General features: G+C 68.0%; 103 protein-coding genes and 1 riboswitch (2 of these 104 cut by a window edge). Of the genes, 60 read left to right on the top strand and 43 right to left on the bottom strand.

The genetic code is table 11. The annotated features are described in order from the left end of the window. Positions 1-13, top strand: the 3' portion of a protein-coding gene (locus OCW50_RS02030) for a hypothetical protein (RefSeq protein ID WP_262296247.1). 419 nt of this gene lie to the left of the window's left edge; only the last 13 of its 432 coding nucleotides appear in the window; the start codon falls outside the window, past its left edge; it ends in the stop codon at positions 11-13. Positions 14-20: 7 nt separating this feature from the next. Here OCW50_RS02030 and OCW50_RS02025 read toward each other — a convergent pair whose 3' ends face one another. Further along, complete coding sequence (locus OCW50_RS02025; RefSeq protein WP_262296246.1) at positions 21-1,091, bottom strand: citrate synthase; 1,071 nt, start codon at positions 1,089-1,091, stop codon at positions 21-23. A 75-nt stretch (positions 1,092-1,166) separates the two neighbouring features. Between OCW50_RS02025 and OCW50_RS02020 the strand changes: the two genes are divergently transcribed. The 4 genes from OCW50_RS02020 (at position 1,167) to OCW50_RS02005 (ending at position 3,966) form a co-directional block, all read left to right on the top strand. Then, a complete protein-coding gene (locus OCW50_RS02020; protein WP_262296245.1) occupies positions 1,167-2,300 on the top strand; it encodes a citrate/2-methylcitrate synthase in 1,134 nt (377 codons plus the stop codon). Positions 2,301-2,328: 28 nt separating this feature from the next. Continuing rightward, positions 2,329-2,823: an NUDIX hydrolase gene (locus OCW50_RS02015; RefSeq protein ID WP_262296244.1), complete on the top strand. Its 495-nt coding sequence runs from the start codon at positions 2,329-2,331 to the stop codon at positions 2,821-2,823. Further along, positions 2,820-3,413 (top strand): TIGR02301 family protein, encoded by a 594-nt coding sequence (locus OCW50_RS02010; protein WP_262296243.1) that lies wholly within the window; start codon positions 2,820-2,822, stop codon positions 3,411-3,413. Before OCW50_RS02015 ends, OCW50_RS02010 begins: the two co-directional genes overlap by 4 nt. Positions 3,414-3,702: 289 nt before the next feature. Then, a complete protein-coding gene (locus OCW50_RS02005) occupies positions 3,703-3,966 on the top strand; it encodes a hypothetical protein (RefSeq protein WP_262272929.1) in 264 nt (87 codons plus the stop codon). A gap of 418 nt (positions 3,967-4,384) precedes the next feature. Here OCW50_RS02005 and OCW50_RS02000 read toward each other — a convergent pair whose 3' ends face one another. Then, on the bottom strand, positions 4,385-5,719 hold the full coding sequence (locus OCW50_RS02000) for a dihydroorotase (RefSeq protein WP_373371284.1): 1,335 nt from the start codon (positions 5,717-5,719) through the stop codon (positions 4,385-4,387). Between the two features lie 72 nt (positions 5,720-5,791). Here OCW50_RS02000 and ygfZ point away from each other — a divergent pair, with 72 nt between their 5' ends. The 10 genes from ygfZ (at position 5,792) to dxs (ending at position 17,377) form a co-directional block, all read left to right on the top strand. Then, a complete protein-coding gene (gene ygfZ / locus OCW50_RS01995) occupies positions 5,792-6,670 on the top strand; it encodes a CAF17-like 4Fe-4S cluster assembly/insertion protein YgfZ (RefSeq protein WP_262296242.1) in 879 nt (292 codons plus the stop codon). Between the two features lie 108 nt (positions 6,671-6,778). Beyond that, positions 6,779-8,725, top strand: coding sequence for a hybrid sensor histidine kinase/response regulator (locus OCW50_RS01990; RefSeq protein ID WP_262296241.1), 1,947 nt, complete (start codon positions 6,779-6,781; stop codon positions 8,723-8,725). Between the two features lie 97 nt (positions 8,726-8,822). Beyond that, positions 8,823-9,470 carry an FMN-binding negative transcriptional regulator gene (locus tag OCW50_RS01985; RefSeq protein ID WP_262296240.1) on the top strand — a complete coding sequence of 216 codons (648 nt, stop codon included), beginning with the start codon at positions 8,823-8,825 and terminating at the stop codon, positions 9,468-9,470. Further along, positions 9,463-9,933 carry an aminoglycoside 6'-N-acetyltransferase gene (gene aac(6'), locus OCW50_RS01980; RefSeq protein ID WP_262296239.1) on the top strand — a complete coding sequence of 157 codons (471 nt, stop codon included), beginning with the start codon at positions 9,463-9,465 and terminating at the stop codon, positions 9,931-9,933. The genes OCW50_RS01985 and aac(6') overlap by 8 nt, the downstream gene beginning before the upstream one ends. Positions 9,934-10,133: 200 nt before the next feature. After that, positions 10,134-10,742 (top strand): DNA-3-methyladenine glycosylase I, encoded by a 609-nt coding sequence (locus OCW50_RS01975; RefSeq protein WP_262296238.1) that lies wholly within the window; start codon positions 10,134-10,136, stop codon positions 10,740-10,742. Continuing rightward, positions 10,742-11,335, top strand: coding sequence for a YfbR-like 5'-deoxynucleotidase (locus OCW50_RS01970; protein ID WP_262296237.1), 594 nt, complete (start codon positions 10,742-10,744; stop codon positions 11,333-11,335). The genes OCW50_RS01975 and OCW50_RS01970 overlap by 1 nt, the downstream gene beginning before the upstream one ends. Positions 11,336-11,743: 408 nt before the next feature. Beyond that, complete coding sequence (locus tag OCW50_RS01965) at positions 11,744-12,262, top strand: tyrosine phosphatase family protein (protein ID WP_262296236.1); 519 nt, start codon at positions 11,744-11,746, stop codon at positions 12,260-12,262. A gap of 138 nt (positions 12,263-12,400) precedes the next feature. Further along, on the top strand, positions 12,401-15,085 hold the full coding sequence (locus OCW50_RS01960) for a DUF2339 domain-containing protein (protein ID WP_262296348.1): 2,685 nt from the start codon (positions 12,401-12,403) through the stop codon (positions 15,083-15,085). Between the two features lie 34 nt (positions 15,086-15,119). Continuing rightward, positions 15,120-15,368 (top strand): exodeoxyribonuclease VII small subunit, encoded by a 249-nt coding sequence (locus OCW50_RS01955; RefSeq protein ID WP_009764792.1) that lies wholly within the window; start codon positions 15,120-15,122, stop codon positions 15,366-15,368. 101 nt (positions 15,369-15,469) lie between these two features. Next, the gene (gene dxs, locus OCW50_RS01950) at positions 15,470-17,377 is read left to right on the top strand and encodes a 1-deoxy-D-xylulose-5-phosphate synthase (RefSeq protein WP_262296235.1); all 1,908 of its coding nucleotides are present in this window, start codon (positions 15,470-15,472) and stop codon (positions 17,375-17,377) included. Positions 17,378-17,662: 285 nt separating this feature from the next. Here dxs and OCW50_RS01945 read toward each other — a convergent pair whose 3' ends face one another. Then, entirely contained in the window at positions 17,663-18,376 is a 714-nt protein-coding gene (locus OCW50_RS01945; RefSeq protein ID WP_262272938.1) for a superoxide dismutase, read from the bottom strand. 105 nt (positions 18,377-18,481) lie between these two features. Between OCW50_RS01945 and OCW50_RS01940 the strand changes: the two genes are divergently transcribed. Then, positions 18,482-19,210 (top strand): TlyA family RNA methyltransferase, encoded by a 729-nt coding sequence (locus OCW50_RS01940; RefSeq protein ID WP_262296234.1) that lies wholly within the window; start codon positions 18,482-18,484, stop codon positions 19,208-19,210. Next, complete coding sequence (locus OCW50_RS01935; protein WP_262296233.1) at positions 19,203-20,453, top strand: class I SAM-dependent RNA methyltransferase; 1,251 nt, start codon at positions 19,203-19,205, stop codon at positions 20,451-20,453. The genes OCW50_RS01940 and OCW50_RS01935 overlap by 8 nt, the downstream gene beginning before the upstream one ends. A 107-nt stretch (positions 20,454-20,560) precedes the next feature. On the opposite strand, the gene OCW50_RS01930 is transcribed toward OCW50_RS01935, so the two are convergent. The 4 genes from OCW50_RS01930 to OCW50_RS01915 form a co-directional block, all read right to left on the bottom strand. Continuing rightward, positions 20,561-21,310, bottom strand: coding sequence for an SOS response-associated peptidase (locus OCW50_RS01930; RefSeq protein ID WP_262296232.1), 750 nt, complete (start codon positions 21,308-21,310; stop codon positions 20,561-20,563). A 9-nt stretch (positions 21,311-21,319) separates the two neighbouring features. Next, positions 21,320-22,315 carry a magnesium transporter CorA family protein gene (locus tag OCW50_RS01925; protein WP_262273386.1) on the bottom strand — a complete coding sequence of 332 codons (996 nt, stop codon included), beginning with the start codon at positions 22,313-22,315 and terminating at the stop codon, positions 21,320-21,322. A 208-nt stretch (positions 22,316-22,523) separates the two neighbouring features. Further along, positions 22,524-23,405 (bottom strand): SDR family oxidoreductase, encoded by an 882-nt coding sequence (locus tag OCW50_RS01920; RefSeq protein WP_262296231.1) that lies wholly within the window; start codon positions 23,403-23,405, stop codon positions 22,524-22,526. Between the two features lie 4 nt (positions 23,406-23,409). Next, a complete protein-coding gene (locus OCW50_RS01915) occupies positions 23,410-25,188 on the bottom strand; it encodes an acyl-CoA dehydrogenase family protein (RefSeq protein WP_262273384.1) in 1,779 nt (592 codons plus the stop codon). Positions 25,189-25,326: 138 nt separating this feature from the next. Here OCW50_RS01915 and OCW50_RS01910 point away from each other — a divergent pair, with 138 nt between their 5' ends. Continuing rightward, the gene (locus OCW50_RS01910) at positions 25,327-26,298 is read left to right on the top strand and encodes an L-threonylcarbamoyladenylate synthase (RefSeq protein ID WP_262296230.1); all 972 of its coding nucleotides are present in this window, start codon (positions 25,327-25,329) and stop codon (positions 26,296-26,298) included. 59 nt (positions 26,299-26,357) lie between these two features. Here OCW50_RS01910 and wrbA read toward each other — a convergent pair whose 3' ends face one another. Then, complete coding sequence (gene wrbA / locus OCW50_RS01905) at positions 26,358-26,960, bottom strand: NAD(P)H:quinone oxidoreductase (protein WP_262296229.1); 603 nt, start codon at positions 26,958-26,960, stop codon at positions 26,358-26,360. A 171-nt stretch (positions 26,961-27,131) separates the two neighbouring features. On the opposite strand from wrbA, the gene OCW50_RS01900 reads away from it, so the two are divergent. Continuing rightward, positions 27,132-28,079 carry a LysR family transcriptional regulator gene (locus OCW50_RS01900; protein ID WP_262273382.1) on the top strand — a complete coding sequence of 316 codons (948 nt, stop codon included), beginning with the start codon at positions 27,132-27,134 and terminating at the stop codon, positions 28,077-28,079. A gap of 541 nt (positions 28,080-28,620) precedes the next feature. On the opposite strand, the gene acuI is transcribed toward OCW50_RS01900, so the two are convergent. From acuI to OCW50_RS01875, 5 genes are all read right to left on the bottom strand, one after another. Continuing rightward, positions 28,621-29,607 carry an acrylyl-CoA reductase (NADPH) gene (gene acuI, locus OCW50_RS01895; RefSeq protein ID WP_262296228.1) on the bottom strand — a complete coding sequence of 329 codons (987 nt, stop codon included), beginning with the start codon at positions 29,605-29,607 and terminating at the stop codon, positions 28,621-28,623. 89 nt (positions 29,608-29,696) lie between these two features. Next, the gene (locus OCW50_RS01890) at positions 29,697-30,935 is read right to left on the bottom strand and encodes an MFS transporter (protein WP_262273380.1); all 1,239 of its coding nucleotides are present in this window, start codon (positions 30,933-30,935) and stop codon (positions 29,697-29,699) included. 283 nt (positions 30,936-31,218) lie between these two features. Then, positions 31,219-32,649 (bottom strand): M10 family metallopeptidase C-terminal domain-containing protein, encoded by a 1,431-nt coding sequence (locus tag OCW50_RS01885; RefSeq protein WP_262296227.1) that lies wholly within the window; start codon positions 32,647-32,649, stop codon positions 31,219-31,221. Between the two features lie 91 nt (positions 32,650-32,740). Continuing rightward, the gene (locus tag OCW50_RS01880) at positions 32,741-33,946 is read right to left on the bottom strand and encodes a cell wall hydrolase (protein ID WP_262296226.1); all 1,206 of its coding nucleotides are present in this window, start codon (positions 33,944-33,946) and stop codon (positions 32,741-32,743) included. A 139-nt stretch (positions 33,947-34,085) separates the two neighbouring features. Beyond that, the gene (locus tag OCW50_RS01875) at positions 34,086-34,931 is read right to left on the bottom strand and encodes a helix-turn-helix domain-containing protein (protein WP_262296225.1); all 846 of its coding nucleotides are present in this window, start codon (positions 34,929-34,931) and stop codon (positions 34,086-34,088) included. Between the two features lie 238 nt (positions 34,932-35,169). Between OCW50_RS01875 and OCW50_RS01870 the strand changes: the two genes are divergently transcribed. Then, on the top strand, positions 35,170-35,571 hold the full coding sequence (locus OCW50_RS01870) for a hypothetical protein (RefSeq protein ID WP_262296224.1): 402 nt from the start codon (positions 35,170-35,172) through the stop codon (positions 35,569-35,571). Between the two features lie 178 nt (positions 35,572-35,749). On the opposite strand, the gene OCW50_RS01865 is transcribed toward OCW50_RS01870, so the two are convergent. From OCW50_RS01865 to OCW50_RS01825, 9 genes are all read right to left on the bottom strand, one after another. Then, positions 35,750-38,512, bottom strand: a complete 2,763-nt coding sequence (locus tag OCW50_RS01865; protein ID WP_262296223.1) for a PAS domain-containing hybrid sensor histidine kinase/response regulator — start codon at positions 38,510-38,512, stop codon at positions 35,750-35,752. Positions 38,513-38,690: 178 nt separating this feature from the next. Next, positions 38,691-39,041: a GFA family protein gene (locus OCW50_RS01860; RefSeq protein WP_262296222.1), complete on the bottom strand. Its 351-nt coding sequence runs from the start codon at positions 39,039-39,041 to the stop codon at positions 38,691-38,693. A 22-nt stretch (positions 39,042-39,063) separates the two neighbouring features. After that, positions 39,064-39,330: a hypothetical protein gene (locus OCW50_RS01855; protein ID WP_262296221.1), complete on the bottom strand. Its 267-nt coding sequence runs from the start codon at positions 39,328-39,330 to the stop codon at positions 39,064-39,066. Beyond that, positions 39,331-42,009 carry a pyruvate, phosphate dikinase gene (ppdK, locus tag OCW50_RS01850; RefSeq protein WP_262296220.1) on the bottom strand — a complete coding sequence of 893 codons (2,679 nt, stop codon included), beginning with the start codon at positions 42,007-42,009 and terminating at the stop codon, positions 39,331-39,333. Between the two features lie 196 nt (positions 42,010-42,205). Then, positions 42,206-42,841: a L,D-transpeptidase gene (locus OCW50_RS01845; protein ID WP_262272950.1), complete on the bottom strand. Its 636-nt coding sequence runs from the start codon at positions 42,839-42,841 to the stop codon at positions 42,206-42,208. Between the two features lie 520 nt (positions 42,842-43,361). Next, positions 43,362-45,617, bottom strand: a complete 2,256-nt coding sequence (gene glyS / locus OCW50_RS01840; RefSeq protein WP_262296219.1) for a glycine--tRNA ligase subunit beta — start codon at positions 45,615-45,617, stop codon at positions 43,362-43,364. A 15-nt stretch (positions 45,618-45,632) separates the two neighbouring features. Continuing rightward, complete coding sequence (locus tag OCW50_RS01835) at positions 45,633-45,998, bottom strand: endonuclease domain-containing protein (protein ID WP_262296218.1); 366 nt, start codon at positions 45,996-45,998, stop codon at positions 45,633-45,635. A gap of 134 nt (positions 45,999-46,132) precedes the next feature. After that, the gene (locus tag OCW50_RS01830) at positions 46,133-47,074 is read right to left on the bottom strand and encodes a glycine--tRNA ligase subunit alpha (RefSeq protein WP_262296217.1); all 942 of its coding nucleotides are present in this window, start codon (positions 47,072-47,074) and stop codon (positions 46,133-46,135) included. Between the two features lie 147 nt (positions 47,075-47,221). After that, positions 47,222-48,106, bottom strand: coding sequence for a S49 family peptidase (locus OCW50_RS01825; RefSeq protein ID WP_262296216.1), 885 nt, complete (start codon positions 48,104-48,106; stop codon positions 47,222-47,224). A 268-nt stretch (positions 48,107-48,374) separates the two neighbouring features. Here OCW50_RS01825 and OCW50_RS01820 point away from each other — a divergent pair, with 268 nt between their 5' ends. Beyond that, positions 48,375-48,695, top strand: a complete 321-nt coding sequence (locus OCW50_RS01820; protein ID WP_262272945.1) for a hypothetical protein — start codon at positions 48,375-48,377, stop codon at positions 48,693-48,695. A 29-nt stretch (positions 48,696-48,724) separates the two neighbouring features. Here the strand turns inward: OCW50_RS01820 and OCW50_RS01815 are convergent, their stop codons facing one another. Both OCW50_RS01815 and OCW50_RS01810 read right to left on the bottom strand, forming a co-directional pair. After that, positions 48,725-49,465, bottom strand: a complete 741-nt coding sequence (locus OCW50_RS01815) for a tRNA1(Val) (adenine(37)-N6)-methyltransferase (protein ID WP_262272944.1) — start codon at positions 49,463-49,465, stop codon at positions 48,725-48,727. Next, on the bottom strand, positions 49,458-49,682 hold the full coding sequence (locus tag OCW50_RS01810; RefSeq protein ID WP_262272943.1) for a putative signal transducing protein: 225 nt from the start codon (positions 49,680-49,682) through the stop codon (positions 49,458-49,460). Before OCW50_RS01810 ends, OCW50_RS01815 begins: the two co-directional genes overlap by 8 nt. Before the next feature lie 114 nt (positions 49,683-49,796). Here OCW50_RS01810 and OCW50_RS01805 point away from each other — a divergent pair, with 114 nt between their 5' ends. Further along, the gene (locus tag OCW50_RS01805) at positions 49,797-50,816 is read left to right on the top strand and encodes a polyprenyl synthetase family protein (protein WP_262296215.1); all 1,020 of its coding nucleotides are present in this window, start codon (positions 49,797-49,799) and stop codon (positions 50,814-50,816) included. A 15-nt stretch (positions 50,817-50,831) separates the two neighbouring features. On the opposite strand, the gene OCW50_RS01800 is transcribed toward OCW50_RS01805, so the two are convergent. Then, entirely contained in the window at positions 50,832-53,483 is a 2,652-nt protein-coding gene (locus OCW50_RS01800) for a glycoside hydrolase family 113 (RefSeq protein ID WP_262296214.1), read from the bottom strand. A gap of 522 nt (positions 53,484-54,005) precedes the next feature. Here OCW50_RS01800 and OCW50_RS01795 point away from each other — a divergent pair. Beyond that, on the top strand, positions 54,006-54,815 hold the full coding sequence (locus OCW50_RS01795) for a MetQ/NlpA family ABC transporter substrate-binding protein (protein ID WP_262296213.1): 810 nt from the start codon (positions 54,006-54,008) through the stop codon (positions 54,813-54,815). A gap of 199 nt (positions 54,816-55,014) precedes the next feature. Here OCW50_RS01795 and OCW50_RS01790 read toward each other — a convergent pair whose 3' ends face one another. The 3 genes from OCW50_RS01790 to OCW50_RS01780 form a co-directional block, all read right to left on the bottom strand. Then, on the bottom strand, positions 55,015-55,878 hold the full coding sequence (locus tag OCW50_RS01790) for a 4-(cytidine 5'-diphospho)-2-C-methyl-D-erythritol kinase (RefSeq protein ID WP_262296347.1): 864 nt from the start codon (positions 55,876-55,878) through the stop codon (positions 55,015-55,017). Positions 55,879-56,065: 187 nt separating this feature from the next. Beyond that, complete coding sequence (locus OCW50_RS01785) at positions 56,066-57,853, bottom strand: tetratricopeptide repeat protein (protein WP_444547388.1); 1,788 nt, start codon at positions 57,851-57,853, stop codon at positions 56,066-56,068. Between the two features lie 333 nt (positions 57,854-58,186). Continuing rightward, entirely contained in the window at positions 58,187-59,851 is a 1,665-nt protein-coding gene (locus OCW50_RS01780; RefSeq protein ID WP_262296212.1) for an electron transfer flavoprotein-ubiquinone oxidoreductase, read from the bottom strand. 266 nt (positions 59,852-60,117) lie between these two features. Here OCW50_RS01780 and OCW50_RS01775 point away from each other — a divergent pair, with 266 nt between their 5' ends. The 4 genes from OCW50_RS01775 (at position 60,118) to moaB (ending at position 63,482) form a co-directional block, all read left to right on the top strand. Then, a complete protein-coding gene (locus tag OCW50_RS01775) occupies positions 60,118-60,684 on the top strand; it encodes a methylated-DNA--[protein]-cysteine S-methyltransferase (RefSeq protein WP_262296211.1) in 567 nt (188 codons plus the stop codon). 164 nt (positions 60,685-60,848) lie between these two features. Beyond that, positions 60,849-61,694 carry a uracil-DNA glycosylase gene (locus OCW50_RS01770; protein ID WP_262296210.1) on the top strand — a complete coding sequence of 282 codons (846 nt, stop codon included), beginning with the start codon at positions 60,849-60,851 and terminating at the stop codon, positions 61,692-61,694. 86 nt (positions 61,695-61,780) lie between these two features. Further along, positions 61,781-62,653 carry a KPN_02809 family neutral zinc metallopeptidase gene (ypfJ, locus tag OCW50_RS01765; protein WP_262296209.1) on the top strand — a complete coding sequence of 291 codons (873 nt, stop codon included), beginning with the start codon at positions 61,781-61,783 and terminating at the stop codon, positions 62,651-62,653. A gap of 274 nt (positions 62,654-62,927) precedes the next feature. Next, entirely contained in the window at positions 62,928-63,482 is a 555-nt protein-coding gene (gene moaB / locus OCW50_RS01760) for a molybdenum cofactor biosynthesis protein B (protein ID WP_262296208.1), read from the top strand. A 7-nt stretch (positions 63,483-63,489) separates the two neighbouring features. Here the strand turns inward: moaB and OCW50_RS01755 are convergent, their stop codons facing one another. Next, positions 63,490-63,981, bottom strand: a complete 492-nt coding sequence (locus OCW50_RS01755) for a hypothetical protein (RefSeq protein WP_262296207.1) — start codon at positions 63,979-63,981, stop codon at positions 63,490-63,492. 233 nt (positions 63,982-64,214) lie between these two features. Between OCW50_RS01755 and OCW50_RS01750 the strand changes: the two genes are divergently transcribed. The 6 genes from OCW50_RS01750 (at position 64,215) to OCW50_RS01725 (ending at position 71,628) form a co-directional block, all read left to right on the top strand. Continuing rightward, on the top strand, positions 64,215-65,396 hold the full coding sequence (locus OCW50_RS01750) for a PA0069 family radical SAM protein (RefSeq protein ID WP_373371282.1): 1,182 nt from the start codon (positions 64,215-64,217) through the stop codon (positions 65,394-65,396). 186 nt (positions 65,397-65,582) lie between these two features. Beyond that, a complete protein-coding gene (rnhB, locus tag OCW50_RS01745) occupies positions 65,583-66,224 on the top strand; it encodes a ribonuclease HII (protein ID WP_262296206.1) in 642 nt (213 codons plus the stop codon). Between the two features lie 157 nt (positions 66,225-66,381). Continuing rightward, entirely contained in the window at positions 66,382-67,578 is a 1,197-nt protein-coding gene (locus OCW50_RS01740) for a site-specific DNA-methyltransferase (protein WP_262270047.1), read from the top strand. 139 nt (positions 67,579-67,717) lie between these two features. Then, positions 67,718-68,701, top strand: coding sequence for an ABC transporter substrate-binding protein (locus tag OCW50_RS01735; protein WP_373371280.1), 984 nt, complete (start codon positions 67,718-67,720; stop codon positions 68,699-68,701). Further along, complete coding sequence (locus OCW50_RS01730; protein ID WP_262296205.1) at positions 68,698-70,509, top strand: ABC transporter permease; 1,812 nt, start codon at positions 68,698-68,700, stop codon at positions 70,507-70,509. Before OCW50_RS01735 ends, OCW50_RS01730 begins: the two co-directional genes overlap by 4 nt. 222 nt (positions 70,510-70,731) lie before the next feature. Next, a complete protein-coding gene (locus OCW50_RS01725) occupies positions 70,732-71,628 on the top strand; it encodes a LysR family transcriptional regulator (RefSeq protein ID WP_262296204.1) in 897 nt (298 codons plus the stop codon). Between the two features lie 78 nt (positions 71,629-71,706). Here the strand turns inward: OCW50_RS01725 and mutY are convergent, their stop codons facing one another. Further along, positions 71,707-72,819, bottom strand: coding sequence for an A/G-specific adenine glycosylase (gene mutY, locus OCW50_RS01720; protein ID WP_262296203.1), 1,113 nt, complete (start codon positions 72,817-72,819; stop codon positions 71,707-71,709). Positions 72,820-72,876: 57 nt separating this feature from the next. Between mutY and OCW50_RS01715 the strand changes: the two genes are divergently transcribed. The 9 genes from OCW50_RS01715 (at position 72,877) to OCW50_RS01675 (ending at position 81,148) form a co-directional block, all read left to right on the top strand. Then, the gene (locus tag OCW50_RS01715; RefSeq protein ID WP_262296202.1) at positions 72,877-73,386 is read left to right on the top strand and encodes a DUF721 domain-containing protein; all 510 of its coding nucleotides are present in this window, start codon (positions 72,877-72,879) and stop codon (positions 73,384-73,386) included. Positions 73,387-73,473: 87 nt separating this feature from the next. Continuing rightward, a complete protein-coding gene (locus OCW50_RS01710) occupies positions 73,474-74,112 on the top strand; it encodes a DsbA family protein (RefSeq protein WP_262270052.1) in 639 nt (212 codons plus the stop codon). A 45-nt stretch (positions 74,113-74,157) separates the two neighbouring features. Next, entirely contained in the window at positions 74,158-77,616 is a 3,459-nt protein-coding gene (gene smc / locus OCW50_RS01705) for a chromosome segregation protein SMC (protein ID WP_262296201.1), read from the top strand. 206 nt (positions 77,617-77,822) lie between these two features. After that, complete coding sequence (locus OCW50_RS01700) at positions 77,823-78,194, top strand: AtpZ/AtpI family protein (RefSeq protein WP_262270054.1); 372 nt, start codon at positions 77,823-77,825, stop codon at positions 78,192-78,194. Positions 78,195-78,254: 60 nt separating this feature from the next. Then, the gene (locus OCW50_RS01695) at positions 78,255-78,983 is read left to right on the top strand and encodes a F0F1 ATP synthase subunit A (RefSeq protein WP_173946093.1); all 729 of its coding nucleotides are present in this window, start codon (positions 78,255-78,257) and stop codon (positions 78,981-78,983) included. 55 nt (positions 78,984-79,038) lie between these two features. Continuing rightward, positions 79,039-79,263, top strand: a complete 225-nt coding sequence (locus OCW50_RS01690; RefSeq protein WP_009764739.1) for a F0F1 ATP synthase subunit C — start codon at positions 79,039-79,041, stop codon at positions 79,261-79,263. Between the two features lie 119 nt (positions 79,264-79,382). Beyond that, positions 79,383-79,931, top strand: coding sequence for a F0F1 ATP synthase subunit B family protein (locus tag OCW50_RS01685; RefSeq protein ID WP_262270055.1), 549 nt, complete (start codon positions 79,383-79,385; stop codon positions 79,929-79,931). Between the two features lie 13 nt (positions 79,932-79,944). Then, positions 79,945-80,430: a F0F1 ATP synthase subunit B family protein gene (locus OCW50_RS01680; RefSeq protein ID WP_262270056.1), complete on the top strand. Its 486-nt coding sequence runs from the start codon at positions 79,945-79,947 to the stop codon at positions 80,428-80,430. Between the two features lie 67 nt (positions 80,431-80,497). After that, positions 80,498-81,148 carry an HAD family hydrolase gene (locus OCW50_RS01675; protein WP_262296200.1) on the top strand — a complete coding sequence of 217 codons (651 nt, stop codon included), beginning with the start codon at positions 80,498-80,500 and terminating at the stop codon, positions 81,146-81,148. Positions 81,149-81,532: 384 nt separating this feature from the next. Here OCW50_RS01675 and gcvPB read toward each other — a convergent pair whose 3' ends face one another. From gcvPB to gcvT, 5 genes are all read right to left on the bottom strand, one after another. Continuing rightward, the gene (gcvPB, locus tag OCW50_RS01670; RefSeq protein WP_262296199.1) at positions 81,533-83,179 is read right to left on the bottom strand and encodes an aminomethyl-transferring glycine dehydrogenase subunit GcvPB; all 1,647 of its coding nucleotides are present in this window, start codon (positions 83,177-83,179) and stop codon (positions 81,533-81,535) included. After that, complete coding sequence (gcvPA, locus tag OCW50_RS01665) at positions 83,179-84,519, bottom strand: aminomethyl-transferring glycine dehydrogenase subunit GcvPA (RefSeq protein ID WP_262296198.1); 1,341 nt, start codon at positions 84,517-84,519, stop codon at positions 83,179-83,181. The genes gcvPB and gcvPA overlap by 1 nt, the downstream gene beginning before the upstream one ends. A gap of 21 nt (positions 84,520-84,540) precedes the next feature. Beyond that, positions 84,541-85,017: an OsmC family protein gene (locus OCW50_RS01660; protein ID WP_262270061.1), complete on the bottom strand. Its 477-nt coding sequence runs from the start codon at positions 85,015-85,017 to the stop codon at positions 84,541-84,543. Between the two features lie 125 nt (positions 85,018-85,142). Beyond that, positions 85,143-85,517, bottom strand: coding sequence for a glycine cleavage system protein GcvH (gene gcvH / locus OCW50_RS01655; RefSeq protein ID WP_262270062.1), 375 nt, complete (start codon positions 85,515-85,517; stop codon positions 85,143-85,145). A gap of 24 nt (positions 85,518-85,541) precedes the next feature. Continuing rightward, complete coding sequence (gene gcvT / locus OCW50_RS01650; protein ID WP_262296197.1) at positions 85,542-86,690, bottom strand: glycine cleavage system aminomethyltransferase GcvT; 1,149 nt, start codon at positions 86,688-86,690, stop codon at positions 85,542-85,544. A gap of 155 nt (positions 86,691-86,845) precedes the next feature. Then, a riboswitch (glycine riboswitch) is annotated at positions 86,846-86,937 on the bottom strand. Between the two features lie 169 nt (positions 86,938-87,106). Here gcvT and OCW50_RS01645 point away from each other — a divergent pair. After that, on the top strand, positions 87,107-88,411 hold the full coding sequence (locus OCW50_RS01645; RefSeq protein WP_262296343.1) for a hemolysin family protein: 1,305 nt from the start codon (positions 87,107-87,109) through the stop codon (positions 88,409-88,411). Between the two features lie 279 nt (positions 88,412-88,690). Here OCW50_RS01645 and OCW50_RS01640 read toward each other — a convergent pair whose 3' ends face one another. Both OCW50_RS01640 and OCW50_RS01635 read right to left on the bottom strand, forming a co-directional pair. After that, positions 88,691-89,272: a hypothetical protein gene (locus OCW50_RS01640; RefSeq protein ID WP_262296196.1), complete on the bottom strand. Its 582-nt coding sequence runs from the start codon at positions 89,270-89,272 to the stop codon at positions 88,691-88,693. A 27-nt stretch (positions 89,273-89,299) separates the two neighbouring features. After that, the gene (locus OCW50_RS01635) at positions 89,300-89,812 is read right to left on the bottom strand and encodes an invasion associated locus B family protein (RefSeq protein ID WP_262296195.1); all 513 of its coding nucleotides are present in this window, start codon (positions 89,810-89,812) and stop codon (positions 89,300-89,302) included. A 314-nt stretch (positions 89,813-90,126) separates the two neighbouring features. On the opposite strand from OCW50_RS01635, the gene coxB reads away from it, so the two are divergent. The 8 genes from coxB (at position 90,127) to OCW50_RS01595 (ending at position 96,670) form a co-directional block, all read left to right on the top strand. Then, positions 90,127-90,984 (top strand): cytochrome c oxidase subunit II, encoded by an 858-nt coding sequence (coxB, locus tag OCW50_RS01630; protein ID WP_262296194.1) that lies wholly within the window; start codon positions 90,127-90,129, stop codon positions 90,982-90,984. 29 nt (positions 90,985-91,013) lie between these two features. Continuing rightward, a complete protein-coding gene (gene ctaD / locus OCW50_RS01625; RefSeq protein WP_262270066.1) occupies positions 91,014-92,633 on the top strand; it encodes a cytochrome c oxidase subunit I in 1,620 nt (539 codons plus the stop codon). Positions 92,634-92,764: 131 nt separating this feature from the next. Beyond that, a complete protein-coding gene (locus OCW50_RS01620; RefSeq protein WP_262270067.1) occupies positions 92,765-93,721 on the top strand; it encodes a heme o synthase in 957 nt (318 codons plus the stop codon). 4 nt (positions 93,722-93,725) lie between these two features. Further along, positions 93,726-93,887: a cytochrome c oxidase system small membrane protein gene (locus OCW50_RS01615; protein WP_262270068.1), complete on the top strand. Its 162-nt coding sequence runs from the start codon at positions 93,726-93,728 to the stop codon at positions 93,885-93,887. Between the two features lie 7 nt (positions 93,888-93,894). Next, positions 93,895-94,485 (top strand): cytochrome c oxidase assembly protein, encoded by a 591-nt coding sequence (locus OCW50_RS01610; RefSeq protein ID WP_262296193.1) that lies wholly within the window; start codon positions 93,895-93,897, stop codon positions 94,483-94,485. A gap of 68 nt (positions 94,486-94,553) precedes the next feature. Beyond that, positions 94,554-95,417, top strand: coding sequence for a cytochrome c oxidase subunit 3 (locus OCW50_RS01605; protein ID WP_262270070.1), 864 nt, complete (start codon positions 94,554-94,556; stop codon positions 95,415-95,417). 120 nt (positions 95,418-95,537) lie between these two features. After that, positions 95,538-95,906 carry a DUF983 domain-containing protein gene (locus OCW50_RS01600; protein ID WP_262296192.1) on the top strand — a complete coding sequence of 123 codons (369 nt, stop codon included), beginning with the start codon at positions 95,538-95,540 and terminating at the stop codon, positions 95,904-95,906. After that, entirely contained in the window at positions 95,906-96,670 is a 765-nt protein-coding gene (locus tag OCW50_RS01595; protein WP_262296191.1) for an SURF1 family protein, read from the top strand. The genes OCW50_RS01600 and OCW50_RS01595 overlap by 1 nt, the downstream gene beginning before the upstream one ends. Here the strand turns inward: OCW50_RS01595 and OCW50_RS01590 are convergent. Then, entirely contained in the window at positions 96,653-97,009 is a 357-nt protein-coding gene (locus OCW50_RS01590; RefSeq protein ID WP_262296190.1) for a hypothetical protein, read from the bottom strand. The genes OCW50_RS01595 and OCW50_RS01590 overlap by 18 nt on opposite strands. A gap of 138 nt (positions 97,010-97,147) precedes the next feature. Between OCW50_RS01590 and thrC the strand changes: the two genes are divergently transcribed. The 3 genes from thrC to OCW50_RS01575 all read left to right on the top strand — a co-directional run bounded on the left by thrC (position 97,148) and on the right by OCW50_RS01575 (position 102,924). Beyond that, complete coding sequence (thrC, locus tag OCW50_RS01585; protein WP_262296189.1) at positions 97,148-98,563, top strand: threonine synthase; 1,416 nt, start codon at positions 97,148-97,150, stop codon at positions 98,561-98,563. Beyond that, positions 98,560-99,843: a M16 family metallopeptidase gene (locus tag OCW50_RS01580; protein ID WP_262296188.1), complete on the top strand. Its 1,284-nt coding sequence runs from the start codon at positions 98,560-98,562 to the stop codon at positions 99,841-99,843. The genes thrC and OCW50_RS01580 overlap by 4 nt, the downstream gene beginning before the upstream one ends. A gap of 201 nt (positions 99,844-100,044) precedes the next feature. Beyond that, positions 100,045-102,924: an EAL domain-containing protein gene (locus OCW50_RS01575; protein ID WP_262296187.1), complete on the top strand. Its 2,880-nt coding sequence runs from the start codon at positions 100,045-100,047 to the stop codon at positions 102,922-102,924. 12 nt (positions 102,925-102,936) lie between these two features. Here OCW50_RS01575 and OCW50_RS01570 read toward each other — a convergent pair whose 3' ends face one another. Then, positions 102,937-103,548, bottom strand: a complete 612-nt coding sequence (locus tag OCW50_RS01570) for a YqgE/AlgH family protein (RefSeq protein ID WP_262270077.1) — start codon at positions 103,546-103,548, stop codon at positions 102,937-102,939. A gap of 106 nt (positions 103,549-103,654) precedes the next feature. Here OCW50_RS01570 and OCW50_RS01565 point away from each other — a divergent pair, with 106 nt between their 5' ends. Beyond that, positions 103,655-104,470 carry a protein-disulfide reductase DsbD domain-containing protein gene (locus tag OCW50_RS01565; RefSeq protein ID WP_262296186.1) on the top strand — a complete coding sequence of 272 codons (816 nt, stop codon included), beginning with the start codon at positions 103,655-103,657 and terminating at the stop codon, positions 104,468-104,470. A 41-nt stretch (positions 104,471-104,511) separates the two neighbouring features. Then, complete coding sequence (locus tag OCW50_RS01560; RefSeq protein ID WP_262270079.1) at positions 104,512-104,994, top strand: peroxiredoxin; 483 nt, start codon at positions 104,512-104,514, stop codon at positions 104,992-104,994. A gap of 94 nt (positions 104,995-105,088) precedes the next feature. Here the strand turns inward: OCW50_RS01560 and rnhA are convergent, their stop codons facing one another. From rnhA to ispH, 3 genes are read right to left on the bottom strand one after another with little or no spacing between them, the layout of a single operon-like run. Beyond that, positions 105,089-105,556: a ribonuclease HI gene (gene rnhA, locus OCW50_RS01555; protein ID WP_262270080.1), complete on the bottom strand. Its 468-nt coding sequence runs from the start codon at positions 105,554-105,556 to the stop codon at positions 105,089-105,091. Continuing rightward, positions 105,553-106,518 carry a homoserine kinase gene (locus tag OCW50_RS01550; RefSeq protein WP_262270081.1) on the bottom strand — a complete coding sequence of 322 codons (966 nt, stop codon included), beginning with the start codon at positions 106,516-106,518 and terminating at the stop codon, positions 105,553-105,555. Before OCW50_RS01550 ends, rnhA begins: the two co-directional genes overlap by 4 nt. A 3-nt stretch (positions 106,519-106,521) precedes the next feature. After that, positions 106,522-107,481: a 4-hydroxy-3-methylbut-2-enyl diphosphate reductase gene (gene ispH / locus OCW50_RS01545; RefSeq protein ID WP_262296185.1), complete on the bottom strand. Its 960-nt coding sequence runs from the start codon at positions 107,479-107,481 to the stop codon at positions 106,522-106,524. Positions 107,482-107,792: 311 nt separating this feature from the next. On the opposite strand from ispH, the gene OCW50_RS01540 reads away from it, so the two are divergent. The 3 genes from OCW50_RS01540 to OCW50_RS01530 all read left to right on the top strand — a co-directional run bounded on the left by OCW50_RS01540 (position 107,793) and on the right by OCW50_RS01530 (position 111,851). Continuing rightward, positions 107,793-109,640 (top strand): monovalent cation:proton antiporter-2 (CPA2) family protein, encoded by a 1,848-nt coding sequence (locus OCW50_RS01540; protein WP_262270083.1) that lies wholly within the window; start codon positions 107,793-107,795, stop codon positions 109,638-109,640. Further along, complete coding sequence (locus OCW50_RS01535) at positions 109,640-111,022, top strand: MATE family efflux transporter (RefSeq protein WP_262296184.1); 1,383 nt, start codon at positions 109,640-109,642, stop codon at positions 111,020-111,022. Before OCW50_RS01540 ends, OCW50_RS01535 begins: the two co-directional genes overlap by 1 nt. Positions 111,023-111,113: 91 nt before the next feature. Beyond that, the gene (locus tag OCW50_RS01530) at positions 111,114-111,851 is read left to right on the top strand and encodes a DUF937 domain-containing protein (protein ID WP_262296183.1); all 738 of its coding nucleotides are present in this window, start codon (positions 111,114-111,116) and stop codon (positions 111,849-111,851) included. Here OCW50_RS01530 and OCW50_RS01525 read toward each other — a convergent pair. Continuing rightward, positions 111,848-112,174, bottom strand: coding sequence for a DUF1127 domain-containing protein (locus OCW50_RS01525; RefSeq protein ID WP_262270086.1), 327 nt, complete (start codon positions 112,172-112,174; stop codon positions 111,848-111,850). The genes OCW50_RS01530 and OCW50_RS01525 overlap by 4 nt on opposite strands. A gap of 215 nt (positions 112,175-112,389) precedes the next feature. Here OCW50_RS01525 and OCW50_RS01520 point away from each other — a divergent pair, with 215 nt between their 5' ends. Next, positions 112,390-112,901, top strand: the 5' portion of a protein-coding gene (locus OCW50_RS01520) for a LysR substrate-binding domain-containing protein (RefSeq protein WP_262270087.1). The gene runs 379 nt beyond the window's last position; only the first 512 of its 891 coding nucleotides appear in the window; the start codon lies at positions 112,390-112,392; the stop codon falls past the right edge of the window.

Genomic DNA, 112,901 nt, shown 5'->3' with positions numbered 1-112,901 from the left:
GGCGACCGAGTAGGCCTTCCTCACGCCGCCTGGGCGGGCCAGGTCCCCACATAGCGCGACTGCGGCCGGATGATGCGGCCGGTGCGGCTCTGCTCGACGGCGTGCGCCACCCAGCCGGCCGTGCGGCCGGCGGCGAAGAGCGGCGTGAAGCCGGCGCGCGGGACCCCGAGCGCGTCGAGCAGGATGGCGGTGTAGAACTCCACGTTGGTGTCGAGCCGGCGCCCAGGCTTGCGGCGCTCCAGGGCTCTCAGGGCCGCTTCTTCCACGGCCTCCGCGAAGGCGATGCGGTTGCCCCTGCCCTTCAGCCGGCCGACGGCGCCTTTCAGCACGTCCGCCCGCGGGTCGCGCACCCGGTAGATCCGGTGGCCGAAGCCCATGAGGCGCTCGCCCCGGGCCATGGCATCGTCGAGCCATGCATCCGCGTTCTCGAGGGACCCGATGGCGTCGAGCATGTCGAGCACAGGGCCGGGCGCCCCGCCGTGAAGGGGCCCCTTGAGGGCGCACAGCCCGGCCACGACCGCGGACAGGATGCCGGCCTGCGTCGAGGCCACCACCCGGGCCGCGAAGGTCGAGGCGTTGAGCCCGTGGTCGATCACCGTCACGAGATAGGTGTCGAGGGCCAGCGCCTCGTCGTCCGCCACGGGCGCGTCGCGCATCATGCGCAGGATGTCGGCCGCGTGAGGCGCGGACGCATCCGGCTCCGCCGGCGCGAGGCCCTGCGCGCCCCGCACGGCCATGGCGGCGGCCACGCCCGCCGCCCCGACCGCCAGGGCCGGATGGCCCTCCTCCGCATCGGGCAGGCTCGACAGGAGCAGCCGCATGCCCTCGACCGGCGTGAGGCCGGCCAGCCGGGGAGCGAGCGGCGCCAGATGGCCCCAGGCGCGCACCCGCGCCCGGCCGAGAAGCGCCCTTGGATCGGCGGCGATGTCCGGCGCCAGCCCGGTCCAGAGCATGGCCACCACATCCTCGAAGGACACGCGGCCCGCGAGTTCCTCCAGGTCGTAGCCGCCTATGATCAAGCGGCCCGCCTCCCCGTCCACATGGCTGAGAACGGTCTCGGCCGCCACCACGTCGTCCAGTCCGATGGTCATGCGCTTTCTCCTTGCTGCGGGAGAGCTTCACGCAGGGCTTGCACCCGGGTCAATCTTGAATCAACATATCAACATATGGACACCAGCTCCCTCGAACTCGCATCGGCCGGCGAGGCCTCGTCCCGCCTCGGCATCAGCCGGGCCAGCCTCTACGCCTATGTGAGCCGGGGCCTGGTCCGCTCCTTCGCGTCGCCGCACGATCCGCGGCAGCGCCTCTACGCCGTCGAGGACGTGGAGAGGCTGGCCGAACGCAAGGCCCGCTTTCGCCGCCCTGCGGTCGCGGCCGCGACCGCGCTCGACTGGGGGCTGCCGGTTCTGGAGACGCGCATCACGCAGATCACCGACGGGCATCTCCTCTATCGCGGGCAGGACGCCGTGGCGCTTTCCCGAACCGCCACCCTCGAGGCCGTTGCGCGCCTGCTGATCGGCGGGCTGGACGAGGATGCCTTTCACCATGCGTCCCGGATCCAGGCGTCCCTGCCCGGCCCGGCCATCGGCCTCCACGGCTTCGTGGCGCAGTCCGTCCGCCTTCTGTCCGAACCAGGCCCCAAGGAGACCCGGGCCGCGGAGGTCGCCGCGATCCTGCGTCTCGTGGCGGCCGCCGCCGGCGGCGGCGATCCGGGCGCCGAACCCTTGCACGCTTACCTGGCCCGCGCCTGGACGGCTTCGCCGCAGGCCGCCGACACGATCCGGCGCGCCCTCGTCCTGTGCGCCGACCACGAGCTCAGCTCGTCGGCCTTCGCGGTCCGGGTCGCGGCCTCCACGGGCGCGTCCCTGCGCCACGCGGTCGTCGCCGGTCTCGTCACCCTGAGCGGCCCGTATCACGGGGGAATGACGGAACGGGTCAGGGCCTTTCTCGACAATCCCGGAACGGCATCCCGGCCGGCTTTCGGGCATCGCCTCTATCCGGACGGCGACCCGAGGGCCAAGGCTCTCCTGGAGAACGTGCCGCTGCTCGCCTCGGACGCCACGACCCTCAGGGCCATCGCGGCCGGCACGGGGAGCACCCCGAGCGTCGATATGGCCCTCGTCATGATGGAGCGCGCCTATGGACTGCCGGTCGGGGCTGCGTTCACGGTCTTCGCCATCGGACGCACGGCCGGGTGGCTCGCCCACGCCATCGAGCAGCGCAGCCAGGCGGCCCTCATCCGGCCGCGGGCCCGCTATGTGGCGGCGGACGATTCTTCGGCCCGGATCTCCTCCCCATGACCTTGGCCTCCCATGACCTTGGACTCCCATGACCTCGGACCGCCTCTACCCGTCCCGTCCGATCCTCGCCGCCTCCGTGGCGGTGATCCGGGACGGGCGCATCCTGCTCGCCGCCCGGGGCAAGCCTCCCGGCGAGGGATTGTTCTCCCTGCCCGGCGGCCTGGTCGAGGCCGGCGAGACCCTGGGCGAGGCGGCGCTCCGGGAACTTCGCGAGGAGGTGGGGGTTGAGGCCAAGCTTATCGGCCTGATCGCCCCGGTGGAATTCATTGAAAGGGACGAGAAAGGCCATATAAAGCATCACGTCGTCATCGCCGCCCATGCCGCCCGCTGGGTTTCGGGCGAACCTCAGACAGGTCCGGAAGCAAAGGAAATCCGTTGGGTCACGGAACGGGACATCGCCGATCTGCCGATGACGGCAGGGCTCACCGGAATTCTGGAGCAGGCCTTTCGGCTCGCCCGCGAGGATTCGAGACCAGAGGATTCGAGACCAGAGGATTCGAGACCAGAGGATTCGAGACCATGAGACGCGCGGGCCTGCTCCTCGTCCCGGCCCTTTGGCTCGCGGTGCCTCAGCCGGCCATGGCGCAGGGCTTCTTCGAGCGGCTGTTCGGCCTGCCGCCGCGGCCGCAGCCGGGCCAGCCGGTTCCGCCGCCGCAGTACCGGCCCGTGCCGCAGTCCCAGCCCCAGTTCCGCCCGCAGCCCCAGCCTCAGCAGCGGCGCCCCCAGCCGCAGCAATCGCCGAGGCCGGCCGCCGGGCAGCAATCCGCGCCCCAGCAGCAGGCGGAGCCAGCGCCCACGGTCGAGCCGCCGGCCGCGCCCTACGAGAAGGAACTGCTGCGGCTCGCCGAAATCATGGGTTCGCTCGCCATGCTGCGCCCCCTCTGCAGCGCCCCCGACGGCTCGGAATGGAGCCGGCGCATGCAGGTCCTGCTCGAGGCTGAAGGGACCACGCCGGGCCGCCGCGAGCGCCTCGCCGGCGCCTACAACAAGGGCTACCAGGCCTACGCCCTCACCTACCGGGTCTGCACCCCGTCGGCCCAGGAGGCGTCCGTCCGATTCCTGGGCGAGGGCGAACAGCTCGCCCGCAGCATCACCGGCCGCTACGGCGGGTGAGCGGAGGCGGCCGCAGGTCCGCCGTGGGTCACCGCTCCCCGTCTTGGCCATCCCGATGCGATGAGGCGCGGCGCTCCAGACGATCGAGATCACCGGGACGAGCCCGGTGATGACGACGGAGGGTTCATGCCGCACGGGACAGGTGTTGCAAGGATGCCTCTTATCCACATTTTTCGGACATGCCCCCTCGCGTTAACCTCCTTGCAAGGTGATGCTGGCGGAGGGCCGGCGCGACGTCTAGAAACGATTCAACCGAACTCGCGCGCCGCCCCTCGAAGGGGCCTGGATCATGAACGACAACGACGTCCCTCTCACAGAGCTGCCCGAACTCAGCGCCCTCAAGCAGGCGGCCCTGAGCTATGTGACCGAGGCCTTCGCGGAGGCCGAGCTCGACGGGCTCGACGGCGATTGCATGGCGCAGGCCGCCCTGTTCGCGGCCTTCACCGAACTCGTCGCCACCTATGGCGAAGATGCCGTTGCGGAATATGCGTCGACCCTCGTGGACAAGATCCGCAGCGGCGCGTTCTCCATGATCGGCGCCCTGAAGCATTGAGGGCTTGGCGCCCGACAACCTTCATCCCGCAGACATTGGCCCATCGGGCTCCGCGCTGCTGATCCTATCCATCCTCCGGAAGGCGATCCGCCGTGGTGCCACCCGGGCGGAACATGTCCCGTCATGGCTTGGCTTGTCCCGGTGGTGTCCCGCTGACGATGGAGCGCATACGGGGCGACCACCCTCCCCGTCATCACCGGGCTCGTCCCGGTGATCCCGATTGTCGGGAACGCAGAGCCCTTCCGATCGGGATGGCCGGGACAAGCCCGGCCATGACCCGCGGAGGGGCCACGGCCCGGAGGGTGTCAGGAAGACCTTGGGTTCGCCGCACGTCGAAAAACTCACCCGATCACGTTCGGCTGCGGCGGCCGAGGGCTTGAACGGCGAGAACGTCAACTGCTGCGTCATCCCCGACACGTCACGAACCCAGCGTCTCCTCGAAGCGCACCACCTCGCCCTGCGACGGCGCTTCCAGCGCACCCTCCCACATCACCACGTTGCCGCGCACGACCGTGCCGACGGGCCAGCCGGTGACCTTCTTGCCGTCGTAGGGCGTCCAGCCGCACTTCGACGCGATCCAGTCGTTGGTGATCGTCTCCGTGCGCTTGAGATCCACCACCGTGAAATCGGCATCGTAGCCCACGGCGATGCGGCCCTTGTTGGCGATGCCGAAGAGGCGCTTGGGTCCGGCGCTCGTGAGATCGACCAATCGCTCGAGGGTGAGCCTGCTGGCGTTCACGTGGTCGAGCATGATCGGCACGAGGGTCTGCACGCCGGTCATGCCGGACGGCGTGTTGGGATAGGTCTTGTCCTTCTCCTCGCGGGTGTGCGGCGCGTGGTCGGAGCCGAGAACGTCCGCGACGCCTTCGTCGAGGCCCTGCCAGAGCGCCGCGCGATGGGCTTCGTCGCGCACGGGCGGGTTCATCTGGATGTAGGTGCCGAGGCGCTCGTAATCCTCCGGCCCGACGAGCGTCAGATGATGCGGCGTGACCTCCGCGGTCACCAGGTCCTTGTGGTCCTTGAGAAGCGCCATCTCCTCGGCGGTGGTGATATGCAGCACGTGGATGCGCGCGCCCGTCTCGCGCGAGATGCGCACGAGGCGCCGCGTGCAGGCGAGCGCCACTTCGGCCGAGCGCCAGACCGGATGCGAGCGCGGGTCGCCCTCGACGCGCAGCCCCTTGCGCTCGCGCAGCATCGCCTCGTCCTCGGAATGGAACGCCGCGCGGCGGCGGGTGCGCCGCAGGATGCTGGCGATGCCCTCGTCGTCCTCGACGAGGAGCGACCCGGTGGACGAGCCCATGAACACCTTGATGCCGGCGGCGCCCGGCAGGCGCTCGAGCTCCGGCACGTGATGGGCGTTCTCGTGCGTGCCGCCGACCCAGAAGGCGAAGTCGCAATGCATGCGGTGATGGCCGCGCCGCACCTTGTCGGCGAGCGCCTCGGGGGTCGTGGTCTGCGGATCGGTGTTGGGCATCTCGAACACCGCCGTCACGCCGCCCATGACGGCCGCGCGGGACCCCGATTCGAGGTCTTCCTTGTGGTCGAGGCCAGGCTCGCGGAAATGCACCTGGCTGTCGATCACGCCGGGCAGGATGTGCAGGCCCCGGCACTCGATCTCCCGGGCCGCGGAGGCCTGCGACAGGTCGCCGATGGCGGCGATCCGCCCGTCGCGCACGCCGATGTCGCGCTCGACGCGCCCGTCGTGGTTCACGACGATGCCGCCTTTGAGGATCAGGTCGAAGGTCTGGGGCATGGCAATCTCATCCCTTGAGGCCGCTGCGGAACGGGCATATGTCACGCCTGGAAGAGCAAGGAGAGCGGGCACATGCCGTCAGTCCATCTGGCCGACCGGGGGGTGGTAAGGGTTTCGGGCGAGGACGCCAAGGGTTTTCTCGACAACCTCATCACGTGCGATCTGGACCGTGTGTCAGCGCACACCGCCCGCCTCGGGGCCCTGCTGACGCCCCAGGGCAAGATCCTGTTCGATTTTCTCGTGTTCCAGGCTCCGCAGGAGATCGGCGGCGCCTATTACCTCGACGTTCTCCGGGTCCACGCCCCGGATCTCGCCAAGCGGCTCGGGTTCTACAAGCTGCGGGCGAAGGTCGCGATCGAGGACCTGTCCGATTCGCTGAGCCTGGTGGCGGGCTGGGACGCCCCGAAGCCGGACGAGGAGGCCGGACTCGTGGTCGACGACCCCCGTCTGCCCGATCTCGGCTGGCGCGCCATCGTGGCCGCGCAGGATACGGCGGAGTTCGGCCGGGACGACCCGGCGGCCTATCACGCGCACCGCATCGGGCTCGGCGTCCCGGAGGGCGGCCGCGACTTCCTGTTCGGCGACGCCTTCCCGCACGAGGCCCTCATGGACCAGCTCCAGGGGGTGGATTTCGACAAGGGCTGCTATGTGGGCCAGGAGGTCGTCTCGCGCATGCAGCACCGGGGAACGGCCCGGACCCGCATCGTCCCGGCCCTCTACGAAGGCGGCTTCGCGGCCGATGTGGGCGTCGAGGTCACGGCCGGGGAGAAAGCCCTGGGGAGAACCGGCACCGGCGCGCAGGGCCGCGGGCTCCTGATGATCCGCCTGGACCGGGCGGCCGACGCGCTTCAGGCGGGCGAGACCATTCGGGCCGGCGGCATCCCGGTGCGGCTCGAGAAGCCGGCCTGGATCCGCTTCCCCTTCCCGGGAGAACCCGGCGTTGCGCCTTAAGTTCTAGCCGGCTCCGAGGAACCACGGGGCGTTATCGGAGTTATAGACCACTGGGCCCGATCATGCGGCAAAGAACCGTGCAGACGGGCCTGCTGGGGAATCTTCTGGATGAATGCAGTGCCTGGTCACAAGACAACGTCGTCGGAGGGTCGTTTTCAACTCCTCGTCGACGCGGTCACCGATTATGCCATCTACATGCTCGACCCGACCGGTGTCGTGGTCAGCTGGAATCCAGGCGCCCAGCGTTTCAAGGGTTATGTGGAAGGCGAGATCATCGGCTCGCATTTCTCGCGCTTCTACACCGACGAGGATCGTGCGACCGAGCTGCCGCGCCGCGCCCTGGAAACGGCCGCGCGCGAGGGCAAGTTCGAAGCGGAAGGCTGGCGCGTCCGCAAGGACGGCACCCGGTTCTGGGCGCACGTGGTCATCGACCCGATCCGCAGCCCACACGGGGAACTGCTCGGCTACGCCAAGATCACCCGTGACCTCACCGAGAGAAAGTTGGCCCAGGAGGCCCTCAAGGAGAGCGAGGAGCGCTTTCGCCTGCTGGTCCAGGGCGTGACCGACTACGCCCTCTACATGCTTGACCCCCAGGGTCATGTGACGAACTGGAATCCCGGCGCCCAGCGCATCAAGGGCTATGCGGAGAGCGAAATTCTCGGCAAGCATTTCTCGCAGTTCTACACGGACGAGGACCGCGCCACCGAGCTGCCGCGCCGCGCCCTGGAGACGGCGGCCCGCGAGGGCAAGTTCGAAGCGGAGGGCTGGCGCGTCCGTAAGGACGGCACCCGATTCTGGGCCAACGTCGTCATCGATCCGATCCGGAACGATCGGGGCGAGCTGATCGGCTATGCCAAGATCACCCGCGACATCACGGAACGCCGGGCGACGCAGGAGGCGCTCGAGGCCGCGCAGCTGGCTCTCTTCCAGGCCCAGAAGATGGAGGCGGTGGGCCAGCTCACGGGCGGCGTGGCGCACGACTTCAACAACCTGCTGACGATCATCGTCAACAACCTCGATCTCCTGACGCGCAACGCGCGCGATCCGCGCGACGTCAAGCTGATCGAGAGCGCGCAGCGCGCGGCCGAGCGCGGCGCCAAGCTCACCCAGCAGCTGCTTGCCTTCTCCCGCCGCCAGCCGTTGCAGCCCGAGGCGCACAATCCGAACACGCTCATCGAAGGCTTCGAGTCGGTTCTGCGCCGGGCCTGCGGGGAGATGATCCGGCTGCAGCTCTCTCTGTCCCAACGGACCCGATGGGTTTCGGTCGATGCGCCGCAATTCGAGTCCGCGCTGCTCAACCTCATCGTCAACGCGCGCGATGCGATGCCCGACGGCGGCTCGATCAAGATCGTGACGGGAAACACCGTGCTCGGCGAGCAGGACGCCGCGTCGTCGAACCTGCCGCCGGGCCAATACGTCTCGATCACCGTCCAGGACACCGGCGTGGGCATGACGCCGGACATCGTCGACCGGGTGTTCGAGCCCTTCTTCACCACCAAGGAGATCGGCAAGGGCACGGGACTGGGCCTGAGCCAGGTCTACGGCTTCGTGACCCAGTCGGGCGGCGCGATCAGGATCGACAGCACTCCCGGCCAGGGCACCAAGGTCACCATGCTGCTGCCGGCCCAGGAGAACGGCGACGAGACGTCGGACGAGGAGGACGAGACGGAGCGTCCGGCCCGCGACAGCGCCGGGACCGTCCTGATCGTCGAGGACGAGCCCGCCGTCCTGGAGGTCGCGAGCGACATCTTCGACAGCCTCGGCTACGACGTGGTGACGGCGACCGACGCCAACGGGGCGCTCGAGGTCCTCGAAGGCAACCCGTCCATCGACGTCCTGTTCAGCGACGTGATCATGCCCAACGGCATGAACGGGGTCGAGCTGTCGCGGCGAGCCCGCGAGATGCGGCCCGATCTCAAGATCCTGCTCGCCTCGGGCTATCCCATGTCGGCCCTGCCGTCCGACGGCCTGGGCACGGGCGTGTCGTTCATCAGCAAGCCCTACCGCTGGACGGAGCTCGCCGACAAGCTGCGGGCGCTTCGCACGGGGGCCTGACGCCCATCGCCGGGCGTGATGGAGGGCATCGGGATTTTTGATTGGTCCGAGCTCTCGTGAAACGGTAATATTCCCGGCCTGCTCCATCGGGATTGCCATGTACCAGCCGCCGCATTTCCGCGAGGACGATCTCGCGGTTCAACACGCTCTCATCAAGGCCCATCCGCTCGGCCTGCTGGTGACGTTCGGCAGCGAGGGGCTCGAAGCCAATCCCATTCCCTTCGTGCTGGACGCCTCGGCGTCAGGGCTCGGAACCCTCAAGGCGCATCTGTCCCGGGCCAATCCCCAGTGGCGGACCTTCGACCCCGAGCAGGAAGCCCTCGTGGTCTTCCAGGGTCCCGAGAGCTACATCACCCCGTCCTGGTATGCGGCCAAGCGCGAGCACGGCAAGGTGGTGCCGACCTGGAACTACGCCATCGTCCAGGCCCGCGGCCGGCTCACGCTCCGGGACGATCCGGACTGGCTGCGGCAGCAGATCGCCGCCATGACCGACCTGCAGGAGGCGGCCCGGCCGGAGCCCTGGGCGGTCGGCGATGCGCCGCCGCCCTTCGTGGCCGCCCAGCTCAAGGGCATCGTCGGGATCGAGATCGAGATCGCCCGGATCGACGGCAAGTGGAAGGTGAGCCAGAACCGATCCGAGGCCGACCGCCTCGGGGTCTCGGCGGGCCTGCGGGTGTCCCCGGACGATGCCTCGCAGCGCATGGCGGAGCTGGTCGATTCCCGGGGAGCCCGGCCGCGTGAATGACGGGAACAGCCCGAGGATCGAGCCCTGCACCCTCCACTCCCTGGAGGAATGGGCTGTCCTGCGCCATGCCCTCTGGCCGGATGCCCCGGTGCAGGACCATCTCTCCGACGTGCAGGCCATGCTGTGGGAGCAGAGGAAGGCGGCCGCCTTCCTCGTGCGCCTGCCCGACGGCACGGCGGCGGGCTTTGCCGAAGCCGCCCTGCGCGGCGACTCCGTGAACGGCTGCACGACGTCGCCCGTGGCGTTCCTCGAAGGGATCTACGTGGAGCCGGAACACCGCAACCGGGGCCTCGCCCGCCTGCTGTGCCGCGCCGTCGAGACCTGGGCGCGGCGGCACGGCTGCCGCGAGTTCGCCTCCGATGCCCTTCTCGGCAACACGGCGTCGCACGGCATGCACGAAGCGCTGGGATTCGAGGAGACGGAGCGGGTCGTCTATTTCCGCAAGGTGCTGTCGTCCGATTGATCGGCTCGCGAGGAATCGGGCAGATCATGACACTCATGACACTCTCCCCCTCATGGCCGGGCCAGGCCCGGCCATCCCGATCCGGAGACGCGCGGCGCTCCCCATCATCGGGATCACCGGGACAAGCCCGGTGACGACGCGGGAGGTGAAAAGCCCGGGCCTCTCTTCCCGTTTTCCCGCGGCCCCGCTACACACGTTCCATGACCGACGGACTGATCCTGCATCCCGATCACAAGACCCGCTGCTGGTGGCCCGGCATGGATCCCTTCTATGTCGCCTACCACGACACGGAATGGGGCGTGCCGGAGCGCGACGACCGCGCCCTGTTCGAGAAGCTCATCCTCGACGGCTTCCAGGCGGGCCTGTCCTGGATCACGATCCTGCGCAAGCGCGAGAATTTCCGCCGGGCCTTCGCGGGGTTCGATCCGGCGGTCATCGCCCGGTTCGACCAGGCGCAGGTCGAGGCTCTGATGCTCGACACCGGCATCGTGCGCAACCGCGCCAAGATCGAGGCGACCATCGCCGGCGCCCGCGCCTGGCTGGTGATCCAGGAGCGCGGCGGCTTCTCGCGATTCCTGTGGGATTTCGTCGACGGGCGGCCAGTCCAGACCCATGCGAGGACCCGCCGCGACGTGCCGACGGAGACCGAGATCTCCCGCAAGATCTCGAAGGCGCTGAAGAGCGAGGGCTTCAACTTCGTCGGCCCGACCATCGTCTATGCCTTCATGCAGGCGGTCGGGATGGTGAACGACCATCTCACCGGTTGCTACCGCCACGCGGAATGCGCGGACCTCGCCGGGACGCTCTGATGGCCAAGGAACCCCGCGTCTGGCAGCGGATGCTCTCCGGCCGCCGCCTCAACCTGCTCGATCCCTCGCCCCTCGACGTCGAACTCGACGACATCGCCCACGGGCTCGCCCGCGTGGCCCGCTGGAACGGCCAGACCGTCGGCGGGCACATCTTCTCCGTGGCGCAGCACAGCCTGCTCGTGGAGGCGATCGCCAGCCAAACGAACCCGGACATGCCGCGCGACTGGCGTCTTGCGGTGCTGCTCCACGACGCGCCGGAATACGTGATCGGCGACATCATCTCACCCTTCAAGGCGGTGATCGGCGACGCCTACAAGAGCATCGAGGCCGGGCTGCTCGGAGCGATCCATCTGCATTTCGGCCTGCCCGCCCAGCCGGCCGCGGCGCTCAAGCGCTTCATCAAGCAGGCCGACCGCCAGGCGGCCTTCCTGGAGGCGACCCATCTCGCGGGCTTTTCCCGCGAGGAGGCGCTCAAGATCTTCGGCCGTCCCGAGCCCCTGCCCCGGACCGTGCTGGCCCTTCTCGAACCCTGGCCGGTGGCCGAGGCGGAGGAGCGCTACAGCGGGACGGTGACGGCCGCGCTGGCGCGGTGATATCCAGGCCCGAGCCGGCTCCGTCCCGTCCACGTCACGGCCGGGCCCGCCGGACTATCCCGAGGCCATCGGTTATGAAACCCTCAACGTCATGGCCGGCCTTGTGCCGGCCAAACCGATGCGGTGAGGCGCGGCGCTCCAGACGAGCGGGATCACCGGGACAAGCCCGGTGATGACGTGGAGGGAGGTGTGACCCGGTGATGACGCCCTCCACACGTCATGGCCGGGCCTGTCCCGGCCATCCCGATCCGGTGAGGCGCGGCGCTTCTCAGAAGCGGGATCACCGGGACAAGCCCGGTGATGACGTGGAGACGGAGGGCGTCCCACGGCATCGGATCGCCGGCACGGACGGGGGCGAGGTTGATCCGAATCGTGTAAGGCTGCCCGCCACCTCCGAGACCCGAGCCCATGCCGACCCTGCACGTCTGCCCCCTCTCCCGCCTGACCGAGACCGTCACGGCGACCCGCGCGAGCCACGTGGTCAGCCTCATGGGGGCCGGGGCCAGCGTGGAGCGTCCCGCCGGGATCGCGGCGGAGCGCCACCTCTTCATCGGGGTCAGCGACATCGTCGAGCCGCTGGAGGGCTACGTCCTGCCGGCCGCCGAGCATATCGAGCGGCTCCTCGCCTTCGTCCAGGCCTGGGGCCGAGAGAGCCCCCTGGTCGTCCACTGCTGGGCCGGGATCAGCCGCTCCACCGCGGCCGCCTATATCGCGGCCTGCGCCCTCTCACCCGAGCGGGACGAGGCCGGGATCGCGCTCGCCCTGCGCGCGGCCTCTCCGAGCGCGACGCCGAACCCGCGCCTCGTCGCCCTGGCCGACGATCTCCTCGGACGCCGGGGCCGCATGGTCGACGCGATCCGGTCCATCGGCCGGGGCGCCGAGGCTATGGAGGGCACGCCCTTCATGTTACAGCTTAGCTGCCGATAGCCGGTTTTGCCCGGAACGGCCGATGCGCTGGCGCATCGTGTGGACCCGGAGGGCCGCGATGAACGATGCGCCCACCAAGAGTCGGAGCATCGGATTCGATGCCCCCACCGATGATCGGAGGCTGCCCCCTTGGACGACATGGTCCTGCTCGCCCTGCTGGTCCTCAGCATTCCCGCCTGCGCCATCGCCGGGCTGGTCCTCGGCCTCTCCGCGCGCAAAAAGATCGCCATCCTCCAACAGCACGTCGCGGGCCTCGAAGGCGAGCTGCGCCTGATCAAGGCGCAGGCGGGCGGAGCCGCTCCATCGGCCGATCAGGCTCCGGTTCGGGAACCGGCCATCGACGAGCCCGCCGAGCCGGAACCGGCCCCACCCCCCGGGCCCGTTCCGATAACCGCGCCGGTCCCGGCCATCCCGGCGGCAGCGCCGCAACCGGCCGCGAAGACCCGGGACCTCGAAGAGAAGCTCGGCGCCCGCTGGGCGGTCTGGGTCGGCGGGGTCGCTCTGGCGTTCGGCGGCATCTTCCTCGTGCGCTATTCCATCGAGCAGAACCTGCTCAGCCCCGGGATGCGCATCGCCCTGGGCGGGCTCTTCGCGCTTGTCCTGATCGGCGCGGGCGAGTGGCTGCGCCGCCGGGAGCAGGATCTCAGGCTGCCGGGCCTTCCGGCCGCCAGCGTCCCGGCCATTCTGACAGCGGCCGGCACCTGCTCGGCCTTCGCGTCGGCCTATGCGGCTTACGCCCTCTACGGCCTGATCGGGTCCGGAGCGACCTTCGTGATCCTGGGCCTGGTGGCGGTCCTGACCATGATCGCCGCGACCCTGCACGGGCCGATCCTCGCGGCCCTCGGACTGCTCGGCGCGATGGGAAGTCCCCTGCTCGTATCCTCCGACAGGCCCCAGCCCTGGGCTCTCGTGATCTACCTCGCCTTCGTGGTGCTGCCAGCCTACGGGGTCGCGCGCCTGCGCGGCTGGCGCTGGCTGGCGCTCGCAGCACCGATCGGGGTGCTCGCCTGGACGTTCCTCATCTTCATCCTGGACGACGCCGACGCCCTGCCGGCCATGGTGCATCTCGTCATCCAGACCGGCCTCGCGGCGGTCGTCCTCATCATCCTCCCCTACCGGCACGCTCCGGACCCGGAGGCGGGCATCGACCGGCCCGCGGGCGGCATCCTCCTGGCCTTCTCCCTCGCGGGGATCGCCGTGTCGGGATCCGTCATCGCCGGCGACGGCCGTCCGGTCTTCGTCGCCGCGCTTGCGCTGGTCCTCCTGGCGACCGGCCTCCGCGTCCCGGCCGGCGCGCCTGCGGCCGCCTGGGCGGCCCTGTCGATCGTCGGAGCGCTCCTCGTCTGGCCTATCGCGGGCGAGATCGGCGGGACGCCGGAAAACCTCTTCTACCAGAGCGGCGACGCCTTCGCCGTGCGCCCCCAAGCGGTCGAGACCTATCTCGGGTTCGCCCTTCTGGCGCCGGCGGCCGTCGCCGGGGCATCGCTGGCCCGGCTCGCGCGCTCGCCCGGTCTTCGCCTCGCCACGGCCGCCTGGTACGCGGGCGCGGCGACCGCCGGTCCGCTCCTGGCGCTCGTCGCCGCCTATTGGCGGGTGACGGAGTTCGAACGCAGCCTGTCCTTCGCCCTGGTGGCCGGCGGGCTGGCGCTCGCCTTCGCGCTGGTTTCGCAATGGCTCATGCGGCGCGGACACGGGGAGGCCCCGGCCCTGCGCCTGGGCCTCGGCGCCACGGCCTCGGCGGCCCTCGCGGGTCTGGCGCTCGGCCTGACCTTCGCGCTCGACCGGGGCATGCTCACGGTCGCGTTCGCCCTGACGGCTCTCGGCACCGCCTGGATCGCCGACCGGATCGCGATCCCGGCCCTGCGCTACGCGGTCGGCGCCATCGGGGTGATCATCCTGGGGCGGCTGATCTGGGACCCGACGATCGCGGGGGGCGATCCCGGTCCGGTCCTGATCAACTGGCTGCTCTGGGGCTACGGCGTCCCGGCCCTGGCCTTCCTGGCGGCGAGCCGCCTGCTCCAGCGCACGGGCCGCGACTGGACCGTGCGGCTGACGGAGAGCCTCGGGATCGCGTTCGCGGCTTTTCTGGTCTTCTTCGAGATCCGCCACGCGCTCCGGGCCGGGGATCCGCTGGCGGCCACCACCGATCTGCTGGAGATCGGGCTGGTTGCGACAGAAAGCCTCGTCTTCGCGCTCGTCCTCACGCGCCTCGACCTCCGGCACGCCGATCCGGTCTACCGCTGGGGCTCGCTCATCTTCAGGACCCTGTCCCTCGCCCTCTGCGCGGGCGGGCTGCTTCTGGTCGCCAATCCCGTGCTGACCGAGGACGAGGTTCCGGGCGGGGCGATCTTCAACGCGCTCCTCCCGGCCTATCTGCTGCCCGCCGTCCTGGCGGCCGGCCTGGCCCTTCTCGAGCGGCGCGCGAGGCCGCCCCTCTACAGCCTGTCCTCGGCGGTCCTGAGCCTCGTCCTGTTCTCGGCCTATGTCGGCCTGGCGATCCGGCGGGTCGCCGCCGGCCCCCAGCTCGCCTTGTGGCAAGGCTTCACACAGGCAGAGCAGTGGAGCTATTCGCTGGCGCTCCTCGTCATCGGCATTCTCCTGCTCGGCCTGGGCCTCGCCTTCAACAGCCGCCCCGCGCGCCTCGTCTCGGCGGTCTATCTCGTGCTGGCGGTGCTGAAAGTCTTCATCGTCGACCTGTCCAACCTGGAGGGGGTCATGCGCGCCCTGTCATTTATTGGCCTCGGGCTTGTTCTCATCGGCATCGGTCTCGTCTATCAGAGACTCCTCGCGCGCCGACCAAGCGATGCCGCAATTCCATCGTGAGATCGGCCCAGGACAGAGATTTGACGGAACCCGCATGACCGACACCGCCTCCATCAAGACCCTCCCCTTCGAGAAGGCCCTGGCCGAGCTGGAGGACATCGTCCGCCGTCTCGAGCGCGGCGACGTGCCCTTGGAGGATTCGATCGCCATCTACGAGCGCGGCGAGGCCCTGAAGAAGCATTGCGAGCAGCTCCTCAAGAAGGCCGAGGCCCGCATCGAGAAGATCACCATCGGGCCGGACGGCGCCGCTTCCGGCACGGCTCCGCTCGACGTCGCGGAATAGTCGGGCCGAGCGGGAAGGATCGCGCCTCGCGTTTGACCCGGGGGGCCCCCGAACCTATTTCCTGAGACGGCCACCCGGCTTCAAGCTTGGCGAGAACAACGTTGTCCACACCTCTCCTCGACACCATCAAGACCCCGGACGATCTGCGTCGACTGCCCGAAAACCAGCTCCGGCAGGTGGCGGACGAGCTGCGGACGGAGACGATCAGCGCCGTGTCCGTCACCGGCGGGCATCTGGGCGCGGGCCTCGGCGTGGTCGAGCTGACGGTGGCGCTGCACTACGTGTTCGATACGCCCCGCGACCGGCTGATCTGGGACGTGGGCCACCAGGCCTACCCGCACAAGATCCTCACGGGCCGCCGGGACCGGATCCGCACCCTGCGCCAGGCGGAGGGCCTGTCGGGCTTCACCAAGCGCCAGGAGAGCGAATACGACCCCTTCGGGGCGGCCCATTCCTCGACGTCGATCTCGGCCGGGCTCGGCATGGCCGTGGCGCGGGACCTGGAGGGCAAGACAAACAACGTGATCGCCGTGATCGGCGACGGCGCCATGTCGGCCGGCATGGCCTACGAGGCCATGAACAACGCCGGCGCCATGCACTCGCGCCTCATCGTCATCCTCAACGACAACGACATGTCGATCGCCCCGCCCACCGGCGCCATGTCGTCCTATCTCGCCCGCCTGGTCTCGGGCGGCACCTACCGGGGCATCCGCGAGACGGCCAAGCAGCTGGCCAAGAAGCTGCCGAAATTCATCTACGAGAAGGCCCAGCGCGCCGAGGAATTCGCCCGGGGCTTCTGGACCGGCGGGACGATGTTCGAGGAGCTCGGCTTCTACTATGTCGGGCCCATCGACGGTCACAACCTCGACCACCTGCTGCCCATTCTCAAGAACGTGCGCGACACCGAGACCGGGCCGATCCTGGTCCATGTGGTGACCAAGAAGGGCAAGGGCTACGCGCCCGCGGAAGCCGCGGCCGACAAGTATCACGGCGTGGTCACCTTCGACGTGGTGACGGGCGCGCAGACCAAGGCCAAGGCGAACGCCCCCTCCTACACCCGGGTGTTCGGCGAGAGCCTGATCCGGGAAGCCCGGGCGGACGACAAGATCGTGGCCGTCACGGCCGCCATGCCGTCGGGCACCGGGATCGACCTGTTCGGCAAGGAATTCCCGGCCCGCACCTTCGACGTGGGCATTGCCGAGCAGCACGCGGTCACGTTTGCGGCCGGCATGGCGACCGAGGGCTACAAGCCGTTCTGCGCCATCTATTCCACCTTCCTGCAGCGCGCCTACGACCAGGTCGTGCACGACGTGGCGATCCAGAACCTGCCCGTGCGCTTCGCTCTCGACCGGGCGGGCCTCGTGGGCGCCGACGGGCCCACCCATGCGGGCTCCTTCGACGTGGCCTATCTCGGCTGCCTGCCCAACATGGTGGTGATGGCGGCCGCCGACGAGGCGGAGCTCGTCCACATGGTGGCGACCGCGGCCGCTCACGATTCCGGCCCCATCGCGTTCCGCTATCCTCGCGGCGAGGGCGTGGGCGTCGACATGCCGGAAAAAGGCATTCCTCTCGCCATCGGCAAGGGCCGGATCGTCAAGGAAGGCAGCCGGATCGCGCTCCTGTCGCTCGGCACCCGCCTGTCCGAGGCCCTGAAGGCCGCCGAGGAGCTGGAGACGCGCGGCCTCTCCACCACCGTGGCGGATGCCCGCTTCGCCAAGCCCCTCGACGAGGAGATGATCCTGCGGCTCGCCCGCGACCACGAGGTCCTGGTGACCATCGAGGAAGGCTCGGTCGGGGGCTTCGGCTCCTACGTGCTCCAGCTCCTCGCCGAAAGAGGCGCCCTCGACCGGGGCAGCCTCAAGGTGCGTGCCATGGTCCTGCCCGATCTCTACCAGGACCAGGACAAGCCCGAGCGCATGTACGCCAAGGCCGGGCTCGATTCGGCCGGCATCGTCACCAAGGTGTTCGAGGCCCTTGGCCGGGAAGAGACCCGCAAGGCGAGGGCCTGAGGCTTTCCCACGTCCCGGCCGGGTCCGACCCGGCCATCCTCCGCCCTTCCCGCCACCCTCCCCACGTCATGGCCGGGCTCGTCCCGGCCATCCTGCGGCCTCGCTGACACCCTCTCGCGTCATGGCCGGGCCTGTCCCGGCCATCCCGATCCGGTGCGGCGCGGCGCTTCAGTCAATCGGGATCACCGGCACAAGGCCGGTGATGACGTGGGAGGATGGTGAGAGCGGGTGATGACGTGACGGGCGAGCCGCGGCAAAACCGGTGATGCCGTCGTCCACGATCCGCTAAACCGTCAGCGTTCCCGATTTCGCCGCGGCGTAGCGCTGGCCGATCCGGTTCCAGTCGAGAACGTTCCACCAGGCCTTGAGGTAGTCGGGCCGGCGGTTCTGGTATTTCAGGTAATAGGCGTGCTCCCACACGTCGTTGCCCATGAGGACCCGCTGCCCGTCCATCAGGGGCGTGTCCTGGTTCGGCCTCGTGGTCAGGGCGAGCTTGCCGTCGCGGGCGACCGTGACGAAAACCCAGCCGGAGCCGAACTGCCGCTCGCCGGCGGTGTTGAAATCCGTCTGGAACTTCTGGAACCCGCCGAGGTCGCGGTCGATGGCCGCCTTCAGGTCGCCCGAGGGCTCGCCACCCTGCCCGCCCATGATCTGCCAGAACATGGTGTGGTTGGCGTGGCCTCCGCCGTTGTTGCGCACGGCCGTGCGGATCGATTCCGGGACTTTGCTCAGGTTCGCCAGCATGTCCTGGAGCGGCATCCTGGCCGCCTCGGCGTTCTGGCTGAGCGCCGCGTTGAGATTGTTGACATAGGCCGCATGGTGCCTGTCATGGTGGATTTCCATGGTCTGGGCGTCGATATGCGGCTCGTTCTTGGAGGGCGCATAGGGCAAGGGATCGAGCTTGAAGGGCCCGGAAGGGGCTTGCGCCCAGGCGCGGGGAATGGCAGCGCTGGCGGCCAGCAGGGTTGCCCCTGTCAGAAGATGTCGGCGGCTGAGCATGGGACCTCCGTGGGCCTTCGAAGAATTGTGAACGTAAGAGGTTCTAGGGCTGTGTCCGGCTTCTGCCCATAAAAGGATCGTGATCCAGATGAACGCGAGGCTCCGATGACCCGCAGGCGCGCCGATGTGGTCCTGGTCGAGCGCGGCTTCTTCATGAGTCGCGCCCGGGCCCAGGAGGCCATCGCGGCCGGGCTCGTGACCGTGAACGGCGCCGTCGTCCGCCGGGCGTCCGACCCGGTTCCCGAGGAGGCCTTGATCACGGCCGAGCAGCCGCACCCCTACGTGTCCCGCGGCGGCGTCAAGCTCGCGGCGGCGCTCGATGCCTTCCACATCGACCCGAGGGACAAGGTCTGCCTCGACATCGGCGCCTCCACGGGGGGCTTCACGGAGGTGCTGCTCATGCGCGGCGCGGCCCATGTCTATGCGGTGGATGTGGGGCACGGCCAGCTGCATCCCACCATCGTGGGCAACGCCAGGGTGACGAATTTCGAGGGCACGGATGCCCGTTCGCTGAGCCGCGAACTCATCCCGCAGGCGGCCGATCTCCTGGTCTCGGACGTGAGCTTCATCTCGCTCAAGCTCGTCCTGCCGCCCGCCGTGGCCCTGCTGAAGCCCCGGGCGGAGCTCGCCGTTCTCGTGAAGCCGCAATTCGAAGCCGGCCGCGATCACGTGAAGAAGGGCATCGTGCGCGACGAGGCGGTGCACCGCGCCGTGTGCGAGGACCTCTCGGCCTTCGTCACGTCCCTCGGCTTCGAGGTGACCGGGATCGTCCCTTCGCCCATCGAGGGCGGGGACGGCAATCGTGAATTCTTGCTGGGAGCCCGCATTGGCTGAACAGGTGATCATCAGGCGCCTCGGCGCGAAGGCCGACGGCATCGCGGACACGCCTTCCGGGTCCGTCTTCGTGCCGAAGGTGCTGCCGGGCGAGACCGTCACCATCGAGCGCGAGGGATCGCATGCGCGCCTCGTCTCCGTCGATGAGCCGTCGCCCGAGCGCGAGACGCCGTTCTGCCCGTATTTCGACCGATGCGGCGGCTGCGCGACGCAGCACATGAGGCACGGCTTCTATCAGGCCTGGAAGCAGGAGACCCTCGTCCATACCCTGAAGCAGGCGCGCATCGACGCGCCCGTCGAGCCGCTCATCGACGCCCATGGCGAGGGACGCCGGCGGGTGACGCTGCACGTGCGCTTTCCCGACCGCGCCATGCATGTGGGCTTCATGGCCCCGCGCAGCCACCAGATCGTCGAGATCGCCTTCTGTCCCATCACGGAGCCGGTCCTGAAGGCCCGGGCGCCCGAGATCGCCCGCTCCATCGGCGAGCATCTGAAGGGCCCGCGCAAGCCGCTCGACGTTCAGATCACCGCGACGCAGACCGGCTTCGACGTGGACGTGCGCGGCTTCGGCCCCCTCAAGGATCCGGAGCGCCTGCGCCTCATCGATCTCGCGGCGAGCCTCGACCTCTCGCGCCTGTCGATCCACGGGGACGTGATCGTGGAGCGGCGCCCGCCCGCCATCGCGATGGGCCGCGCCGCCGTCGTTCCGCCCGCGGGCTCGTTCCTGCAGGCCACACGGATCGGCGAAGAAACGCTGGCGGGCTTCGTCACCGAGGCCTGCGCGCGCGCCAAGCGCGTGGCCGATCTCTTCGCCGGGGCCGGCCCGTTCGCGCTGCGGCTTGCGGAGACGGCCGACGTCCACGCGGTGGAGTTCGACAAGGGCGCGATGACGGCCCTCGACAAGGCCGCCCGGGCGACGCCGGGCCTGCGCCGGATCACCACCGAGGCGCGCGATCTCTTCCGCCGGCCGCTGCTGACGCCCGAACTCGACGCCTTCGACGCCGTGGTGCTCGATCCGCCGCGCGCGGGCGCGGAGGCGCAGGTGAAGCAGCTCGCGGTGTCCAAGGTCCCGCTCGTGGTGAGCGTCTCCTGCGACGCCGCCACCTTCGCCCGCGATGCCGCGATTCTCATGAGCGCGGGCTACCGTCTCGAGCGGGTGATCCCAGTCGACCAGTTCAAGCACTCGCCGCATCTGGAGGTGGTCGGGATCCTGAGGCGCGACGTGGCGAAGAAGCGGCGGTAGCGCCGTCCCTTCCTGTCACGTCATGGCCGCTCTCCGCACGTCATCACCGGCACAAGGCCGGTGATGACGGGGCGAGGGGCGCGGCCCGCTTTCATCCGCACGATGCTCTAGAACAGGCTCCCCTGCTCGTCCTCGTCGCTGGAGAGCGGCTTCTTCGCTTTCGGCTTCCTCTCCGGGACCGGCGCGGGCTCCGGCCGCGCCAGCGGCTCCATCAGGCCGGGATCGTCGTTCTCGACCTTGTTCACGCGGCTCGAGACCGGCACCAGGTCGAGCCAATCGTCGGGACAGGGACGCACGAGGCTCATCACGTCGGCGCGTTCGTCGCGGACGTCGAGCCATGCGCCGATATCCCGGTCCGACAGGATCACCGGCATGCGGTCGTGCACGGCCGAAAGGGTGCCGTTGGCATCCGTCGTCACGATGGCGGCGGTGTCGATCTCGGCCCCGTCCGGGCTCGTGTAGGTCTCCCACAGGCCCGCCATCGGCATGGGCCCGCGGCTGCGCGGGCGGATCATGAACGGGGTCTTGTCCCGCCCGTCCCGCCGCCATTCATAGAAGGCGTCGGCGAGGAAGATGCAGCGCCGGCGCTTCAGGGCCGCCTTGAAGGTGGGCTTGGTCTGGAGCGTCTCGCCGCGCGCGTTGATGACGAGCGGGAAGTCCTTGGGATCCTTCACCCAGGACGGCAGGAAACCCCAGCGCACGAGCATGAAGTGCCGCTCGCCCCGGTCTTCCAGCACGATCGGCACGGGCTGGGTGGGAGCCACGTTGTAGCGCGGAGGAAAGTTCGGCTGCTCGGGATAGCCGAAAAAATCCCGATAGGTCTCGGGAGGGAGCGTGATCGCGTAGCGCCCGCACATGGCATTCTCCTAAAGCCACCGCTTCCAGCGGAAGAACAGATAGGGCAGCACGGCGGCGAGCACCATCAGGGCGATGGCCCACGGGTAGCCGAATTCCCAGTCGAGTTCGGGCATCACCTTGAAGTTCATGCCGTAGAGCGACGAGACCAGAGTCGGCGGCAGGAAGATCACCGACATGACCGAGAAGATCTTGATGATGTCGTTCTGCTCCATGGTGACGAAACCGAGCGTCGCATCGAGCAGGAACTGCACCTTGCTCGACAGGAAGGTGGCATGCTCCTCGATGGATTGCACGTCCCGGAGCGCGGTGCGCCATTCCGACTGGTAGCCGGCCGTCTTCTGCGGCCGCGGCATGCTGGCGGAGAGAAACAGCAGCATGCGCTCCACCGACACCATGCTCTCGCGCACGTTCGAGATGATGTCGCCCTTGCGGCCGATGGACCGCAGGGCGAACCGGTAGGAGGCGGCCCGGCGCGCGCCCTGCTTCTCGTTGTCGAAGATCGCCTGCGACAGGCGGTCGATGCGGGCGCCGACCGCTCCGAGGATCTCGGCCGCCCGGTCGATGATGGTCTCGAGCAGGCCGTCGAGCACGGCCTCGGGCTGATGCCGGCATCCGCCGGGCTTCACGGCGCGCGCCATGAACATGCTGAACGAGCGCGGCTCCCCGTAGCGCACGGTGACCAGCGCCTTCTCGGTCAGGATGAACGATACGTCGATCAGCTTCGGGTTGTCGGTGTCCGAGCTGCACAGGACCCGCGCGGTCATGTAGCGGGCATTGTTCTCGTGATAGAGGATCTCGGAGGGCTCGATGTCGGCCATTTCCTCCTTGGTCGGGATCTCGATGCTGAGATGGGCCTCGACAAGCCTGTCCTCGTCCTTGGACGGGTCGATCAGGTCGATCCACAGGGCATCGGGAGGAATGGGATCGCCGGGCGGAAGAATTTCGCGGTCGAGGGACTCGCCCATCGGTCCCTTCACCTGCGCGGGCCTGTGAATCACGATCATACGCGTACTCGCCTTTGTGGAAGCCCAGTCATGTCAGATCGACGGACGGTTTGTACTCTCACGAGAACACGCTGTCATTCCCGGTCGGTCGCCCGGAATCCGCTCTCCGCGTCATCACCGGGCTTGTCCCGGTGATCCCGATGCGAGGAGCGCCGCGCTTTTCCGGATCGGGATGGCCGGCACAAGCCCGGCCACGACGTGGAGGGTGTCATTCGCGACCGGAGTGAAGCGGATCTCCCTCACCCAGCGATGACAGGGGCGGCGTGTCGTCGGGCACGAAGAAGTCCGGGGCGAGCGGCTTCGACGGGTCGACCCGGTAGCGTTCGAAATCGGTCACGCCCTCGCCCGACAGGAACACGTCGTCGATGAGGAAATGGCCCGAGAAACTCTTGGACGGCTTCCGGAAGACCGCGTGGGCGGCATCCGCGAGAATCTCCGGGGTGCGGCTCGCCTGAACGAGCGCGTCCCCGCCGAGCAGGTTCCTGACCGCGCTCGTCGCGATGGTCGTGCGCGGCCAGAGGGCGTTGACGGCGATGCCCTTCGGCCGCAACTCCCCGGCCAGCCCCAGGACGCAGAGGCTCATGCCGTATTTGGCGAGGCTGTAGGCCAGATGCGGGGCGAACCACTTCTCGCTCATGTCCAGCGGCGGCGAGAGCATGAGGATGTGCGGGTTCTCGGCCTTTTCCAGATGCGGGATGGCGTATTTCGACACCATGTAGGTGCCGCGCGTGTTGATCTGGTGCATCAGATCGAAGCGCTTCATGTCGGTCTGCGGCGTCGGCGTGAGGCTGATGGCGCTCGCATTGTTGACCACGACGTCGAGGCCGCCGAAGGTCGCGACCGCGGTGTCGATCGCGCCCTTCACCGCCTCCTCGTCGCGCACGTCGACCACGAGGGGCAGCGCCCGGCCGCCCGCCGCCTCGATCGCCTCCGCGGCCGTGTAGATGGTGCCGGGAAGCTTCGGGTGCGGCTCGGCGGTCTTGGCCGCGACGACCACGTTCGCCCCGTCGCGGGCGGCGCGAAGCCCGATGGCCAGCCCGATGCCCCGGGAGGCGCCGGTGATGAAGAGAGTCTTTCCCTTGAGGCTCATGATGTCAGCTCGCCAGCGCCAGGGTTGCATCCTGCAGGAAGCCTGCCCCGCTCATGACCGTGTCCTCCAGGCCTTTCGCCCCGACGGCGATGTTCTCGGCGAAGAAGCGGCAGAGCGCGATGCGGCCGGCATGGGCCGGATCGCCGTCGCCCGCGGAGGCCTGCGCCTGGGCGGCGAGCGCCAGTTCGGCGAGCGCCGCGCCGCCCTGGGCCAGCGCGAAGAGGCGCAGGTAAGGGGTCGCGCCCGCCAGCGCCTCGCCCTGGGCGTTGGAGGAGACGGCCTTCAGGAGATAGCCCGTGGCTCGGTCGAGGCTCTCGACGGCGTCGCGCAGGCGCGGCGCGGTCGCCCCGAAGGCCGGCGTGCCTTCCTTCAGGAGCCGCGCCACGGTGGCGCGCATGGCGGCGATCTGCGCCCGCACGGTCTCGCCGCCCGACAGCGGCAGCTTGCGGGTGACCAGATCGATGGCCTGGATGCCGTTGGTGCCCTCGTAGATCGGCGCGATGCGCGCGTCGCGGAAATGCTGGGCGGCGCCGGTCTCCTCGATGAAGCCCATGCCGCCGTGGACCTGCACGCCGAGCGACGCCACCTCGGCGCCGATATCGGTCGAGAAGGCCTTGGCCACCGGGGTGAGCAGGGAGGCGCGCTCGTTGGCTCGCTTCCGGCGCCCGGGATCCTGTTCGAGATGGGCCCGGTCGATGGCCTCCGCGGTCATGTAGCAGATGGCGCGCGCCGCCGCGGTCAGCGCCTTCATGGTGAGCAGGTTGCGCTGCACGTCCGGATGCACGGCGATCGGGCTCATGCCCTCCGCGGCCCCGATGGCCCGGCCCTGCCGGCGCTCGTTGGCGTAGGACAGGGCCTGCTGGTAGGCGCGCTCGGCGATCGCCACGCCCTGGAGCCCCACCGCCAGGCGGGCGTTGTTCATCATCGTGAACATGCAGGCGAGACCGCGATTCTCTTCGCCGACGAGCCATCCGACGGCGCCGCCATGGTCGCCGAAGATCATCGTGCAGGTGGGCGAGGCATGGATGCCGAGCTTGTGCTCGATGGAATGGCAGCGCACGTCGTTGCGCGTGCCGTCGGGCAGGAATTTCGGCACCAGGAAGAGCGAGATGCCGCGCGTCCCGGCCGGCGCATCGGGCAGGCGCGCGAGCACGAGGTGGACGATGTTGTCGGTGAGGTCGTGCTCGCCGTAGGTGATGAAGATCTTCTGGCCGGTGACGCGATAGGTGCCGTCGCCCGCGGGCTCGGCGCGCGAGCGCAGGGCCGCGAGGTCCGAGCCCGCCTGCGGCTCGGTCAGGTTCATGGTCGCGGTCCACTCGCCCGAGACCAGCTTCTCGAGATACCGGCCCTTCAGGTCGTCCGACGCGTGGGAGACGAGCGCCTCGATGGCCCCCATGGTGAGCACGGGCCCGATGCCGAAGGCCATGGAGGCGGCGTTCCACATCTCCACGCAGGCCGAGTTGAGGAGCGTCGGCAGGCCCTGCCCGCCATAATCCACCGGACCCGGCAGCGCGTTCCACCCGGCGTCCGTCCAGGCCCGGTAGGCCTGCTTCCAGCCGGGCGCCGTGGTCACCTGGCCGTCCTTGAAGGTCGCGCCGACCCGATCGCCCTCGCGGTTGAGCGGGGCGATCACGTCGTTGGCGAAGCGGCCCGCCTCCTCGAGGACGGTCTCGGCCAGATCGGCCGACAGGTCGCCATAGAGGCCGTCGGCCACGGCCCGGTCGAGGCCCGCCACGTGCCGCATGGTAAAGACGATGTCCGGGACAGGCGCGCGGTAGGTCATCAACGGTTCCTCTCAATCCGTGGGCTTTTCATGTTGACGCGAGTTCTCGCGCCATTAAACCCGCCCGGCAAGGGCAAATGCCGCAAGGCACAGGCCCCACGGGCAAAGGATAGTTTAGACGTGAACGATCACGGGTCAATGCGCCAAACGGAGCGTCTGGCCGCCGATGCGGCGGGCCTTGCCGAAGCCGCCGCCCTCCTGCGGCGCGGCGGGCTCGTGGCCTTTCCGACGGAGACGGTCTACGGCCTGGGCGCGGATGCGACGGACGCGGAGGCGGTCGCGGGCATCTACGCGGCCAAGGAGCGTCCGAGCTTCAACCCGCTGATCTCCCATCTGGACAGCTTCGACTCGGCCAGGCGCCAAGGGGTCTTCGATGGGACAGCGACGCGGCTGGCGGAGGCCTTCTGGCCCGGGCCCCTGACCCTGGTGGTGCCGGTGGCGCCGACCTGCACCGTGTCCGATCTCGCCCGCGCGGGGCTCGACAGCGTCGGGTTGCGGGTTCCGGCCCATCCCCTCGCCCATGCACTCCTGGAACGGACCGGCCGGCCGGTCGCCGCCCCTTCGGCGAACCGCTCGGGCCGCGTGAGCCCGACCGATGCGGACCACGTTCTGGGGGATCTCGACGGACGCATCGATGCGGTGCTGGACGGGGGAGCGGCGCGGGTCGGTGTCGAATCGACCATCGTGTCGTGCCTGGGCGGGGCGGCGCGCCTGCTCCGGCCCGGAGGGATCCCGCGCGAGGCCATCGAGGACCTGATCGGCCGACCGCTCGAAGGCGGGCCGGAGGCGGGCTCAAGCCCGCTCGCGCCGGGGATGCTCGCGTCCCATTACGCGCCGCGGGCGCAGGTGCGCCTGAACGCGGCGAGCTTTCTGCCGGGCGAGGCCGCGCTGCTGTTCGGCCCCGGGACACCTCACGGCGTGGAAGCGGCCCACGCCGCCCTGAACCTCAGCGAAAACGGCGACCTCGTGGAGGCCGCCGCCCATCTGTTCTCCTATCTCCGCCGGCTCGATGCGTCCGGGGCCGCGACGATCGCCGTGAGCCCGGTTCCGGACGCCGGCCTGGGCGAAGCCATCAACGACCGCCTGAGGCGCGCCGCCGCGGACCGGTGAGGCGCCCCGAGCCGCACCGCGAGGGCCGGCACAAGGCCGGCCCCGACAGGACGGGTGAGCTACTTCGCGGCGAGCTTTGCGGCGATCTGGGCCACGTGACGGCCCTGGAAGCGGGCGCCGTCGAGGTCGATTTCGCTCGGCTGGCGCGAGCCGTCGCCGGCCGCGATGGTGGAGGCGCCGTAGGGCGAGCCGCCGCGGATCTGGTCGACGCCCATCTGGCCCTGGAACGAATAAGGCAGGCCGACCACCACCATGCCGTGGTGCAGGAGCACCGGCAGGGTGGTCAGGATGGTGGCTTCCTGGCCGCCGTGCTGGGTCGCCGTGGAGGTGAAGACCGAACCGACCTTGCCGATCAGCTTGCCCTGGGCCCACAGGCCGCCGGTCTGATCGAGGAAGTTCTTCATCTGCGCCGTCATGGTGCCGTAACGGGTCGGCGTGCCGATGATGATGGCGTCGTAGTCCGGCAGCTCCTCGACGGTGGCCACGGGGGCCTTCTGGTCGGTCTTGTAGTGGGCGGCCTGAGCCACCTCGGCCGGAACGAGCTCCGGCACGCGCTTCACCACGACCTCGGCCCCGGTCTCGCGGGCGCCTTCGGCGGCGGCATAGGCCATCTGCTCGATGTGACCCCAGGACGAATAATACAGAACCAGAACCTTGGTCATGTGAACTCCGATCGGTTGAAATGAGACGCAGGACGGCTCGCTTCCGGCCGCGCATAGGATCGGACCGGAAGAACGTCGCCTGCTGGTGTTTGACGTGATGGAGGATAAGCTTTCCCTACTGCAAAACCAGTGTTAGATTTGCAGGGTCTCTCTTGCGCGGATGCAAAACCGATGACCAAGCAGCAGCATCTCGACTGGGACGATTTCAGGCTCGTGAAGATCATCGCCGAGGCCAACGGCCTGGCCGGCGCCGCCGAGCGACTCGGGGTCAACCATTCGACGGTTTTCCGCAGGCTCGGCCAGATGGAAGACAATCTGGGCGTCAAGCTCTTCGAGCGCCATCGGACCGGTTATGTCCTCACCCCGGCCGGGGAGGAGATGTCGGCGCTCGCCGAGCAGATGGACGAGAACGTCACCGCGTTCACGCGCAAGCTCGCCGGACAGGCCGTGGCGCCCACCGGAGAGCTGCGGGTCACCACCAACGACACCCTGCTCGTCCACCTCCTGACGCCGATCTTCTCCCGCTTCATCACCGCCTGCCCCGAGATGCGGCTCGACGTGGTGCTCGCCAACCAGGCGCTCAACCTGTCGAAGCGCGACGCCGACGTGGCGATCCGCGCCACGGACGATCCGCCGGAGACCCTCGTCGGGCGCCGGGTGGCGACGATCGCCTGGGCGGTCTACGGACGGGTGGAGGATTTTCCCGATGTCCGCGGTCCCGACGACGTCAGCCTGACCGACCTGTTCGACCGGCACTGGGTGGCCCTGGGCGACAACCTGGCGGCCCTGAAAGCCGCCCGCTTCGTGCGCGAGCACGTGTCTCCGGAAAACATCGTCTACAAGGTCAACACGGTCCTCGGCCTCGCCGAGTCCGTGCAGGCCGGAACCGGCATCGGCCCCCTGCCCTGTTTCATCGCGGACTCGAACCCGGATCTCGTCCGGCTCTCCGACATCAATCCGGATTTCGCCGCGGGGCTGTGGCTCCTGACCCACCCGGACCTGCGCCAATCGGCGCGCGTGCGCGCCTTCATGGACTTCATGGCCGCCGAGATCGCCAAGCAGAAGAAATGGATCGAGGGCGCCGGGAGGAGGGCTTCGGCGCCCGCGCCCGTCGCCTGAAGCATCTTTTCACGCAAAACCGGTTCCCACTTTTGCGTTCGATGTGTCAGGCCCGCGCCACTCCCGGATCGAGTCGAAACGCTCCCCCATCATGGCCAGCCGGTCATCACCCGCCTCTCGCCGGCCATCCCGATTGCTTCGGGCTCAGCGCTTCAGACGATCGGGATCACCGGGACAAGCCCGGTGATGACGGGTAGAGGTGAAACGGGCCGGTGACACCACCCTCCCACGTCATGGCCGGCCTTGTGCCGGCCATCCCGATCCGGTGAGGCGCGGCGTTCCCGGCAATCGGGATCACCGGGACGAGCCCGGTGATGACGTGGAGGGTGTGTGACCTAGTGATGACACCCTCCACACGTCATGGCACCCTCCGCCCTTCCTGCCGCCCTCCCCATGTCATGGCCGGCCTTGTGCCGGCCATCCCGATACGGAGAAGCACCGCGCCTCAGACAATCGGGATCACCGGCACAAGGCCGGTGATGACGTGGTGTGTGTGTGGTCCGGTCCTGCTACCCTCCACGCGTCGTGGCCGTCCGATGCGCTAGGCGATTTCCACCACGACGCGTCCCTTGATCCGGCCTTCGACGATTGCGCGGCCCGCCTCCAGCACCCGGTCGAGCGGGATCACCGTGGTCATGGCGGCGAGCTTGCCGTGGTCGAGCTCCCGGGCGATCCGGCTCCAGGCCTCCATGCGCAAGGCTTTCGGGGCCATCACCGAATCGACGCCGAGGAGCGCCACGTTGCGCAGGATGAAGGGCGCGACGGTCGCCGGCAGATCCATCCCGCCCGCGAGCCCGCAGGCGGCGATCGCGCCGCCATATTTCGTCATGGACAGGAGGTTGGCGAGGGTCGTGGAGCCGACCGTGTCGATTCCGGCCGCCCAGCGTTCCTTGGCGAGCGGCCGGCCGGGGCCCGCGAGTTCGCTCCGGTCGAGGATCTCGGCCGCGCCGAGGCTTTTCAGGTAATCGGCTTCTTCCGGTCGGCCGGTCGAGGCGATCACATGCCATCCGGCCCTGGCGAGGAGCGCCACGGCGACGGAGCCGACCCCGCCGACGGCGCCGGTCACGATGGCAGGACCGCGCTCCGGACGCAGCCCATGCCGTTCCAGGGCCATCAGGCACAGCATCGCCGTATAGCCGGCCGTGCCGACCGCCATGGCCTGCTCTGCGGACAGGGCCTGCGGCAGCGGGATCAGCCAGTCGCCCTTGACCCGCACCTTCTCCGCGTAGGCGCCGAGATGGGTCTCGCCCAGGCCCCAGCCGTTGAGCACGACCGCGTCGCCGGGCTTGAACGCGGGATTCGAGGAAGCCTCCACGACGCCCGCGAGATCGACGCCGGGAATCATGGGAAAGCGGCGCACCACCGGGGCCTTGCCGGTGATCGCAAGGCCATCCTTGTAGTTCAGTGTCGAGTGCGAGACGCGCACGGTCACGTCGCCGTCCATGAGGTCCGCCTCGTCGAAGCTGCGGACCCCGACACTCTGACCTGATTCATTCTTGTCGATGACGACGGCCCTGAACGTGCTCATGCCGAATCCTCCCGCGTCCATCTTTTGGCGCACCAAAGGATCAGGGCAAGGGCAATGGCCTTAGCCCTTCGCAGCAGAGGTCGGCTTCCTTACTCCGCCGGCTGCAGGACGGGCCCGCGCGCGACCGGCTGCTCCTTGATCGGCAGGTTGATCAGCGCGGACGCGAGGCCGAGCAGAACCGACAGCCACCACACGGCGCTGTAATTGCCGTTGATCTCGTAGAGGAGCCCGCCGAGCCACACCCCGAGGAAGCCGCCGACCTGGTGCGAGAAGAACGCGAAGCCGTAGAGCATGGCCATGTAGCGGGTGCCGAACATCAGCATGACCAGGGACGAGGTGGGCGGCACGGTGGAGAGCCAGAGGAGCCCGATGGAGATGCCGAACAGGATCGACGTCGTGGGCGTGGCCGGAACCAGGATGAAGGCGGCGATCGCCACGGAGCGGCCGAGATAGATCCAGGCGAGCAGCCAGCGCTTCGACATGCGGGTGGACAGCCAGCCCGAGCCGAGGGAGCCGACCGCATTGGCCAGGCCGATGACCGCGAGGGTCCATCCGCCGACCGCCGCCGAGAGGCCCGCATCCTTGAGATAGGCCGGCAGGTGGACCGTGATGAAGGCGAGTTGGAACCCGCAGGTGAAGAAGCCGAGCACCAGCAGCACGTAGGAGCGGTGCCGGAACGCCTCCGTCAGGGCCTGCTTGATCGATTGGTTCGGAACGGCCGCCCCGCTCTGGGCGGAATCGCCCGTCGGCCGCGTGGCGAGCGCGACGGCGAGCGGCATGACGAGAAGCACGCTCGCGGCGAAGACGAGCAGCGCCTGATGCCAGCCCAGGGAATCGATCAGCACATTCCCGATGGGCGGGAACAGGAACTGGCCGAACGAGCCGGCGGCCGTTCCGGCCCCGAAGGCCATGGGACGCCATTGCTCCGGCAGAAGCTTGCCGAACGCGCCGAGCACCAGGTTGAACGAGCAGCCGGACAGGCCGAAGCCGATGAGCACGCCGGCCCCGAGATGCAGCATGCCGGGCGTGGTGGCATAGGCCATGGCGACGAGGCCGAGCGCGTAGAGGAGCGCGCCGGCGCAGAGCACCCGGAAGGCTCCGAACCGGTCCGCCACGGCGCCCGCGAAGGGCTGGCCCAGACCCCAGAGCAGGTTCTGGATCGCGATGGCGAAGCCGAACGTGTCCCGCCCCCAGCCGTATTCCGTGATCATGGGCAGCTGGAACAGGCCGGAGGACGCCCGCGGGCCGAAGGTGATCAGGGCGATCAGGCAGCCGGCGACGACGATGATTTCCGGCGAGACGCGGGATCGAGCGGGGGAAGCTGACATGCTCACGGCCCTTTGAAGGAAGGCAGGGGTGCGCAGACTAGCCCAAGTCGTCCACCGGCAACATTGAAAGTTTGTAGGCTTTGGTATGAGGCTCTGTGATGAATACCGGCGGGTATTCGGCTCCGATTTCCTCCCGATGCTGCACTCCGGGCTGGTGCATCGTCGAGTGCGGACGAAAGAGGGCCGCCCACGTGGCCCGCTTTCGTCCGCGCGATGCTCTCATTCAAGACGAAAGCATCGGATGGATCCCAAAAGGGCAAGTCCACTTTTCACGTCCGATGCTTTAGATCACGAAGAAGTCGTGATAGGTGAGCTTCAGATGCTTTCCGAGAGTGGCGAACTTCACCGGGGCGCCGGCACCCGAACCGTCGGCATCGTATGAGAGCGCGCCGGACTTCGTGTCGTAGATCACACGATCCTCGTGATCCTGCGCCTTCTTGGCGCGAATGAACATGTCGGCCTTGAAGGCCTTGGGCTTGGACGCGCTTCCGGAGCCCAGCGCGGTGAAGACCTTGTTGTCGAGCCGGATCGTATCGTAGTCGGCGTCGAAGCCGTCGATCCGGTCGACGCTCTGGTCCTGGCTGGCTCGGGTGTCGAACACGAAGACGTCCTGGCCTTCGCCGCCGGAGAGCCTGTCGCTGCCTGCGCCGCCGTAAAGGGTGTCGTCGCCGCCGCCGCCGACCAGGGTGTCGGCGCCGTCGCGGCCGCGCAGCAGGTTTCCGGCACTGTTGCCCTGAAGCCTGTCGGCGAAGCGTCCGCCGGTGGCATTCTCGATCGTGACGCCGTTGGCGATCGTGTAGCCGCCGGCAACGCCCTTCTCCCGGGAGACGAAGCCGCCCGCATGGGGATCTCCCGGCTCGAGGGTTGCGGGGCGAAGATCGATGGTGACACCATCGGATGCCCGGGTGGCGGTGATCGTGTCCCGTCCGCCGGCATCCCAGAGACAGGACCACCCCTGCTCGTCGACGGTCGGGCTCAGGGTCGGCAGCGCGTAGACGTTGCTCCCCTGGCTCCCGTCCATGTTCTTTCCGTAGAGCGCCTGCAAGGCCGCGATGTCGAAGGCGCCGAGCCCCGCCTGATTGCCGTAGGACAGGTCGGACCCGGCCTGAGCCCAACCGGGGTTGTAGGACATGACCGTCCAGATGGCCTGGTTCAGGCCGTTCGGCCCGAGGGCTCCGGAATCCCTCACGCCCGGAAATGTCGTCGCATCCGCGCCCGTTCCGCCGTCATGCGGATGGGCCAAGCCCATGCCGTGACCGAATTCGTGCAAGACGGTGTTGAGGCCGTCACCGCCGAAATTCATCCAGCTCCATGAGGGCATCGTCGGGTCGAAGTAGCCCCAGATCTGCCCCATGTCAGGCACCTCGTGCAATCCGAGCGTGCTGCCGTCCAGCGGCATCTTCCACCAGACGATATTGGCCTCGGCGGCGGAACCGGCGAGGTCAAATTTCAACCCGCAGACGCTTTCATACACCTGGATCGCATAGTCGAAGACGGCCTTCTCGGCCTTGGTCCAGGTCCTGACCGACAGACCGCTCGTCAGGATGTCGCTCGGGCCGTGGACGGCGCTCGCCGCCGCGACATCGCCGCTTTGACCGAACCAGACCTTGATGGACCCGGTCGCGGTGTTCCAGGCCGTTCCGCCCCACACCAGGGCATCGACATAGGCGTTGCCGTAGCCCGTCCCCGGAACGGAATTTCGAATGGTTGCCACGGCTTCCTCACCCTCCAGCGACGCGCGTCCACCTCGATAGTACTCTGTTACACGATTCGAAGTGCCGAAGCGCACGGGCGTGAAGCATACCTCAAGTCTGGCCGGGCTTGAGCTTGTAGAAAATGTGGCGTCCGATCACATCCATCTTCTTCAGGCGGCGCGCCCAATAGGGCCGGACGTAATCGGCGTGGTAATGGGTCGCGCCGCCCACGTCCGCGAGATAGGTCTTGCCCTCGAGCACGGCGCTCGCGACGCTCTTGGCGCGCTCCCAGGACTCGGTGTCGCGGATGCGCAGGGCCTTGCCCTCGCAGGCGAAGGTGAACTGGCAGGCGAGATGGCGATGCCGGTTCTGATAGACCACGCCGCAGATGCTGGACGGGTAGAGCCCGCTCTTCACCCGGTTGAGAACCACCTGGGCCACCGCCGCCTGCCCTTCGACGGGCTCGCTGCGCGCCTCGAAATAGACCGCCTCGGCGAGGCAGCGCTGCTCCTTGCTCAGGTTGTCCGGATCGATCAGGTCGGCATAGCGGGGACGGTCGGGATCGTCGCTCTTGGGCAGGATGGACAGGTCCCCATAGCCGCCGCGGTCGAGGCGCGGGGATTGCAGGGACACGGGGGCGGCCGCGATTTCGATGGGCGTCGCCTCGACCGGGGCCGGGGTCGTCGACGACAGGGCGGTCGCGCGCTTCACCATGGGAGTGGTGGGGCTCGCCGCGGCCCCGGTCGAGCCCGCGGCCGCCGCGGCCGGGGACTGGACGGAGGTGGCTTGGCGCGTCGTGGTGTATTCGGGCGCTTCCCAGGGCTCGAAGGCCTGCTCGGTCTCCGGCGCCTCGAGCTGGCCCTCCATGAGGACGGTCGGCGGCAGAAGCCGCTCGTCGCGGCTGTAGAGCAGCCGCGTGCTGCCCATCTGATCGAGGGTCGAGCGCAGCTGCCTGGCGCGCCGGGACAGGGTGGCGTGCGGCGCCACCAGGGGATTGCCTTTCAGGGAGCGGTCCACGATGGCGTCGGGACCCGCATCGGCCTTCCTGTCGGCCTTGAGGGGCGCGGAATCGGCAGCCTCGTCCGGCAGGTCGTAGCGCGGGAGGGTCCGGAGGACATCGCGCTCGATCCCGAGCTTTCCGTCGCCGATCGAGGCGCCGGTGGGCGGGATGAGCGCGGTGTCGACGAGACGGGCGGTGGCGCTGCGCGGCGTGAAGCTCACGCCGGAATGGAGATCGTTGCTGGCCGATGCGGTGAACGAGATCAGCAATCCGGTGGCCAGCGCCCAGGGAGCCGTGGTGGCGCAGATCCATTTCACCCGAGATCGACGATACGGAAGACGCACGCGCAACACCCTGCAAAAACTCATGAACATTCCGGAGCATCCAGCAGGAGGGCTCCGATGTCGTAAAGTTATCGCGGGTTAAGGTTGATGGGTGGTTAAGGCGGGGCTCCGGTCATCTCGGTGACGCTGCGTCAGCCTGACGCCTCTCGGCCAGGCGCCGCAGGGCGGATCCGGTCTCGGGATCGGCCGGGAAGAAGGCCTCGATGGCGAGCTCCGACAGGGTGACGTCGACGGGAGTCCCGAAGATCGTGGTGGTGCTGAACAGGGTGAGCAGGCCCTCCCCCGACTGGATCTGGAGCGGCACGACGATGCCGGCATAATCATGGTTCGCCTTCTGCGCCCGCGCCGCGTCGGGTGTAGGATAGGACCGCAGCTCCTCGATCAAAGCGGCCAGAACCGCATCGCCGGTCGTATCCACCTGGTGATGCAGCCTGTGGACGAGATGGTTGCGCCATTCGGTGAAGTTCACGATGCGCCGCGCAAGCCCTGCGGGATGGATGCTCAGGCGCAGCACGTTGACGGGCGGCTTCATCAGCGCCGGATCGACGTCGCCGATCAGGGATACGAGCGCGTCGTTCGCGGACACGAGCGACCAGTGCCGGTCCACCGCCAGAGCGGGATAGGGATCGTGCCCCTTGAGCACGAGGTCAACCGCCTGACGCATGCTGGCGAGGGCCGGATCATCGAGGGAGCGCTGCGAATAGACCGGCGCGAAACCCGCCGACACCAGCATGATGTTGCGCTCGCGCAGGGGCATGTCGAGCTTCTCCGCCAGCAGCAGCACCATCTCGCGGCTGGGCTGCGATCGCCCGGTTTCGAGGAAGCTCAGATGCCGGGTGGAGATCTCCGCGTCGAGCGCGAGATCCATCTGGCTGAGGCGCCGGCGCTGGCGCCACTCGCGCAGGTAATCGCCCACATGTCGGTCGGTGTTCACGGGTTCGATGCTCGCTCTCGTCATGATGAGACCCTAGAGCATCGGACCCAAAAGTGGACTCACTTTTGGGATTGATCCGATGCTCCACTCTTGGCTGGCGCACCGTTCGACGCGAAAAACCGGGTCCACTTTTTCGCACGGTGCACTAGCGTGAGCCAAGCCGATCTTCCATGACCTCGGAGGTAATCGACTGTGCTCACGGCTTCCGGGATCCTTGCGGTCAGGTTGAGGTGTTCAACCGGCCCATCGCAAGGAGACAGCCATGATGACGATCCAATCCTCCCCGCTTCTTCGCCAGGCGCTCGTCGCCGACGCCACCACCAGCGGAGCCTTCGGCCTGATGATGCTCATCGGCGCCGGCGTCTTGAGCGGCGCCTTCGGCCTGCCGGAGATGCTCCTGCGCGTCGTGGGCCTGGTTCTCCTGCCTTATGCGGCCTTCATCGGCTGGCTGGGCCTGCGCGAGGAGATCCAGAAGCCCGTCGCCTGGGCGGTGGTCCTCGGCAATGCCCTCTGGGTCGTCGACAGCGTGCTCCTTCTCGTGAGCGGTTGGGTGGCGCCGACCAGCGCGGGCTATGCCTTCGTGATCGCCCAGGCCCTCGTGGTGCTGATGTACGCGGAGTTCCAGTTCGTCGGCCTGCGCCGGTCGGAGACGATCGCGACCTGACCGGGCCGCCATGTCCCTCCCACGTCCTCACCGGCACGAGCCCGGTGAGGACACCCACCCACGTCATGGCCGGGCCTGTTCCGGCCATCCCGATACGGAGAAGCGCCGCGCCTTTCCGATCGAGATCACCGGGACGAGCCCGGTGATGACGGGCAAGGGGGCGATCCCAAACGATGCGCTAGGAACCGTGGATGATGGCCTCGATCCTGGCCGCGAGGGCGTCGAGGGTGAAGGGCTTGGCGATGACTTCCATGCCGGGTCCCAGGAAGCCCGCCGAGAGAAGGCTGCTCTCCACGTAGCCCGTCATGAAGAGGACCCTCAGATCCGGCCGCTCCGCGCGGAAGGCATCAGCCAGCTGCCGCCCGTTCAGACCGGGCAGCCCCACATCGGTCAGAAGCAGATCGATCGGCTGTCCGGTTTGCAGAACCGCCAGTCCTTTCGGCCCGTCTTCGGCCTCCAGAACGCGATACCCCTGCTCCTTGAGCATCTCCACGATGAGCCCGCGCACGACCGTCTCGTCCTCGACCACGAGCACGGTTTCATGAGCCTTGGCGCGCGCCCCCAGCACGGCCGTGGCGGAGGGGTCCTGAGGCTCCGCGTCGCCAAGATATCGCGGCAGGAAAATCGTCACGACGGTGCCCTGGCCGATGGCCGAGGCGATCCTGACATGGCCGCCGGATTGCCTGACGAAGCCGTAGACCATCGAGAGGCCGAGGCCGGTGCCCTGCCCGATCGGTTTCGTGGTGAAAAAGGGCTCGAAGACCCGCGCGAGCACATCGTCGGACATGCCGGACCCGGTGTCGGAGACCGACAAGGCGACATAGGGGCCGGGTTTGACGTCCTGCTGGGTGGTCGCGTAGGCGTCGTCCAGTTCCACATTGTCCGTCCCGATGGCGATGGACCCTCCGTCCGGCATGGCGTCTCGGGCGTTGATGACCAGGTTGAGAAGAGCACTTTCCAGCTGGTTGGGATCGCAGAGCGTGAGCCAGAGATCTCGGCGGGCCCGCAGCTCGACGTCGATCGTCTCGCGGACCGTGCGCCGGAACAGCTCCTCCATCGAGGCCACGAGAGCGTTCGCATCGACGGGCTTCGGATCGAGGGGCTGGCGTCTGGAGAAGGCGAGAAGGCGGTGCGTGAGCGCGGCCGCCCGGTTCGCCGAAGACATGGCGGCGTCGACATAGCGTTCGATATCGCCTGCCCGTCCCTGCGCGATGCGGGTTCGGATGAGATCGAGGCTGCCGATCACGCCGGTCAGAAGATTGTTGAAGTCGTGGGCGATGCCGCCGGTCAGCTGACCGACCGCCTCCATCTTCTGCGACTGCCGCAGCGCCTCCTCGGCCTGTTTCAGCGCCCGGGCGGCCTGCTCCTCGGCCGTGATGTCCCGCCCGACCGCGTGGATGAAATGCTCGTCCGACACGGCCGTCCAGGCGATCCAGCGGTAGGACCCGTCCCGGTGGCGCAGCCTGCTCTGGACGCTGCAGGTGGTCACGGTCCCGGCGAGCCGCCCGACGGCCACGTGCGCTTCGCTCCGATCCTCGGGATGGATGAAGTCGAGCAGGGATGCCTGAACGAGATCGCCGTTCCTCCAGTCGAGCATGCGGCCCCAGGCCGGATTGGCCGCGACGATCGCTCCGTTGAAGTCGGCCACGAGCATGAGGTCGGTCGACAGATGCCAGAGACGATCCCGGTCCCGCGTGCTCTCCTCGACCCGTCTCTCCAGTCTGGCGTTCAGATGAACGAGTTCCTCCGCGGCCGTCTTCTGATCATGGATGTCGGTGTTCGTGCCGATCCACCGGATGACGACCCCGTCGGTGTCCCGCACGGGAACGGCCTTCGACACGAACCAGCGGTAGGTCCCGTCGCGGGCCCGCTTCAGCCTGATCTCCCCTTCGAAGATCGTCCCGTCCTGCAGGGCCCGCCGCCAGGCCCGGGCGACGATGGGATAGTCCTCCGGATGGACGATGCGCTCCCAGGCGCCGTTCGCGAGGTCGTCGAGGGTGATCCCGAGATATTCGGGGAAGCGACCGTTCGACCACTCGACCGATCCGTCCGGTCCCGCCTCCCACACCTGATGGGGAACCGCCTCGACGAGAGCCCTGAACCGCTCCTCGCTGGCGCGCAGGGCCTCCTCCGAGGCCTTCCGTTCAGTGATGTCCCGATAGAAGCTGACGATGCCGCCGGGAACCGGGCAGACGCGCAGTTCCAGCCACCGGTCCTTGCCGAAGCCGAGATAGCGGCGCTCGAACGAGATCTGCACCTGTTCCGCGAGGCACCGACGATAGGCGATCTCCAAGGCGGAGCCTGCCAATGTGGGCCACGCCTCCCATTGGATCTTTCCGATGATCTCCTCCGCCCGGCGCCCGTCGTATTTGAGCGCGGCGGGGTTCAGCTTCACGACCCGGAATTCCTCGTCGAACACGACGAATCCGTCGCCGAGCACGTCGAGAACCGCCTCCGACCGCGCGTTGCTGGCGCTGAGTTCCCGCACCTCCCTGACATGCGCGGTCACGTCGTGACCGTGCACGGCCACTCCCAGAAGCGCCCTGCCCCCGGCCCAGACGGGCTGGAAGGAGAACTCGACGAACCGCTCCTGCGCCGCGCTCCCGGCATTCGTCTGCGAGAGGACCGCCACCCGAAGAGGGTCCGGGGACGCAAGGCCGGCGCGGGCCTCGTCGAGACGCTCCCTGAAGCCTGGCCAGCGGACCAGCGGTGTTGCGTCGAGGGCGCAATCGGCAATATCGCGGCCTCCGACAAGCTGCCGGAAGGCATTGTTGGTCAGCGTGATGACATCGTCCGCGTGACGCAGGAAGCAGAAGAATCCGGGTCCCTGCTGGAGGATGGCGAGAAGCTGCGACGTTGCGCCATCCGACGCCGCGCAGTCCTTGGCTGCGGCATGGGCGCCGCGCACGTCACGAATGACGTCCTCCGTCGTAACGCTCACACTCTCCGGCATCCTGAGCTTTCGGACGGGGAGCGCCGATTGTCCAGCCGACACCACCCCTTCTGTTCTGATCACATAGAGCTGCCCGCCCTGGCGAGAAGGAGCAATTTAAACAATATTTCGTTTCAGTTCAATTGCCCCTGAGGCAGGCGCGATCCGGAGCCAGGGCGGCTCGAACTCAGAAGCTCCGGCCGTCGACCGGGATGGGGACGAGCCCGGACAGGTCCACGCCTTCGAGGCAGCGGACGTTGATCGCCACCGTGGCCTCTCCGGTCGGCTTCTGCCCTTCGCCGAAGGGGGCGCAGCCGCATTCCGCACAGAAGCGATGCCGGATCCTGTGGGTGTTGAAGGTGTAGGTGGACAGGCTTTCCTCTCCGCGCAGGAGCGTCATGGCCTCCCGGGGCACGAAGGTCAGGAGATAGCCTTTCCGGCTGCAATGGGAGCAATTGCACGCGAGGACCTGCTGCAGATCCGTCTCGACCACGTACGCGACCTTGCCGCAATGGCATGAACCCTCGTGCCGCGCCATCCCCGCCCCCTGCCCGCGATCGTTATCCCAAGGCTACCATCGCGGTCACGATCAGGCCAGCGCCGATCACCGCAACGAATCGATCCCCCATGGTCAGGGGTTCGGCTCTGCCCTGGGCGGCCAGCTGTCCGACGACGAGATCCAGGATCAGCGAGACGGCGAAGGGCCAGGCCGCCGGAGGAACGGCGGCCTGCTGCCAAGCAGGCCGCTGCAGCATCAGGAGCCCGATGGCGATGCCGGATGCCAGCACCGCCCCGATGTAGAGAAGGCGGGAACGGGACAGAGCCATTCAGGCCTGGCTCGCCGCCTTGTTCCCCAGCGCCGCCTGCGCGGCCGCCAAGCGGGCGATCGGCACGCGATAAGGAGAGCAGGACACGTAGTCGAGCCCGACCGACTGGCAGAAGTGGATCGACGCCGGATCGCCGCCGTGCTCGCCGCAGATTCCGAGCTTGATGCCCTTGCGCGTTTCCTTGCCGCGCTCGGCCGCGAGCTTCACCAGCTCGCCCACGCCGTCCTGATCGATCGTGACGAAGGGATCGGCCGGCAGCAGGCCCTTCTGCGTATAGGGACCCAGGAACGAGGCCGCGTCGTCCCGCGAGATGCCGAGCGTCGTCTGCGTGAGATCGTTGGTGCCGAAGGAGAAGAACTCGGCCGATTCCGCGATCTCGCCGGCGCGCAGCGCCGCCCGCGGCAGCTCGATCATCGTGCCGACCTGATACGCGACCGCGACGCCTCTTTCCTTGGCCACCGCCTCCGCCATGGCGACGATGCGCTCCTTCACGAGGTCGAGCTCCGCCTTCGTCATGACGAGCGGCACCATGACCTCCGGCACGACCGGCTGGCCGGTCTGCTTGCCGGCGTCCACCGCCGCCTCGAAGATGGCGCGCGCCTGCATCTCGGCGATCTCCGGATATGCCACCGCCAGGCGGCAGCCGCGGAAGCCCAGCATCGGGTTGAACTCGTGCAGCTCGCGGGCCCGGTGCTTGAGCTTGTCCACCGAGGCGTTCATGGCCTTCGCCACCTCCTCCATCTCGGCTTCCGAATGGGGCAGGAACTCGTGCAGGGGCGGATCGAGCAGGCGGATCGTGACGGGCAGGCCGCTCATGATCGAGAACAGCTCGGCGAAGTCCTTGCGCTGCATCGGCAAGAGCTTGGCGAGCGCGGCGCGGCGTCCGGCCTCGTCGTCGGAGAGGATCATCTCGCGCACCGCCACGATGCGGTCACCCTCGAAGAACATGTGCTCGGTGCGGCACAGCCCGATGCCCTCCGCCCCGAAGGTGCGGGCGGTCTTGGCGTCGAGCGGCGTCTCCGCATTGGCGCGCACCTTCATGGTCCGCACCGTGTCGGCCCAGCCCATCAGGGTGGCGAACTCGCCCGACAGTTCGGGCTCCAGCATCTTCACTTGGCCCACGAGCACCTGGCCGTTGGAGCCGTCGATGGTCAGCACGTCGCCCTTCTTCAGGGTCTGGCCGGCGACGGTGAGCGTCTGCGCCGCGTAGTCGACGCGGATCGAGCCGGCGCCCGACACGCAGGGCTTGCCCATGCCGCGGGCGACCACCGCGGCGTGCGAGGTCATGCCGCCGCGGGTGGTCAGGATGCCTTCCGCCGCATGCATGCCGTGGATGTCCTCGGGGCTCGTCTCGATGCGCACGAGGATGACCTTGTGGCCGGCCTTCTTGGCCGCTTCCGCATCGTCCGAGTTGAACACGATCTCGCCCGAGGCGGCGCCCGGCGAAGCCGGCAGGCCCGTGGCCAGGATCTTGCGCTCGGCCTTGGGGTCGATGGTGGGATGAAGCAGCTGGTCGAGGGCCGCCGGCTCCACGCGGGTGATCGCCTCCTCCTGCGTGATCAGGCCCTCGCTCGCGAGTTCCACCGCGATGCGCAGCGCGGCCTTCGCCGTGCGCTTGCCGTTGCGGGTCTGGAGCATCCAGAGCTTGCCGGTCTCTACCGTGAATTCCATGTCCTGCATGTCACGGTAGTGCTTCTCCAGGATGCCGTAGATGCGCACCAGCTCGTGATAGGCCTCGGGCATCGCCTGCTCCATCGAGGGCTTGGTGGAGCCGGACGCGATGCGGGCCTTCTCGGTGATGTCCTGCGGGGTGCGGATGCCCGCCACCACGTCCTCGCCCTGGGCGTTGATCAGGAACTCGCCGTAGAGCTCCTTCTCGCCGGTCGAGGGATTGCGCGTGAAGGCGACGCCGGTGGCCGAGGTCTCGCCCATGTTGCCGAACACCATGGCCTGCACGTTCACCGCCGTGCCCCAGCTCGCCGGGATGGCGTGCAGCTCGCGGTACTTGATGGCGCGGCTGTTCATCCAGGAGCCGAACACGGCCCCGATGGCCCCCCAGAGCTGTTCCTGCGGATCCTGCGGGAAGGGCCGGCCGAGCTCCTTCTCGACGAGGCTCTTGTAGCGCGGCAGGATCGCCTGCCAGTCCTGCGCCGTCATGTCCGTGTCGAGCGAGTAGCCCTTGCGGTCCTTGTACTCGTCGAGGATCTCCTCGAAATGGTGGTGCTCGAGGCCCAGCACCACGTTGGAATACATGGTGATGAAGCGCCGGTAGGAATCATAGGCGAAGCGCTCGTCGCCCGCGCCCCGGGCGAGCGCCCCGACGGTGACGTCGTTGAGGCCGAGATTGAGCACCGTGTCCATCATGCCGGGCATGGACGCCCGGGCCCCGGAGCGGACGGAGACCAGAAGCGGGTTCTCGGCGTCCCCGAAGGTGCGGCCCGCGAGGCGTCCGACAGTGGCCAGGGCGCTCTCGACCTGAGCCTTCAGCTCCTCCGGGTAGGCGCGGCCGTGATCGTAGTAATAGGTGCAGACCTCGGTGGTGATGGTGAAGCCCGGAGGGACCGGCAGGCCCAGATTGGACATCTCGGCCAGATTGGCCCCCTTGCCGCCGAGCAGGTTCTTCATTCCCGCCTGGCCCTCGGCCTTACCGTCCCCGAAGGTATAGACCCACTGCGTCATCGCTCGATCCCCTGGCTCTGAATACGCCCTGCTGCCGCGCAGGTGTTGGCTTGAAACATGTGGAGCCCAAACGCAAGCTGAACAGCCACGGTTCCGGAAAATTCAGGAGGCTCGCCTTTCGGGCTGCGGCCACGATGGCAACAAACAAAAATGGCCGGGACAGGCCCGGCCATCGTCATCCGTCATGAACCGGAGCTCACACCCGGTAGCGTCCGTTGCGCTTGACGTAGACCGTCGTGCCGACGGGGACGCGCTCGTAGAGATCGGCCACGTCCTCGTTGAGCATGCGCACGCAGCCCGAGGAGAGCTGCTCGCCGATGCTCCAGGGCTCGTTGGTCCCGTGGATCCGGAACAGGATGTCGCGGCCGTCCTGGTAGAGATAGAGCGCGCGGGCGCCGAGCGGGTTGTCGAGACCGGCTTCCACGTAGCGCGGCAGCTCCGGCTTGATGCCCACCATGGTCTTGGTGGGCGACCAGGCCGGCCAGACCCCCTTGCGGCCAACCGACGCAATCCCCTTCCAGGAGAAGCCCTGCTTGCCGACGCCCACGCCGTAGCGAATCGCCCGGCCCTCGGGCTGGACGAGATAGAGCATGCGCTCGTCGATATCGACCACGATGGAGCCCGGCTTCTCGGGGCCGCTATACGCCACCGTCTGGCGGGCGTATTTCGCATCCATCTTGCGCCGGTCGACCAGCGGGATGTTGTGCGGCTTGTCGGGCATCATGCCGACATACCAGGCGGAATCGGCCATGGTGGCGACCGGCTGCTGGGCGGTCTGGCAGGCAGCGAGGGGCGCGCCCAAAAGAGCGGCGATCAGGAGGCGTCGAATCATCTTCGGTCTTCTGAATTGGATCGGTTGCCGCCTACCTAGAGCCTAGGCGGCTCCTTGGCTGTGCCCCTCGGGCCACACCTTAACATGAATTAACCCGGGAGGAATCCCCCATGCGCCTGGCGCAGCCCTCCCTCCGTGGGATGGGACCCGGCGCAGAACCGGATCCGTGTCGGCCAGTGAGGCCAGCGCATCGTGCGCACGAAAGCGGTCCACCCTGAACGATGCGCCGCTTCAGGTGGGAGCATCGGACAATCGGGATGACCGGCAAGAGGCGGGTGATGACCGGCCGGCCCTGACCACCTTCTCCACGTCATCACTTGGCTCGTCCCGGTGATCCCGATACGAGAGGCGAGGCGCTTCAGACAATCGGGATGGCCGGGACAAGCCCGGCCATGACGTGGGGAGGGTGGCAGTGAGGCCGCAGGATGGCCGGGACAGGCCCGGCCATGACGTGGGGAGGGCGTCATCTTCGACGAATGAGCGTCGGGCCCAAACCTGGGCCCACGTCTCACGTCCGATGCTAGCCTTCGATGCGGGAGAAGTCCGCCACGGTGCGGGTCGCTTCGCGGATGTCGTTGAGGAGCCGCAGGCGGTTGGCCCGCAGACCCGGATCCTCCGCATTCACCGTCACCTTGTCGAAGAAGGCGTCCACGGGCTGGCGAAGGCGCGACAGGGCTCGCATCGCCCCCTCGAAATCCTCCGCTTCCACGGCCGACGCCGCCTCGCGCTTGGCCCCGTCGAGCACCACGGCGAGCGCCTTCTCCTCGATCTGACCCTGGTCGTTGACGATCTGGAGATCGGGCGTCTCGCCGTAGGAGCGACCGTCCTTCTTCTCCTCGATGCGCAGGATGTTGGCCGCGCGGCGATAGCCGGCGAGAAGGTTCCGGCCGTCCTCGGTGTCGAGGAAGCGGCCCAGCGCCTCGACCCGGCGGACGATCATCAGCAGGTCGTCCTGGCCCTCGAGGGAGAACACGGCGTCGATGAGATCGTGACGCGCGCCCTGGTCGCGGAGATAGACCTTCAGGCGGTCGGCGAAGAAAGCGAGGAGGTCGAGCGCACGGGCATGCATGAGGCGCGCGAGCGTCTCACCTTCCACGATCTGCCGCTGCCGGAAGATCGCCGCCAGTTCCGCGACGGAGGGATGCTCAACGACAGGAGCAAACGGGCTCTGCTCGATGGCTTCGACAAGCTCTTTCGCTTTCAGGAAATCCGCGAAGAGAGCCGCATTGGCCGTTCTGGCGAAGGGCTTGGCGAGCAGACTGGTCAGAGAGAGCTTGAGATTGTTCTCCAGCACCAGCCGGATCACGCCCAAAGCCGCGCGACGCAGGGCATAAGGATCCTTCGATCCCGTCGGCTTCTCGTCGATGGCCCAGAAGCCCACCAGGGTGTCGAGCTTGTCGGCGAGCGCGACGGCCACCGAGACCGGATCGGTCGGCACGCGGTCGGACGGCCCGAGGGGCTTGTAATGCTCCTCGACGGCGGCCGCCACGGAGTCGTGCTCGCCCTGGAGCGTCGCGTAGTAGCGGCCCATGAGGCCCTGCAGCTCGGGGAATTCGCCCACCATCTCGGTGACGAGATCGGCCTTGGCGAGGCGCGCCCCGCGCTCCGCCAGTTCGGGATCGGCGCCGACCATGGGGGCCAGTTCCCTCGCGAGCGCCGCGATGCGCTCGACGCGCTCATATTGCGTGCCGAGCTTCTCGTGGAACACGATGCTCTTCAGCTTCTCGAGCCGGTCCTCCAGCTTCACCTTCTGGTCCGTCTCCCAGAAGAACTTGGCGTCGGAGAGGCGCGCGCGCACCACGCGCTCGTTACCGCCCACGATGGTCTTGCCGCCGTCGGCCGCGATGAGGTTCGAGGTGAGCAGAAACCTGTTGGCGAGCCTGCCGGTGCCGGAATCGCGCAGCACGAAGCATTTCTGGTTCGCCCGGATGGTGGTGCGGATCACCTCCGGGGGAATGTCCAGGAAGGCTTCGTCGAAGGAGCCCATGAGCACCACGGGCCATTCCACCAGCCCCGCGACCTCTTCCAGCAGGCCTTCGTCCTCGACGAGTTCCAGCCCCTGCGCGAAGGCGAGGTCCTTCGCGTCGTGCAGGATCATGTCCTTGCGGCGGTCCGCGTCGATCACGACCCTGGCGCGCTCCAGCGCCGGCGCGTAATCGTCGAAGCGCTTCACCCGGATCTCGCCGGGCGCCAGGAAGCGGTGGCCCTTCGTGACGTCGCCCGAAACGATGCCGTCGACCTCGAAGCGCACCACCTCCGGATCCTCGGTCTCGGGCCCGAAGGTGCAGATGATCGAATGGAGCGGACGCACCCAGCGCAGCGAACCGGGCTCCCGCGAGGCCGTGCCCCAGCGCATGGATTTCGGCCACGGGAAGGTCTTCACGATGCCGGGCAGGATCTCGGCCAGCACGTCGGGCGTCGAGCGGCCCGGCCTCTCGATGACCGCGACGTAGAACTCGCCCTTCTTCGGATCGCTCTCGATCTTCGCCTGCTCGATGGAGGACAGGCCCGCACCCTTCAAGAAGCCCTGAATCGCCGCGTCGGGCGAGCCGACGCGCGGGCCTTTGCGCTCCTCGCGCACGTCCTGCCCCTTCACGGGCAGGCCCGCCACCTGGAGGGCCAGCCGGCGTGGCGTGGCGAAGGCCTTCGCGCCCTCGTAGAGGAAGCCGCGCTCCACGAGCGCGTCGGTCACGAGCTTCTTCAGATCCTCCGCCGCGCGGCGCTGCATGCGGGCGGGAATTTCTTCGGAGAACAGTTCGAGGAGGAGATCGGGCATGATTGGTTCGCCGCTCTATTCCCCTCCCCCTTGTGGGGAGGGGTTAGGGGTGGGGGTGTCGGCGCCAGCGCCGTTCGAAGATGCGGTGTAGAGAGCCGCATAGATCGTGTCGAGCACGACATCGATCTGGTTCATCACGTCATGGTTCCAAAATCGAAGAACCTGGTAGCCTTGCATCTTCAGCCACGCGCTGCGCGCCGCATCGGATCGCAGACCGCTCTCTGAACCGTGCTGGCTTCCATCGACTTCCAGGATCAACCTGGCGCTATGGCAGACGAAGTCCGCCACATAGGGGCCGATCGGAGCCTGCTTGCGGAAATGAGTACCGGCAAGCGGAACACGCTTCAGGTGCCACCAGAGACGCCTCTCGGCATCCGTCAATCGTCTGCGGAGCGTTCTGGAGCGTCGTGTTCCTGGTTTTGTCGTTCGGGACATGGGCGCTTGGAGCTTGGTCTTGCGGAGCCGGCACCCCCACCCTAACCCTCCCCTCAAGGGGGAGGGAATACGGTGGTGTTTCACGCCGCCAAGCCCCCGCCCTCGGTCTTCAGCCATGCGGCGCCGCAGGCCTTCGCCAGCTCGCGGACGCGCAGGATGTAGCTCTGGCGCTCGGTCACGGAGATCACTCCGCGGGCGTCGAGCAGGTTGAACACGTGGCTTGCCTTGATGCACTGGTCGTAGGCCGGCAACGCCATCAGATGGCGGTTGTCGTTGGAGCCGGGCTTCGGCTCGCCGGCTTCCAGGTACTGGCGGCAGGCAGCCTCCGCGTCGCGGAAGTGCCGGAACAGCATCTCCGTGTCGGCATATTCGAAGTTGTGGCGCGAATATTCCTGCTCGGCCTGGAGAAACACATCTCCGTAGGTGACCTTCCGGTCGCCGTCGAGCCCGTTGAAGTTGAGGTCGTAGATCGATTCCACGCCCTGCAGATACATGGCGAGGCGCTCGAGGCCATAGGTCAGCTCGCCCGCCACCGGCGAGCACTCGAAGCCGGCCACCTGCTGGAAATAGGTGAACTGCGACACCTCCATGCCGTCGCACCAGCATTCCCAGCCGAGGCCCCATGCGCCCAGGGTCGGGCTTTCCCAGTCGTCCTCGACGAACCGGATGTCGTGGACCGAGGTGTCGATGCCGATGGCCTTGAGCGAGCCGAGATAGAGCTCCTGGAGGTTCGGCGGGTTCGGCTTCAGGATCACCTGGAACTGGTAATAGTGCTGGAGCCGGTTCGGGTTCTCGCCGTAGCGCCCGTCCTTCGGGCGCCGGGAGGGCTGCGCATAGGCGGCCCGCCAGGGCTTGGGGCCCAGGGCGCGCAGGGTTGTGGCCGGGTGGAAGGTTCCTGCGCCGACTTCCATGTCATAGGGCTGGAGGATGACGCAGCCCTGCTCCGCCCAGTAGCGCTGGAGCGTGAGGATCAGGCCCTGGAAAGAGCGCGCAGGGTTCATGTGCGCGGGTTCGCTCGTCATGTCGGCGTCCGGTCTGGCTTTGAAGAATGTCAGGCGAACCCTTGGGATGGCGGGCCGCCCAAGTCAAGCGCCGGGGTGTCCCGGCGGGCATTCCGGACACCTTCGCGCGACGGGATGGGGTCTTTCGCTCCTTGCGGTGTCGAGGCCCTACAGCCCCAATCGCGCCCAGGCGGCCCGCTCCTCGAGCGCTCCGACGATCTCGCCGGGGTCGATCAGACTGCTCTGCCCGAGGGAGCGCCGGCCGAGCAGGCGGCCCAGCAGCGGCGGGCGGGCCGGCTCGATCATGCGGAACCGCACCTTGTCGCCGAAGCGCTGGCGCAGGATGGTGCGGATGTCGCCCAAGCCGTCGACGAGCCCGAGATCGAGCGCCTCCGCTCCGACCCAGAAGGCCCCGGAGAACAGATCGTCGTAGGAATCGTTGAGCTTCTCGCCCCGGCGGTCCCGGACGAGGCCCACGAACACGTCGTGGATCTGGCGCTGGAGCCCCTTCAGCCGCACCACGTCGTCGGGGTTCTCGGGCCTGAAGGGATCCAGCATCGCCTTGCTCTTGCCGGCCGTGTGCACCCGCCGCTCGATGCCGATGCGCTCGATCAGCTCGTGGAACCCGAAGCTCGCGGACACGACCCCAATGGACCCGACGATGGAGGCCGGATCGGCGTAGATCTCGTCGGCCGCGCAGGCGATCATGTAGCCGCCGGACGCCGCCGCATCCTCCACGAAGGCGATGACGGGAAGCTTCTTCTCCTCGGCGAAAGCCCGAATCCGCTTGAAGATCAGGTGCGACTGGGCGGCCGAGCCGCCCGGCGAGTTGATGACCAGCGCCACCGCCTGTGCGCCCGGCACCGAGAAGGCGCGCTCCAGCAAGGGCGCGACGCTCTGCATGGCCAATCCGGGGCGCAGCGGCATCACGGCCCCGATGGGCCCCGACAGGCGCACCACGGGCACGACGGGGTTGGGATAAGCACGGTACTTGGCCGGGAGAAGGAATTGAAGACGAGCCGGGAGCATGGAGGAGAACGATGTTTGAGCCATGACTGTTATCTAGCGCATCGTGCGGAAAAGTGGATCCGGTTTTCGCTGGCGCGGCCCGCTGGGTCCGCGCCCAACGATGCGCCAGCCAAGAGTGGAGCATCGGATCCGATGCTCTAGGGTGCACGGCCCGGCTTCCCAAGATGAACATACCGTTAGGGAAATTGTCGGGCTGCGTTCAGTTAAGACCGTTTAAATCTTGATCATGGACAACAGCCCGGTCGTGACACCGTTTCACTCCGGTGTCCGAGCGGAGTTGAGGAGAGAATGAATGCGTAAGCTGATGTTCGGCCTTCTTGGTTTTGCGGCCTTGGGCTTCGGGGCCGTGTCGGTTCAGCCGGCCGAGGCGCAGCCCTATTACGGGGGCTACGGCTATCGAGGGCCCGCCGTGACGGTGCAGTACGGCCGTCCCTATTATGGCCGTCCCTATTATGGGCGCCCCTATTACGGGCGTCCCTACGGCGCTTACCGTCCCGCCCGTGTGGCCCGCCGGTGCTGGGTCGAGCCGCGCCGGGTCTGGAACGGCTACCGCTGGGTGCGCCGTCCGATCGAGGTCTGCCGCACGGTCCGCGGACCGGGCTATCGCTGGTGATCGGGAAGGGCGCCGAGAGGCGCCCTTTCTCATGGAAGGATCGCGTCACCCCGATGCAGGGCCTCGGCCTGCGGGGTGAAGCGGCCATCGGGACCGTTCAGGATCACGGGCGGCAGGACGCACACGGGGGCGCGGCTGCCCTTGATCCCGGACAGGAGCAGGCGAATCGCCGGCCGCTCGGCGCTGGGATGAACGAAACGGAGCTCCAGCCTCCCGAGCCGATTCTCCAGCATCCTCAGACAATCCGCCAGGCGATCGGCCCGGTGGATCATCACGAACCGTCCCTTTGGCCTGAGCAGGCCGATACTGGCCTTGAGCCAGGCGTCCAGCCCCCCGGTCGGAAGGGCATGAGCCGCCGCCCGGCCCCGGTCGGGCGAGATCCGGGCCTCGCCCTCCTCCAGGAACGGCGGGTTGGTGAGGACGAGATCGGCGCTTTCGGGCATGAGACCCGCCGCTTGGCGCGAGGTGCGGTCCAACAGGTCCGCCACGGCCACCTCCCCCTGGATGCCGTTTGTCCGGCAGTTGGCCCGACACAATTCGGCGAGGTGAGGATCGCGCTCCACGAAGACGACGCGCGCGGCTTCCCGCCGGGCCGCCACCATGAGGCCGACCGCTCCGGTCGCCGCGCCCACGTCCATCACGACATCGCCGGATTTCAGGGGAGCCGAGGCCGCGAGCAGCACCGCATCGGTGCCGGCCCGGTGCCCCTTGTGCGGCTGAAGGAGGCGGACCCGCCCGTCCAGGAGAAGATCTTCCGTGACATCACTCATGCCGCAGCTCGCCCTCGAGCCCGGCTTCGGCCACCAGGCGGCGGGCCTGGGCCAGATGATCGGCGGGCACGAGAATCCGGCGCGGGAAGGCGCCGGTCATGCCCTCCAGGGCGCTCATGTGCATGTCTGCCACGAAAACGGGGATCTTGGCGTTCTCCAGGAGGGATTGTAGGAAGCCGACCAGAACGAGATCGCTGGTGCGGACGATTTCGACCATCGGCTTGAGACCCTTCCCCTGCGGTAAGCGTTTGCATTGCAGCATGGAAAGTGCCATGCCACGGTGACTGATATTCCTACCGGCCGAGCCGGCCGGCAACCCGGGTAGTGAGACGTGGGCGTCGTCGTTCCGTTCGAAGACAAGCATCCCGAGAAGAATGCGAGCATCGAGAAGCTCGTGTCCCTTGTGGCCTCCGACATGGAACGGGTCAATGCGATGATCCTGTCGCGAACGGGATCCGAGGTCACGATGATCCCGGAGGTGGCGAACCACCTGATCTCTTCCGGGGGCAAGCGCCTGCGCCCCATGCTGACGCTGGCGACCGCCGGGCTGTCCGGCTATCAGGGCGACGGGCACGTGAAGCTCGCGGCCTCCGTCGAGTTCATGCACACCGCCACCCTTCTCCACGACGACGTGGTCGACGAGAGCGACATGCGCCGCGGCAAGATCGCGGCCCGAATCAAGTGGGGCAACGAGGCCAGCGTGCTCGTCGGCGACTTCCTGCTCGGCCAGGCCTTCCGCATGATGGTGGAGGTGGGATCCCTGCGCGCGCTCGACATCCTGTCGGCCGCCGCGACCGTGATCGCCGAAGGCGAGGTCATGCAGCTCGCCGCCGCCAAGAACACGGAAACCACCGAGGACGAATATCTCGCCGTGATTCGGGGCAAGACGGCCGAACTCTTCGCCGCCGCCTGCGAGGTCGGGCCGGTCATCGCCGGGCGCCAGAAGGCCGAGCAGGCCGCGTGCCGCTCCTACGGGATGAATCTCGGCATCGCCTTCCAGCTCGTGGACGATGCCCTGGACTATGGCGGCAAGGCCGCGACCCTCGGCAAGAACGTGGGCGACGATTTCCGCGAGGGCAAGATCACCCTGCCGGTGGTCCTGTCCTTCCGGCGCGGGACGGACGAGGAGCGCGCCTTCTGGAAGCGCGTGCTCGAACGGGGTGAGATCGAGGACGCGGATCTCGAGCAGGCCATCGCCATCATGCGCCGGCACCGCGCCCTCGAGGACACGGTCGAGCGGGCCCGCCATTACGGCGCCATGGCCCGCGACGCCCTCGCGCTCTTCCCGTCGGGCCCGATGAAGCAGGCCCTGCTCGACGCGGTCGATTTCTGCATCGCCCGGGCCTATTGAGCGGACGTCCCGCCGTCAGACGAAGAGGAAATCCTTGTAGGAGATGTCGCCTCCGACCTTCTTGTCGTAGGTGATGGTGGCGATCTCCAGGGCCTTCTGCTTCGTGCCCGCGCCGTCCGCATCGAAAAGCAGCTTGTAGGTCTTCGCATTGACCTTCCTGGCGATGAAGAAGTCGTCCCGATCCTTGGCCTGATCGAACGCGAACCAGCCTTTTCTGATCGTGATCGCATGATCGAGCGAGGCGTTCTTGCCCGCCAGGTAGCGGGCGATCGTCCCGTTGCTGAAGGCCGAATCCTCGAAGTAGAACGAATCATACTTGAACTGCACGTCCTTCACCGTGTCGACGTGGCTTCTGTAGGTGCTTGCCGTCACCTTGACGTCGAACAGGAACGCGTCCTTGTTCGGGTCCGCCCGGCTCCAGGCGCCGCCGGTGAGCGTGTCCCTGCCGGCCCCGCCCGACAGGATGTCGCCGCCGTCGCCGCCGGCGAGCAGGTCGGCGCCCGCACCGCCGAACAAGCGGTCGTGACCTGCTCCGCCGCCGAGCGTGTCGTCGCCGCCGCCGCCGTAGAACACGTCATCGGCCGCGCTGCCTGCGGTCTTCTCCGGATCTTCGTTGGTGACATGCACCACGAGGTCCTTGGAAAAGGTTGCCCCGTGCTTGTCCGTCACCCGCACGGTGACCCTGTGCGAGGAGGCCTGCTCGTGATCGAGCCTGATGCCGTCGGCCACCAGCAGCCTGTTGCCGTCGATCGTGAACCGCCCGTCCGGGTTCACGATGGCATAGCTCATCGCTTCGTCCTCATCGATGTCCGCGGCCGACAACGTCCCGATGAGCGTTCCGGCCTCGGCGAGTTCGGCCACCGCCGGATTGTCCAGAACGATGTCGCTCGGAGCATTGTCGCCGTCGTCGCTGAGGATCGTGCCGGTCGCATTCCCGCTCCCGATGGAGCTGCCCTCGCCCGCCCCGTAGAGTTCGACCGTAAAGGTCTCGTCCGCCTCGAAGAGAAGGTCGCCCCGAACTTTTACGGTGATCGTCTGCTCGGTCACGCCCGTGGCCATGGAAACCTCGCCGGTCATGACGGCAAAGTCGTTGGCCCGAATGGCGCCGGCGGGAAGCTGAACCCGCCATTTGACGCTGGTGTCGCCCACGTCGCTGGAGCGGGTGATCTTGAAGGTGAAGTCGGTCGTCGCTCCCGCACCGCCCTCGGGCTTGCCGGCCTGAACGGCCGCGATGGAAAAGATACTCTCCGGAGGCGTTCCGCCGGCGGTCGCGAGATCCACTGTCTGGTCGGAAAAGCTCGCCTTCTCCACGCCGCGGAGCTCGTCGGTGCCGTCCCCGTTCTGGCGGGCGTCCTTGACGATGTATCGGCCGTTGCCGAGCGCGTAGATCGTGTAGTTGGCGCGGGCGCCGGAGAAGACCGCCGTGTCCTTATCGGCTACGCCGTCGAGAGCATCGTCCCCCGGGCCGCCATTGAGCCGATCGTTTCCGGCGCCGCCCCAGAGGATGTCGTTGCCGCCGGCGCCGTTCAGGGTGTCGTTGTGATAGCCGCCGTCGAGCCTGTCGGCGACGTTCGTTCCGTTCCGGGCGAGACCCGTCGTATGAGCCGGTCCCGAGTAATGGGTGGTGACCGTGGCGTTCGCGGGCTTCCATTGCGTGGTGTAGTCCGTCCAGGGGACATTCCGCTCCACCATCGGGTTTTCGAAGGAGTAATAGCTCCAGAGGAAGGATCCGGCGAGCCATCGGCCGCCGTAGTTTTCCATTACCTTGAAGAGAGCCTCGTAGCAGTCGACCTGCTCCTGAGGATCATAGGTCCCGCTGCCGCCGAACACGCCCGGATCCTTGTTGGCCCCGTCCATGCTCTTGTAGCCGACCTCGGTGAAGATCACCTGCTTGCCGTATTGCTCAGAGAGCGCCTTGTAGGTGTCGACGACGGACTTGCCCCCATGCAGGGTGTCCCGGATCCAGGGGTTGAAATGCGGCTTCACCCAGGCATCCACGATCTGATCGACCGTCGGATCGTTCACCGTCGAGGACGGGATGTAGGCGTCGACCCCGATGAAGTCGACCTTGTCCCAGAACCCGACCTTCTGCACCGTGTCGTAGGTGGCCGCATAGGTGACCTTGCCGGAATAGACGGCCCGCACTGCATCGATGATCTCGCCCCATTTCTGCGTGTAGGTCTTGCCGTCGCTGCAGGTCTTGGTCGGATCGATCATGCTGTTCATTTCGGTGCCGACGCAGATCATCTCCGCGCCGGCCGCCTGAGCCACCTTGGCGTATTCGACCATCATGGCCTTGTAGCTGGCGAACCAGGCCTTGGGGTCGGTGGGGGCGAGCTCGGCGCGCCAGACACGGTTGTTCGTTTCCAGATGCGGCTTGAGCACGACCTTGAGGCCACGGTCCTTGGCCGCCAGAATGGACTGCTTCACCTGCTCGATCGTGTCGCTCTCGTTGTCCCATGGATTGTTGGGATCGCCGAGATGCAACTCCACCTCGTTGCTGAACTTGCTGACCTGGAAGAAGTTGGGAATGATCGTGACGGTGTTGGCGCCCGTCGCCACGATCTGGCTCATGGCCTTCAGCCCCGTCTCTGCGAGGATCTGTCCGCCCCAATAGGACGGCTGGGTGATGCCTTCCCACTCGAAGATCTGGCCGGGGCTGCTCATGCTTCTGGGCTCCTGCTCTTGGAGGCTGGCGGTTGTCGCGACGCTAGCCATTGAATCGTTAGCAACAATATAATAATACGAAGATGACCCGTCTTTCAGCCGGATGGTCGAGCGCGCCTATGCCGCAGCCATGAAGGCTCGGCCGAGCGGCCTAGGCTTTGGGCGCATATCGGGGCTGTTCTTTTTACAGAACAGATCGGTTGACTTAAAAACCAGCCCGGCTACAAAGATCCCTGTCCCGCGGCGGCTCTGGCCACGGCGGGGCCGCGGTGATTTGAGACGAGCAGCTTGCCCCGCGTCATCAAAGGCTAAAGCGCCACGAGCGGCCTCCGCCTCGTGGTTCACGAGGATCGATCGGTCATGACGCGCTGGACCTCCATAACGGCATCCCTGCCCCTTCCTCGGCCCCTCCAGGCCGAGCGGTGTTGTCGCTGCACGGCCTGATCTTTCCCAAAAAGCCCCGAACCACACGTCCGGCTTCGAGTTGAAGCCCGGACGCACTTTGCCCGAAAGGTAGACCCCATGTCCGTTTTCACCCGCCGCGCTCTCCTGTCCGCGACCGTCGCGCTCGGTGCCGCCCTGGCCGCCGCGCTTCCGGCCGCCGCCCAGCAGAAGAGCATCAAGGTCGGCGTCATGTCCGGGGCCGAGGAAGAGGTCGCGCAGGTCGTCAAGAAGGTCGCGGCCACCAAGGGCCTGAATGTCGAGCTCGTACCGTTCTCCGACTACGCTCTCGTCAACGAGGCTCTGGAGCGCAAGGACCTCGACGCCAACGCCTTCCAGCACAAGCCCTATCTCGATGCGCAGATCGCCGCCCGGGGCTACAAGATCGTTCCCGTCGGCTTCACCTTCGTCCAGCCCATCGGCCTCTACTCCACCAAGGCGAAGGCCGTCGCCGATCTGCCGAAGGGCGCCAAGGTCGGCATCCCGAACGATCCGAGCAACGGCGGCCGGGCGCTCAACCTGCTGGCCGCGGAAGGCGTGATCAAGATCAAGGAGGGCCAGGGCCTGTCGCCGAGCCTCCTCGACATCGCCGAGAACCCGAAGGGCATCAAGTTCTCCGAGCTCGATGCCGCGCAGCTGCCCCGCGCCCTGCCCGATTTGGACGCCGCGGTGATCAACACCGATCACGCGCTCAATGCAGGCCTCGACATCCGCAAGGACACGATCGCGGTCGAGAAACGCGAGGGCAACCCCTACGCCAACTTCGTCGCGGCCCGCCAGGGCGACGAGAACCGCCCCGAGATCAAGACCTTCGTGGAATCCTACCAGTCCCCCGAGGTCGCCAAGTTCCTGGAAGAGCGCTTCAAGGGCGCCATCATCCCGGCCTGGTGAGAACCGCGCAAAGCCTGAGCACCTTCGTCCCGTCATGGCCGGCCGGTCATCACCCGCCTCTCGCCGGCCATCCTGCGGTCTCACTGCCACCCTCCACACGTCATGGCCGGCCTTGTGCCGGCCATCTCGATCGGAAGGGCGCGGTGCCTCTCGTATCTGGATCACCGGGACGAGCCCGGTGATGACGTGAGGCCGTCGATTACCGCAGGCTCGTCGCCTTGACCCACCAGTCCGGCCGCGCGTGCTTGACGGCCCTCGCGGCTTCCGCGGTCGTCCCGCACCCGTCGTAGAGGCTGAACACGGTCGCGCCCGATCCGGACATGCGGGCCAGGCGGCAGCCCGTCGTGCGCCCGAGCAGGCCGAGCGCCTCGCCGATCAGCGGCTGAAGCCGCAGCGCCGGCGGCTCGAGATCGTTGCGGGCCGCGCGCAACGCATCGATGAGGCCCCTCGGCTCGATGGCCGGGTGGACCTCCCCGGCCAAGCGCTGGCCGGGCTGCAGCCCGAGCGCCTTGAACACCGCCGGGGTCTCCACCGGCACGCGCGGGTTGACCAGAACGGCGAAGAGGCGCGGGAGATCCAGCGCGGCCCCGAGCTCCGCGCCCGTGCCCCGCATCATGCGCGCCCTCGGCTCCAGGCAGACCGGCACGTCCGCCCCGGTCAGCCGGGCCGCCTCGCGGACGGCCGGATGCGACAGCGGCAGGCCGTTGAGACGGGCCAGGAGCCGCAGGGCCGCGGCCGCATCCGAGGACCCGCCGCCGATCCCGGCCGCGACCGGCAGGCGCTTGGTGAGATGGAAGGTGCCGAGCCGCAGACCCTCCACGCGCTCGGCCAGAAGACGCGACGCTTTGAGGACGAGATTGTCGGCACCGCTTCCGGCGAGCGCGGCCGTCGGACCGTCCACCGCGAGCGCCAATGCGGCTCCGGGCTCGAGCCGCAGGTCGTCGCCCGTGCTGGCGAAGGCCACGAGGCTCTCCAGCGCGTGATAGCCGTCGGCCCGGCGTCCGAGCACGTGCAGCGTCAGGTTGATCTTGGCGGGGGCGCGGGTGGCGAGCGGCTGAGGCATGGCGCTTCCATGCCCGAGAGCGAACACGATGGGAAGGGCTCGCGTGTCGCGAACACCGGCCTTCCCGCTCCCTGTCAGGGCCGGGCTCGTCCCGGCCATCCCGATCCGAAAAGCGCGGCGCCCTCCGCGGTCGGGATCACCGGCACGAGGCCGGTGACGACCAAGGAGAGCGATGGTTCGACAGGCCTTACCCGCCGTTGTGCTTCGGCACTTCCGGCGCGGGCGGCGGCGCGTTCTCGGCGGCGGCGGGCTTCGGATCCTCCTCGAGACCGCTGTCGATCTTCTTGAGGATCTTCACGAGCTCCTCATGCTCCGGATCCGAGTTCTTGGCGTGGTCCCACTGGAACTTCGCCTCGAGCTTGCGGCCGGTTTTCCAATAGGCATCGCCCAGGTGGTCGTTGATGGTCGGATCGCCCGGCTTCAGCTCCACGGCCTTCTCGAGCTCGCGCACGGCGTCGTCGTAGCGGCCCATGCGGTAATAGGCCCAGCCGAGCGAGTCGATGATCATTCCGTCGCGCGGGGCGAGCTCGACGGCCTTGGTGAGCATCTTGAACGCCTCGTCGATGTTCATGTTCTGGTCGACCCAGGAATAGGCAAGGTAGTTCATCACCTGCGCCCGGCCGGCCGGAAGCCCTTCGGGGACGAGCTCCAGGGCCTTCTTCAGGTCGGCCTCGGCCTTGTCCCACTGCTTCGCGCGCTCATAGGACGTGCCGCGGTAGAAGTAGAGGATCCAGTGGCCGCGCTCCGGCTGGCCGATCAGCTTGATCGCCTTGTCGTAGGTCTCGGCCGCCTCGGCGAACTTCTTGCGCGAGCGCTGCACGTTGCCGAGCGCCATGACGACCTCCACGTCGTCCGGCCGCTCCTTCATGAGCTTCTCGAGATGCGCGATGGCGTCGTCGCCCCGTCCCATCAGCTCGAAATTGTGCCCGATGGAGATGTCGGCGCTCGGTCGCACGGGAGAATCCTTGGGGATGCGATCGAAGATCGCGTTCGCCTTGTCGTACTGCTTCAGGCGCTCGTAGACGTCGCCCAGGGTGACGAGGGCGAGCGGATGATCGCCCTTCAGGTCGAGGCCGAGGCGCAGATAGATGATCGCCGTGAGCTCGTCGCCCTGGGTGTTGCCGACGACGCCGAGCCCGTAGAGCAGCTCGGCCGCGCCGTCCTGGGCGGTGTTGACCAGCGGCAGGAGCGGCTTGTCCTCCTCGAGCGCCTTCATGGCGGCGCGGACGATCGGGTGGCGCGGCGCCGCCTCGTCGAAGGCCTTGTAGATCTTCAGGGCCTCGTCCTTGCGGCCGCGCTTGGCCAGGAAGCGCCCATAGGCGTCGACCACCTGCAGGGTGTTGCGCTCGCCCTCGTAGGCGGCCTTGAAGCGTTTCTCGGCCTCGACGGGGTTGCCCACCACGTCGGCGATGAGGGCGGCGTGATATTCCCTGAACTGGTCGAAGGCCCGCTCGTTCTTGAGCTTGTCCACGGTGGCGAGCGCCTGCTTGCCGTCCTTGGCGCCGGCATAGGTCCAGGCGGTCAGAAGCGTGGCCGTCAGGTCGGCCTGGCGCCCGCGGGCGCCCTTCGAGAGGCGTGCCCGGGCATCGGCGTATTTCTGGCTCTTCAGGGCCCGGACCGCGAGGGCGAACTGCGCCAGGTTGTTGGACGCGTCCTGGCCCGAGAGGCGCTCGGCCGCGCGCACGGCCTCGTTCATGGACCCGTTGGCCAGGAAAGCCACGAAGGCCCGCTCCAGAAGCTCCTGGTTGCGGGGATCCTCCTGGATCGCCTCGCGGAAGAAGATGGTCGCCGCTTCCGTGTCCCGCGCCGAACCCGCCACATAGGCGGACAGGAAGTTGCCCTCCAGGCTCTGGGCAGGCTGCAGGATCTCGTCTTCCGTGTTCGCAGCGACGGCCGGAGCGGCCAGCAGGCCCGCGGCCATCAGCATCAGGGCAGGCAGCCCCCTATGGGCAAAAGACTTTTTCAAGGTGGGCACGAAGCGCGGCTCCAAAAATCGCATCATCTCTTGACGGAGGAGATGTGCGCCAAATCAGGCCGGAGAATGGCGTCTCCCTCCGATGGCCGCAAGGGGACAATTGCCGCTGGGACGTAAAAGCGTCGTGAGGGCAGGATCTTCGGGATGGCCGTCTCTCCCCTCCCCGTCATCGCCGGGCTTGTCCCGGTGATCCCGCTTGCTGGGAACGCCGAGCACCACCCCGTCGGGATGGCCGGCGCAAGGCCGGCCATGAGGTGGGTGGGTTCGTGACGGGCCGGGTGGCGGCGCTTTCGCTCCCTCGCCCGCGGGGTCGGGGAAACGGGCGGGCGGCCCTCACATGTTCACGTAGTTCGGCCCGCCGCCGCCTTCCGGCGTGACCCAGGTGATGTTCTGGTTCGGGTCCTTGATGTCGCAGGTCTTGCAGTGGACGCAGTTCTGGGCGTTGATCTGGTAGCGCACGCCCCCCTCGCCTTCCACCCACTCGTACACGCCCGCCGGGCAGTAGCGTTGCGAGGGCCCGCCGAACACGTCGTGCTCGGACGCCTTCTGCAGGCCCATGTCCTTCACCTTGAGATGGACCGGCTGGTCCTCCTCGTGGTTGGTGTTGGACAGGAACACCGAGGACAGCCGGTCGAAGGTCAGGACCCCGTCCGGCCTGTCGTATGTGATCGGCGTCACCTGATCGAGGGGCAGCAGGCACTCGTGGTCGGGCTTGCCGTGGGTCATGGTGCCGAAGGGCGACCAGTTGAAGATCTCGGTCAGCCACATGTCGAGCCCGCCCAGCGCCACCCCGGCCGCGGTGCCGTATTTCGACCAGAGCGGCTTCACGTTGCGCACGCGCTTGAGATCGTACCCGATCGGCGACGAGCGCCAGGCTTCCTCGTAGGACGCGACCTCGTCATGGGCGCGGCCCGCCTGCAGGGCCGCGAACACGTGGTCGGCGCAGAGCATGCCGGAAAGGATGGCGTTGTGGCTGCCCTTGATGCGCGGCACGTTCACGAAGCCGGCGCTATCGCCCACCAGGCAGCCGCCCGGGAAGGCCAGGTTCGGCACCGATTGCCAGCCGCCCTCCATGATGGCGCGCGCCCCGTAGCCGATGCGCTTGGCCCCCTCGAACACGTCGCGGACCATCGGGTGGGTCTTGAAGCGCTGGAACTCGTCGAAGGGGGACAGGGTCGGGTTCTTGTAGTTCAGATGCACCACGAAGCCGACCGACACGAGGTTGTCGTCGAAATGGTAGAGCCAGGAGCCGCCGCCGGCATTGTTGGGCAGCGGCCAGCCCATGGAATGGCGCACGAGGCCGGCTTGGAACTTCTCCGGCCTGACCTGCCAGAGCTCCTTGATGCCGATGCCGTATTTCTGGTGGTCGCGGCCCTGGTTCAGGCCGAAGCGCTCGACCATCTGCTTGGTCAGCGACCCGCGGGCGCCCTCGCCGAAGATCGTGTACCTGGCGCGCAGCTCCATGCCGCGGGTGAAGTTGGCGTTGGGCTCGCCGTCACGGCCGATGCCCATGTCGCCGGTGGCGACGCCCACCACCTTGCCGTCCTCCACCAGCACCTCGGCGGCCGGGAAGCCCGGATAGATCTCGACCCCGAGCTCCTCGGCCTTGCGCCCGAGATAGCGGGCGACGTTGCCGAGCGATCCGACGAAGTTGCCGTGGTTGTTCATGAGCTTGGGCATGAACACGTTGGGCAGGCGGATCCCGCCGGCATGGCCCAGATACATGAACTCGTCGGCGGTCACTTCGGTCTTGAGCGGCCGGTCGGGATCGGAACGCCATTCCGGCAGGAGGCCGTCGAGGCCGATCGGATCGATCACCGCGCCGGACAGGATGTGGGCCCCGACCTCGGAGCCCTTCTCGACCACCACCACCGAGATATCCGCGCCCTGCTCCATGGCCTGCTGCTTGAGCCGGATGGCGGTCGCCAGGCCGGCCGGACCCGCGCCCACGACGACGACGTCGAACTCCATCGATTCACGGGCGGGCAGATCGGACATGGCTTCCTCCTGGTACACGGCTTCAACGCACGAGCGGCTGGATGGTTTACATATGAACAGTCCAGCCGATTTCTCAAGCCGCCTTCGTGAGGAACTCTCCTAGCTTCATTGGTCGCCGGCTGAAAGTTCCCTTTCCGCATAAGGTTATGCCGAAACCCGATGACCGCGACGCTTCCGGGACAGGGAACCGCGCCCGTCGGGCGATCACGAGGTCCGCGACGGACCCTCCGGGTTGTTCGCCGGCCACCGGAGGTCTACAAGGAGCCATGCAGGAATCTCCTTCCCGCGACGCGGTGTTCTACACGCTGTTCGAGACGGCCATCGGCCCATGCGGGCTCGCCTGGAACAGACGCGGGGTCGTGGGCTTTCAGCTGCCCGAGGAGGACGCGTCCCGGCTGCGCGGCCGCCTCGCGCGGCGCTTCCCCGGCATCGTCGAGGCCGAGGCGCCGCCGGACATCCGGGGGGTCGTCGCGGACGTGACGGCCCTGCTGCGGGGCGAGGCGCGCGATCTGACCGCGGTGCGGCTCGACATGGGCGGCGTGCCGGATTTCGACCGTCGCGTCTACGAGGTGGCCCGCGGCATCCCGCCGGGACGGGTGCTGACCTACGGGGAGATCGCGTCCCGGCTCGGCATCGACAATGCCCGGGCGATCGGCCAGGCCCTCGGGCGCAACCCCTTCGCGATCATCGTTCCATGCCACCGGGTGGTGGCCGCCGGCGGCAAGCTCGGCGGCTTCTCGGCGAACGGCGGCGCCACGACCAAGCGCCGCCTCCTGGCCATCGAAGGCGCGCGGCGGGACGAGACACCGACTCTCTTCGACGGGATCGCATGACAAGCGGCAGGACGCAGGGCCGGCAGATGCGGTCCATTGGCCCCTCCACGTCATCACCGGGACAAGCCCGGCGACGACGTGGAGGGCAGGATGTCCAGAAGGTTCGGCCCGATCCTTTGCAGGTCCGAGTTGTCCACAGGGCTCGGAATGCTTACATACGGTTCATGCAGGACGCACCTTCCGACCGCGATGCTCTTCAGGCGCTGCTCGACTTCCATGTCGAGGCGGGCGTCGACCTCGCGCTCGACGAGACCCCGCACGACCGCTTCGCCGAGCCCAAGGCGGAGCGCGCCCCGGCCGGGGCCGCCCAGGCCGCTGCACCCAAGGCCTCTCCGGCACCTGCTGCATCTTCTGCCGCACCTTCTCCCCGCGCCCTTCCGAAAGCAGCCGCCGGCGCGCCCGAAGAGGTGGCGGGCCTGGCCCGCGAGCAAGCGCGCCATGCCCGGTCCCTCGCGGAGCTGGAGGCGATCCTGGCAGGCTTCGACGGCTGCGCGCTGAAGTTCTCGGCCAAGAACCTCGCCTTCGCGGACGGCAATCCGGACGGGCGCGTGATGCTGGTGGGCGAGGCCCCCGGGGCCGACGAGGACCGGATCGGCAAACCCTTCATGGGCCGGTCCGGCCAGCTCCTCGACCGGATGCTGGCGACCATCGGGCTCGACCGCACGCAGGTCTACGTCGCCAACATCGTGCCGTGGCGCCCGCCGGGGAACCGCACCCCGACCCCGCAGGAAATCGCCATCTGCAAGCCGTTCATCGCACGCCAGATCGAGCTGGCGTCCCCTGAATTCGTGCTCTGCCTCGGCGGTCCGGCCGCCCAGAACCTGCTCGGCGTCAAGGACGGGATCCTGCGCACGCGCGGGCGCTGGTTCACCTACAGGACCGAGGACGGACGGGAGATCAGGGCGCTGCCGACCCTGCACCCGGCCTATCTGCTGCGCCAGCCCCTGCAGAAGCGCCTCGGCTGGCGGGATTTCCAGGCTCTGCGACGGGCTCTCGACGGCCGGGAGTAAAGGCTCTTCCGGCCGGCTCGGAACCGGGCCATATGCTTACGCCTTAAGATCCTGCGGAGCTTCATGCCGCGGCTGGAAGGTGGATCATGCGCTGGGAAGACTTTCGAACCTCGTCCAATGTGGAAGACCGTCGCGGCATGGGTCTGCCCGGAGGTGCGGGCGGTCTCGGCATCGGCACCATCCTGATCCTCGGCCTCGTCGGCTGGGCGCTCGGCATCGATCCGCGCATCCTGATCGGCGGCGCCGAGATGATGACGGGCGGCGGCTCCGGCTACCAGCAGCAGCAGCAGCAGGGCCGCCAGGGCGCCCCGCAGGACGAGGCCGGACGCTTCGCGGCCGCGATTCTCGGCAACACGGAGGACGTGTGGAAGGAGGTCCTGCCCCAGCAGGCCAACCGGCAGTACCAGGCGCCGAAGCTCGTGCTGTTCTCGGACGCGACCCGGTCCGGCTGCGGCGGCGCGCAATCGGCCATGGGGCCGTTCTACTGCCCGCTCGACCAGACCGTCTACATCGACCTGTCGTTCTTCCAGGAGATGCAGCGCCGCTTCCGCGCCGGCGGCGATTTCGCCTATGCCTACGTGCTCGCCCACGAGGTCGGCCACCACGTCGAGAACCAGCTCGGAATCCTGCCCCGCGTCCAGGAGCGGCAGCAGCAGGTCGGGCGGGCGGAAGCCAACCAGCTCTCCGTGCGCGTCGAGCTGATGGCGGATTGCCTGGCGGGCGTCTGGGCGCACCATTCCAACCAGCGCTGGCAATCCCTCGAGCCGGGCGACATCGAGGAGGCGATCCGCGCCGCCGAAGCCATCGGCGACGACCGGCTTCAGCGGCAGGGCCAGGGCCGCGTGGTGCCCGACAGCTTCACCCACGGCTCCTCCGAGCAGCGCATGCGCTGGCTCACCACGGGCCTGAAGTCCGGCTCGATCCAGGCCTGCGACACGTTCCGGGCGAGCCAGCTGTAAGGCTTGCCGTCGCTTCAGACCTTCTGCACAGCACCTGGGATCATCCAGGCCCCTCTTCGTCACGGCCGGGCTTGTTCCGGCCATCTCGATCCGGTGAGGCACGGCGCCTCTCAGAAGCGGGATCACCGGGACGAGCCCGGTGATGAAGTGGGAGGATGGTGAGAGCGGGTGATGACATGGCGGGCGCCGTTGCCGAGGAGCGCCCGGGAGGCGCGCGTGTGGAAGCTCGAGCCATTCTGCGCTACATGAGACCCCGCGTCTTTCAGAGACTCCCATGCCCGGCATCGACGAAAACCTTCCCTTCATCCCTCTCGGCATCGCCGTGCTGACGGTCTCCGACACGCGCTCGCCGGAGGACGACAGGTCCGGCTCGACGCTCGCCGAGCGGCTCACGAAGGCCGGGCACAGGCTCGCCGACCGGGCCATCGTGCCGGACGACGTGGAGGCGATCCGCGGCAGGGTTCGGGGCTGGGTCGCCGATCCCGCGGTCGACGTGGTGATCACCACGGGCGGCACGGGCTTCACCGGCCGCGACGTGACCCCGGAGGCGATCGAGCCCCTGCTCGACAAGCGGATGGACGGTTTCTCGGCGGTCTTCCACCGCATCTCCTACGACAAGATCGGCACCTCGACGATCCAGTCGCGGGCGACGGCCGGCGTTGCCGGCACGACCTTCGTGTTCGTGCTGCCGGGCTCCCCCGGCGCCTGCAGGGACGCCTGGGACGGGATCCTGGCCCATCAGCTCGACTACCGCTACCGCCCCTGCAACTTCGTCGAGATCATGCCGCGGCTCGACGAGCATCTGAAGCGCGGAACGCCGAAAGCCTGAACGGGGCTCAGCCGAACACCGGATCGCGCTCGACGGTCGCGGCGAGACGCACGGGCATGCGCGCCCTAACCTCGTTCGCCAGCACCCGGCGATGCACCAGATCACCCGCCCGCACGGACGAGCGCCCGAACAGGCCTCGGAGCGCGTTCGCCAGGCCCGTGCGCTGACGCCGCATCCGGGCCAGACCCTGGTCGGGCCGGGACAGGACCACGAACCGGTCGAGCACCCGGATCCAGCCCTCCTGCGGGATGTCGCCGTCGTCGAGGCAGAGCAGCCAGTCGCGCCGCGCCGCCGCCGCTCCCTCGCGCCACGATCCTTTCGGCGCCACCACCAGGGTGGCGCCGACCGCGTCGGCGACCGTCGCCAGGGTGTCGTCCGGCCGCTCCGCCAGGATGACGGCATCGCCGACGAGCCCGGCGGCCACGGCCGGAACGAGGGCGCTCAAGGTGGCGGCCAGAGCCTCGGGCCCATGGGTCACGCGGACGAGAACGGTAATCATCCGAGGACTATAGCCCCGCCGGCCTCCACCGTCGCTAGCGCACCGTGCGAAAAAGTGGACGCGGTTTTTCGCCTCGAACGGTGCGCGCTTCAAGGGGTTGAGCATCGGACCCAAAAGTGGGTCCGATGCTCTAGGACATTTCTGCCGATGCGCACTTGCGTTTGTTCACTTTTTGTTCTTAAGCTTGGGCCTCCACCGACAGATTCGCACCGACCGATTCGTTCGAGGCCGCCATGAGCGTTCGCGCCAAAGATCCCGCCCGCGATCCCCTCCGCATCCGGACCGCGAGGCGCACGCCCCTCGAAGCCGCCGAGGCGGCAAGGCGGCGCATGGACGATCCGGCCTACCGGGTCGAGGTGGAGCGGCGCCGGGGCCGAGGCGCGTCCGCGAACCCGTCCGGCCGCTACGAGCCGGCGCAGCGCGAGGCCTTCGACGACGGCTGGGACATGGACGAGGAGCTTCCCGTCCTGCCGACCGAGGTGATCGTCGAGAAGCCGCGCACGATCGTCACCCGGAACGATTCGCCCGACATCCTGTTCGAGAAGTCGATCAACCCCTATCGCGGGTGCGAGCACGGCTGCGCCTATTGCTTCGCGCGGCCGACCCATGCCTTCCAGGGCCTGTCCTCGGGCCTCGACTTCGAGACCAAGATCTTCGCCAAGCCCAACGCGGCGGAGCTCCTGGAGAAGGAGCTGCGGGCCGCGAAATACGAGCCGGCCACGATCGCCCTCGGGTCCAACACGGACCCGTACCAGCCCGTGGAGCGGCGCTTCCGCATCACGCGCTCCATCCTCGAGGTGCTGGACCGGATGAACCATCCCGTCGGCATCGTGACGAAGTCGGGCCTCGTCACCCGGGATATCGACATCCTGAGCCGGATGGCCGAGCGGCAGCTCGTCAAGGTGGCGATCTCGGTCACGACCCTCGACCCGAGGCTCGCCCGCCGCATGGAGCCCCGTGCGGCCACGCCAGCCAAGCGCCTCGACACCATCCGCAGGCTCAGCGAGGCCGGCATCCCGGTCTCGGTCCTGGTGGCGCCCATCATCCCGGCGATCAACGATCACGAGATCGAGGCGATCCTGAAGGCCTGCGCCGAGGCCGGCGCCCAGGAGGCCGGCTACGTGCTCCTGCGCCTGCCGCACGACCTCAAGGACCTGATGCGCGACTGGCTGGCCGAGCATTACCCGGACAAGCTCAAGCACGTCTTCACGCTGCTGCAGGAGGCGCGCGGCGGCAAGGATTACGATGCCGCCTGGAGCACCCGCCAGTCCGGCATCGGCCCCTATGCCTGGATGCTCGGCCGGCGCTTCGAGACCACGGCCGAACGGCTCGGCCTGAACAAGCGGAACCTGCGCCTCCGCAAGGACCTTTTCGCCGTGCCGCCGGCGGAGACCGGGCAGCTGAGCCTGTTTTAGCCCGCCGTCTCGGATGAACCTGCCCCGTCATGGCCGGGCTCGTCCCGGCCATGACGGTGCGTCGAAACGCTGCGCCTTCCCGGATCCGGGCCATCGTCACGGGGGCGGTAATGCCGGCGTGGTGCGACTCTCCTGTCTGCGCGCCGGTGATGACAAGGCGGCCCGCTTGCCGCTTTCATCCCGTGCATGACCGCACCGATTCGCGCCTCCCGCCTCCCCGATCTCGGCCTCGACCGCGAGCACGCCGCCCGCGCGCAGGGCTTCACCTGCATCGCCGGTCTCGACGAGGTCGGGCGCGGGCCGCTGGCCGGCCCGGTTGTGTCGGCCGCGGTGGTGCTCGACCTCGACCGCGTGCCGCAGGGCCTGGCCGATTCAAAAGCCCTGACGGCGGCAAGGCGCGAGGCGCTGTTCACCGAAATCCTCGCCACCTCCCACGTGGGAATCGCCTCGGTGTCGCATCGGGACATCGACAGCATCAACATTCGCCAGGCCTCGCTGCTCGCCATGTGCCGGGCGCTCGCGGCGCTGCCCTGCCGGCCCGACATGGCCTTCGTCGACGGCAACGACCCGCCGGCCCTGCCCTGCGCCACGGAAGCGGTCGTCAAGGGCGATTCGCGCATCGCCTCCATCGCGGCCGCGTCCATCGTGGCCAAGGTGGTCCGCGACCGCATGATGGCGCGGCTCGGGCTCGCTTACCCCGCCTACGGGTTTGCCAGCAATGCCGGCTACAGCACCAAGGCTCATCTCACGGTGATCGCCAGCGAGGGTCCCTGCCCGTTCCACCGCATGAGTTTTTCACCCCTGCGCCAAGGGTTACTGGATCTGTAACCTCCCTTAACGCTGATTAACGGAAAAACCCAATCTTTTCAGCATGTAGGCAAGTTTTGCCGATCCAAAATATTTGCATTTTCTCGGGTTTGGAAACCTCCTCTTTACCCTATCCCATCATGATCCGGAGTGTCAGTTGCGTAACCGGTGATCACCCATGGGTACCTTGCGTACCGGGGCTGCCGGCGCCGCCTCCCGGATCCATGTCTCGCGTACCGGGCGGTCTGCGCCGGCTCCTCGGACGGGGCGTCAAACGCCCCTCTCCGTTCTGCCGCCGTCTCTTCCTCTCAATGAGATCCTTCTCGGCGACTGCATCGCCAATCTCGAGAAGCTTCCCCCTGAGAGCGTGGACGTGGTCTTCGCGGATCCGCCTTACAATCTCCAGCTCGAACAGGCGCTGACGCGCCCCGACCAGAGCCTCGTCGACGCGGTCGACGACGACTGGGACAAGTTCGCGAGCTTTGCCGATTACGACGCGTTCACCCGCGCCTGGCTTCTCGCCGTGCGCCGCGTGATGAAGAAGAACGCGACGCTCTGGGTCATCGGCTCCTACCACAACATCTTCCGCGTGGGCGCGGCGCTCCAGGACCTGAACTTCTGGATCCTCAACGACATCGTGTGGCGCAAGGCCAACCCGATGCCGAACTTCAAGGGCCGCCGCTTCACCAACGCGCACGAGACCATGATCTGGGCCTCGAAGAGCGCGGATTCGAAGGGCTATACGTTCCATTACGATGCGCTGAAAGCCGGCAACGAAGACGTGCAGATGCGCTCGGACTGGTTCATCCCCATCTGCACGGGCGACGAGCGCCTGAAGGATGCGCAGGGCCGCAAGGTCCATCCGACCCAGAAGCCCGAGGCCCTGCTCGCGCGGATCCTGCTCTCCTCGTCCAATCCCGGCGACGTGGTGCTCGATCCCTTCTTCGGCTCCGGCACGACGGGCGCGGTCGCCAAGATGCTGGGCCGCAGCTTCATCGGCCTGGAGCGGGATCCGACCTACGCCAAGGCGGCGCGCGCCCGGATCGACGGGGTCGAGCCGCTCTCCGACGTATCGATCGCAGCTGCGCCCGAAAAGCGCACCGAGGTGCGCGTGCCGTTCCTGTCGCTCGTCGAGGCGGGCCATGTGAAGCCGGGCGAGACCCTGGTGGACGAGCGGCGCCGCCACAAGGCGGTGGTGCGCGCCGACGGGACCGTGGCGCTCGGCGCCATCGTGGGCTCGATCCACAAGATCGGCGCCCTGACCCAGGGCTTCCCCTCCTGCAACGGCTGGACCTTCTGGCACGTGGAGCGGCAGGGCAAGCTCGTGTCGATCGACACGTTCCGGGCGAAGGTGCGCGCCGAATTGGCCGCTTGACCTTTGCGGCGATTTGGACTTTTCGAGAGGGCCAGCCCAAAGCTGGCCCTTTTCGTTTCCCGCACTAACCTTTCGTCACAGAGGCGTCATCTGATACCGCTAGCGCGGGGCAGGCCTTGCCAACCGAGAGGACTGTCCCGTGTCCACCAAGCGCATTCTCCTGTCCCTTCTTGCCGCCCTCGTGCCCGCCGTCGCGCAGGCCCAGGGGCTCTCCGGCAACCTCGTCCTCTACACGAGCCAGCCCAACACCGACGCGCAGCAGACCATCGACGCGTTCAAGGCCAGGAATCCGGGGGTCAACGTCACGTTCGTGCGCGACGGGACCCCGAAGATCCTCGCCAAGCTGAGCGCCGAGTTCGAAGCCGGGCAGCCCCAGGCCGACGTGCTGCTCATCGCCGACAGCGTCACCATGGAGGGCCTCAAGAAGGAGGACCGCCTCCTGGCGCACGAGAAGGCCGACGTCTCGGCCTATCCGGCGGGCACGCACGACCCGCAGAAATTCTGGTTCGCCACCAAGCTGATCACCACGGGCATCGCCTACAACACGAAGGCGGCCTTCAGGCCGACCTCGTGGCAGGACCTCACCCGGCCGGAGGTCAAGGGCCAGCTCGTCATGCCGAGCCCGCTCACCTCGGGGGCGGCCCTCATCCACGCCGCGACCCTCACCGGCACCATGGACGGCGGCTGGAAATACTACGAGGCGCTCAAGGACAACGACGCCGTCGCGGGCGGCGGCAACGGCGACGTGCTCAAGCAGGTGGCCGGCGGCCAGAAGCTCTACGGCGTCATCGTCGACTACATGCCGATCCGCGAGAAGGCCAAGGGTGCGCCGATCGAGTTCGTGTTCCCGAAGGAGGGCGTCTCCGCCGTGTCCGAGCCCGTCGCCATCCTCAAGACCACCAAGAACCCGGAGGCCGCCCGCGCCTTCGTGGACTTCCTGCTCTCGAAGGAGGGCCAGGAACTGGCGCTCAAGCAGGGCTACATCGCGGCTCATCCGGCCGTCGCGCTGCCGGCCGGCTATCCGGCCCGCGAGCAGATCAAGGTCATGAGCTTCGACGCCGCCAGGGCGCTCGCCGACGAGACCAAGAACAAGGCGGCCTTCGCCGACATCTTCGGACAGTGAGACGTCGCGCCCAAAGCAGGTCGTTCCTGGAGCGGGGAGGTTTCGGCCTCCACGCTCTTGTCGCTTTGATCGTCGTCGCCTTCGACGTGCTGCCCGCCCTGCGGCTGCTGTGGGCCGCGCTCCTTCCCGGGGGCGTCCTCAACCCCGACGCCATGCTGGCGGCCCTGTCGAGCCGGTCGGCGGTGCGGGCCGCGCAGGCCTCGCTGGAAACGGCGCTGCTGTCGGGTTTCCTGGCCGTTCCGCTGGGCACCGCGATGGCGCTCGTCCTCGGCGTCACAGACGTCCGCCGGCGGCGCGTCGCGTCATTCCTGTTCGTCCTGTCGGTGATGATCTCGCCCCAGGTGATCGCCCTCGCCTTCCTGCATCTCGCCGGTCCGGCCTCGCCGATCCTGAACACCCTCGGCCTCGCGCCCGAGGCGGGCAGCGCCAATCCGATGATGGGACGCGGCGGCATCATCCTGGTGCTCGGCCTGCACCATGCTCCCCTCGTCTACGTGGTGATGAGCGCCGGGCTGAAGCGCATACCGCTGGCGGTCGTCGAAGCGGCCCGCATCGACGGGGCGCGGCCGTTCCGGATCCTCACCGACCACGTGATGCCGCTGCTGCGCCCCCATCTCGCCGGCGCGGCCCTGCTCGCCTTCGTGGCGGGAATCGGCAATTTCGGCATTCCCGCGCTGCTCGGCGCGCCCGTGAACTATCTGACGCTTCCCGTCCTCATCTACCGGCGGCTGTCGAGCTTCGGCACCGACATGATCGGCGATGTGTCGGCGCTCGGCCTTCTCGTCGCGGCCATCGCGATCCTCGGCGTCGCCGCAAGCCAGGTCCTGATGCGCCGGGACGGCGTGCAGCTCGAGGACGATGCGCCCCTGAAGCCGTTCTGGGGCCTCGGCCGCAGGCGCGTCGCGCCGGAGATCTTCGTCGGCCTCGTCCTCGCCGTCACGCTGGTCCTGCCGATACTGTCCCTTATGGCCTCCGCGCTCGTGCCGTCCTACGGCATGGCGCTGTCGCCTGCGACGATCACCCTCGACAACTTCGTCGAGGTGCTGGCCCGTCAGGACGTGACGATCCGCGCCTTCACCAACTCGTTCCTCTATGCCGGCGGCGCAGCCGGCCTGCTCGCCGGGCTCGCGGTGCCCCTCGCCTACGGGCTGGTCCGCCTGATGGGGCGGGCCCGCCTCCTGGCCGTGTCCCTGCTCGAGATCGCCTACGTGCTGCCGGGCATCGTGCTCGCCATCGCGTGCATTCTCCTGTTCCTGAAGCCGCTGCCGCTCCTGGGGTTCTCGCTCTACGCGACCCCGTGGATCATCGTGTTCGCCTATCTCGCCCGCTTCCTCCCGGTGGCGCTCAAGCCCGTGCTGGCCGGCATGGTGCAGGTCGACGTCGCGCAGGAGGAGGCCGCCGCCATCGACGGCGCCCGCCTGGCGCAACGGCTCTTCGGCATCGTGCTCCCGTCCCTGCTGCCCGCGGCGGTCGCCGGCGGGCTGATGGCGTTCCTGCTCGCCTTCAGCGAGCTCACCGTCTCGGCCCTGCTCTGGTCGGCCGGAACGGAGACCATCGGGGTGGTGCTCTACAACCTCGAAGAGGCAGGCCTCGCGAGCCAGGCCTCCGCGGTCGCCGTCGTGATCGTGGCCGTGGTGACGGCCGCCATGCTCGTCCTCGATGCGCTGGGCCGCTACCTGCCGGCCGGAGCCCTGCCCTGGCAGAGCGCCATGGAGGACGAGGCGCGGACGAACCGCGAACCGGCTCGGGCGCCCGCCCGCCCGCCGGTCCTCGACCGGCTCGAGCCGAAGGCCGCGCTGAGCCCGTAACCTCCTCCTCCCCCTCGTCCACGTCAGGGCCGGGCTCGTCTCGGCCATGCGGCCCGGACAAGCGCAGCGTTCGAAACGATCGGGCTCCCCGTCAAAACTGACGAGGTGCCGCGCGCTCCTGGCGGGCTGCGCGGGAACCGCCGCGCCGCGATGGTAGGGGCCGGTCCTCACGCCGGAACATTCCCCTATGCCGAACCCGGTTCAACCCTTTAGCATCCTGTCATGGCTTCTTCGTCTCTCGATCCCTTCCGCCTCGCCTTCACGGAACCGTCCTGGGACGACCTGCGGATCTTTCTCGCCGTGGTGGCTCATGGATCGATGAACAGCGCCGCGAAGGCGCTGGGCCAGAGCCAGCCGACGATCGCGCGGCGCGTCAAGGTGCTGGAGGAGACGCTGGGCCTCTCCCTGTTCCAGCGCGGCCCGAACAACCTCGAGCTGACGGAAGCGGGTCAGGCGGTCCTCGAGGCCGCCGCCCCCATGGGCGAGGCGGCCGCCGTGGTATCGCGCACCGCCGCCGCCTACAGGCCCGACCCGGACGCGCCGGTGCGGGTCACGGCCACCGCGTCGGTGACGCTGTTCCTCTCGCTCTATGCGGCGGAGCTGCACGAAGCCGCTTCTCCCGTGGAGATCGCCTATCTCCCGACCCGGCGCCGGCTCGATCTCGCGTCCGGCGAGGCCGATATCGGCCTGCGGATGCGCAACCTGCCGGAGGGCACGGACGATCTCGTGGCCCGCAAGATCGGGCAGATCGCCTTCGCCATGTATGCCCGCACGGAAAACCCCGCTTCCGTCATCGCGCCGCCGGAGGATCCGACTCTCTCGCGTCAGGCCGCCTATGTGGCCGAGTTCGCGCAGGGCCGCACCATCGCGGCCCGGATCGGCGACATGCCGATCCGCTACCAGGCCGCCAAGGCGGGCCTCGGCGCCGCCTTCCTCCCGTGCTGGCTCGGCGATTCGGACCCGGACCTGATCCAGATCACGAAGCCGGAGGGCGACCTGGTCGAGGACGTGTTCCTGGTCATGCACCGGCGCAGCCGCAGCCGCCCCAACGTGGCCCGGGTGGCGAATGCGCTGGCGGGCCTGTTCAAGCGGAACCAGAAGGCCCTGGTGGGCGGGTGACGTGCCTGCGTCAGAGAGGCGGAAGGCCGCAGGATGGCCGGGGCGGGGCCGGTCATGACGGGAAAGAAGAGCCCGGCCTCACGCCCCCTTCGCCGGCTTCCCGCTCTTCGTCTTCCCGGCCGGAATATCCCCCAGCGCGTGCGCCAGCACCTTCTTCATGGCGCCGGGCAGCGCCTCCTCGTGCAGTTGCAGGCGCGGGGTCCAGCGCATGTCCTCCGGGGCAGGCGTGCCCTTGGACACCTTGGCGAACAACACGGTCAGCTCGAGCGGAAAATGCGTGAAGACGTGCCGGACAATGCCCGGCAGCCGCTGCCACCGCGCCTCGATGGGCGCGTCGAGCACGGCCCGGGATGGCTCATAGTCGGGCATCCATTCGCTCGTGGGCGGCTCCGCCATGCCGCCGAGGAGCCCCTGCGGCGGGCGGGTGCGCAGCAGGATCGTGTCGTCGGCGCGCAGCACCACGAAGGCCGCTCCCTTGCGCAGCGGCCCGGCCTCCTTCTTCTGCTTCTTCGGGAAGGCCTCCTGCAGGCCCTCCGCCCGGGCCCGGCAGGGCACCATCCAGGGGCAGAGCGCGCAGGCCGGGCGCTTGGGCGTGCAGATGGTGGCGCCGAGATCCATCACGGCCTGGGCGAAGTCGCCCGGCCGGTCCGCCGGCACCAGCGCTTCCGTGAGCGACCGAATCAGGGGCTTGGCCTTGGGCAGCGGCTCCTCGACCATGAAGACGCGGGACATCACCCGCTCCACGTTGCCGTCGACCGCGGCCGCCTTCTCGTCGAACGCGATGGCCGCGACCGCCGCCGCCGTATAGGCGCCGATGCCCGGAAGCTTCAGGAGCTCGGCCTCGGTGCCCGGAAAATGCCCGCCATGCTTGTCCATGACCGCCTTGGCGCAGGCATGGAGGTTGCGGGCGCGGGAATAATAGCCGAGGCCGGCCCAGGCCTGCATCACCGAATCGGCCGGCGCCTCGGCGAGAGCCTCGACGGTCGGGAATCGCTCAAGGAAGTTCAAATAGTAGGGACGGACCGCCGTCACGGTGGTCTGCTGCAGCATGATCTCGGACAGCCAGACCCGGTAGGGGTCGGCGGTCACGCCGGGCTTCGCGCGCCACGGCAGGTCGCGCCGGTGGCGGTCGTACCAGGCGAGAAGGTCCTGCGGGTCGGGCTTGGTCGCGCTCGCGGCGGGCGTTAACATGGGATTTGGAATAGCGTTCTACACGGAATATTCCAACGCGGCTTTTGGACATTCAACATGAGACGCCCAAGGCCTTTGGCCCGCCCCCTCGCCGAGTTTCTCGACGTCTGCCTGTCCCCCAGCCTGGCGGCGCAGGGCTTCGCCACGTCCGACATCATCATGGCCTGGCCGGACATCGTCGGCGAGCGCCTGTCCGCCTTCACCCAGCCGCTCAAGATCGAGTGGAAGCGCAAGGCCCCCCACGCCGACCCGGAGGCGCGGCCGGATCCGGCCACCCTCGTGATCCGGGTCGAGAGCGCCTTCGCGCTCGAGATGCAGCACCTCGCCCCCACGGTCATCGACCGGGTGAACACCCATTACGGCTGGCGCTGCATCGGCAAGCTGGTGCTGAAACAAGGGCCCGTGCGGCGGGTTGAGAAGAAGCGCCCCGTCGCCCGCCCCCTCACCTCCGCGGAGAGGGAGAAGGTGGACAGGGCCGTCGAGCCCATCCGGGAGGAATCCCTGAAGGCGGCGCTCGACCGGCTGGGCCAGGCCATCGTCAGCTCCGGTTCACGCACGAAAGCGTGAGATGGCGGGCGCTTGCCACGAAGGCCAAGTCATTTTACCGCAAGTCATTCGTCCGCAGGACGAAATCTCTTCAGGAGCCTCCCCACGATGATCACCCGGCGTCAGACGCTTCAGCTTCTCGGAACCGCAGCCGCGACCGCCTATTTCGCCACGAGCCTTCCGGCCTTCGCCCAGAACGTGGCCGCCCAGGACCTGGCGGTCCAGGGGCCCCTGGGGGATGTGGCCCTGGGGCCGGACAACGCCAAGGTGACGATCATCGAGTACGCCTCGCTGACCTGCTCCCACTGCGCGAACTTCCACAAGACCACCTGGCCGGAGCTGAAGAAGCGCTACATCGACACCGGCAAGGTCCGCTTCGTCCTGCGCGAGTTCCCCCTGGATCCCCTCGCCACGGCGGGTTTCATGCTCGCCCGCTACGACGGCAACGACAAGTATTACCCGATCACGGACCTGCTGTTCGAGCAGCAGCGGAACTGGGCCTTCGTGGACAAGCCGCTCGACGCCCTGCGCGGGCTCATGCGACAGGCGGGTTTTTCACAGGAAAAATTTGACGCTTGCCTCAAGGACCAGAAACTATATGACGCAGTCAATGCGGTGAAGAACCGGGCTATGGAGCAGTTCAAAGTGGACTCCACGCCCACTTTCTTCATCAATGGTGAGCGCCATCCTGGAAGCCTGTCGATCGATGAGCTTGAGAAGATCATCAAGCCGATTCTCGGAGAATAAGCTCCATCGCCTGCCCCCCGCGGGGCGGGACGGAAAGGCGCGTCCATGAAGCTGACGCGCCTTCGCATTGCGGGCTTCAAGACCTTCGTCGAGCCCACCGACTTCCTCATCGAGCCCGGCCTGACCGGCGTCGTCGGGCCGAACGGCTGCGGCAAGTCCAACCTCGTCGAGGCCCTGCGCTGGGTCATGGGAGAGAACTCCCACAAGAACATGCGCGCGACGGGCATGGACGATGTCATCTTCTCCGGCTCCGGCGGCCGCCCGGCCCGCAACTGGGCCGAGGTGATGCTCACCATCGACAACGGCGAGCGCACCGCGCCCGCGGCCTTCAACGACACGGACCTTCTCGAAATCTCGCGCAAGATCGAGCGCGAGGAAGGCTCGACCTACCGGGTCAACGGCAAGGAAGTCCGCGCCCGCGACGTGCAGATCCTGTTCGCCGACGCGGCCACGGGCGCCCGGTCGCCGGCCCTCGTCCGCCAGGGCCAGATCAGCGAGATCATTTCGGCCAAGCCACAGGCCCGGCGCCGCATCCTGGAGGATGCCGCCGGCATCGCAGGCCTCCACGCCCGCCGGCACGAGGCGGAGCTGCGCCTCAAGGCCGCCGAGGACAACCTGGTCCGCGTCGAGGACGTGATCCGCGAGCTGGAAAGCCAGATCGAGAGCCTGAAGCGCCAGGGCCGCCAGGCCTCCCGGTACAAGAACCTCTCGGCCGAGATCCGGCGCCTGGAAGCCCTGATGTACGCCATCAGCTTCGCCGAGGCGCGGGAGCAGGCCGCCACCGCCGAGCGCCAGGTGGCCGAGGATCTCAAGGCGGTGGCCGACGCCACCGAGGAGCAGACCCGGGCGGCCACCGCCCAGGCGGTCGCGGCCCATGGCCTCCCGGCCCTGCGGCAGGCGGAAGCCGCCGCGGCCGCCGCCCTGCAGCGGCTGACCCATGCCCGCAACGAGCTCGAATCGGAGGAGCGCCGGTCCAAGGAGCGCGTGGTCGAGCTGGAGCGCCATATCGGCGACCTGAACCGGGACATCGCCCGCGAGGCGGCGCAGCGCGGCGACGCGGAGGCCACGATCGAGCGCCTTCAGTCGGAAGCCGCCGAGATCTCGCTCACCACCGACGGGGCGGACGATGCCCGCGCCGAGGCCGAGGAGCGCCTCCAGGGCGCCGAAGCCGAGCTGGCGGAAGCCGAATCCGCCCTGAGCGCTCTTCAGGCCCAGACCTCCGACCTGAACGCCCGCCGGGCCGCCCTGGAGCGCGCCGTGCGCGAGGAGCTGGAGCGCGCCGCCCGTTTCCGATCCGAGAAGGAGCGGCTCGAGCGCGAGATCGCGGCGCTCTCCGCCCCGTCCGACGAAGGCCCCTCCCTGGACGACCTGCGCGAGGACATGGCGATCGCCGAGGACACCGCCCAGGGCGCCGAAGAGGCGGTGATCGGCGCACGCGAGACCCTGTCGGACGCCCGCGAGGCCGAGAGTCGCCTGCGCCAGCCCCTCAACGAGGCCGAGCGCAAGGCGCAGCGCCTCGAGACCGAGGCGCGCACCCTCGCCAAGCTGGTGACCTCCGCGACCGGCGACCTCTGGCCCCCGGCCGTCGACCAGATCACGGTCCAGAAGGGCTACGAGACGGCCCTGGGCGCAGCCCTGGGTGACGATCTCGAAGCCTCGGTCAATCCGTCCGCCCCGCACCACTGGGCCGAGACCCACGCCGGCGAGGACGATCCGGCCCTGCCGGACGGCGTCCGCTCCCTGGCGGACCTCGCCCGGGCGCCCGCGGCCCTGCAGCGCCGCCTGCGCCAGATCGGCGTGGTGAGCAAGGAGGACGGCCTGCGCCTGCGCGGCCTGCTGAAGCCCGGCCAGCGCCTTGTCACGCAGGCAGGCGATCTGTGGCGCTGGGACGGGTTCACGGCCGCCGCCGAGGCGCCCTCCCCGGCGGCCCGCCGCCTCGCGGAGAAGAACCGCCTCGGGGATCTGGAGCGCGAGGCCGCCGAGGCCCGCGAGCAGGCCGAGCACCTGCGCCACGAGGCGGAGGCGGCCCAGGACGCGGTCCGCCGGGCGGCCTCCCATGAGACGCAGGCCATCGAGGCCGCCCGCCAGGCCCGGCAGGCGCTCGATGCCGCCCGCGCGCGCCTCGCCGCCGCCGAGCGCAAGGAGGCCGAGCTCGGCCAGCGCCGCTCGGCCCTGCAGGAAGGCCTCGCCCGCCTGTCCGAGAGCGAGGCGGAGGCCCTGGAGCGCGTGCAGGACGCCGAGAGCGCCCTGCAGGACCTCGCCCCGGCGCCGGATCTGGAAAGCCGCCTGCTCGAGGAGCGCACCCGCGTGGCCGAGCGCCGGGCGGCCGCCTCCGAGGCCCGGGCCGCCCTGCAATCCCTCATGCACGAAGCCGAACTGCGCCGCCGGCGGCAGGAGGCGATCGCGGCCGACATCCGCCTCTGGACCGAGCGGGCGGGACGCGCCGCCAAGGCGTTCGAGGATCTGGGCGAGCGCCTCGAGCGCGCGCAGGACGAGCACCAGCGCCTGCTGGAGGCCCCCGACACCTACCTGCAGCGCCGCCGCGCCCTCATGGCCGAGGTGGAAGAAGCCGAGGCCAAGCGCAAGGAAGCGGCCGACCATCTGGCCGATGCCGAGACGGGCCTGGCCGAGTCGGATCGCGCGGCCCGCGCGGCCCTCGAAGCCTTGTCGGCGGCCCGCGAATCGCGCGCCGGATCCCAGGCCCGCCACGAGGCCGCGGTGGCCCGCCTGGCGGAGATCACCCGCGCCATCGCGGAGAACCTGGAGACGACGCCGGCCGGGCTCATCGAGCTCGCCGGCCTGAAGGAAGCGACCGACCTGCCCTCCCACGGCGAGATCGAATCGAAGCTGCACTCCCTCAAGAACGACCGGGAGCGCCTCGGCGCCGTCAACCTGCGCGCCGACGAGGAGCTCAGCGAGCTCGAGACCAAGTACAACGGCATCGCGGGCGAGCGCGACGATCTCGTCGAGGCCATCAAGCGCCTGCGCCAGGCCATCGGCAGCCTCAACCGCGAGGGCCGCGAGCGCCTGCTTGCCGCCTTCGACGTGGTGAACAACCATTTCAAGCGCCTGTTCGCCACCCTGTTCGGCGGCGGCACGGCGGAGCTGACCCTGGTCGATTCGGACGATCCGCTGGAAGCCGGCCTCGAGATCCTCGCCCGCCCGCCCGGCAAGAAGCCCCAGAGCATGACCCTGCTGTCCGGCGGCGAGCAGGCCCTGACGGCGACCGCGCTGATCTTCGCCGTGTTCCTCACGAATCCCTCGCCGATCTGCGTGCTCGACGAGGTGGACGCGCCCCTCGACGACGCCAACGTGGAGCGCTACTGCGCCCTCCTGGAGGACATGGCGCGCCAGACCGAGACCCGCTTCGTGGTCATCACCCACAACCCGATCACCATGGCCCGGATGGACCGTCTCTTCGGCGTCACCATGGCCGAACGGGGCGTCTCGCAGCTCGTCTCCGTGGACCTGCAGAGCGCAGAGCGCATTCTTGAGGTAGCCTAAGGCTTTCAGCCCTGCCTTGCTTCAGCCTCAAAAACATGTGCGCTTTCGGCCCGAGGGCACCTGAAAACACGGTTAATTCAATCAAATCAGACACTTGGATGTTTTCAGACGGTTCTTGACAGGGGGGACCCCCGCTCATATGGTGCGCCCGGCTTTCGGGGCTGGGCTTCCAAGCATTTTCCCGCAACGCTTCAAAGGAGATCGCAATGGCGGACCCTCACGAGCGGAACGGCGAGAATGAGCGGAAACCGGGCAGCGCCGACGAGGCCGACCTGTCAGCGAGACTGAAGTCTCTCGACGCACGGATCTCCCAAGCATCCGCGCAGCGAGCCGAGTCAGAGCCTCGCGCCCGTCCGACGTCAGATTCCCGCGCTCTCGGCCAAGCCTTCAGGCTCTCGGCCGAATTCGTTGCAGGAGTGGCGGCCGGCGGAATCCTGGGTTGGATCGTCGACCGCGTGTTCGGGACGTCCCCTTGGGGTCTGATCGTTTGTCTGATACTCGGCTTCTGCGCCGGGATGCTCAACCTGTTGCGAGCGGCCGGGATGGTCAAGTCCGCCCGGTATGACGACAAGCGGTGACGGACTTAGACTTTCGAGCGCCGAACGGCATTTGATAACATCGAACTTTGAGAGCGGATCATGGCGAGCCCGATCGAACAATTCCAGATCAAGCCCATCATTCCGGTCATCAACTTCACCAATTCGTCCCTGTTCATGATCGGCGCCGCCGCCGTGATCGTGGGCGGCCTGCTGTTCGCGACCCGCAAGCGCGCGGTCGTCCCGGGCCGCGCCCAGTCGGTCGCCGAGGTCCTGCACGATTTCGTCGCGAACACGCTGGTCGACGCGACGGGCAAGGAGGGGATGAAGTTCTTCCCCCTCGTGTTCTCGCTGTTCATGTTCGTGCTGACGGCCAACCTGCTCGGCATGATCCCGGGCTTCTTCACGGTCACCAGCCACATCATCGTCACCTTCGCCCTGGCCCTGCTCGTCATCGGCACGGTGGTGATCTACGGCTTCATGAAGCACGGCACCCACTTCCTCGGCCTCTTCGTCCCGTCGGGCGTGCCGGCCTGGCTCCTGCCCTTCATCGTGGTGATCGAGCTCATCTCGTTCCTGTCCCGGCCGATCTCGCTGTCCTTGCGTCTCTTCGCGAACATGCTCGCGGGACACATCGCGCTGAAGGTGTTCGCAGGCTTCGTGGTGGCGCTGCTCGGCGCCGGCGGTGCCCTGACGATCCTCGCTCCGCTGCCGCTCCTCATGGCGGTTGCCCTCATGGCGCTCGAGTTCCTCGTCGCCGCTCTGCAGGCCTACGTCTTCACGGTGTTGACCTGCATCTACCTCAACGACGCGCTGCACCCGGGCCACTAGGTCTGCGCCGAGTTACCCCTTCCCTCCCGATCACGGTATTCCCAAGGAGATCACAATGGATCCGGTTGCTTTCAAGTTCCTCGGCGCAGGCCTCGCCTGCATCGGCATGGGCCTCGCCGCCATGGGCGTCGGCAACATCTTCGGCAACTTCCTGTCCGGCGCTCTGCGCAACCCGTCGGCCGCCGACGGCCAGTTCGCCCGCGCGTTCATCGGCGCGGCGCTCGCGGAAGGTCTCGGCATCTTCTGCCTCGTCGTCGCTCTCGTTCTGCTCTTCACCTAATCTCACAACGGTGATCGGGAGGTCGAGGCGTGCGAACGCTTCGCCTCGACAGGAGTGACGGCGGATCGAACCGCCGTCATTCATGTTTGTAGGATTCTTTATCCGTTAGGATCTGCTCCATGGCTCAGGCTCAGACGAACCACGCCACAACAGAGGCCCCCGGCGGCGCTCACGAGGACATCGGCTTTCCGCCCTTCGAGACGGAGACCTATGCCGGTCAGCTCCTGTGGCTCGCCATCACCTTCGTGGTGCTCTACACCCTGCTCTCACGGCTGGTCCTCCCTCGCCTGGGCGGAATCATCGAGAACCGCCGCGCGATGATCGCCACCGATCTCGACGACGCGGCCGCCATGAAATCCCGCGCGGAAGAGGCCGGCAGCGCCTACGAGAAGGCCCTCGCCGAAGCCAAGGGCCGCGCCCAGGCGCTTGCCCAGGAAACCCGCTCCAAGCTCGCGGCCGAGAGCGACGCCAAGCGCAAGGCGCTCGAAGCCGACCTGAACCAGCGCCTGGCCGAGTCCGAGGCCACCATCACGGCCAAGAAGGCGGAAGCCATGAGCCACGTGGACGCCATCGCCCGCGACACGGCCTCGGCCATCATCGAGCGCCTCACCGGCAAGGCTCCGGCCCCGCAGAAGGTCGAAGCCGCTCTCAACCAGATCAAGGCCTGATCGGGAGGTCCGCATGTTACATAGCGCTGAATTCTGGGTTGCGGTCGCCTTCGTGATCTTCTGGGGCATCCTGTTCTACAAGGGCGTCCCGGGGAACGTGCTGAACCAGCTCGATTCCCGCGGCAAGCGCATCGCCGGCGAGCTGGCCGAGGCCAAGCGCCTGCGCCAGGACGCCGAGCGGCTCCTGAAGGAGTACGAGTCCAAGCGCGCCGCCGCCGAGCGCGAGGCCGCCGACATCGTGTCCACCGCCCGCGACGAGGCCGAGCGCCTCGCCCGCGAGGCCCAGGAGAAGATGGCCGACTTCGTGAAGCGCCGCACGGCCACCGCCGAGGCGAAGATCGCCCAGGCCGAGGCCCAGGCCTCCGCCGAGGTGCGCGCGGCCGCCGTGGACGCCGCCATCCGGGCCTCCGAGCGCGTCCTGCGCGACGAGATCACCGGCCCCACCGCGGCCTCGCTCGTGACGGCCGGCCTCAGCGACGTGCGCTCGAAGCTGCAGTAAGGCCTCCGTCCGGACCCGACCCTTCGAAGGCCGCCCCTCGAGGCGGCCTTTTTGCTTGGAGAACGTCATGCTGCTGATCTTCGACTGCGACGGCGTCCTGGTCGATTCGGAGCCCTTGAGCTGCCGGATCGACGCGGAGATCCTGACGGAATGCGGCGTGCCCTACACGGCCGAGGATGTGGCCCGCGATTTCACCGGGGTCAGCATCAAGGACCAGATCGCGCGCATCGAATCGGAACGCGGCGTCAGGCTCCCTGACGATTTCACGGAGCGGCTCAACCGCACCCTGTTCCAGCGCTTCGAGGCCGAGCTGAAGCCCATCGCGGGCGTGCGCGACGCCATCCTGTCCCTGCCCCTCCCCCGCTGCGTCGCCTCCTCGTCGATCCCGGAGCGAATCGCCCTGTCGCTGCGCGTGACCGGCCTGGCGGACCTGTTCGACCACGTCTTCAGCTCGACCCAGGTCGCGCGCGGAAAGCCGGCGCCGGACCTCTTTCTCCATGCGGCCGGGCAGATGAACGCCCGTCCGGAAGACTGCCTGGTGGTCGAGGATTCCGTCGCGGGCGTGCAGGCGGCGATCGCCGCCGGGATGCGCGTCATCGGCTTTGCCGGCGGGGGCCATTGCGGGCCCGACCATGCGGAGAAGCTGCGGTGGGCGGGAGCGCCCGTCGTGATCGACCGGATGGCCGAACTGCCGGAAACCGTCCGAGGTTCCGTGTAAAGGCGGCAGCGACAGAAACGTCGGGCCGTGCAGGCGAGGATCCACCCCGCGTCATCACCGGGCGCGTCCCGGGGTCATCACCGGGCTCGTCCCGGTGATGACGCTTCCGTGAGGCGCGGCGCTCTTCCGATCGGGATGGCCGGGACAGGCCCGGCCATGACGTGGGGAGGGTGTTGTCGCCGGCTCGTTTCACCTCTCCACGTCATCACCGGCCTTGTCCCGGTGATCCCGACGATCTTGGGCCCAGCGCTTTTCCGGTCGGGATGGCCGGCACAGGGCCGGCCATGACGTGAGAGGGGATGTCGCGCGATGCGCCCACGCCCCGTCCAACGCCCGAGAAGACAATGCCCGGCACGAGGCCGGGCATGTCGATCGTGAGCAACCTTACTCCGCGGCTTCCGCCACCGGGGCGGGCGGCGTCCACTTGAGCACGGGGCTGCGCGCCGCGCGGGTCTCGTCGAGGCGGCGGCGCGGGGCGTGGTAGGGAGCCCCGGTAAAGCGCTCGGTGTCGCCGTTCTTCGCGGCAAACGCGAGATCGCGCAGGGTCGCGATGAACAGGTCGAGGGACGACTTCGATTCGGATTCCGTCGGCTCGATCAGCATGGCGCCGTGCACCACCAGCGGGAAGTACATGGTCATCGGGTGGTAACCCTCGTCGATCATGGCCTTGGCTACGTCGAGGGTGGTCACGCCCGTGTCCTTGAGCCACGAATCGTCGAACAGCACCTCGTGCATGCACGGCTTGTCGCCGAAGGGCAGCGACAGCAGGTCCGACAGGCCGGCCCGGATGTAGTTGGCGTTGAGCACGGCGTCCTCGGACGCCTGCTTCATGCCGTCCGCGCCGTGCGAGAGCATGTAGGACAAAGCCCGCACATACATGCCCATCTGGCCGTGGAATGCCGTCATGCGGCCGAAGGGCTTTTCAGCGGCATCGGATTCCTGCTCCACCAGCTCGAACCCATCCTTGCCCGCGCGCACGAACGGCACCGGCGCGAAGGGCGCGAGGCGCTCGGACAGGACCACCGGACCCGAGCCCGGGCCGCCGCCCCCGTGGGGCGTCGAGAAGGTCTTGTGCAGGTTGATGTGCATGGCGTCGACGCCGAGATCGCCCGGCTTCGCCTTGCCCACGATGGCGTTGAAGTTCGCGCCGTCGCAGTAGAAATAGGCGCCTGCATCGTGGATCGCCTTGGCGATCTCCGCCACCTGCGGCTCGAAGAGCCCGCAGGTGTTGGGGTTCGTGAGCATGATCGCCGCCACGTCGGGGCCGAGCCGCTCCTTCACGTCCTCCACGTGCACCCAGCCGTCCTCGCGGGCCGGCACCGGCTTCACCCTGAAGCCGATGAGGGCGGCGGTCGCCGGGTTCGTGCCGTGCGCCGAATCGGGCACCAGCACCACGTTGCGGGTCGCGCCCTCGCCCTTGGCCTCGATGGCGGCCTTGATCGCCATCATGCCGCAGAGCTCGCCGTGGGCGCCCGCCTTCGGCGACAGCGCCACGGCGGTCATGTTGGTGAGCGTGACCAGATAGCGGCCGAGCTCGTTCATCAGCTCCAGGGCGCCCTGCACGGTCGAGACCGGCTGGAGCGGATGCACGTCGGCAAAGCCGGGCAGGCGCGCCACGCGCTCGTTGAGACGCGCATTGTGCTTCATGGTGCAGGAGCCGAGCGGAAACAGGCCCGTGTCGATGCCGTAGTTCTGCTGGCTGAGGCGCACGTAATGGCGCATGGTCTCGGGCTCTGAGAGGCCCGGCAGGCCGATGGGCTCCCGGCGCTCCAGTCCGCCGAGGCGCGGCGCGAAATCCTCCGGCTCGTCGAGATCGACGCCGGTCGTGTCGGTGCGGCCGATCTCGAAGAGCAGCGGCTCGACCTGCGCCAGCGCCTTGTTGCCGGTGAAGGTCGGGTGAGACCCGCCGGCGGGTCCGGCCGCGCGGGTGGCGTCGCCCTGCAGGCGGGCGGCCTGATCGCCCATGCCGGCGGCGGGATCCGCCACGCCGTGGGCCCGGGGTGTGGTGGGACGTCCCTGGCGGTTCAACATCACAGAACCTCCTTCAAGGCGGCCACAAAGGCCGCGCGGTCATCATCGGTGTTCACTTCGGTGGAAGCGACGAGCAAAAGGTTGTCGAGGCCGGCCCCCGGCAGAAGGCGCGACACGGGCACGCCCGCGAGCACGCCCTTCTCGGCGAGACGCTCCACCGCCTCGGCGGCGGGCTTCGCGAGTTTCACGGTGAATTCGTTGAAGAACGTCCGGTTGAGCACCTCGACGCCCTTCACGCCTGCAAGCTGGTCCGCGAGCTTCACCGCGTTGGCGTGGTTGATGCGCGCCAGGCGCGTCAGCCCCGCCTCCCCGAGCAGGGTCATGTGGATCGTGAAGGCGAGCGAGCACAGTCCCGAATTGGTGCAGATGTTCGACGTCGCCTTGTCGCGGCGGATGTGCTGCTCGCGGGTCGACAGGGTGAGCACGAAGCCGCGGTTGCCGTCCGCGTCCACCGTCTCGCCGCAGAGGCGGCCCGGCATCTGGCGGACGTATTTCGACTGGGTGGCGAAGAGGCCTACGTAAGGCCCGCCGAAGTTCAGCGCGTTGCCGATCGACTGGCCCTCGCCCACCACGATGTCGGCCCCCTGGCTGCCGGGCGACGTCAGCAGGCCGAGCGATACGGCTTCCGTGAACACCGCGATCAGCAGCGCGCCGTGCTGGTGCGCCTTGTCGGCGATGGGCTTCAGGTCGCGCAGGTTGCCGAACACGTCCGGCGTCTGCACGACCACGCAGGAGGTCGTGTCGTCGATCTGCGAGAGGATGTCCTCGGTGCCGGCCACGTCCGGCGCCAGGATGACGGTCTCGTCGCTCGCCATGTCGGAGAGCGTCTTCACCACGTCGGCATAGTGCGGATGCAGGCCGCCGGAGAGAACGGCCTTGCGGCGCTTGGTGACGCGGTGCGCCATGAGCACCGCCTCGCCCGTGCCGGTGGAGCCGTCATACATGGAGGCGTTCGCCACATCCATGCCGGTGAGCGCCGCCACCTGGGTCTGGAACTCGAACAGATATTGCAGCGTGCCCTGGGCGATCTCGGGCTGATACGGCGTGTAGCTCGTGAGGAACTCGGACCGCTGGATCAGGTGATCGACGGTCGCCGGCACGTGGTGCTTGTAGGCGCCCGCGCCGACGAAGAACGGCACCGAGGACGCCGGGATGTTCCTGGCGGACATGCGGGAGAGGATCCGCTCCACCTCGAGCTCGCCCTTGCGGCGCGGCAGATCCACCGGCTCCTTGAGGAGCAGGTTCTTGGGCACGTCGGCGAACAATTCATCGACGTGATCGACGCCGATCCGGGCGAGCATCTCGCCGCGGTCGGTGTCGGACAAAGGCAAATAGCGCATCGGCAAAAAACCTTGGATGAGTTAGTGCGAGGGAATGCCCGCCACGACAATCTCCGTGAGGACGGAATTGGCGATGAAGCATTCCTTGTGGGCGAGGTGATGCATGTCGGCGATCTGCTCCGGCGCCGGCAGCCTGTCGCCGGAGAATTCGATTCGCGGGTCCAGGGTGATCCTGGACACGAAGAGCTTGCCGTTCTCGTTCTTGGTCATGATTCCGAGCGCTTCGTCCTCGTAGGCGTCGACGACGAAGCGCTTCTTGGCGGCGATCGACAGGAAGGTCAGCATGTGGCAGCTGGAAACCGCCGCGATGAAGGCTTCTTCCGGATCGACGGCGTCCTCCCGCGAGAGCGGCAGCGGCACGACGGAGGGCGACGCGGAGCCCGGCACCTCGATGCCGCCGTCGAAGCGCCAGACATGGCCGCGGCTGTAGCGGTTGTCGGAGAAAGCTTCCCCCTCTCCGCGCTTCCAGGCCACCCTGGCCGTGTATTCGTGTGCCATTGCCTTGCCCGACCTTGAGTATCCGCTGAGCCCATCCCGGGAAACCAACCGATCGGTCCCGTCCCTCTCGGTCGTCTTCGGCACGGGGCCGGTGACGACGTGGGGCGTGACGGGCTCCGATGGAGTTACGAAATCGACTTCACGAAGTCCTGGTACTGCTCCTCGGTCATGAGGCCGTCGAGCTCGCCCGGGTCCGTGAGGCGGATCTTCATGAACCAGCCGCGACCGGCCGGATCCTCGTTCACCGTGCCCGGGGAAGCCTCGAGCGCGCTGTTGACCTCGACCACCTCGCCGGAGACCGGGGCATAGACTTCGCTCGCCGCCTTCACGCTCTCGACGACGGCGGCCTCGTCGCCCTTCGACAGGGTCTTGCCGACGCTCGGAAGCTCCACGAAGACCACGTCGCCGAGCTGGCCCTGAGCGTAGTCGGAGATGCCCACGATGCCGGCGTCGCCCTCGACGCGGACGTATTCGTGATCCTTGGTGTAGCGCGTGGTCATGATGGATTCCCTCTCGTTGAAATGTCAGCGCTTGTAGCGGTGGGGGGCGAACGGCATGGCCGCGACCTTCGCGGGCAGCGGCTTGCCGCGGACGATGAGATGGAGGTCCGTGCCGGCGGCGGACACGTCCCTGGCGACATAGCCCATGGCGACCGGGCCGTTGACCGTGGGGCCGAAGCCCCCGGAGGTCACGAGGCCGACCTCATGCCCGTCCGGCGTCGTGATGACGGTTCCCTCGCGGGCCGGAGCGCGACCCTCCGGCCTGATGCCGACGCGGACCCGCGCGGCGCCGTCCCGGATCTCGCGCTGCACCCGCTCCGCCCCGGGGAAGCCTCCCTCCTCGCGGCGGCGCTTCTGGATCGACCAGTTCAGGCCCGCCTCGATGGGCGACGTGGTGGTGTCGATGTCGTGGCCGTAGAGGCACAGGCCGGCCTCGAGCCGGAGCGAATCGCGCGCGCCGAGGCCGATGGCCTTCACCTCCGGGTCGGCCAGGAGCCTGGTCCAGAGCGTGGGCGCATCGTTGCCGTGGCAGGAGATCTCGAAGCCGTCCTCGCCGGTGTAGCCGGAGCGGGAGACATGGCACCAGATCCCGTCGATCTGCACGTCCGCCGACATCATGAAGGGCAGCGCGGCGGCCTCGGGGGCGAGCTTGGCCAGGACGGCCTCGGCGGCCGGGCCCTGGAGGGCCATGAGGCCCAGATCGTCCTTGCGCTTCAGGCTGACGCTCTTGGGCAGCCGGGCCTCGATATGGGCATAGTCGGCTTCCTTCATGGAGGCGTTCACCACCAGGTAGAGCCAGCCCTCGTGCCCGGGGGCGCCGACGCGGGTCACCATGAGGTCGTCGAGGATGCCGCCGTCCTCCGCCAGCAGCTGCGAATAGCGCTGCTGGTTCGGCTTGAGGTTCAGGACGTCGGCGGGGATCAGCGCCTCGAGCGCGCGGGCGACGGTCTCGTGGCTCTTGTCCTCGGCGACCAGGAAGGCCTGGCCCATGTGGGAGACGTCGAACAGGCCCGCATGCTCGCGGGTCCAGTTGTGCTCGGTCAGGATGCCGGTGGGGTATTGCACGGGCATGGCGTAGCCGGCGAACGGCACCATGCGGGCGCCGAGGCTCACGTGCTCGGCGTGGAGCGGGGTCTGCAGGAGCGGCTCGTCGCTAGGCGCATGCTCGGCCATGGGATTCCCTCAAAGGTGCGCGTTCCATCGAGCCTTTCGGCCCGTTGCTGTGCGCCCCCTCTGTCCCGAGACCTGAGAGATTTCCCCGACCGCTCTCGCGGCAGGTTACGCCCGTCGGTGGGCGACGTCGGAACGTCGCCGCTTTCCAGAGTGCCAGCTCCCGCGCGGTCCTTTGGCCTGAGCGTTTCCGGGGCGGTTGCGCCTTCGGCGCCGGGCTCTTGGGCCCGGTCTCTTCCGCGGGGATCATCGGCTGGGTTTAGCTCTGAAGAGGAAATCGGGTCCTGTCAACAAAGCAGGCTGCCGCACGGGATAACTCCCTGCCTTAATTGACGGCAGGGCCGCGACGCTCCATGTTAGGCCCATCTTTCACAGAAGGGGAGAACGCGGCCCGATCCGGTCGGCAGCTCCTGGCATCGTTGCTCGAACTGATCATCGCCCTTGCTCTCGTCGCCCTCAATGGCGTCTTTGCCCTATCCGAACTCGCCATCGTGTCCGCCCGCAGGCCCCGGCTCAAGGCCATGGCCGAACAGGGCCGCTCCGGAGCCAACACGGCCCTGACCCTCATGGAGGATTCGGGCCGCTTCCTGTCCACGGTCCAGATCGGCATCACCCTCGTGGGCATCCTGGCCGGCGCCTTCTCGGGCGCCGCCCTCGGCGACCGGCTGACCCAGATCTTCCTCGACCGCGGCATGCCGGAGGGCGTGGCCGAACCCCTCGGCTACGGCCTCGTGATCGGCATCATCACGTATCTGTCCATCGTCATCGGCGAGCTGGTGCCCAAGCAGCTCGCCCTGCGCAACCCCGAGGCCATCGCCTGCACCATGGCCCCCCTCATGCTGGTGCTGTCCAAGGTCGCGGCGCCCGCCGTCTGGCTCCTGAACGCCTCGACCAGCCTCATCTTCCGCCTGCTCGGGGCCAAGTCCGACGACGGCACGACGGTGACGGAAGAGGAGATCAAGATGCTCGTCGGCGAGGCCGAAAGCGCCGGCGTGATCGAGGAGGAGGAGCGCCGCATGATCTCGGGCGTGCTCCGCCTCGGAGACCGGACGGTGCGCGGGCTCATGACGCCCCGGACCGACGTGGACTGGATCGACCTCGACGACGACGAGGACTCCATCCGCACATTGCTGATCGAGACCCCGCATTCCCGCCTGCCGGTCAGCGAGGGCACGCCCGACAACGTGATCGGCGTCGTCCAGTCGCGGGAGCTCCTGGCGGCCCTGCTGTCGGGCCAGCCCCTCGACATCCGCGGCCACGTTCAGCAGGCGCCGGTCATTCCCGATACGCTCTACGCCCTCGATGCGCTCGCGACCCTGCGCGACGCCGAGGTCCCGATGGCGATCGTCCACGACGAATACGGGCATTTCGAAGGGGTCGTGACCCCGGCGGACGCCCTGGAGGCCATCGTGGGCGCGTTCCGGTCCGACGGCGAGGCGCCGGAACCCGACGCCGTCCGCCGCGACGACGGCTCCTGGCTGCTCGCCGGATCGATGCCGGTCGACGAAATGGCCGAGGTTCTGGGCGTCACGCTGCCGGAGACCCGCAGCTACCACACGGTCGGCGGCCTGGTGATCAGCGAGCTCCAGCATCTGCCCAACACGGGCGAGCACGTGGACACCCTCGGCTGGCGCTTCGAGGTGATCGATCTCGACGAACGGAGGATCGACAAGGTCCTGGCCGCCCCGCTCAACCAGCGGGCGGGCGCTGCCGCGCTGTACTAGCGCATCGTGCGGAAAAGTGGACACGACATTTGGGCTTCATCCGAGGCTCCCTCTCTTGACCGGCGCATCGGATGAGGCGGCCCTCTGGGTCCGTCCGATGCGCTAGCCGCCTGAGGATACGGATCCTGACAGTCTCCACGTCATCACCGGCCTTGTGCCGGTGATCCCGATGGTCTGAAGCGCCGCGCCTCACCGGATCGGGATGGCCGGAACAAGCCCGGCCATGACATCGGAGGGTCGTGGAAAGGGTCGCTGACGCGGCCCTTCGGGTCCGATGCTTCAGCCGCGGCGACCCCGGGCCGGCGCGCCACCGAGGCCGACCTCGATCTCGAAATCGTTGGCCGACGAGGCGGGCACGACGATGCCCTCCTCGACCACCGACACGGTCGTCTGGGTCTGACCCGCCGGGATCGCGGCCGCCACGCGGCGGGACCGGTTGGCGAAGACCGTCGACCCGTCCTTCACCACGATATGGACCGGGATGTCGTAGCGGCCGGCCGATCCGCCGACGCCGATGAGCGCCCGCGCCTCGATGCCGACCTTGACCAGGGTCGAGCCGTCCGGCTGGCCGATGCATTCGCGGGCCAGGTCGCCCAGGGAGATCTGGCTCCGGACGGAACCCGCCTCCCCGCCGCCGCGAACCTGGATGGCGGAGCCGCCGTCCACGACCTCGACGGCCGGACAATAGACGTCGTCGAGCTGCACCGTCCGGGCCTGAGCCGGCGCCTGGGTCGTGCCGGCGGTAAGCAGCATGTCGCCCATGCCGAACCCGCCTCCTCCCGGCGCGCCGCAGCCCGCCAGAGCCACCAGGCCGGCCACGGCAAACGCCCACCCGGCCTTCCGGCCCCATCCTTCTCTCATGTTCGCCCCCACGTTCTTGGTCACCGCTTACGGCAAGGCATCGAACCCGGCCGCGAATCCGTTCAGGGATACGGGAATGCCGATCCCCTCCTCGGGCGTCTGGAACACGATGAAGGTGGCCGCCTGACCCGACTTCATCTGGCCGATCAGGCTCTCCTCCATCACGACCTCGGCCACGCATCCCGTGGCTAGGCAGCGGACGAACCCGGCGCGGCCGATATCCGTCTGGTCGATCTTGAGGCCCAGACCCGACGGCAACAGAATACCAAGGGGCGCGACCACGCGCAGGAGGCGGCTTTTGCCGTCGGCGGTTTTCAACACGATAATCACGAGCGTGACGTTGGGCCGGTCCTCGGCGACCACGTTCTGGACGAGGGCGCATTGCTCGGCCGTGGCGCCGGCCGGCGTCTCGCAGCGCATCTGCCACTCGCCGAAGGTGTTCTTGACCATGCCCTGAGCGCTGGCGCCGCTGGCCCCGAACAGGGCCGACAGCCCCAGGATTGCCGCCGTCCAATGGCGAGCCCACCGCGATGCGCCCATCGGTTTCTCCATCTGTTAACCCTGCCAGAGGGTCGCGGCCGGCCGCCGCTTCCACGTCCCATGTTGGCCCGTTGGGACCATGGCAGGGGGCGCGATGTCAAGCGAGAGGGGCCGATCGGCGGGCCGAAATGCGTTTTGGCGGTTATGACGCACAGTTTGGAACGCTTCTACCGTTGCGCTTCACCGCGTCCTGTGATCTTTGACGCAGATCAAAGGTGATGGCGCAAGCCGGGCACCGCTTTCCGCACGCCCGCGCCTTCCCCGATGCTTTCATGGCCCTGGGCCATCACATCTTTAGGAGCTTTGGAACGCCGATGCGGATCGAGACTGGACGTCGATCGGTGACCGCCCTCTCCACGGCAGCGGTCGCACTTGTGTTGGGCATAAGTGAGGCGTGGGCCGCCGCCGGCCGGCCTTCCCCATGGGAAACCGGCATGCAGGAGATGGTGACCGAGTTGGGACAGAGCGTGTCCAACTTCCACACCTACCTGGTTTGGCTGATCACCGCGATCTGCCTGTTCGTGCTGGCGCTGCTCCTCGTGATCGTCGCCCGATTCAACGAGAACAAGAACCCGGTCCCCTCGCGGACCACCCACAACACCCTCCTCGAGGTGGCCTGGACCATCGTTCCGGTCCTGATCCTCGTGGCGATCGCCATTCCGTCCTTCCGTCTCCTGCGCCAGCAGCTCGTGCCGCCGCAGGCCGACATCGTCGTGAAGGCGACCGGCTATTCCTGGTACTGGGGCTACGAGTACCCGGCCGATCAGGGCGGCGGCTTCAAGTTCGATTCGAACATGATCACCGAAGCCAAGGACCTCAAGCCCGACCAGCCGCGTCTGCTCGGCGCCGACAACGCCATGGTGGTGCCGGTCGGCAAGGTCGTGCGGATGCAGGTGACCTCCGCGGACGTGATCCATTCCTTCGCCATGCCGTCCTTCTACATCAAGGTCGATGCGGTCCCGGGCCGCCTGAACGAGACCTGGTTCAAGGCTGAGAAGGAAGGCGTCTACTTTGGCCAGTGCTCGGAGCTCTGCGGCAACGGCCACCCCTACATGCCGATCGAAATCCGCGTCGTGAGCGAGCAGCAATATGCCGCCTGGCTGACCGAGGCGAAGCAGAAGTATGCTTCGACCGAGGACTCCGCTCCGCTCAAGTTCGCGACCGCTCAGTAATTGTTAAGAAGGACCACAGAGGTCTCATCATGGCACATGCAGCTGATGCCGCTCACGCGGATCACCACGATCACCTTCCGAGCTTCTGGCGCCGGTGGTTCTACTCCACGAACCACAAGGACATCGGAACGCTCTATCTCATCTTCGGCTTCACGGCCGGCATCGTCGGCGGCCTTCTGTCGATCGGCATGCGCCTGGAGCTCCAGGAGCCGGGTCTGCAGTTCTTCTCCAACCCGCAGGCCTTCAACGTCTTCGTGACGGGCCACGGCCTCATCATGGTGTTCTTCATGGTGATGCCCACGCTCATCGGCGGCTTCGGCAACTGGTTCATCCCGATCATGATCGGCGCGCCCGACATGGCCTTCCCGCGGATGAACAACATCTCGTTCTGGCTCACCGTCTCGGCCTTCTGCCTGATGCTCTGCTCGCTCTTCGTCGAGGGCGCTCCGGGCTCGCTCGGCTTCGGCGGCGGCTGGACGGTCTATCCGCCGCTCTCGGTCACCGGCCATCCGGGACCCGCGCTCGACTTCGGCATCCTGGCCCTGCACCTCGCCGGCGCCGCCTCGATCCTCGGCGCGATCAACTTCATCACCACGATCCTCAACATGCGCGCCCCGGGCATGACGCTGCACAAGATGCCGCTGTTCGCCTGGGCCATGCTGGTGACCGCGTTCCTGCTGCTCCTGTCGCTGCCGGTCCTCGCGGGCGCGATCACGATGCTGCTCACCGACCGCAACTTCGGCACGACCTTCTTCGAGCCGTCGGGCGGCGGCGATCCGGTGCTCTACCAGCACCTGTTCTGGTTCTTCGGCCACCCCGAAGTGTACATCATGATCCTGCCGGCCTTCGGCATCGTGTCCCACATCATCTCGACCTTCTCCAAGAAGCCGATCTTCGGCTATCTCGGCATGGCCTACGCCATGGTGGCGATCGGCGTCGTGGGCTTCGTCGTGTGGGCTCACCACATGTACACCGTCGGCCTCTCGCTCCAGACCCAGGCCTACTTCGTGTTCGCCACGATGGTGATCGCGGTTCCGACCGGCGTGAAGATCTTCTCGTGGATCGCCACCATGTGGGGCGGCTCCATCCGCTTCACGGCGGCCATGCAGTGGGCCGTCGGCTTCGTGTTCCTGTTCACGGTCGGCGGCGTCACCGGCGTCGTGCTGGCGAACGCTCCCGTCGACCGCTACATGCACGACACCTATTACGTGGTGGCCCACTTCCACTACGTGCTGTCGCTCGGCGCGGTCTTCGTGATCTTCGCGGGCATCTACTACTGGTTCCCGAAGATCACCGGCTACGTGATGCCCGAGTGGATCGGCCAGCTGCACTTCTGGGTCGCGTTCATCGGCGCCAACGTGCTGTTCTTCCCGATGCACTTCCTGGGGCTGTCCGGCATGCCGCGCCGCTACGCGGATTATCCGGATGCCTTCGCGGGCTGGAACCTGGTCTCCTCGATCGGCTCCTACATCTTCTTCGCCGGCCTCTTCATCTTCATGTTCGGCGTGGTCTATGCCTTCATCCGCAAGGAGCGGGCTGCCGACAATCCGTGGGGCGAGGGTGCGACGACGCTGGAATGGACCCTGTCCTCCCCGCCTCCGTACCACCAGTTCGAGACGCTGCCGCGCGTCGTCGACACCGGGCACTAGAACCGACGAGTGGGCGGCATCGCGCCGCCCGCTCCTCCCCAGAGGGCTTGGCATGTCAAGCCCTCCGGCGAGGAGCCGACCATCCGGAGGCCTATTCGGCCTCGTCCCGGCATTTCGGAAGATCACCAGTGATGAGCACCATGTCGAACAGTCTGGCCGAGAACCACGCAGAGCCCCTTGCCACGGCAGGCCTCTCGCAGGGCGACGTGTCCGACTTCTTCGCCCTTCTCAAGCCGCGCGTGATGTTTCTCGTCGTGTTCACGGCGCTCGTCGGCATGGTCGTGAGCCATCCCGACGTCCATCCGGTGGTGGCCTTCGTGTCGCTTCTGATGATCGCCATCGGGGGCGGCGCGTCGGGATGCCTGAACATGTGGTGGGACGCGGACATCGATGCCGTCATGACCCGCACCCGCAAGCGCCCGATCCCGGCCGGCAAGATCCAGCCCGGCGAGGCGCTGGCCTTCGGCGTGACTCTCGCGGCCGGGTCGGTGATCATCCTGGGGCTCGCCAGCAACTGGCTCGCGGCCGGGCTGCTCGCCTTCACGATCTTCTTCTACGTGGTCGTCTATTCCATGTGGCTGAAGCGCACGACGCCGCAGAACATCGTCATCGGCGGCGCCGCCGGCGCCCTCCCGCCGATCGTCGCGCAGGCCGCCGTGACCGGCCACGTGGCCTGGGACAGCGTCGTGCTGTTCGCCATCATCTTCATGTGGACCCCGCCGCATTTCTGGGCGCTCGCCCTGGTCAAGTCCGGCGATTACGAGCGTGCCGGCATCCCGATGATGCCGAACGTGGCCGGGCCCGATTCCACCCGCTTCCAGATCCTGGCCTACACGATCCTCCTGGCCCCGCTCGGCCTCGCTCCCGTGGCCCTCGGCTTCGGCGGCCTGGCCTATGCGATCATCGCGCTGATCGGCGGCCTCGGCATGCTGGCGCTCGCCGTGCAGGTCTACCGCCTGCGCCAGGGCGAGCCGGCCATGCGCGTCGCCCAGCAGCTGTTCGGCTTCTCGATCCTCTACCTCTTCCTGCTCTTCGCGACCCTGCTCGCGGAGCATGGCTTCGGCTTCTTCCGCCCGGTGCTGGGGTAGTCGGATGAAGGACCGCATCGATTACGTCCGCCTGAACCCGGAGGAGCAGAAGCGCCGCCGCAGGCGCTCCGTGGCCCTGGCCCTGACGCTCGCCGCCTTCTGCATCCTGCTCTTCGCCATCACGCTCGTGAAGCTCGGGCCGGGCGTCCTTCAGCGTCCCCTGTGAGGCCCCCATGGCAGACACCACCAACCTCCAGCGCAAGATGCACCGCACGGCCTTCGCCTGCGTGGGAATCGTCGTCGGAATGGTCGGCCTCGCCTACGCGTCCGTGCCGCTCTACGACCTCTTCTGCAAGGTCACCGGCTTCGGTGGCACGCCGATCGTGCGCGACGCCAACGGCTCGGAGATCATGGACCGGACGATCGCAATCCGCTTCGATTCCAATGTCGCGCCCGGCCTGAACTGGCGCTTCGCGCCGGAGAAGCCCGAGGTCACGGTCCGGCTCGGCGAGACCGCGACGGTCTACTACAAGGTCACCAACACCGGCGACAAGCCGAGCACGGGCATCGCGACGTACAACGTGCAGCCGGATCTCGCCGGCACCTACTTCTCCAAGCTCGAATGCTTCTGCTTCACGGAGCAGACCCTGCAGCCGGGCGAGACCCTGGAATCCGCGGTCGTGTTCTACGTCGATCCCCGCCTCGTCGAGGACGGCGACGTGAAGGACCTGACCTCCCTCACCCTCTCCTACACCTACTTCCCCTCCAAGGGGGGCAAGCCGGTCGCGGAGGTGACATCTTCCACCAAACCCATCGCTCAATAAGGGACGTGACAACTTAAGCGGAAACGTCTTAAAGCGAGTTCACATTCGAGGCACGGAGACGACACGAAATGGCCGAGGCCCACGCCAAGAACCACGACTACCACATTCTTGAACCGAGCCCGTGGCCGCTCGTCGGCGCGGTCAGCGCCTTCCTGATGGCGTCCGGGTTCGTGACCTGGTGGAAGGACATCGCCATCGCCGGGATGCATCTCGGCCCCTTCATCTTCGGCGCCGGCATCATCGGCGTGCTCTACACCATGCTGAGCTGGTGGACCGACGTGGTGAAAGAGGCCAATACCGGCTTCCACACCCGCGTGGTGCAGCTCCACCACCGCTACGGCATGATCATGTTCATCGCCTCCGAGGTGATGTTCTTCGCGGCCTGGTTCTGGGCCTATTTCGACGCGGCCCTCTATGCCGGCGACCCGCAGCTCTACTCGCGCGTCGAGGCCCTCGGCGGCGTGTGGCCGCCCAAGGGCATCGAGACCTTCGATCCCTGGCACCTGCCCCTCCTCAACACCCTGATCCTGCTCACCTCCGGCACCACGGTCACCTGGGCGCACCACGCGCTCCTGGAGAACGACCGCCAGGGCCTCAAGGCGGGCCTGTGGCTCACGGTGCTCCTGGGGGCGATCTTCACCTGCGTCCAGGCCTACGAGTACAGCCACGCCACCTTCGGGTTCAAAGGCAACATCTACGGCGCCACCTTCTTCATGGCGACGGGCTTCCACGGCGCGCACGTGATCATCGGCACGATCTTCCTGGCGGTCTGCCTGCTGCGCGCCTATCGCGGCGACTTCACGCCCAAGCAGCATCTCGGCTTCGAGTTCGCCGCCTGGTACTGGCACTTCGTCGACGTGGTGTGGCTCTTCCTCTTCGCGGCCATCTACGTGTGGGGCTACGGCGGCGCGGCGGCCGGCGGCGGCCACTGAGCCCCCTCATCGCAGCATGACCGAGCAGGGGCGGCTCACAAGGCCGCCCTTCGCTTTTTGAGCCCCCCTGGCACCAACGCCCGGGGAGTTCGTTGACCGGCAACCCTCTGGAGAAACGCCGTGGCCCATGACCCGTCCGCCCCCTCGCCCATCCTCACCGGCCTCAAGGGCCTGTGCCCCCGTTGCGGCAAGGGACATATCTTTCAGGGCTATCTGAGGGTTCGGCCACAATGCGAGGTCTGCGGCCTCGACCTCGCCTTCGCCGATACGGGCGACGGCCCGGCCTTCTTCGTCATGTCCTTCGTCGGCATCGTGGTGGTGGCCCTCGCCCTCTGGGTCGAGTTCGCCTATTCCCCGCCGATCTGGCTCCACCTTGTCATGTGGACGGCCCTGAGCATCGTCCTCAGCCTCATCCTGGTCCGGCCGCTCAAGGGCGTGCTGGTCAACCTGCAATACCACCACAAGGCCGAGGAAGGGCGCTTCCACTAGTGACCGCCGCGTCTCACAAGGGCCGCTCGCTGATCGTCCCGGGACTGGCGGCGCTCGTCGCGCTGGCCATTCTCGTCGGCCTCGGCACCTGGCAGCTCCAGCGCAAGGCCTGGAAGGAAGACCTGATCGGCCAGATCGAGGCCCGGGCCTATGGCGAGCCCGGCCCCATCGTGCCCGAGGCCGACTGGCCTGCCTGGCGGGCCGACCAGGACGAGTTCCGCAAGGTGCGGGTCACCGGCACCTTCCTGCACGATTTCGAAGCCCCCGTTTACGGCCTCGCCCCGGGCGACCGCCAGGGCGCGCCGCTCCAGGGCTATTACCTGGTCACGCCTCTCAAGCTCGCCGGCGGGGCCGTCGTGATGGTCAACCGGGGCTTCGTGCCCATGGACCTGCGCGATCCGGCCCGCCGGCCCGGGAGCCAGCCTGCCGGCGAGGTGACGCTCACCGGGCTCGTGCGGGCGCCGGAGGCGCGCAACACCTTCACCCCGAAGGACGATCCCGGCCGGAACCAGTGGTTCGCCCGCGACCCGCAGGCCATCGCGGCCGCCCACGGGCTCGCGCGCGTCGCGCCGTTCCTGATCGACGCGGACGGGAGCCCCAATCCGGGCGGCTGGCCCCGCGGCGGCCTGACCCCGCTCACCCTGCCGAACAACCATCTGCAATATGCCGTCACCTGGTTCGGGATCGCCCTCACCCTGATCGGCGTCTTCACGGCCTTCGCCTGGCGGCGGCTGAAGGAGCCGGCCTCAGCCGAGCTGAAATAGGAAGAAGAGCCCGAACCCGAGGATCACGAACCCGGCGCTGACGATCTTCGCCATGGAAAGGATTTTCAGCAGGACCCGCGTCTCCTCGCGGCGCTCGGCGCGCTCGGCCCGGGTCATGGTCTCCTGGGCCTCGATCTGCTGCGCGTAGAGCGAGGTCGTCATGACGTTGCTGGTGGCCCCGTCCTTCTCCAGTTCGATGCGCCGGGCCATGACCCCGATGACGAGGCCGAGGACGCCCAGGCCCAGGAAGCCGGCGATGAGATAGGCCCCCAGGACGGCCCCGCCCAGCACGGCCAGCAGGATCGGCAGCAGGATCCAGTCGATGCGGGTCATGGGCATGGGACCATCCTGGCCGAGGGCTGTGACGGCAACACGATAACAGATTTCGCGGACGAAGTCCGCCCGGTGCGGCCCGATGCGGCTTGCCGCAACCGGCCGCTCCCCCTAATGTCCGGCCGAATTTCCAGGAGATCCACCGTGCTCCATGTCTCGACCCGGGGGGAAGCCCCGGCGCTCGGCTTCGCCGATGCCCTGCTGACCGGCCTCGCCCGGGACGGCGGGCTCTACCTGCCGGACCACTGGCCGGCCCTGTCCCGGGATGCGATCCGGGGCTTTGCCGGACGGCCCTACGCCGAGGTCGCCAAGGCCGTGCTCGGCCCGCTGGTCGACGGCGACATTCCCGACGCCGATCTTAGCCGCATGATCGACGAATCCTACGCCGCCTTCCGTCACGCGGCCGTGTGCCCGCTGACCCAGCTCGGCGACAATCTCTTCGTGCTCGAGCTGTTCCACGGCCCCACGCTCGCCTTCAAGGACGTGGCCATGCAGCTCCTCGGCCGGCTCATGGATCATGTGCTCAAGGCCCGCGGCGCCCGCGCGACCATCGTGGGCGCGACCTCGGGCGACACGGGCAGCGCCGCCGTCGAGGCGTTCAAGGGCCTCGACCAGGTCGACATCTTCATCCTCTACCCGCATGGCCGGGTCTCGGACGTGCAGCGGCGGCAGATGACCACGGTGGCCTCGCCGAACGTCCACGCGCTCGCCGTGGAGGGCACGTTCGACGATTGCCAGGCCATGGTGAAGGGCATGTTCAACCATGCCCGCTTCCGCGACGAACTGCAGCTCTCGGGCGTGAACTCCATCAACTGGGCCCGGGTCGCCGCGCAGGCGGTCTATTACTTCACGGCCGCCGTGGCGCTGGGCTCCCCTCACCGCCCGGTCTCCTTCTCGGTGCCGACCGGCAATTTCGGCGACATCCTGGCCGGCTGGGTGGCCAAGCGCATGGGCCTTCCCGTCGGGCAGCTGATGATCGGCACCAACGCCAACGACATCCTGGCCCGCACCCTCGGCTCGGGCTCCTACGAGATCAAGGGCGTGGAACCCACGACCTCGCCGTCCATGGACATCCAGATCTCGTCCAACTTCGAACGCCTGCTGTTCGAGGCCTATGGCCGGGACGGCGGGGCGATCCGCCGCCTGATGGCAAGCCTCGCCCAGTCGCGCGCCTTCATGATCGAGGCCGAGCCGCTTGCCCGCATCCGCGAGGAGTTCTCGGCCCGGGCCGTGAACGAGGACAGCGTCATGGCCGAGATGGCCGGAACCTATCGCGCCACCGGCTACGTGCTCGACCCGCACAGCGCCGTCGGCACCCGCGCGGCCCGCGCGCTGCTCGAGCAGGCCCCCGGAACTCCCGTCGTGGCCCTGTCCACCGCGCATCCGGCCAAATTTCCGGATGCGGTCGAGCGCGCCACGGGCCTGCGCCCCGCACTTCCGCCGCACATGGCTGATTTGATGGAGCGCAGGGAGAGCTTCACGGTTCTTCCCAACGACCAGGCTGCGGTCGAGCGCTTCATCCGCGAGCGCGCGCGGGCGGTCAAAGGCGCGGCCGCATGAACCAGCACTTCGTCCACGAGAAGCGGATCGAGATCACGACCCTGTCCAACGGCCTGATGGTCGCCACCGAGCGGATGCCCGCGATCGCCACGGCGACGCTCGGCGTGTGGGTCGGCACCGGCTCGCGCCATGAGGAGGCTCACGAGCACGGTCTTTCGCACCTCATCGAGCACATGGCCTTCAAGGGTACGGCCCGCCGCTCGGCGCGCCGGATCGCCGAGGACATCGAGAACGTGGGCGGCGACATCAACGCCGCCACCAGCGTCGAATACACGAGCTACACGGCCCGCGTCCTCGGCGAGAACGTGGACGTCGCGCTCGACGTGCTGGGCGACATCCTGATCAACTCGGCTTTCGATGCGGGCGAGCTCGCCCGCGAAAAGGGCGTGATCCTGCAGGAATACGCCGCCGTCGAGGACACGCCCGACGACCTGATCTACGACGCGTTCATGGAAACGGCGTTCCCGAACCAGGCGGTCGGGCGGCCGATCCTCGGCACGCCGGAGACGATCAGGAGCTTCGGCGAGGCGACGATCCGCGCCTTCCTGGCCCGCGAGTACACGCCGGGCAAGATGGTGCTGGCCGCGGCCGGCGACGTGGAGCACGCCCGGATCGTCGACCTGGCGGAACGCCTGTTCGGCGGGATGCCGGCCGTTGCTCCGCGGCAGCCGGAACAGGGGCGCTACGCGGGCGGCGAGAGGCGGATTGCGCGCAAGCTCGAACAGGCCAACCTGGTGCTCGGACTGCCGGGCCTCTCGTTCAAGGACCCCGGCTACTACGCCGTCCACCTCTTCGCCCACATGCTCGGCGGCGGCCTGACCTCGCGCCTGTGGCACGAGGTCCGCGAGACCCGCGGCCTCGCCTATTCGATCGATTCCTTCCACTGGCCCTTCTCCGATTGCGGCCTCTTCGGCATCGGGGCCGGAACGGCGGGCTCGGACGTGCGCGAACTCATGGACGTGACCCTCGCCTGCATGGCGCAGGCGACCCGCGACATCAGCGAGATCGAGCTCATCCGCGCCAAGGCGCAGATGAAGGTCGCGCTCCTGACGGCCCTGGAGACGCCGGGCGGCCGGATCGAGCGCGTCGCGCGCCAGCTCCTGTCCTGGGGCCGCGTGGTGGCGAGCGAGGAGATCGTCCGCAAGGTCGATGCCCTCGAGGTCGACCATGTCCGCGAGGCCGGACGCCGGCTTCTGCAGGGAGCCCCGACCCTGGCGGCGATCGGCCCGATCAAGGAGCTGCCCTCCCTGGACGAGATCGCCTCGGCGCTGCGGGCCTGAATTTTTTAGCCGGACCTTCCCCATGGTCACGGCTGTTTCTCCTCAATCCCGCCGCAAACGGGCCTCATGGCCACATAGTAACGATAACAAACGAGTCCTGCGGACAAGTGACGGGCCCCTCCGGCCCCAGCTTGCTCTCAAGGCTCCTGACCGGTACCAATCCTGTTCCATTGTTTTAGTACCGGACGAAAGACCGAAGCATTGCGGATCGTATCTTTCGCCATAACCCTTCTTCTGGCGGCATTCCTGGGGCTGGCCTTTCCGTCATCCGGCCGGGCGGTGGAATCCGTCCGCGTCGATCCCAAGATGAAGGCCATCGACCTGACCCCGGCCATCGAGCGCTACAACTCGGACGGGGACGAGATCAGGATTTCCACGGCGCCGGGGCGCGACGGCATCGTCCGGCGCATCGCCGTGAAGGCGCGCGAGGCCGGAACCCGGCCCGACTGGATCGTCTTCGCGCTCACCAACGACACCGACGAACAGGTCGACCGCCTTCTGGTGGCGCCGCACTTCCGCCTCACCGGCTCCGGCGTTCTCTGGCCGGATCTGGGCGCGACCCGGATCGCCGCGATCACGGCCAGCCAGGGCATCCGGCCCGACCGGGACGACAGCGCGGATGCGGACATCTTCCTCATCACCCTCGATCCGGGCACGACCGTCACCTTCGTGGCGGAGCTGCGCTCCAACAACCTGCCCCAGCTCCACCTGTGGGATGCCAACGCCTACAAGGACCGGGTCAACGGGCTGACCCTCTACAAGGGCATCATCATCGGCATCGCGGGCCTGCTGGCCCTGTTCCTGACCATCGTGTTCGTGGTGAAGGGCGCCCTGATCTTCCCGGCCGCCGCGGCACTGGCCTGGGCGGTGCTGGCCTATGCCTGCATCGATTTCGGCTTCTTCCAGCGCATCTTCCCGATCAGCGAGGCGACCGAGCAGATCTATCGCGCCGGCGCGGAGGCGGTGCTCTCCGCGACGCTGCTGGTCTTCCTCTTCGCCTATCTCAACCTCAACCGCTGGCACGTGCGCTACAGCCACGTGACCGCCTTCTGGCTGCTGTTCCTCGGGGCCATGGTGGCGCTGGCCATCGTCGATCCGCCGGTGGCCTCGGGCGTCGCCCGCATGTCGATCGCGGCGGTCGCGGGCATCGGCTTCGTCCTCGTGATCCATCTGGCGACGCACGGCTACGACCGCGCGGTGATGCTGGTCCCCACCTGGCTCCTCCTGGTCGCCTGGGTGACGGCCGCGAGCTTCACGGTCGTCGGCCAGCTCACGTCCGACCTCGTGCCCCCGGCCCTCGTCGGCGGCCTCGTTCTCGTCGTCATGCTCATCGGCTTCACGGTCATGCAGCACGCCTTCGCGGGCGGCGCCTTCACCCGCGGCTTCGTGAACGACACGGAACGCCGGGCCCTGGCCCTCACCGGCGCCGGCGACATCGTGTTCGACTGGGACGTGGTCTCCGACAACATCTTCGTCAGCCCCGAGGTCGAGCACCAGCTCGGATTGAAGCGCGGCTCGCTGGAAGGACCCGCCTCCGCCTGGTTCGACCTGATCCATCCCTTCGACAAGGACCGGTACCGTCTCGCCCTGGATGCGGTGATCGAGCAGCGCCGCGGCCGGCTGACCCAGGACTTCCGCCTGCGCTCGGCCTCCGGCGCGCACCACTGGTTCCGCTTGAAGGCGCGGCCCGTGATCGGCTCGGACGGCGAGGTGCTGCGCATCGTCGGGACCCTGGCCGACGTCATGGACAGCAAGACCGCCGAAGAGCGCCTGCTCTACGACGCGGTGCATGACAACCTGACAAGCCTGCCGAACCGGCAGCTCTTCTACGACCGGCTGGAGGCCGCCCTCACCTTCGCCGGCCAGGACGATGCCCTGCGTCCCACCGTGCTCGTCGTCGACATCGACAAGCTGAAGGATGCGAACGCCGCGGCGGGATATGCCGCCGGCGATTCGGTGCTGCTCACCCTGTCCCGCCGCCTGAGCCGCCTGCTCAAGCCGCAGGACACGCTCGCGCGCATCTCGGGCGACGAGTTCGCCATCATCCTGCTCTCGGAGCGGGAGCCCGACCGCATCATTTCCTTCGCCGACATGGTCCGGCGCGTCGTGACGACGCCGTTCACCTATGCCGAGCGCGAGATCTTCCTCACCGCGTCCATCGGCATCGCCCTCTACGATCCGCAGATCGCGGCGCGGCGCGAGGAGGTGCTGCGCAACGCCGAGATCGCCATGGCCCATGCCCGGCGCCACGGCGGCGACCGGATCGAGGTCTTCCGGCCGACCATGCGCTCCGACCGCAGCGACCATTTCACCATGGAGACGGACCTGCGCCACGCGCTCGACCGCAACGAGATGCGCGTGCTGTTCAAGCCCATCGTGCGCCTGGAGGACCGGACCATCGCGGGCTTCGAATCCATGCTGCGCTGGGACCATCCGCGGCTCGGACGCATCGGGCCCGAGGACTTCCTGTCGATCGCCGAGGAGACCGGGCTGATCATCAAGCTCAGTGTCTTCCTGCTGGAGCAGACCGGCCGCGAGCTCGCCGCCTGGCAGAACGCCCTCGAGGTCGAGCCGCCGATCTTCGCCAGCGTCAACATGTCGAGCCATCACCTGCTGCGCCACGACCTGCTGCAGGACGTGAAATCGGTCGTCGCCCGCACGGGGGTCGTGCCCGGCACTCTCAAGATCGAGATGACCGAGAGCCTCGTGATGGAGAACCCCGAATATTCCGCCCAGATGCTCACGCGCCTGCGCGATCTCGGCGCGGGCCTCTCGCTCGACGATTTCGGGACCGGCTACTCCGCCCTCTCCTACCTGCAGCGCTTCCCGTTCGACACGATCAAGGTGGACGAGTCCTTCGTGCGCCTGATGGGCTCCGGCAAGCCGGTCATCCTGCGCTCCATAGTCAAGATGGCCCATGAGCTCGGCATGGAGATCGTGGCCGAGGGGGCGGAAAGCGAATCCGAGGTGATCGAGCTCTACCAGCTCGGCTGCGAGTACGCTCAGGGACCGGTCTTCGGAGAGCCGATGTCGACCCTTCAGGCGCGCCAGCTCGTCGGCGCGGCCCCGGCGGCGGCGTAAGAGGGTCTTGCCTCAGGCGTGGCCGGTTTCCATCGACAGCATGGCCGGCTCGATCCCGATCCGGCGCAGGGCCATCTCGTAGCGCAGGTCGGCCGCGGTGTTGAAGATCAGCTCCGCGTCGGCCGGGCAGTTGAGCCAGCCGTTGGCCTGCAGCTCCATCTCGAGCTGCCCGGCGCCCCAGCCTGCATAACCCAGCGCCAGCACCGCGTTCTCCGGCCCGTCGCCCCGCGCGATGGCGCGCAGGATGTCGATGGTCGCGGTCAGGCAGATGCTGTCGTCGATGGGAAGGGTCGACTGGGCCAGGTGGAAGTCCGGGGAATGGAGGACGAAGCCCCGGCTGGTCTCCACGGGCCCGCCCATGAGCACCTGCATGGCGCCCACCTTCCGCGGCAGCCGGATGCGTTCCGCCTCGGGCAGGATCTCGAGCTGCACCAGCAGGTCCGGCATGTTCAGGTTGGCGGCCGGCCGGTTGAGGACGATCCCCATGGCTCCCTCGGCCGAATGGGCGCAGATATAGATGACGGACCGCGCGAAGCGCTCGTCCATCATGCCCGGCATGGCCACGAGGACCTGCCCGTCCAGGTAAGGGGATCCGGCGTCGTAGGGAGGAAGGTAAGAGCCCATATGCTAAATTCTGCCTTGCCGGACCCAAGCCCCCGATCACAGGATCGTGGATGGCGGGCCCGAAGATAAATGCATAAAGGAAGCGCGTCAGGGAGGTGTCAGTTCCATGGCATTCATGTTCCGCGCCGCGTCAGTGGCTATTTTTTTGTTATTGCCCGTTCATGCCATCGTCGCACAGCCCGCCTCCTCCCAGGGTTTCCACTCCCGCGCCCGCCTGATCTCCGGAGGCCAGCAGGGCGACGTCTGGCTTGCCGGGATCGAGATCACCCTCGACCAGGGCTTCAAGACCTACTGGCGCAACCCGGGCGATTCCGGCCTGCCGCCCCGTTTCGACTGGGCCGGTTCCGAGAACGTGGCCGGCGCCGAGATCCGCTATCCCGCCCCCGACCGGCACGAGGACGCCGCGGGCGTGGCCTATGTCTACGGCAAGAAGGTCGTGCTGCCCGTCCTGGTCCGGGCGAAGGACGGGACCAAGCCGGTCAGACTCGCCCTGGCGGCCGAATACGGGGTGTGCAAGGACATCTGCATCCCGGCCCGCGCCGACCTGAGCCTCGACCTGACCGCCGGCGGCCAGGACCGGGCCACCATCGCGGCGGCGCTCGCGAAGGTGCCCCGTCCGCAGGCCCTGGGAGCCCCGTCGGATCTGGCGGTGCTCTCCGTCGAGCCCATGACGCAGAGCAAGCCCGCCTTCTCCGTGACCGTCCGCGCCCCGGAGGGCACCAAGCCCTCCCTGTTCGCCGAGGGGCCGGAGAACTGGATCGTCTCGACCTCCGTGCCCGATGACGCGAACCGCTTCACGGTCACCGTCGAGGACAGGCCCAAGGAGGCCGCGGCGGCCGTTCCCCTGCGCCTGACCCTGGTGGCCGGGGGACAATCCGTCGAGACGGAGGTCAGCCTCGACGCGAATGGATTGCCGCGCTAGGGATGGAGCATTCAACGGCATTCCTTCGGAGACACATGCCCATGACCATCCAGGTTGGAGAACGCCTTCCCCAGGTCACCTTCCGCATCATGACGCCCGACGGGCCGGTCGCCAAGACCACCGACGACCTGTTCAAGGGCCGCAAGGTGGTTCTCGTCGCCGTGCCCGGCGCCTTCACGCCGACCTGCCATCGCAACCACCTGCCGGGCTACGTGCAGAAGAAGGACGAGATCCGGGCCAAGGGCGTGGATTCGATCCTCGTCACCTCGGTCAACGACGTCTTCGTGCTCGATGCCTGGAGCAAGGCTTCCGGAGCCGAGGGCATCGAGTTCCTGTCCGACGGCAACGCCGATTTCGCCAAGGCCATCGGCCTGTCCATGGACGGCTCGGGCTTCGGCCTCGGCACGCGCTCGCAGCGCTACTCCATGGTGGTCGACGACGGCGTGGTCCGGGCGATCAACGTGGAGGACGCCCCCTCCAAGGCGCAGCATTCCGGCGCCGAGAACATCCTGAAGGATCTCTGATCCTTCTCCAGGAATGGACCTTCACCCTCCACGTCATCACCGGGCTCGTCCCGGTGATCCCGATACGGTGAAGCGCGGCGCCCGAAGCAAAAGGTCAGACGCGCGCCCCGCGGCCCTGGCTCTTGAACGGCTTCATCGCCGCCACGGCGAGTTCGTCGACCCGGATGTTGGTCGGATCGTCCGCGTGGCCCTTGACCCAGTGCCAGGCCACGTCGTGCCGGGACGCGGCCTCGTCGAGCTCGCGCCAGAGGTCCTCGTTCTTCACCGGCTTGTTGTCCGCGGTGCGCCAGCCGCGCCGCTTCCAGTTGTGCATCCACTGGGTGATGCCCTGGCGCACATACTGCGAATCCGTGAACAGATCGACCGCGCAGGACCGCTTGAGGGCGTTCAGGCCCTCGATGGCCGCGCGGATCTCCATGCGGTTGTTGGTGGTGTGAGCCTCCCCGCCGGAGATCTCCTTCTCGCTGCCCTTGAAGAACAGGATCGCCGCCCAGCCGCCCGGCCCGGGATTGCCCGAGCAGGCGCCGTCCGTGTAGATCATCACGCGCTCCGCCCCGCTCATGCGGCGAGCCCGAGTTCGCGGGCATGCTTCACATGGCGGTGGAAGTTGAGCTTGCGGTCGTATTCCAGCGGGTCCTTCGGCTTGACGAGCGCGCCCGGCGGCACGTTGAGCCAGTCGACCAGGCGGGTCAGCATGAAGCGCATGGCGGAGCCCCGGCAGAGGATCGGCAGGGCCTCGACCTCGTCCGGCTCCAGGCGCCGCACCGACTGGTAGCCCGCCAGCATGGCCCGTCCCTTGGTCAGGTTGAACGAGGCGTCGCTCTCGAAGCACCAGGCGTTGAGGCAGATCGCGACGTCGTACGCGAAGGCGTCCGTGCAGGCGAAGTAGAAGTCGATCAGCCCCGACACCTCGGACCCGATGAAGAACACGTTGTCGGTGAACAGGTCCGCATGGATGATCCCGGACGGCAGGCCCCGAGGCCAGGAATCCGCGAGGCTCGCGAGCTCGCGCCGCGTGCGCTCGGCGAGTCCGGTCGAGACCGTGTCGGCCTGCGCCTCGGCCTGGGCGAAGAGCGGCGCCCAGGCCTCGAGCGAGAGGGCGTTGGGCCGCTGCATCGTGAAATCCTGCCCGGCCAGATGCAGCTTCGCCAGGGCGGCGCCGAGGGCCCCGCAATGCTGCGCCGTGGGACGGCGGATCGCGATGCCTTCGAGGAAGGTGATGATCACGGCCGGCCGCCCGGCCACGCGCCCGAGGGGCTCGCCCCGGCGGTTGTTGACCGGCAGCGGGCAGTTCAGCCCCCTCAGGGCCAGATGCTGCATGAGGCCGAGGAAGAAGGGCAGATCGTCCTCCCGCACCCGTTTCTCGTAGAGGGTCAGGATGTAGGAGCCCTTCGTGGTGTGGAGGAAATAGTTGGTGTTCTCCACGCCCTCGGCGATGCCCTTGTAGGAGAGCACCGTGCCGATGTCGTAGGTATCGAGGAATGCCGACAGCTCCTCGTCGCTGACTTCCGTATAGACCGCCACCGCTTACTCCGCCGCCTGCTCACGAAGCTCGCGAGGCAAAGGAAAGAACACGCTCTCGTCCGCCGTCGACACGCTCTCGACCGACACCGCGTAGCGTTCCGCGAAGGCGTCGATGATCTCCTCGACCAGGATCTCGGGCGCCGATGCGCCGGCCGTGATGCCGAGGCTGCGGATCGCGCCGAACAGGCTCCAGTCGATGTCGTCGGCTCGCAGGATCAGCCGGACCAGGGGGCAGCCTTCCCGCTCGGCCACCTCCCGCAGGCGCTGGGAATTGGAGGAGTTGGGCGAGCCCACCACGATCATGGCATCGACCAGGGGCGCCACGCGCTTGACCGCGCCCTGACGGTTGGTGGTGGCGTAGCAGATGTCTTCCTTGTGCGGGCCGACGATCGACGGGAACCGCGCCTTCAGGGCCTCCACCATGTCCTGGGTGTCGTCGACCGAGAGGGTCGTCTGGGTGACGAAGGCCAGATTGTCCGGGTCCGCCGGCTGCAGCCGGGCGATGTCGTCCACGGTCTCGACCAAGGTGGCGGCCCCTTCGGGCAGCTGGCCCATGGTGCCGATCACCTCCGGGTGGCCCGCATGGCCGATCAGGATGATATGGCGGCCCCGCTTGTGGTGGACCTGCGCCTCCCGGTGCACCTTGGTGACCAGGGGACAGGTGGCGTCGATCCCGAAGAGGTTGCGGGCCTCGGCCGCTTCCGGGACCGATTTGGGCACCCCGTGGGCCGAGAAGATCACCGGGGCCTTCGTGTCGGGCACCTCGTCGAGCTCCCGGACGAAGACCGCGCCCTTCCGCTTCAGGTTCTCCACGACGTATTTGTTGTGCACGATCTCATGGCGCACGTAGACCGGCGCCCCATGGATCGCGAGCGCCTTCTCGACCGCGTCGATGGCACGGACGACCCCGGCGCAGAAGCCGCGCGGGGCGCAGAGCAGGATGTCGAGAGGAGGCTGGGTCATGATCTGGCGATGTGGCGAGACGAGACCCCTCCTGTCAAGCGGGAGCGACGCAGTTTCGCCGCGAGTGTGATCCCCTGCCCGGTCATGGCCGGCCAGTCTTCACCCGCCTCTCGCCGGCCATCCCGCTTCGAAGGGCACCTGCGCTTCTCACGCCGGGATCCCCGGCCCGAGGACGGTGACGACCTGGAGGGCGGGAAACCGAACCTGTGCGATGGGGCACGAAGCGGGGCCGTTCCCGTCAAGAAACGCTCGCACTTGCCCGCCGGAATCCCTAGAAAGGTGGCACGCCCCGTCACCTTCCCTGATCGCTCATGGCCTCCACCGCTTCCCACGTCAGCTTCCTTCCACCCATCCTGACCTTCTGCGGGGCGGCGGTCGTGGCCGTGCCCGTGTTCCGGCTCCTCGGACTGAGCGCCGTCCTGGGCTATCTCGCGGCCGGGGTCGCGATCGGGCCGTCGGGCCTGAGCCTGGTCGAGGATCCCCAGACCATCGCGACCGTCGCTGAACTGGGCGTGGTGCTGCTCCTGTTCATCATCGGGCTCGAGCTGAAGCTGTCCCATCTCTGGGAGATGAAGCGGGACATCTTCGGCCTCGGCTCGGCCCAGCTGGCCGTGACGGCCCTCGCTCTCGGCGGAGCCGCCTATGCCATCGGGTTCTCGGCCGAGGCTTCCTTCGTGACAGGGGTGGCGGTCGCGCTCTCGGCCACGGCCATCGCGCTCCAGATGCTGGGCGAGCGGAACGACCTGCAGACGCCGTACGGCCAGCGCTCCTTCGCGATCCTGCTGTTCCAGGACCTCTCCGTCGTCCCGCTGCTGGCCGTGCTGCCGCTCCTCGCCTCCGGGGCGGCGGAGCAGGACTCCCTGGTGGATCGCCTCCTGGCGATGGGCGAGGCCCTGCTCGGGATCACCGCCGTCGTGCTGGTCGGCCGCTACGGCCTCAATCCCTTCTTCCGCATCCTCGCCCGCAGCGGCGCCCGCGAGGTCATGACCGCCTCCGCGCTTCTCGTCGTCCTCGGTGCCGCCCTGCTCATGCAGGAGGTCGGTCTGTCCATGGCGATGGGCGCCTTCCTGGCCGGATTGCTGCTCGCGGAATCGAATTTCCGCCACCAGCTCGAAGCCGATATCGAGCCCTTCCGCGGCATGCTGCTCGGCCTGTTCTTCATGAGCGTGGGCATGTCCATCGACCTTGCCCTGGTGCGCGAGCAATGGCTGCTCCTCGTCATCGCGGCGCCTGCGGTGATCGTCGGCAAGAGCCTCCTCATCGCGGTTCTGTCGCGGCTCTTCGGCGCGAGCTGGCGCGACGGGCTTCGTTCGGGCACCCTGCTGTGCACCGCCGGAGAGTTCGCCTTCGTGCTGATTCCCGTCGCCACGGGACTGGGGCTCATGTCTCCCGCGGAGGCGCAGCCGGTCACGGCGCTCGCCGCCATCACCATGCTGCTGGGCCCGCTTCTGTCGACCTTCGTCGAGAGAATGGTGGCCGGCCGCGCCGAGGCCGACGAGCAGCCGGATCTGCCCGGGCTCGCCGGCCAGGAAGGCGAGCTCGAAAGCCGCGTTCTCGTGATCGGCTTCGGCCGGTTCGGCCAGATCGTGAACCAGGTTCTGCTCGCCCAGGGGATCGAGGCGACGGTGATCGACAAGGATGTCGAGCGCATCCGCGACGCGGGCCGGTTCGGGCTTCAGGTCTATTACGGCGACGGCACACGCCTCGACGTTCTGCGCGCGGCCGGCGCCGAGAAGGCCGAGATGATCTGCATCTGCATCGACGACCGGGAGGCGCTCCTGAAGATCATCGAGATCATTCATGAGAACTTCCAGAATGCCCGCAGCTTCGTGCGCGCCTTCGACCGGATCCATGCGATCGAGCTCATGAACCGGGATGTGGATTACCAGATCCGCGAGGTGTTCGAATCCGCCATCGTGTTCGGACGGGCGGCCCTCGAGGAGCTCGGCACCGCGCCGGAGGCCGCGGCCGCGGCCGCCAACGACGTGCGCAAGCGCGACATCGCGCGCCTCGTGCTGCAGAAGGAGGTGGGCAGCATGGGAGGAGCTGAGCTGGTGGTGGGCGCCCGGATCACGCCGGAGCCCCTCACTGTTCCCACCAGCAAGGCCCGGGCCCTCAGCCCGGAGACGCGGGACATTCTCGGCGAAGGCGTGTCGTGATGGATGCGGAACCCTCGGTGAAGAAAGCCGGCATGGCGGGCGAGCTCCCGCCGCGCTTCGTGGTCGGATCGACCATGCGCCACGTTCTCGTCATGACCGGAACGGCGTCCGTCGGTCTCATCGCGATCTTCATCGTCGATCTCGTGTCCCTGCTCTACATCTCGTGGCTGAACGAGCCGAGCCTGACGGCCGGCGTCGGTCTCGCCACCGTAGTGATGTTCTTCACGATCTCGATCAATGTGGGCCTGATGATCCCCATCGGGGCGCTCGTGTCGCGCGCCCTCGGCGCCCGCCGGCCGGACGACGCGCGCCGTCTCGCCACCTCGTGCTGCATTCTCATGACGGCGGTCGCGACCGTCGTCAGCCTCGTCATTCTGCCCCTGCTGCCGCTGATCCTGACCACGATCGGCGCAAGCGAGCAGACCTACGCGGTGGCCCGCAACTTCCTATGGATCACCTTGCCGACAAACGGTCTCATGGCCATCGGCATGGCGTTCTCCACGGTGCTGCGCGCAGCCGGCGATGCCAAGCGCAGCATGTACGCCACCCTGTCCGTGGCGGCCGTCACGGTGGTGCTCGATCCCATCCTCATCTTCGGTCTCGGCCTGAAGGCCAACGGCGCTGCGCTGACCATCGGCATCGCGCGCGTGGCCTATATCTATGTGAGCTTCCTCTATCTCACCCGCGCCCATCGTCTTCTGGGCCGGCCCGACTGGTCTGCGATGGCCGTCGACGCGCGGTCGTTCTTCGCCATCGCGGTTCCGGCCATCCTGACCAACATCGCGGCTCCCGTGGCGAACGGCTTCTTCACGGGCGTGATGGCGCAGTTCGGCGATCAGGCGATCGCCGCCTCGGCCATCATCGACCGGGTCACGCCCGTCTCCTTCGCGGGCGTCTTCGCCCTGGCGGGCGCCATCGGGCCCGTGCTCGGGCAGAACTGGGGCGCTCAGCGCTATGACCGCATGAAGCAGACGCTCAAGGATGCGCTGATCTTCATGACCGTCTATGTCTGCAGCATGTGGCTGATGCTGTTCCTCGTGCGGGTTCCGATCACCAAGGCGTTCAACGCGCCGCCGGCCACGGCCGAGATCGTGCAGTTCTTCTGTCAGCTCAGCGGCTTCATCTGGTTCTTCGTGAGCCTCGTCTTCGTGGCCAATGCCTCGTTCAACAATCTCGGCTATCCGCTTCTCTCCACCTTCTTCAACTGGGGGCGGGCGACGCTGGGCATGATCCCGTTCGCGTATTTCGGCGCGCAGATCGGCGGCCCGAAGGGCGCGCTCCTGGGAATCGGCGCGGGATCCGTGGCGTTCGGGATCGCGGCGGTCATCACTGCGTTCTGGACAATCCGGCGCCTGGAGAGGCAAGCTGTCCGGGTGGTGTGACGGTCCGGGCGCCTCCGGCCTGGATCACCGGTTCGTTTTCGCCGCCCCGCTTGGGGCCAAGCACGAGCGTTTCGTCAGCGAGGAGACTGCCATGTTCAATTGGTTCGATCTGATGCGCCAGGCTCAGACCAACGCAGCCCTGGCCACCCTCGCGCAGCAGTTCAACCTGTCGGGCGATCAGGCGCAGAAGACGATGGCGGCCTTCATGCCGGCCTTCGCCATGGGGCTCCAGCACGCCACCGCTTCGAGCGATCCGGCCCGCCTGTTCCAATCCATGATGAGCGGCGCCTATCAGAACTTCTGGCAGGCGGCCGGCAACCCCTTCACGCCGCAGGCCCAGCAGGAGGGGCGGCGGCTGCTCGACCAGCTCTTCGGCTCCGACGACGTCAGCCGCCGCGTGGCGCATCAGGCCGCCGATTACGCGGGCATCAGCACCGACACCATGCAGCAATTGCTTCCGATTCTCGCCGGCATCATGGCCGGCGGCATGTCCCACTGGATGACCGCGCACGCCCAGGCTCTTCAATCCTTCGCATCGGCCAAGGACACCGCCAGGGAGAAGCCGGGCACCGCCAATCCCTGGGCCGATCTCTGGGCCGGGTGGATGACCGCGACGGCGCCCGAGAAGAAGCATGCCAATCCGTTCGAGGACATGATGGCGAGCATTCTCAGGGCTCCACCGCCGGAAGAGCCGAAGGAAGAAGCCCCGCCCTCGTCCGCATCCTTCGACGACATGATGGAAAAGGGGCGCGAGATGCAGCTCCAGTATCTCGCGTCCCTTCAGTCGATCTTCTCGGATGCTTGGCGGAGCCAGGACGGAAAGGCTTAGGCGAAGCGCTTGAGCGGCTTCACCATTGGAACCACGGGTCGAACCGGCCCTGCCGAAGGGACGGCCCTTTCGGCGCGGGAATGTCGCTCCGCGCTTCGAACCAACACCCATGACGGGTTGCGGGTCAGAGGCTCGTCGAGCGCGCCCATCACGTCGCCCCGGGTCAGCCCGATATCCGCGAGCATCCGGTCATCGAACTCGGCGAGGTTCCTGACCTCCCGGCGGTGCTGCAGAGCCTTGACGAGATTCGTGAGCGCGCGGGCGAACAGCCCCAGAGCGGCCGTTCCTGAGAAGGTCATCGTCGATAATGCGGACCGGTTCATCGGAGGTCTCCTTGCTCTCACGTTCGGTTCGTCGGCCTTGGAACGCCCGTTTCCGGGCGTTTCATGGAAGGCCCTACCACCGGCCTTCCAGGCAACGCGTTGATGATCCTGACTCTTTTCTCAGGATATGAAAGATTCTACCAGACGCCTTTCATCACTTGAAACGATTGTTTGAGATATGTATCATCAACTTGATTGATGATGAGGGCAAAGCCATGCACCTGCTCGACATTGACCAGCTTCGCACCTTCGTGGCCATCGCGGATACCGGGTCGTTCACCCGGGCGGCGGAGATCGTGCACAAGACGCAGAGCGCCGTCTCCATGCAGATGAAGCGGCTGGAGGACCGGGTCGGCAAGGCGATCTTCGAGCGCGACGGGCGCCTGTCCAAGCTCACCGACGAGGGCGAGCGCCTGCTCGACTACGCGCGCCGGATCGTGCGGCTGAACGCGGAATGCATGGCGTCCTTCAACGACAACGAGCTCACCGGCCGCGTGCGCTTGGGATTGCCCGACGACTACGCCGACCGCTACCTGCCGGAGATCCTGGCCCGGTTCTCGCGCTCGAACCCCAAGGCCGAGGTGACGGTGATGTGCGAGCCGACGCCCAACCTGATCGAGCGCGTGCAGCACGGGGACCTGGATCTGGCCATCATCACCCATGTGGACCGGCGCGGGCCGTCCGAGATCGTGCGCATCGAGCAGCTGCTCTGGGTCACGTCCACGCG

It is taken from the genome of Microvirga sesbaniae (genome assembly GCF_025460805.1).
Lineage (GTDB): Bacteria > Pseudomonadota > Alphaproteobacteria > Rhizobiales > Beijerinckiaceae > Microvirga > Microvirga sesbaniae.
Note: the sequence above shows the minus strand (reverse complement) of the source record. Positions and strands in the feature narration are given on the sequence as shown.

Excerpts from the sequence above, each read along its gene's own strand:
- OCW50_RS01540 (WP_262270083.1), top strand. The coding sequence starts at position 107,793 with ATGGCCTCCACCGCTTCCCACGTCAGCTTCCTTCCACCCATCCTGACC.
- moaB (WP_262296208.1), top strand. The coding sequence starts at position 62,928 with ATGCCCGGCATCGACGAAAACCTTCCCTTCATCCCTCTCGGCATCGCC.
- OCW50_RS01715 (WP_262296202.1), top strand. The coding sequence starts at position 72,877 with ATGAGACGCCCAAGGCCTTTGGCCCGCCCCCTCGCCGAGTTTCTCGAC.
- ctaD (WP_262270066.1), top strand. The coding sequence starts at position 91,014 with ATGGCACATGCAGCTGATGCCGCTCACGCGGATCACCACGATCACCTT.
- OCW50_RS01960 (WP_262296348.1), top strand. The coding sequence starts at position 12,401 with ATGGTCCTGCTCGCCCTGCTGGTCCTCAGCATTCCCGCCTGCGCCATC.
- OCW50_RS01565 (WP_262296186.1), top strand. The coding sequence starts at position 103,655 with ATGGCATTCATGTTCCGCGCCGCGTCAGTGGCTATTTTTTTGTTATTG.
- OCW50_RS01930 (WP_262296232.1), bottom strand. The coding sequence starts at position 21,310 with ATGTGCGGGCGCTACGCGATCACGCTCCCTCCCGAGACCTATCGGGAT.
- OCW50_RS01750 (WP_373371282.1), top strand. The coding sequence starts at position 64,215 with ATGAGCGTTCGCGCCAAAGATCCCGCCCGCGATCCCCTCCGCATCCGG.
- OCW50_RS01900 (WP_262273382.1), top strand. The coding sequence starts at position 27,132 with ATGACCAAGCAGCAGCATCTCGACTGGGACGATTTCAGGCTCGTGAAG.
- gcvH (WP_262270062.1), bottom strand. The coding sequence starts at position 85,517 with ATGACCACGCGCTACACCAAGGATCACGAATACGTCCGCGTCGAGGGC.
- ypfJ (WP_262296209.1), top strand. The coding sequence starts at position 61,781 with ATGCGCTGGGAAGACTTTCGAACCTCGTCCAATGTGGAAGACCGTCGC.
- OCW50_RS02005 (WP_262272929.1), top strand. The coding sequence starts at position 3,703 with ATGAACGACAACGACGTCCCTCTCACAGAGCTGCCCGAACTCAGCGCC.
- ygfZ (WP_262296242.1), top strand. The coding sequence starts at position 5,792 with ATGCCGTCAGTCCATCTGGCCGACCGGGGGGTGGTAAGGGTTTCGGGC.
- OCW50_RS01915 (WP_262273384.1), bottom strand. The coding sequence starts at position 25,188 with ATGACCTACCGCGCGCCTGTCCCGGACATCGTCTTTACCATGCGGCAC.
- OCW50_RS01725 (WP_262296204.1), top strand. The coding sequence starts at position 70,732 with ATGGCTTCTTCGTCTCTCGATCCCTTCCGCCTCGCCTTCACGGAACCG.
- OCW50_RS01800 (WP_262296214.1), bottom strand. The coding sequence starts at position 53,483 with ATGAGCAGCCCCGGCCAGATCTTCGAGTGGGAAGGCATCACCCAGCCG.
- OCW50_RS01940 (WP_262296234.1), top strand. The coding sequence starts at position 18,482 with ATGACCCGCAGGCGCGCCGATGTGGTCCTGGTCGAGCGCGGCTTCTTC.
- wrbA (WP_262296229.1), bottom strand. The coding sequence starts at position 26,960 with ATGACCAAGGTTCTGGTTCTGTATTATTCGTCCTGGGGTCACATCGAG.
- mutY (WP_262296203.1), bottom strand. The coding sequence starts at position 72,819 with ATGTTAACGCCCGCCGCGAGCGCGACCAAGCCCGACCCGCAGGACCTT.
- OCW50_RS01525 (WP_262270086.1), bottom strand. The coding sequence starts at position 112,174 with ATGAACCGGTCCGCATTATCGACGATGACCTTCTCAGGAACGGCCGCT.
- OCW50_RS01975 (WP_262296238.1), top strand. The coding sequence starts at position 10,134 with ATGACCGACGGACTGATCCTGCATCCCGATCACAAGACCCGCTGCTGG.
- OCW50_RS02025 (WP_262296246.1), bottom strand. The coding sequence starts at position 1,091 with ATGACCATCGGACTGGACGACGTGGTGGCGGCCGAGACCGTTCTCAGC.
- OCW50_RS01690 (WP_009764739.1), top strand. The coding sequence starts at position 79,039 with ATGGATCCGGTTGCTTTCAAGTTCCTCGGCGCAGGCCTCGCCTGCATC.
- OCW50_RS01700 (WP_262270054.1), top strand. The coding sequence starts at position 77,823 with ATGGCGGACCCTCACGAGCGGAACGGCGAGAATGAGCGGAAACCGGGC.
- OCW50_RS01640 (WP_262296196.1), bottom strand. The coding sequence starts at position 89,272 with ATGAGAGAAGGATGGGGCCGGAAGGCCGGGTGGGCGTTTGCCGTGGCC.
- OCW50_RS01780 (WP_262296212.1), bottom strand. The coding sequence starts at position 59,851 with ATGTCCGATCTGCCCGCCCGTGAATCGATGGAGTTCGACGTCGTCGTC.
- OCW50_RS01615 (WP_262270068.1), top strand. The coding sequence starts at position 93,726 with ATGAAGGACCGCATCGATTACGTCCGCCTGAACCCGGAGGAGCAGAAG.
- OCW50_RS01965 (WP_262296236.1), top strand. The coding sequence starts at position 11,744 with ATGCCGACCCTGCACGTCTGCCCCCTCTCCCGCCTGACCGAGACCGTC.
- OCW50_RS01955 (WP_009764792.1), top strand. The coding sequence starts at position 15,120 with ATGACCGACACCGCCTCCATCAAGACCCTCCCCTTCGAGAAGGCCCTG.
- coxB (WP_262296194.1), top strand. The coding sequence starts at position 90,127 with ATGCGGATCGAGACTGGACGTCGATCGGTGACCGCCCTCTCCACGGCA.
- OCW50_RS01755 (WP_262296207.1), bottom strand. The coding sequence starts at position 63,981 with ATGATTACCGTTCTCGTCCGCGTGACCCATGGGCCCGAGGCTCTGGCC.
- OCW50_RS01945 (WP_262272938.1), bottom strand. The coding sequence starts at position 18,376 with ATGCTCAGCCGCCGACATCTTCTGACAGGGGCAACCCTGCTGGCCGCC.
- OCW50_RS01710 (WP_262270052.1), top strand. The coding sequence starts at position 73,474 with ATGATCACCCGGCGTCAGACGCTTCAGCTTCTCGGAACCGCAGCCGCG.
- OCW50_RS01685 (WP_262270055.1), top strand. The coding sequence starts at position 79,383 with ATGGCTCAGGCTCAGACGAACCACGCCACAACAGAGGCCCCCGGCGGC.
- gcvPA (WP_262296198.1), bottom strand. The coding sequence starts at position 84,519 with ATGCGCTATTTGCCTTTGTCCGACACCGACCGCGGCGAGATGCTCGCC.
- OCW50_RS01560 (WP_262270079.1), top strand. The coding sequence starts at position 104,512 with ATGACCATCCAGGTTGGAGAACGCCTTCCCCAGGTCACCTTCCGCATC.
- OCW50_RS01590 (WP_262296190.1), bottom strand. The coding sequence starts at position 97,009 with ATGCCCATGACCCGCATCGACTGGATCCTGCTGCCGATCCTGCTGGCC.
- OCW50_RS01890 (WP_262273380.1), bottom strand. The coding sequence starts at position 30,935 with ATGTCAGCTTCCCCCGCTCGATCCCGCGTCTCGCCGGAAATCATCGTC.
- OCW50_RS02015 (WP_262296244.1), top strand. The coding sequence starts at position 2,329 with ATGACCTCGGACCGCCTCTACCCGTCCCGTCCGATCCTCGCCGCCTCC.
- OCW50_RS01775 (WP_262296211.1), top strand. The coding sequence starts at position 60,118 with ATGCAGGAATCTCCTTCCCGCGACGCGGTGTTCTACACGCTGTTCGAG.
- OCW50_RS01790 (WP_262296347.1), bottom strand. The coding sequence starts at position 55,878 with ATGCCTCAGCCGCTCGCCACCCGCGCCCCCGCCAAGATCAACCTGACG.
- OCW50_RS01620 (WP_262270067.1), top strand. The coding sequence starts at position 92,765 with ATGAGCACCATGTCGAACAGTCTGGCCGAGAACCACGCAGAGCCCCTT.
- rnhB (WP_262296206.1), top strand. The coding sequence starts at position 65,583 with ATGACCGCACCGATTCGCGCCTCCCGCCTCCCCGATCTCGGCCTCGAC.
- OCW50_RS01815 (WP_262272944.1), bottom strand. The coding sequence starts at position 49,465 with ATGAGTGATGTCACGGAAGATCTTCTCCTGGACGGGCGGGTCCGCCTC.
- OCW50_RS01985 (WP_262296240.1), top strand. The coding sequence starts at position 8,823 with ATGTACCAGCCGCCGCATTTCCGCGAGGACGATCTCGCGGTTCAACAC.
- ispH (WP_262296185.1), bottom strand. The coding sequence starts at position 107,481 with ATGACCCAGCCTCCTCTCGACATCCTGCTCTGCGCCCCGCGCGGCTTC.
- OCW50_RS01830 (WP_262296217.1), bottom strand. The coding sequence starts at position 47,074 with ATGACGAGCGAACCCGCGCACATGAACCCTGCGCGCTCTTTCCAGGGC.
- rnhA (WP_262270080.1), bottom strand. The coding sequence starts at position 105,556 with ATGAGCGGGGCGGAGCGCGTGATGATCTACACGGACGGCGCCTGCTCG.
- OCW50_RS01870 (WP_262296224.1), top strand. The coding sequence starts at position 35,170 with ATGATGACGATCCAATCCTCCCCGCTTCTTCGCCAGGCGCTCGTCGCC.
- gcvPB (WP_262296199.1), bottom strand. The coding sequence starts at position 83,179 with ATGTTGAACCGCCAGGGACGTCCCACCACACCCCGGGCCCACGGCGTG.
- OCW50_RS01660 (WP_262270061.1), bottom strand. The coding sequence starts at position 85,017 with ATGGCACACGAATACACGGCCAGGGTGGCCTGGAAGCGCGGAGAGGGG.
- OCW50_RS01825 (WP_262296216.1), bottom strand. The coding sequence starts at position 48,106 with ATGGCTCAAACATCGTTCTCCTCCATGCTCCCGGCTCGTCTTCAATTC.
- OCW50_RS01570 (WP_262270077.1), bottom strand. The coding sequence starts at position 103,548 with ATGGGCTCTTACCTTCCTCCCTACGACGCCGGATCCCCTTACCTGGAC.
- OCW50_RS01675 (WP_262296200.1), top strand. The coding sequence starts at position 80,498 with ATGCTGCTGATCTTCGACTGCGACGGCGTCCTGGTCGATTCGGAGCCC.
- OCW50_RS01860 (WP_262296222.1), bottom strand. The coding sequence starts at position 39,041 with ATGGCGCGGCACGAGGGTTCATGCCATTGCGGCAAGGTCGCGTACGTG.
- OCW50_RS01990 (WP_262296241.1), top strand. The coding sequence starts at position 6,779 with ATGAATGCAGTGCCTGGTCACAAGACAACGTCGTCGGAGGGTCGTTTT.
- OCW50_RS01970 (WP_262296237.1), top strand. The coding sequence starts at position 10,742 with ATGGCCAAGGAACCCCGCGTCTGGCAGCGGATGCTCTCCGGCCGCCGC.
- OCW50_RS01855 (WP_262296221.1), bottom strand. The coding sequence starts at position 39,330 with ATGGCTCTGTCCCGTTCCCGCCTTCTCTACATCGGGGCGGTGCTGGCA.
- OCW50_RS01845 (WP_262272950.1), bottom strand. The coding sequence starts at position 42,841 with ATGATTCGACGCCTCCTGATCGCCGCTCTTTTGGGCGCGCCCCTCGCT.
- acuI (WP_262296228.1), bottom strand. The coding sequence starts at position 29,607 with ATGAGCACGTTCAGGGCCGTCGTCATCGACAAGAATGAATCAGGTCAG.
- OCW50_RS01695 (WP_173946093.1), top strand. The coding sequence starts at position 78,255 with ATGGCGAGCCCGATCGAACAATTCCAGATCAAGCCCATCATTCCGGTC.
- ppdK (WP_262296220.1), bottom strand. The coding sequence starts at position 42,009 with ATGACGCAGTGGGTCTATACCTTCGGGGACGGTAAGGCCGAGGGCCAG.
- OCW50_RS01925 (WP_262273386.1), bottom strand. The coding sequence starts at position 22,315 with ATGATCGTGATTCACAGGCCCGCGCAGGTGAAGGGACCGATGGGCGAG.
- OCW50_RS01770 (WP_262296210.1), top strand. The coding sequence starts at position 60,849 with ATGCAGGACGCACCTTCCGACCGCGATGCTCTTCAGGCGCTGCTCGAC.
- OCW50_RS01820 (WP_262272945.1), top strand. The coding sequence starts at position 48,375 with ATGCGTAAGCTGATGTTCGGCCTTCTTGGTTTTGCGGCCTTGGGCTTC.
- OCW50_RS02010 (WP_262296243.1), top strand. The coding sequence starts at position 2,820 with ATGAGACGCGCGGGCCTGCTCCTCGTCCCGGCCCTTTGGCTCGCGGTG.
- OCW50_RS01580 (WP_262296188.1), top strand. The coding sequence starts at position 98,560 with ATGAACCAGCACTTCGTCCACGAGAAGCGGATCGAGATCACGACCCTG.
- OCW50_RS01920 (WP_262296231.1), bottom strand. The coding sequence starts at position 23,405 with ATGAGCCTCAAGGGAAAGACTCTCTTCATCACCGGCGCCTCCCGGGGC.
- OCW50_RS01530 (WP_262296183.1), top strand. The coding sequence starts at position 111,114 with ATGTTCAATTGGTTCGATCTGATGCGCCAGGCTCAGACCAACGCAGCC.
- OCW50_RS02020 (WP_262296245.1), top strand. The coding sequence starts at position 1,167 with ATGGACACCAGCTCCCTCGAACTCGCATCGGCCGGCGAGGCCTCGTCC.
- glyS (WP_262296219.1), bottom strand. The coding sequence starts at position 45,617 with ATGCCCGATCTCCTCCTCGAACTGTTCTCCGAAGAAATTCCCGCCCGC.
- OCW50_RS01875 (WP_262296225.1), bottom strand. The coding sequence starts at position 34,931 with ATGACGAGAGCGAGCATCGAACCCGTGAACACCGACCGACATGTGGGC.
- OCW50_RS01740 (WP_262270047.1), top strand. The coding sequence starts at position 66,382 with ATGGGTACCTTGCGTACCGGGGCTGCCGGCGCCGCCTCCCGGATCCAT.
- OCW50_RS01795 (WP_262296213.1), top strand. The coding sequence starts at position 54,006 with ATGTCCGTTTTCACCCGCCGCGCTCTCCTGTCCGCGACCGTCGCGCTC.
- OCW50_RS01680 (WP_262270056.1), top strand. The coding sequence starts at position 79,945 with ATGTTACATAGCGCTGAATTCTGGGTTGCGGTCGCCTTCGTGATCTTC.
- OCW50_RS01635 (WP_262296195.1), bottom strand. The coding sequence starts at position 89,812 with ATGGGCGCATCGCGGTGGGCTCGCCATTGGACGGCGGCAATCCTGGGG.
- OCW50_RS01605 (WP_262270070.1), top strand. The coding sequence starts at position 94,554 with ATGGCCGAGGCCCACGCCAAGAACCACGACTACCACATTCTTGAACCG.
- OCW50_RS01810 (WP_262272943.1), bottom strand. The coding sequence starts at position 49,682 with ATGGTCGAAATCGTCCGCACCAGCGATCTCGTTCTGGTCGGCTTCCTA.
- OCW50_RS01910 (WP_262296230.1), top strand. The coding sequence starts at position 25,327 with ATGCGCCAAACGGAGCGTCTGGCCGCCGATGCGGCGGGCCTTGCCGAA.
- OCW50_RS02000 (WP_373371284.1), bottom strand. The coding sequence starts at position 5,719 with ATGCCCCAGACCTTCGACCTGATCCTCAAAGGCGGCATCGTCGTGAAC.
- OCW50_RS01535 (WP_262296184.1), top strand. The coding sequence starts at position 109,640 with ATGGATGCGGAACCCTCGGTGAAGAAAGCCGGCATGGCGGGCGAGCTC.
- OCW50_RS01610 (WP_262296193.1), top strand. The coding sequence starts at position 93,895 with ATGGCAGACACCACCAACCTCCAGCGCAAGATGCACCGCACGGCCTTC.
- smc (WP_262296201.1), top strand. The coding sequence starts at position 74,158 with ATGAAGCTGACGCGCCTTCGCATTGCGGGCTTCAAGACCTTCGTCGAG.
- gcvT (WP_262296197.1), bottom strand. The coding sequence starts at position 86,690 with ATGGCCGAGCATGCGCCTAGCGACGAGCCGCTCCTGCAGACCCCGCTC.